The sequence below is a fragment of the Winogradskyella sp. HaHa_3_26 genome (assembly GCF_019278425.1).
GTDB classification, from domain to species: Bacteria; Bacteroidota; Bacteroidia; order Flavobacteriales; family Flavobacteriaceae; genus Winogradskyella; species Winogradskyella undariae.
Genome location: NZ_CP058981.1, coordinates 57672 through 173014, shown reverse-complemented (window position 1 = coordinate 173014; position 115343 = coordinate 57672). Strand labels below are relative to the sequence as shown.

114 protein-coding genes (2 of these 114 cut by a window edge) are annotated in these 115343 nt (G+C 31.1%); 68 read left to right on the top strand and 46 right to left on the bottom strand.

The window, feature by feature from the left end:
- The 4 genes in view from H0I32_RS00790 to H0I32_RS00775 are tightly spaced (at most 26 nt apart) and all read left to right on the top strand, a layout consistent with a single transcriptional unit that may run on beyond the window.
- Positions 1 to 967 carry the 3' portion of an efflux RND transporter periplasmic adaptor subunit gene (locus H0I32_RS00790; RefSeq protein WP_218841334.1) on the top strand. It extends 236 nt beyond the left edge of the window, so the window shows 967 of its 1203 coding nt (coding positions 237-1203); its start codon lies off the left edge, out of view; the stop codon is at positions 965 to 967.
- A gap of 6 nt (positions 968 to 973) precedes the next feature.
- Positions 974 to 1717 carry an ABC transporter ATP-binding protein gene (locus tag H0I32_RS00785; RefSeq protein WP_217363304.1) on the top strand — a complete coding sequence of 248 codons (744 nt, stop codon included), beginning with the start codon at positions 974 to 976 and terminating at the stop codon, positions 1715 to 1717.
- A gap of 2 nt (positions 1718 to 1719) precedes the next feature.
- Positions 1720 to 2940, top strand: coding sequence for an ABC transporter permease (locus H0I32_RS00780; RefSeq protein ID WP_173589127.1), 1221 nt, complete (start codon positions 1720 to 1722; stop codon positions 2938 to 2940).
- A gap of 26 nt (positions 2941 to 2966) precedes the next feature.
- Positions 2967 to 4277, top strand: coding sequence for a DUF1566 domain-containing protein (locus H0I32_RS00775; RefSeq protein ID WP_179313033.1), 1311 nt, complete (start codon positions 2967 to 2969; stop codon positions 4275 to 4277).
- 174 nt (positions 4278 to 4451) lie between these two features.
- On the opposite strand, the gene H0I32_RS00770 is transcribed toward H0I32_RS00775, so the two are convergent.
- The 13 genes from H0I32_RS00770 to H0I32_RS00710 form a co-directional block, all read right to left on the bottom strand.
- Complete coding sequence (locus tag H0I32_RS00770; protein WP_179313034.1) at positions 4452 to 5051, bottom strand: GNAT family N-acetyltransferase; 600 nt, start codon at positions 5049 to 5051, stop codon at positions 4452 to 4454.
- A 332-nt stretch (positions 5052 to 5383) separates the two neighbouring features.
- A complete protein-coding gene (locus H0I32_RS00765; protein WP_173589124.1) occupies positions 5384 to 6073 on the bottom strand; it encodes a hypothetical protein in 690 nt (229 codons plus the stop codon).
- A gap of 130 nt (positions 6074 to 6203) precedes the next feature.
- Entirely contained in the window at positions 6204 to 7349 is a 1146-nt protein-coding gene (locus H0I32_RS00760; protein WP_179313035.1) for a DUF3095 family protein, read from the bottom strand.
- A 204-nt stretch (positions 7350 to 7553) separates the two neighbouring features.
- Positions 7554 to 7988, bottom strand: a complete 435-nt coding sequence (locus tag H0I32_RS00755) for a helix-turn-helix domain-containing protein (RefSeq protein ID WP_173588735.1) — start codon at positions 7986 to 7988, stop codon at positions 7554 to 7556.
- A gap of 223 nt (positions 7989 to 8211) precedes the next feature.
- Positions 8212 to 8544 (bottom strand): hypothetical protein, encoded by a 333-nt coding sequence (locus H0I32_RS00750; protein ID WP_179313036.1) that lies wholly within the window; start codon positions 8542 to 8544, stop codon positions 8212 to 8214.
- A gap of 377 nt (positions 8545 to 8921) precedes the next feature.
- Positions 8922 to 10094 (bottom strand): TlpA family protein disulfide reductase, encoded by a 1173-nt coding sequence (locus H0I32_RS00745; protein ID WP_179313037.1) that lies wholly within the window; start codon positions 10092 to 10094, stop codon positions 8922 to 8924.
- 168 nt (positions 10095 to 10262) lie between these two features.
- Complete coding sequence (locus H0I32_RS00740) at positions 10263 to 11429, bottom strand: hypothetical protein (RefSeq protein WP_179313038.1); 1167 nt, start codon at positions 11427 to 11429, stop codon at positions 10263 to 10265.
- A gap of 241 nt (positions 11430 to 11670) precedes the next feature.
- Positions 11671 to 13158: a S8/S53 family peptidase gene (locus H0I32_RS00735; protein WP_179313039.1), complete on the bottom strand. Its 1488-nt coding sequence runs from the start codon at positions 13156 to 13158 to the stop codon at positions 11671 to 11673.
- 481 nt (positions 13159 to 13639) lie between these two features.
- Positions 13640 to 14194, bottom strand: a complete 555-nt coding sequence (locus H0I32_RS00730) for a hypothetical protein (RefSeq protein ID WP_179313040.1) — start codon at positions 14192 to 14194, stop codon at positions 13640 to 13642.
- Positions 14195 to 14439: 245 nt separating this feature from the next.
- Positions 14440 to 16290 (bottom strand): DUF3732 domain-containing protein, encoded by a 1851-nt coding sequence (locus tag H0I32_RS00725; protein ID WP_179313041.1) that lies wholly within the window; start codon positions 16288 to 16290, stop codon positions 14440 to 14442.
- The gene (locus H0I32_RS00720; RefSeq protein WP_179313042.1) at positions 16287 to 16730 is read right to left on the bottom strand and encodes a three component ABC system middle component; all 444 of its coding nucleotides are present in this window, start codon (positions 16728 to 16730) and stop codon (positions 16287 to 16289) included. Before H0I32_RS00720 ends, H0I32_RS00725 begins: the two co-directional genes overlap by 4 nt.
- Entirely contained in the window at positions 16727 to 17932 is a 1206-nt protein-coding gene (locus H0I32_RS00715; protein WP_179313043.1) for a hypothetical protein, read from the bottom strand. Before H0I32_RS00715 ends, H0I32_RS00720 begins: the two co-directional genes overlap by 4 nt.
- Before the next feature lie 106 nt (positions 17933 to 18038).
- Positions 18039 to 18341 carry a hypothetical protein gene (locus H0I32_RS00710; RefSeq protein ID WP_179313044.1) on the bottom strand — a complete coding sequence of 101 codons (303 nt, stop codon included), beginning with the start codon at positions 18339 to 18341 and terminating at the stop codon, positions 18039 to 18041.
- A 480-nt stretch (positions 18342 to 18821) separates the two neighbouring features.
- Between H0I32_RS00710 and H0I32_RS00705 the strand changes: the two genes are divergently transcribed.
- On the top strand, positions 18822 to 19079 hold the full coding sequence (locus H0I32_RS00705) for a helix-turn-helix domain-containing protein (RefSeq protein WP_173589016.1): 258 nt from the start codon (positions 18822 to 18824) through the stop codon (positions 19077 to 19079).
- 154 nt (positions 19080 to 19233) lie between these two features.
- Here H0I32_RS00705 and H0I32_RS00700 read toward each other — a convergent pair whose 3' ends face one another.
- Positions 19234 to 19875 carry a DUF6266 family protein gene (locus H0I32_RS00700; RefSeq protein ID WP_179313045.1) on the bottom strand — a complete coding sequence of 214 codons (642 nt, stop codon included), beginning with the start codon at positions 19873 to 19875 and terminating at the stop codon, positions 19234 to 19236.
- 543 nt (positions 19876 to 20418) lie between these two features.
- Between H0I32_RS00700 and H0I32_RS00695 the strand changes: the two genes are divergently transcribed.
- The 7 genes from H0I32_RS00695 (at position 20419) to H0I32_RS00665 (ending at position 26567) form a co-directional block, all read left to right on the top strand.
- Positions 20419 to 21453 (top strand): sensor histidine kinase, encoded by a 1035-nt coding sequence (locus H0I32_RS00695; protein ID WP_179313046.1) that lies wholly within the window; start codon positions 20419 to 20421, stop codon positions 21451 to 21453.
- A 94-nt stretch (positions 21454 to 21547) separates the two neighbouring features.
- A complete protein-coding gene (locus H0I32_RS00690; RefSeq protein WP_179313047.1) occupies positions 21548 to 22876 on the top strand; it encodes a YHYH protein in 1329 nt (442 codons plus the stop codon).
- 12 nt (positions 22877 to 22888) lie between these two features.
- Positions 22889 to 23488, top strand: a complete 600-nt coding sequence (locus tag H0I32_RS00685; RefSeq protein ID WP_173589020.1) for a YbhB/YbcL family Raf kinase inhibitor-like protein — start codon at positions 22889 to 22891, stop codon at positions 23486 to 23488.
- Positions 23489 to 23501: 13 nt separating this feature from the next.
- Positions 23502 to 24518, top strand: coding sequence for a hypothetical protein (locus H0I32_RS00680; RefSeq protein WP_179313048.1), 1017 nt, complete (start codon positions 23502 to 23504; stop codon positions 24516 to 24518).
- A gap of 49 nt (positions 24519 to 24567) precedes the next feature.
- Complete coding sequence (locus H0I32_RS00675) at positions 24568 to 25302, top strand: LytR/AlgR family response regulator transcription factor (protein ID WP_218747109.1); 735 nt, start codon at positions 24568 to 24570, stop codon at positions 25300 to 25302.
- 126 nt (positions 25303 to 25428) lie between these two features.
- Positions 25429 to 25728, top strand: a complete 300-nt coding sequence (locus H0I32_RS00670) for a hypothetical protein (RefSeq protein ID WP_179313049.1) — start codon at positions 25429 to 25431, stop codon at positions 25726 to 25728.
- Between the two features lie 239 nt (positions 25729 to 25967).
- The gene (locus tag H0I32_RS00665) at positions 25968 to 26567 is read left to right on the top strand and encodes a DUF6515 family protein (RefSeq protein ID WP_173589023.1); all 600 of its coding nucleotides are present in this window, start codon (positions 25968 to 25970) and stop codon (positions 26565 to 26567) included.
- Positions 26568 to 26611: 44 nt separating this feature from the next.
- Here H0I32_RS00665 and H0I32_RS00660 read toward each other — a convergent pair whose 3' ends face one another.
- Positions 26612 to 27205, bottom strand: a complete 594-nt coding sequence (locus tag H0I32_RS00660) for a hypothetical protein (RefSeq protein ID WP_179313050.1) — start codon at positions 27203 to 27205, stop codon at positions 26612 to 26614.
- 322 nt (positions 27206 to 27527) lie between these two features.
- Here H0I32_RS00660 and H0I32_RS00655 point away from each other — a divergent pair, with 322 nt between their 5' ends.
- The 3 genes from H0I32_RS00655 to H0I32_RS00645 are packed head-to-tail and all read left to right on the top strand — an operon-like array spanning position 27528 to position 29141.
- Positions 27528 to 28121, top strand: coding sequence for an RNA polymerase sigma factor (locus H0I32_RS00655; RefSeq protein ID WP_179313051.1), 594 nt, complete (start codon positions 27528 to 27530; stop codon positions 28119 to 28121).
- Positions 28105 to 28278, top strand: coding sequence for a hypothetical protein (locus H0I32_RS00650; RefSeq protein WP_173589026.1), 174 nt, complete (start codon positions 28105 to 28107; stop codon positions 28276 to 28278). Before H0I32_RS00655 ends, H0I32_RS00650 begins: the two co-directional genes overlap by 17 nt.
- 35 nt (positions 28279 to 28313) lie before the next feature.
- A complete protein-coding gene (locus H0I32_RS00645; protein ID WP_179313052.1) occupies positions 28314 to 29141 on the top strand; it encodes a mechanosensitive ion channel family protein in 828 nt (275 codons plus the stop codon).
- A 282-nt stretch (positions 29142 to 29423) separates the two neighbouring features.
- Here the strand turns inward: H0I32_RS00645 and H0I32_RS00640 are convergent, their stop codons facing one another.
- From H0I32_RS00640 to H0I32_RS00630, 3 genes are all read right to left on the bottom strand, one after another.
- Positions 29424 to 29855: a hypothetical protein gene (locus tag H0I32_RS00640; RefSeq protein ID WP_218747108.1), complete on the bottom strand. Its 432-nt coding sequence runs from the start codon at positions 29853 to 29855 to the stop codon at positions 29424 to 29426.
- A 169-nt stretch (positions 29856 to 30024) separates the two neighbouring features.
- On the bottom strand, positions 30025 to 30579 hold the full coding sequence (locus H0I32_RS00635) for a TlpA family protein disulfide reductase (protein WP_179313054.1): 555 nt from the start codon (positions 30577 to 30579) through the stop codon (positions 30025 to 30027).
- Between the two features lie 111 nt (positions 30580 to 30690).
- On the bottom strand, positions 30691 to 31710 hold the full coding sequence (locus H0I32_RS00630; RefSeq protein ID WP_179313055.1) for a formimidoylglutamase: 1020 nt from the start codon (positions 31708 to 31710) through the stop codon (positions 30691 to 30693).
- Positions 31711 to 31821: 111 nt separating this feature from the next.
- Here H0I32_RS00630 and H0I32_RS00625 point away from each other — a divergent pair, with 111 nt between their 5' ends.
- A complete protein-coding gene (locus H0I32_RS00625; protein ID WP_179313056.1) occupies positions 31822 to 32709 on the top strand; it encodes a chromosome partitioning protein ParA in 888 nt (295 codons plus the stop codon).
- A 56-nt stretch (positions 32710 to 32765) separates the two neighbouring features.
- On the opposite strand, the gene hutI is transcribed toward H0I32_RS00625, so the two are convergent.
- Positions 32766 to 34004 (bottom strand): imidazolonepropionase, encoded by a 1239-nt coding sequence (gene hutI / locus H0I32_RS00620; RefSeq protein ID WP_179313057.1) that lies wholly within the window; start codon positions 34002 to 34004, stop codon positions 32766 to 32768.
- A 189-nt stretch (positions 34005 to 34193) separates the two neighbouring features.
- Positions 34194 to 35591: a class II fumarate hydratase gene (gene fumC / locus H0I32_RS00615; RefSeq protein WP_173589031.1), complete on the bottom strand. Its 1398-nt coding sequence runs from the start codon at positions 35589 to 35591 to the stop codon at positions 34194 to 34196.
- Between the two features lie 361 nt (positions 35592 to 35952).
- Between fumC and H0I32_RS00610 the strand changes: the two genes are divergently transcribed.
- Both H0I32_RS00610 and H0I32_RS00605 read left to right on the top strand, forming a co-directional pair.
- A complete protein-coding gene (locus tag H0I32_RS00610; RefSeq protein ID WP_179313058.1) occupies positions 35953 to 38358 on the top strand; it encodes a DUF2339 domain-containing protein in 2406 nt (801 codons plus the stop codon).
- Complete coding sequence (locus tag H0I32_RS00605; protein WP_179313059.1) at positions 38342 to 39571, top strand: DUF3999 family protein; 1230 nt, start codon at positions 38342 to 38344, stop codon at positions 39569 to 39571. Before H0I32_RS00610 ends, H0I32_RS00605 begins: the two co-directional genes overlap by 17 nt.
- Before the next feature lie 3 nt (positions 39572 to 39574).
- Here the strand turns inward: H0I32_RS00605 and H0I32_RS00600 are convergent, their stop codons facing one another.
- Positions 39575 to 40240 carry an ABC transporter ATP-binding protein gene (locus H0I32_RS00600; RefSeq protein WP_179313300.1) on the bottom strand — a complete coding sequence of 222 codons (666 nt, stop codon included), beginning with the start codon at positions 40238 to 40240 and terminating at the stop codon, positions 39575 to 39577.
- 198 nt (positions 40241 to 40438) lie between these two features.
- Here H0I32_RS00600 and H0I32_RS00595 point away from each other — a divergent pair, with 198 nt between their 5' ends.
- Positions 40439 to 40717 carry a hypothetical protein gene (locus H0I32_RS00595; protein WP_179313060.1) on the top strand — a complete coding sequence of 93 codons (279 nt, stop codon included), beginning with the start codon at positions 40439 to 40441 and terminating at the stop codon, positions 40715 to 40717.
- Between the two features lie 44 nt (positions 40718 to 40761).
- Here H0I32_RS00595 and H0I32_RS00590 read toward each other — a convergent pair whose 3' ends face one another.
- From H0I32_RS00590 to H0I32_RS00555, 8 genes are all read right to left on the bottom strand, one after another.
- Entirely contained in the window at positions 40762 to 41334 is a 573-nt protein-coding gene (locus H0I32_RS00590; RefSeq protein WP_179313061.1) for a type 1 periplasmic binding fold superfamily protein, read from the bottom strand.
- Positions 41335 to 41348: 14 nt separating this feature from the next.
- A complete protein-coding gene (locus H0I32_RS00585) occupies positions 41349 to 43745 on the bottom strand; it encodes a TonB-dependent receptor (RefSeq protein ID WP_179313062.1) in 2397 nt (798 codons plus the stop codon).
- A gap of 375 nt (positions 43746 to 44120) precedes the next feature.
- A complete protein-coding gene (locus tag H0I32_RS00580; RefSeq protein ID WP_179313063.1) occupies positions 44121 to 44615 on the bottom strand; it encodes a DUF6787 family protein in 495 nt (164 codons plus the stop codon).
- Positions 44616 to 44664: 49 nt separating this feature from the next.
- Entirely contained in the window at positions 44665 to 45102 is a 438-nt protein-coding gene (locus H0I32_RS00575; protein ID WP_179313064.1) for a DUF6146 family protein, read from the bottom strand.
- A gap of 248 nt (positions 45103 to 45350) precedes the next feature.
- Positions 45351 to 45983 (bottom strand): DUF937 domain-containing protein, encoded by a 633-nt coding sequence (locus H0I32_RS00570; RefSeq protein WP_179313065.1) that lies wholly within the window; start codon positions 45981 to 45983, stop codon positions 45351 to 45353.
- A 160-nt stretch (positions 45984 to 46143) separates the two neighbouring features.
- Positions 46144 to 47094 carry a D-2-hydroxyacid dehydrogenase gene (locus tag H0I32_RS00565; RefSeq protein WP_173589041.1) on the bottom strand — a complete coding sequence of 317 codons (951 nt, stop codon included), beginning with the start codon at positions 47092 to 47094 and terminating at the stop codon, positions 46144 to 46146.
- Between the two features lie 112 nt (positions 47095 to 47206).
- Positions 47207 to 48268 carry a 3-phosphoserine/phosphohydroxythreonine transaminase gene (gene serC / locus H0I32_RS00560; RefSeq protein WP_179313066.1) on the bottom strand — a complete coding sequence of 354 codons (1062 nt, stop codon included), beginning with the start codon at positions 48266 to 48268 and terminating at the stop codon, positions 47207 to 47209.
- Positions 48269 to 48372: 104 nt separating this feature from the next.
- Complete coding sequence (locus tag H0I32_RS00555; protein WP_173589043.1) at positions 48373 to 49431, bottom strand: acyl-CoA reductase; 1059 nt, start codon at positions 49429 to 49431, stop codon at positions 48373 to 48375.
- A gap of 77 nt (positions 49432 to 49508) precedes the next feature.
- Between H0I32_RS00555 and H0I32_RS00550 the strand changes: the two genes are divergently transcribed.
- The 7 genes from H0I32_RS00550 (at position 49509) to H0I32_RS00520 (ending at position 53709) form a co-directional block, all read left to right on the top strand.
- Positions 49509 to 49865: a 4Fe-4S dicluster domain-containing protein gene (locus H0I32_RS00550; protein ID WP_173589044.1), complete on the top strand. Its 357-nt coding sequence runs from the start codon at positions 49509 to 49511 to the stop codon at positions 49863 to 49865.
- Positions 49866 to 50028: 163 nt separating this feature from the next.
- Entirely contained in the window at positions 50029 to 50403 is a 375-nt protein-coding gene (locus H0I32_RS00545; protein WP_173589045.1) for a hypothetical protein, read from the top strand.
- A 77-nt stretch (positions 50404 to 50480) separates the two neighbouring features.
- Entirely contained in the window at positions 50481 to 51503 is a 1023-nt protein-coding gene (locus H0I32_RS00540) for a transporter (protein ID WP_173589046.1), read from the top strand.
- Between the two features lie 311 nt (positions 51504 to 51814).
- A complete protein-coding gene (locus H0I32_RS00535; protein WP_173589047.1) occupies positions 51815 to 52108 on the top strand; it encodes a hypothetical protein in 294 nt (97 codons plus the stop codon).
- Between the two features lie 24 nt (positions 52109 to 52132).
- On the top strand, positions 52133 to 52612 hold the full coding sequence (locus H0I32_RS00530) for a hypothetical protein (RefSeq protein ID WP_179313067.1): 480 nt from the start codon (positions 52133 to 52135) through the stop codon (positions 52610 to 52612).
- 217 nt (positions 52613 to 52829) lie between these two features.
- Positions 52830 to 53207, top strand: a complete 378-nt coding sequence (locus H0I32_RS00525; RefSeq protein ID WP_179313068.1) for a hypothetical protein — start codon at positions 52830 to 52832, stop codon at positions 53205 to 53207.
- Between the two features lie 160 nt (positions 53208 to 53367).
- Positions 53368 to 53709 (top strand): hypothetical protein, encoded by a 342-nt coding sequence (locus tag H0I32_RS00520; RefSeq protein WP_179313069.1) that lies wholly within the window; start codon positions 53368 to 53370, stop codon positions 53707 to 53709.
- 268 nt (positions 53710 to 53977) lie between these two features.
- On the opposite strand, the gene H0I32_RS00515 is transcribed toward H0I32_RS00520, so the two are convergent.
- A complete protein-coding gene (locus tag H0I32_RS00515) occupies positions 53978 to 55243 on the bottom strand; it encodes an arylsulfotransferase family protein (protein ID WP_246293578.1) in 1266 nt (421 codons plus the stop codon).
- Positions 55244 to 55890: 647 nt separating this feature from the next.
- Between H0I32_RS00515 and H0I32_RS00510 the strand changes: the two genes are divergently transcribed.
- The 9 genes from H0I32_RS00510 to H0I32_RS00470 all read left to right on the top strand — a co-directional run bounded on the left by H0I32_RS00510 (position 55891) and on the right by H0I32_RS00470 (position 69692).
- Positions 55891 to 56337, top strand: coding sequence for a response regulator (locus tag H0I32_RS00510; RefSeq protein WP_173589051.1), 447 nt, complete (start codon positions 55891 to 55893; stop codon positions 56335 to 56337).
- Between the two features lie 7 nt (positions 56338 to 56344).
- Positions 56345 to 59932 carry a PAS domain S-box protein gene (locus tag H0I32_RS00505; protein WP_179313070.1) on the top strand — a complete coding sequence of 1196 codons (3588 nt, stop codon included), beginning with the start codon at positions 56345 to 56347 and terminating at the stop codon, positions 59930 to 59932.
- Positions 59933 to 60178: 246 nt separating this feature from the next.
- Entirely contained in the window at positions 60179 to 61273 is a 1095-nt protein-coding gene (ychF, locus tag H0I32_RS00500; RefSeq protein WP_173589053.1) for a redox-regulated ATPase YchF, read from the top strand.
- A 106-nt stretch (positions 61274 to 61379) separates the two neighbouring features.
- The gene (locus H0I32_RS00495; RefSeq protein WP_173589054.1) at positions 61380 to 62885 is read left to right on the top strand and encodes a hypothetical protein; all 1506 of its coding nucleotides are present in this window, start codon (positions 61380 to 61382) and stop codon (positions 62883 to 62885) included.
- A gap of 194 nt (positions 62886 to 63079) precedes the next feature.
- Entirely contained in the window at positions 63080 to 63535 is a 456-nt protein-coding gene (locus tag H0I32_RS00490) for an SRPBCC family protein (RefSeq protein WP_179313071.1), read from the top strand.
- 65 nt (positions 63536 to 63600) lie between these two features.
- On the top strand, positions 63601 to 64512 hold the full coding sequence (locus H0I32_RS00485) for a DMT family transporter (protein WP_179313072.1): 912 nt from the start codon (positions 63601 to 63603) through the stop codon (positions 64510 to 64512).
- Between the two features lie 147 nt (positions 64513 to 64659).
- Positions 64660 to 66519 carry a DNA topoisomerase IV subunit B gene (locus H0I32_RS00480; protein WP_173589057.1) on the top strand — a complete coding sequence of 620 codons (1860 nt, stop codon included), beginning with the start codon at positions 64660 to 64662 and terminating at the stop codon, positions 66517 to 66519.
- 83 nt (positions 66520 to 66602) lie between these two features.
- A complete protein-coding gene (locus H0I32_RS00475) occupies positions 66603 to 67076 on the top strand; it encodes a hypothetical protein (protein ID WP_173589058.1) in 474 nt (157 codons plus the stop codon).
- On the top strand, positions 67077 to 69692 hold the full coding sequence (locus H0I32_RS00470; protein WP_173589059.1) for a DNA gyrase/topoisomerase IV subunit A: 2616 nt from the start codon (positions 67077 to 67079) through the stop codon (positions 69690 to 69692).
- 106 nt (positions 69693 to 69798) lie between these two features.
- On the opposite strand, the gene H0I32_RS00465 is transcribed toward H0I32_RS00470, so the two are convergent.
- Positions 69799 to 70188, bottom strand: coding sequence for a hypothetical protein (locus H0I32_RS00465; protein WP_179313073.1), 390 nt, complete (start codon positions 70186 to 70188; stop codon positions 69799 to 69801).
- 40 nt (positions 70189 to 70228) lie between these two features.
- Positions 70229 to 70645 (bottom strand): helix-turn-helix domain-containing protein, encoded by a 417-nt coding sequence (locus H0I32_RS00460; RefSeq protein WP_179313074.1) that lies wholly within the window; start codon positions 70643 to 70645, stop codon positions 70229 to 70231.
- 303 nt (positions 70646 to 70948) lie between these two features.
- On the opposite strand from H0I32_RS00460, the gene H0I32_RS00455 reads away from it, so the two are divergent.
- From H0I32_RS00455 to H0I32_RS00445, 3 genes are all read left to right on the top strand, one after another.
- Entirely contained in the window at positions 70949 to 72091 is a 1143-nt protein-coding gene (locus tag H0I32_RS00455; protein WP_179313075.1) for a M14 metallopeptidase family protein, read from the top strand.
- Between the two features lie 74 nt (positions 72092 to 72165).
- Complete coding sequence (locus tag H0I32_RS00450) at positions 72166 to 72645, top strand: Lrp/AsnC family transcriptional regulator (protein WP_173589063.1); 480 nt, start codon at positions 72166 to 72168, stop codon at positions 72643 to 72645.
- Between the two features lie 71 nt (positions 72646 to 72716).
- Positions 72717 to 73229: a DinB family protein gene (locus tag H0I32_RS00445; RefSeq protein WP_173589064.1), complete on the top strand. Its 513-nt coding sequence runs from the start codon at positions 72717 to 72719 to the stop codon at positions 73227 to 73229.
- Here H0I32_RS00445 and aroB read toward each other — a convergent pair.
- The gene (gene aroB / locus H0I32_RS00440; protein WP_173589065.1) at positions 73226 to 74296 is read right to left on the bottom strand and encodes a 3-dehydroquinate synthase; all 1071 of its coding nucleotides are present in this window, start codon (positions 74294 to 74296) and stop codon (positions 73226 to 73228) included. The genes H0I32_RS00445 and aroB overlap by 4 nt on opposite strands.
- 102 nt (positions 74297 to 74398) lie before the next feature.
- Here aroB and H0I32_RS00435 point away from each other — a divergent pair, with 102 nt between their 5' ends.
- Positions 74399 to 75571, top strand: coding sequence for a proline dehydrogenase family protein (locus tag H0I32_RS00435; protein ID WP_179313076.1), 1173 nt, complete (start codon positions 74399 to 74401; stop codon positions 75569 to 75571).
- Between the two features lie 46 nt (positions 75572 to 75617).
- Here H0I32_RS00435 and H0I32_RS00430 read toward each other — a convergent pair whose 3' ends face one another.
- From H0I32_RS00430 to H0I32_RS00395, 8 genes are all read right to left on the bottom strand, one after another.
- Positions 75618 to 76736, bottom strand: coding sequence for a DegT/DnrJ/EryC1/StrS family aminotransferase (locus tag H0I32_RS00430; RefSeq protein ID WP_179313077.1), 1119 nt, complete (start codon positions 76734 to 76736; stop codon positions 75618 to 75620).
- Between the two features lie 220 nt (positions 76737 to 76956).
- Complete coding sequence (locus tag H0I32_RS00425; RefSeq protein WP_179313078.1) at positions 76957 to 78336, bottom strand: nucleotide sugar dehydrogenase; 1380 nt, start codon at positions 78334 to 78336, stop codon at positions 76957 to 76959.
- A gap of 125 nt (positions 78337 to 78461) precedes the next feature.
- Positions 78462 to 79481: an NAD-dependent epimerase gene (locus H0I32_RS00420; RefSeq protein ID WP_173589069.1), complete on the bottom strand. Its 1020-nt coding sequence runs from the start codon at positions 79479 to 79481 to the stop codon at positions 78462 to 78464.
- Positions 79482 to 79559: 78 nt separating this feature from the next.
- Positions 79560 to 79937 (bottom strand): hypothetical protein, encoded by a 378-nt coding sequence (locus H0I32_RS00415; protein WP_179313079.1) that lies wholly within the window; start codon positions 79935 to 79937, stop codon positions 79560 to 79562.
- A gap of 106 nt (positions 79938 to 80043) precedes the next feature.
- On the bottom strand, positions 80044 to 81243 hold the full coding sequence (locus H0I32_RS00410) for an alanine dehydrogenase (RefSeq protein WP_173589071.1): 1200 nt from the start codon (positions 81241 to 81243) through the stop codon (positions 80044 to 80046).
- Between the two features lie 99 nt (positions 81244 to 81342).
- The gene (locus H0I32_RS00405) at positions 81343 to 81897 is read right to left on the bottom strand and encodes a hypothetical protein (protein WP_218841336.1); all 555 of its coding nucleotides are present in this window, start codon (positions 81895 to 81897) and stop codon (positions 81343 to 81345) included.
- Positions 81898 to 82174: 277 nt separating this feature from the next.
- Positions 82175 to 82603 carry a tRNA (adenosine(37)-N6)-threonylcarbamoyltransferase complex ATPase subunit type 1 TsaE gene (tsaE, locus tag H0I32_RS00400; protein ID WP_218841337.1) on the bottom strand — a complete coding sequence of 143 codons (429 nt, stop codon included), beginning with the start codon at positions 82601 to 82603 and terminating at the stop codon, positions 82175 to 82177.
- Positions 82604 to 82745: 142 nt separating this feature from the next.
- On the bottom strand, positions 82746 to 84293 hold the full coding sequence (locus H0I32_RS00395) for a bifunctional response regulator/alkaline phosphatase family protein (protein ID WP_173589072.1): 1548 nt from the start codon (positions 84291 to 84293) through the stop codon (positions 82746 to 82748).
- A gap of 44 nt (positions 84294 to 84337) precedes the next feature.
- Between H0I32_RS00395 and H0I32_RS00390 the strand changes: the two genes are divergently transcribed.
- The 19 genes from H0I32_RS00390 (at position 84338) to truA (ending at position 104073) form a co-directional block, all read left to right on the top strand.
- On the top strand, positions 84338 to 85567 hold the full coding sequence (locus H0I32_RS00390; RefSeq protein WP_173589073.1) for an HD domain-containing protein: 1230 nt from the start codon (positions 84338 to 84340) through the stop codon (positions 85565 to 85567).
- A gap of 51 nt (positions 85568 to 85618) precedes the next feature.
- Positions 85619 to 86647, top strand: coding sequence for a UDP-3-O-(3-hydroxymyristoyl)glucosamine N-acyltransferase (gene lpxD, locus H0I32_RS00385; protein ID WP_173589074.1), 1029 nt, complete (start codon positions 85619 to 85621; stop codon positions 86645 to 86647).
- A complete protein-coding gene (locus H0I32_RS00380) occupies positions 86634 to 88040 on the top strand; it encodes a bifunctional UDP-3-O-[3-hydroxymyristoyl] N-acetylglucosamine deacetylase/3-hydroxyacyl-ACP dehydratase (protein WP_173589075.1) in 1407 nt (468 codons plus the stop codon). The genes lpxD and H0I32_RS00380 overlap by 14 nt, the downstream gene beginning before the upstream one ends.
- 105 nt (positions 88041 to 88145) lie before the next feature.
- On the top strand, positions 88146 to 88931 hold the full coding sequence (lpxA, locus tag H0I32_RS00375) for an acyl-ACP--UDP-N-acetylglucosamine O-acyltransferase (RefSeq protein WP_173589076.1): 786 nt from the start codon (positions 88146 to 88148) through the stop codon (positions 88929 to 88931).
- A gap of 49 nt (positions 88932 to 88980) precedes the next feature.
- Positions 88981 to 89547, top strand: coding sequence for an elongation factor P (gene efp / locus H0I32_RS00370; RefSeq protein WP_173589077.1), 567 nt, complete (start codon positions 88981 to 88983; stop codon positions 89545 to 89547).
- 74 nt (positions 89548 to 89621) lie between these two features.
- Positions 89622 to 90557, top strand: a complete 936-nt coding sequence (locus H0I32_RS00365) for a UDP-3-O-(3-hydroxymyristoyl)glucosamine N-acyltransferase (RefSeq protein WP_173589078.1) — start codon at positions 89622 to 89624, stop codon at positions 90555 to 90557.
- A gap of 182 nt (positions 90558 to 90739) precedes the next feature.
- Positions 90740 to 91612 (top strand): succinate--CoA ligase subunit alpha, encoded by an 873-nt coding sequence (gene sucD / locus H0I32_RS00360; RefSeq protein WP_173589079.1) that lies wholly within the window; start codon positions 90740 to 90742, stop codon positions 91610 to 91612.
- Positions 91613 to 91730: 118 nt separating this feature from the next.
- Positions 91731 to 92477 carry a 3-oxoacyl-[acyl-carrier-protein] reductase gene (fabG, locus tag H0I32_RS00355; RefSeq protein ID WP_173589080.1) on the top strand — a complete coding sequence of 249 codons (747 nt, stop codon included), beginning with the start codon at positions 91731 to 91733 and terminating at the stop codon, positions 92475 to 92477.
- Positions 92478 to 92523: 46 nt separating this feature from the next.
- A complete protein-coding gene (locus H0I32_RS00350; RefSeq protein ID WP_179313080.1) occupies positions 92524 to 94557 on the top strand; it encodes a VWA domain-containing protein in 2034 nt (677 codons plus the stop codon).
- A gap of 10 nt (positions 94558 to 94567) precedes the next feature.
- The gene (locus H0I32_RS00345) at positions 94568 to 95383 is read left to right on the top strand and encodes a prohibitin family protein (RefSeq protein WP_173589082.1); all 816 of its coding nucleotides are present in this window, start codon (positions 94568 to 94570) and stop codon (positions 95381 to 95383) included.
- A 271-nt stretch (positions 95384 to 95654) separates the two neighbouring features.
- Complete coding sequence (gene hisG, locus H0I32_RS00340; RefSeq protein ID WP_179313081.1) at positions 95655 to 96512, top strand: ATP phosphoribosyltransferase; 858 nt, start codon at positions 95655 to 95657, stop codon at positions 96510 to 96512.
- Between the two features lie 16 nt (positions 96513 to 96528).
- Entirely contained in the window at positions 96529 to 97815 is a 1287-nt protein-coding gene (gene hisD, locus H0I32_RS00335; RefSeq protein WP_179313082.1) for a histidinol dehydrogenase, read from the top strand.
- 58 nt (positions 97816 to 97873) lie between these two features.
- Entirely contained in the window at positions 97874 to 98917 is a 1044-nt protein-coding gene (hisC, locus tag H0I32_RS00330; RefSeq protein ID WP_179313083.1) for a histidinol-phosphate transaminase, read from the top strand.
- 224 nt (positions 98918 to 99141) lie between these two features.
- Entirely contained in the window at positions 99142 to 100275 is a 1134-nt protein-coding gene (gene hisB, locus H0I32_RS00325; RefSeq protein WP_179313084.1) for a bifunctional histidinol-phosphatase/imidazoleglycerol-phosphate dehydratase HisB, read from the top strand.
- A gap of 9 nt (positions 100276 to 100284) precedes the next feature.
- Complete coding sequence (hisH, locus tag H0I32_RS00320) at positions 100285 to 100866, top strand: imidazole glycerol phosphate synthase subunit HisH (protein WP_179313085.1); 582 nt, start codon at positions 100285 to 100287, stop codon at positions 100864 to 100866.
- Between the two features lie 101 nt (positions 100867 to 100967).
- Positions 100968 to 101684 (top strand): 1-(5-phosphoribosyl)-5-[(5-phosphoribosylamino)methylideneamino]imidazole-4-carboxamide isomerase, encoded by a 717-nt coding sequence (gene hisA / locus H0I32_RS00315; protein ID WP_173589088.1) that lies wholly within the window; start codon positions 100968 to 100970, stop codon positions 101682 to 101684.
- 140 nt (positions 101685 to 101824) lie between these two features.
- Entirely contained in the window at positions 101825 to 102580 is a 756-nt protein-coding gene (gene hisF / locus H0I32_RS00310; RefSeq protein ID WP_179313086.1) for an imidazole glycerol phosphate synthase subunit HisF, read from the top strand.
- A gap of 58 nt (positions 102581 to 102638) precedes the next feature.
- Positions 102639 to 103241, top strand: coding sequence for a bifunctional phosphoribosyl-AMP cyclohydrolase/phosphoribosyl-ATP diphosphatase HisIE (gene hisIE, locus H0I32_RS00305; RefSeq protein WP_179313087.1), 603 nt, complete (start codon positions 102639 to 102641; stop codon positions 103239 to 103241).
- 46 nt (positions 103242 to 103287) lie between these two features.
- Positions 103288 to 104073 (top strand): tRNA pseudouridine(38-40) synthase TruA, encoded by a 786-nt coding sequence (truA, locus tag H0I32_RS00300; RefSeq protein WP_179313088.1) that lies wholly within the window; start codon positions 103288 to 103290, stop codon positions 104071 to 104073.
- Positions 104074 to 104292: 219 nt separating this feature from the next.
- Here the strand turns inward: truA and H0I32_RS00295 are convergent, their stop codons facing one another.
- The gene (locus tag H0I32_RS00295; protein WP_092443056.1) at positions 104293 to 104514 is read right to left on the bottom strand and encodes a hypothetical protein; all 222 of its coding nucleotides are present in this window, start codon (positions 104512 to 104514) and stop codon (positions 104293 to 104295) included.
- A 303-nt stretch (positions 104515 to 104817) separates the two neighbouring features.
- On the opposite strand from H0I32_RS00295, the gene H0I32_RS00290 reads away from it, so the two are divergent.
- The 3 genes from H0I32_RS00290 to H0I32_RS00280 all read left to right on the top strand — a co-directional run bounded on the left by H0I32_RS00290 (position 104818) and on the right by H0I32_RS00280 (position 106792).
- Positions 104818 to 105717, top strand: coding sequence for a mechanosensitive ion channel family protein (locus tag H0I32_RS00290; protein ID WP_179313089.1), 900 nt, complete (start codon positions 104818 to 104820; stop codon positions 105715 to 105717).
- Between the two features lie 111 nt (positions 105718 to 105828).
- A complete protein-coding gene (locus tag H0I32_RS00285; RefSeq protein ID WP_173589093.1) occupies positions 105829 to 106026 on the top strand; it encodes a hypothetical protein in 198 nt (65 codons plus the stop codon).
- Positions 106027 to 106114: 88 nt separating this feature from the next.
- Positions 106115 to 106792 (top strand): DUF2461 domain-containing protein, encoded by a 678-nt coding sequence (locus H0I32_RS00280; RefSeq protein WP_179313090.1) that lies wholly within the window; start codon positions 106115 to 106117, stop codon positions 106790 to 106792.
- A 16-nt stretch (positions 106793 to 106808) separates the two neighbouring features.
- On the opposite strand, the gene H0I32_RS00275 is transcribed toward H0I32_RS00280, so the two are convergent.
- Positions 106809 to 107225 carry a glyoxalase gene (locus H0I32_RS00275; RefSeq protein WP_173589095.1) on the bottom strand — a complete coding sequence of 139 codons (417 nt, stop codon included), beginning with the start codon at positions 107223 to 107225 and terminating at the stop codon, positions 106809 to 106811.
- A 183-nt stretch (positions 107226 to 107408) separates the two neighbouring features.
- Here H0I32_RS00275 and H0I32_RS00270 point away from each other — a divergent pair, with 183 nt between their 5' ends.
- Both H0I32_RS00270 and H0I32_RS00265 read left to right on the top strand, forming a co-directional pair.
- Positions 107409 to 108302: a DUF72 domain-containing protein gene (locus H0I32_RS00270; RefSeq protein WP_173589096.1), complete on the top strand. Its 894-nt coding sequence runs from the start codon at positions 107409 to 107411 to the stop codon at positions 108300 to 108302.
- A 39-nt stretch (positions 108303 to 108341) separates the two neighbouring features.
- Positions 108342 to 108734 (top strand): acyl-CoA thioesterase, encoded by a 393-nt coding sequence (locus H0I32_RS00265; RefSeq protein ID WP_179313091.1) that lies wholly within the window; start codon positions 108342 to 108344, stop codon positions 108732 to 108734.
- On the opposite strand, the gene H0I32_RS00260 is transcribed toward H0I32_RS00265, so the two are convergent.
- Both H0I32_RS00260 and H0I32_RS00255 read right to left on the bottom strand, forming a co-directional pair.
- The gene (locus H0I32_RS00260) at positions 108731 to 109969 is read right to left on the bottom strand and encodes a mechanosensitive ion channel family protein (RefSeq protein WP_173589098.1); all 1239 of its coding nucleotides are present in this window, start codon (positions 109967 to 109969) and stop codon (positions 108731 to 108733) included. The two genes, H0I32_RS00265 and H0I32_RS00260, sit on opposite strands and share 4 nt — an antisense overlap.
- Positions 109962 to 110258: a DUF3817 domain-containing protein gene (locus H0I32_RS00255; protein WP_173589099.1), complete on the bottom strand. Its 297-nt coding sequence runs from the start codon at positions 110256 to 110258 to the stop codon at positions 109962 to 109964. Before H0I32_RS00255 ends, H0I32_RS00260 begins: the two co-directional genes overlap by 8 nt.
- Positions 110259 to 110391: 133 nt before the next feature.
- Between H0I32_RS00255 and H0I32_RS00250 the strand changes: the two genes are divergently transcribed.
- The 5 genes from H0I32_RS00250 to H0I32_RS00230 all read left to right on the top strand — a co-directional run bounded on the left by H0I32_RS00250 (position 110392) and on the right by H0I32_RS00230 (position 115310).
- Positions 110392 to 112863, top strand: a complete 2472-nt coding sequence (locus H0I32_RS00250; RefSeq protein WP_179313092.1) for a zinc-dependent metalloprotease — start codon at positions 110392 to 110394, stop codon at positions 112861 to 112863.
- 1 nt (position 112864) lies between these two features.
- Entirely contained in the window at positions 112865 to 113326 is a 462-nt protein-coding gene (locus H0I32_RS00245; RefSeq protein ID WP_179313093.1) for a hypothetical protein, read from the top strand.
- A 163-nt stretch (positions 113327 to 113489) separates the two neighbouring features.
- Positions 113490 to 113948: a cold-shock protein gene (locus H0I32_RS00240; RefSeq protein ID WP_173589102.1), complete on the top strand. Its 459-nt coding sequence runs from the start codon at positions 113490 to 113492 to the stop codon at positions 113946 to 113948.
- Between the two features lie 182 nt (positions 113949 to 114130).
- Positions 114131 to 114724, top strand: coding sequence for a fasciclin domain-containing protein (locus H0I32_RS00235; RefSeq protein WP_179313094.1), 594 nt, complete (start codon positions 114131 to 114133; stop codon positions 114722 to 114724).
- 112 nt (positions 114725 to 114836) lie between these two features.
- Entirely contained in the window at positions 114837 to 115310 is a 474-nt protein-coding gene (locus tag H0I32_RS00230) for a GyrI-like domain-containing protein (RefSeq protein ID WP_179313095.1), read from the top strand.
- 24 nt (positions 115311 to 115334) lie between these two features.
- On the opposite strand, the gene H0I32_RS00225 is transcribed toward H0I32_RS00230, so the two are convergent.
- Positions 115335 to 115343 carry the end of a type IA DNA topoisomerase gene (locus H0I32_RS00225; protein WP_179313096.1) on the bottom strand. Its footprint extends 2214 nt past the window's final position, so the window shows 9 of its 2223 coding nt (coding positions 2215-2223); its start codon lies beyond the right edge, outside the window — the gene reads right to left on this strand; its stop codon occupies positions 115335 to 115337.

The window sequence follows — 115343 nt, the reverse complement described above, 5'->3', positions numbered from 1 at the left end:
TAGTGAAGTTAAAGAAGGACAACTTATCGCAGAATTAGATAAAACAAATCTAAAAGCATCACTTACACAAGCACAAGCGTCTTATGATAATGCTGTAAGTCAAAGAAATTACACGCAAACTATTTACGAAAGACAAAAAACATTGTTTAACAATCAGGTGGTTAGTAAATCTGATTTCGATGATGCAGAGTATAGCTATCAAACAGCAAAAGGAACCGTAACACAACGTTTATCAGATTTACAATCTGCAAGAACCAACTTAGGTTATGCAAATATTTATTCGCCAATAGATGGTGTTGTATTATCTAGAGATATAGACGAAGGACAAACTGTGGCTGCAAGTTATAGTACACCAACTTTATTCACCATTGCTCAAGATTTAAAACAAATGCAGGTTGAAGCAGATGTTGATGAAGCAGATATAGGAAGTGTAAAAGAAGGGCAACGTGTAGAGTTCACTGTAGATGCTTACATCGGTGAGACGTTTAATGGAGAAGTAACACAAGTACGTTTAGATCCTACAGTGACTTCAAACGTCGTCACCTATACGGTAGTTATTAAAGCTGATAATGAAGATTTAAAATTAAAACCAGGATTAACGGCTACCATTTCAATTTTCACTTTAGAATTAAATGATGTGTTAACAGCTGAAGCTAAAGCTATCAATTTTAAACCTGAAACAGAAACTCTAGCAACTTATAATGCGCATCATAATTTACAAAGCGGAACAACAAGTGCTTCAGCAGATAGTAAAAGACTTTGGGTACTTGGCAAGGATAGAAGTATTACTGAAAAAACAGTGACTCTAGGTGCTAGTGATGGTGTAAACGTTCAGATTTTAAGCGGAATTAATGAAGGTGATAAATTAGTATATAGTTTAAAAGGGGTTTCTAAATCAGAAGCTAATCCTGCTGGTACAAGCGAAAGTCCATTTATGCCCCAACGTCCAGGAGAAAAGAAAAAGTAAAGAGCCATGAGTAAAGAAATAATTAAAATAGAAGACTTAAAGCGTCAATTTACGATGGGAACTGAAACAGTTCACGCACTAAGAGGAATTTCATTTAGCATTAACGAAGGAGAGTTTGTGACCATAATGGGATCTAGTGGATCTGGTAAAAGTACAATGTTAAATATTTTAGGCTGTTTAGATCAACCAACTTCAGGTCTTTATGAAATTGATGGTGTAAAAGTAAAAGACTTAAGTCGAAATGAATTGGCCACCATACGAAACGAAAAGATTGGATTTATTTTTCAATCGTATAATTTATTAGCAAGAACATCGGCTATAGAAAATGTAGAATTACCCTTATTATATAATAGCAAAGTAACTTCTGAAGAGCGAAGGGAACGCGCAGTCAAAGCCTTAGAGATGGTTGGTTTAGGTGATAGATTGCATCATACACCTTCGCAACTTTCGGGAGGACAACAACAGCGTGTTGCTATTGCCAGATCATTGGTAAACAACCCTGTAATGATTCTTGCAGATGAGGCTACAGGAAATTTAGATACAAGAACCTCTTACGAGATCATGTCTTTGTTTCAAGAGTTAAACAAAAAAGGAATTACAATTACGTTTGTAACACACGAGCCAGATATTGCAACATTTAGTAATAGAACAATTGTGTTAAAAGATGGAGATATTATGCAAGATTATTTAAATCATAATATTCAATCTGCAGCAGACCAATTAGCTAAATTACCTAAACAAGACGATTAATTATGAGACTATTCAATTTATTCAAAATCGCTACAAAGGCAATCATTCTTAATAAAACAAGAACATTGCTAACTATGTTAGGTATCATCATTGGTGTGGCATCAGTCATCGCTATGTTAGCGATCGGAGAAGGTTCTAAAGAAAGTATAAGAACAACAATTTCTGCAATGGGTTCTAATATGATAACTATTAGACCTGGTGCTGATGATAGAGGTCCTGCAAGAGGAAGTGGAGGAGATGTACAAACCCTAACACTTGATGATTATAATGTTATAAAAGAAGAAGCTACGATGTTAAGTTACATTACACCTGTTGTAAATGGCGGCGGACAAGTAATTAACGGTTCTAATAACTGGCCAAGTACTATTTATGGTGTTAACCCAGAGTATTTAAATATAAAAGTTGTGGATTTACAAAGCGGAAGTATGTTTACTGATGCTGAGGTTCAATCGGCTTCTAAAGTCGCTCTTATTGGGCAAACTGTTGTAGATAATGTGTTTCCTGATGGTAGAGAACCCGTAGGGCAAATGATTCGTTTTGATAATATTCCTTTTAAGGTTATTGGAGTTTTAGAAGAAAAAGGAGAAAACACCTTTGGTCAAGATCAGGATGATGTGGTTATAGCACCATACACCACAGTTCAAAAACGTATTCTAGCCATTGATTATTTAAATCAAGTCATGGCTTCAGCAGTGAGTGAAGATGATGCGCCAGAAGCTGTAACTCAAGTGACTGAAATTTTACGCTCTCAACACAAACTAATGGATAATGAAGATGACGATTTTAGTGTACGTTCTATGGAAGAGTTAATTTCTACATTTAGTTCAACAAGTGAGATGTTAACCATTCTTTTAGTCGCAGTTGCAAGTATATCGTTATTGATTGGTGGTATCGGTATTATGAACATTATGTATGTGTCTGTTAAAGAAAGAACCAAGGAAATTGGACTACGTATGGCTGTTGGTGCTAAAGGTGCAGATATCTTAATGCAGTTTTTAATTGAAGCTATTTTAATTAGTATTACAGGGGGAGTTTTAGGTGTTATTCTAGGGCTTGGAGCAACTGTTTTCATAGAGAAGTTTTTGAATTGGCCTACCAGCGTCGCTTTGTATTCCATTATAATATCTTTTGCTGTATGTGCGATTACAGGTATCTTTTTTGGTTGGTATCCTGCAAGAAAAGCTTCTGCTTTAGATCCTATTACAGCGTTACGTTACGAGTAATTAAATTCAAATTAATAATAAAACATATGAAATCAATAATCTTTAATTTTAAAGTTTTAATACTTTCATCTCTAGCAATATTTGCTATGTCTTGTAAAAGTGATAAAACAACAAAAACACAAGTTGAAAACACACAACAAACTGAAATGGCCAAGAAGAGCTATGTGCAGGTAGCAACAGGACAAGTATCTCTGTATGATGAAGATGGAAATATAATTACAGATTTAAAGCCAACGGATTCATTATTCGGTCAAGATGCCAATTACTTAAAAGGTAAGAAGATGGCATATCTTAACAATGGAGATGGTACTATTAAAGATCTCAACACAGGATTATCATGGCAAGAAATACCAACGACAGAAGGTTTTAATTGGCAAGATGCTAAGGATTATACCGAAAACCTAGAGCTTGGTGGCTATGATGATTGGAGGCTACCAACAGCTAAAGAATTATATGCTATTAGCGATTTTAGTGAAGGTTGGCCATATTTAGATACAACTTATTTTTCACTTGTAAATAACGAACATGTCGATAAAAGTGAACAATATTGGGTGAGTAATACCTATGTTGGGCATACCGAAGAAGGACAATATACAGCTGCATTTGGAGTCAATCATGCCACTGGTCATATTAAAGCCTATCCTGGTGAAGCACCAAAAGATCGAGGAGAGCGCAAAGGTCCACCTCCTGGAGATCAAAAACCACAAGGTTTAGATAGCGAAAATAAAGAAAAAGGAAATAGACCTCCTCCTCCTGGTAATGGAGAGCGACCAACAGGCAACCCAATGTTAAAACATGTTCGTGCTGTGCGAGGTGATGCTTATGCTGTTAACAATTTTAAAGATAATGGAGATGAAACCATTACAGATAAAGCTACGGGCTTAATGTGGTCTAAAAATGATAGTCGTAAAGGCTTAGATTGGAAACAAGCCTTAATGTATGCAGAAGACTCTAAATTAGCAAATTATAGCGATTGGCGTTTACCAAACATAAAAGAATTACAAGGCATCGTTAATTATGATTATGCACCAGGAGCTCAAGATGCTTCAAAAGAAGGTCCAGCCATAGATCCAATATTTAATACATCAGAAATTACAAATGAAAATAGCGATTTAGATTATCCTTATTTTTGGTCTAGTACTTCTGCAAGATTCCAAAAAGGGAAACCGTATTATTATGCGTGGTATGTGGCTTTTGGACGAGCCGTAAACAACGAAGGCTTAGATTTTCATGGAGCAGGAGCAGTGCGATTTGATACAAAACACGAAAACGGACCAGCAAGTGAAGGCGGAGAGCGTTATTATAACTATGTGCGCTTGGTTAGAAATATAGACTAAATTATATTTTAGATAATAAAAAGCCTCAATAGAGGCTTTTTATTTGAGTGATTTTTAATACTTATTATTTCTAAAGTAATTCTTTTTTTGGTTAGGCATGAAATGCAGTCATTTCTTATATGCGCAATTTTAGTTCGTATATTGCTACTTATAATTTATCTGAAAAATAAAGGTTTAGTATTTTATAAATTCTGAAAAATTTTCATCTTTTAATGATTTCCATTCGTCCTTAAGGATACTATAATAGACCTCATTTTTACTTTTTCCGTTTGAAGCAACATAGTTGTTTCTCAAAACGCCTTCTTTTTTAGCACCTAAATTTTCTATTGCTTTTTGAGCTTTTAAGTTATCTTGATCTGCACTAAATTGTATTCGTTTAAAACCAATAGTTTCAAAACCAAATTGCAATAATTCAAACTTACACGCTTTGTTTAATCCTGTGCCTTGAAATTCTGTTCCGTACCAAGTCCAACCGATTTCTCCTTTTTTATTAGCAGAATCTACATGACTATATCTTGTACAACCAGCGACTTTATTAGTCTCTTTATCGATAACTAAAAAAGGATAAATTAAACGGTTGTTTTTGTCCTTAATTGTTTTTGCAATATAGTTTTTAAGACCTTGTTCGTTGCTTACGCTGATGCCCATAAACTCCCAAATTTCTTTATCGAAGATTATATTTTTGAGTTCTTCATTTCTTTTGTTATCAAATGGTAGAAGTAATACTCTGTCGTTTTCAAGCTGAATACTTGATTTTAGAATTTTAATTTTCATTTTAGAAGTTTATTGCCTTGTTTGTGTAAGATTATTTACTAGCGTACGAAGGTATGAAAAAGGAATCGCGTGGTTAAAATTCAATCCGATTTGATTCCGATTATTTAAAAACGATAATACAACCAAAATATTAAATTGTATTAGGTGAGGTATTTTGTCTATTCTTTAGCTTTTTAAATAAAGTAAAGAACGAACGGAGATGATCATTATATGGTTGGTTACGTGGTTAAGCGACTAAGATAGAAAATTAATATAGAGTATAAAGTCTGCAGGTATTTTAGTCAGTAGGAGTGAAGTTGGCTATATATTTTAGAGGGTACTAATAGATGTTTTTATTCTATTTCAGTCAAAGTAAAGTTGATTTTTCTTTTGTCAAAAGCACTTAAATATATCGTATTACCTTTTTTACTTTTTATAATATAAGGAAGCGTATATTCCATAAAAATGATATCAAACCCGAAGTGAGAAGTCCTTTCCCAATTTAAGTCCGTATTTTTAGTTTGTTTAGCCAGAAAAGTAGTGTTTATAAAAACAGAATCGTTAACAAACGTTAGGGTATCTATCTGTTTGTTAAATTCTCGAATAAATGATTTTCCGGTTAGTTGTATTTGGTTTGATTTGTTTTTTAGAGAGTCGTTTAATTTTTTATAAACTCTTTTTTTTATAAGACCGATTTCATCTATTAATACTAAACTATCTTTTGTTAAAGGATCAATTAGGTTTCCTACAGACCAATAATTATCATAATCACTAGAATTTCTATATGTTTTTAATCTTCCATTTTTAAATTCGTATTTATTTCGGGCTATTTCTTCATACCAAATAAACTTAAACTCTTTTAAGGTATAATAATCTTTTTCGAAAGTGATTACTTGATTAAAACGAATCCCATCTAAATTTGTTAAGGTATCTTTTGAGTTAAATTCATATGCAGAAATCCAAGTTCCTTTTAAACCTTTATTTTGCTTACAAGACAAAAGTATTAAAGAACAAATTAATAATATGTAAAATGTTTTTCTCAAGTGATTGTTTCTTTTTACTTGTTTAAGCATCTAATTTAGCAAATTAGTCACGAATAGAAAATCTAACAATATTTTAGTAAAGAGACGAGAACCAAGCAACTAATTAGACACGTTTTATGCCCTTTTTAAACTAAATTGCTTTGTTGCGTATTTTTTCTTTTAATACCATAGCAGCTCTAGTGTAACCACTACTACCGCCATCAACAAAATGGATATGTTCTGCTTTTCTATTTCTAACGTTGCAGGATATTATACTGTTTTCACTAACATAAATCCCATAAATAATTAGTCCTCTTTCTTCTAAATGATCTAAATATTTAGATAACAGTTTTCTTTGTTTTTCAGAACCAGAAATCACCATATTAATTCTTCCATCAATGACAAGAATATCAGATAATTGCGTTAATTCTTTTAAGTATTTTTGACCTTCATTATTAGGTAAATAAAAGTATTTGCCAATCAGTCCATTGATCCAAATTTTAAAAAAGCTGATAAAGTTAAATTTATGATTACTAGCCTTCAGTTCTGTTTTTATCATTCGATAACTGAAGTTTAACTTTAATTTAGGCACAGAAATAGGGTTTCTTTTGTTTAAAGGGCCATATATTTTATCTGTTTTTTCCAAGATTTTTTGAAATACAGAAGCCTGTTTTGATTCTTCTAGGGTATTAATTAATAATGAAACGACTTCTTTTGAATTTTCTGGAGGTGAAATATTATTCCATCTGCATTCCATACCTTCTAAATCTAAATGAGTCGTTATTTTATCCGTATAATCAAAAACGATGTCTCTAGACTTTATTACTTTTTCGGCAAATTGTAAACCATTTCCTAGAACAACCGGAATTGTAAGCAATTCATTAACGCTTGCCTTTATTATTTTTAATTCTTGGTTGTTTTTATAAACTTCAGCTACTTCAACATTTCCTACCCTTAGTTTAATATCAAATTCTTTTTTAATGTTTTCTTGATGTAAAATCAAAGCTTCCATTGTTTCTTGCAGTAAAATAGCAGGAACTAATATCGTAGCTCCATCTCCACCAAAAAAAAAGGGAATATCAATTTTGTACTTTTTTGCGATGTTTAAAGTTGCAACAATACTTCCTGTAGCGATTAGGTTTACTAATTGAGATAATCCTTTTTTTACACTAGCGGTAGAGTCTTTGATATCTGTTATTATGATGTGCCAGTCATCTGGGACTTGTTGAAAAAGGTCTGTTTTTGAAAGTAATTTATTTATGGGCTCTTTATGATTTACAAGCTTTGTGTAAAACATAGTAGTTTTTTTAATATTCTGTTTTTGAGTCATTTAATAGAGTAAAATCTTTAGACTTTATAAGTTTCTTTCAAGAATCTTTAATTACCAAGCTATGATTTTTTACATGTTGTGAATACTAAATATAACAAATAAATCACAGATAGAATATTTTGCAGTAATGTTCGTAAGTCGGCAGTGACCTAGCAATTTTCTGTTGCGTTCTTAGTCTTTTGTAGAAGGCTTGTTTAGAAATCCCAAAACATCCATAGAGCCATTTTCTTTTATACGCTGTTTTTTCTTTTGCTCTATCTCTTTTGCTAATGTTTTGGGTAATGACTTTTTTGACATATCGACACCTGTAATAAGTTCCATATCAGCGATAATGTCCTGTTGGAAGTCTTTTTGAAACTCAAGTTCTTCAATCTTCTCCTTTAGCTTTTTAATCTCATCGTTTTTACTCATACCCATGTTTTGTTGTACTAATGTACTGTATTTTCTTAACCAATAGGAAATAGTTGTTCTAGGAATATCATATTTTTTAGAAGCTTGGTTGTTTGAAATCTGACCATTTAAGATTTGGTCAACGACTAAAAGTTTGGTTTCTAAAGTTGCTTTTTGATAGCTTTTTTTTAGCCAGTGTTCATTTTTTGTTTTCATAAGTGACAGTAATTAATTGCTTAATTTTTAGTCAACCTATTTCAGGAAAGTACAAGTATTTAATGTTCCACAACGTGTTTGTGTATGGTTAGTGGCGTGGTTAAGTAACTAATTTAGCAAAATTTTACGAACCCGTGAATATTCCGCAGGAATATTCGCAAGTAGGGAAGAACCTAGCAATTAATTATACACGGTGTCGTACACTGTTTTTATTATTCGGATTTTATTTTTTAAGGTCACTTATGTTTATTCTAAGGCTATCTATTTTATCGCCATTAAAAATTAGATAATAATTCAATTTATCGTAATATGACAAATCTGTCAAATTATGCTCAAGTTTAGTATTTATTTTTTCACTATCATTTTTAAGTTTTGCTTTTCGTTCTGTAGAGCTAAGCTTTTTACTATTGTATAATTTAATATTGATTTCTTTTTTATTTCCAGTCAAATTATAACCATAAGTCCAACCAAATGATACACTATCATTGTCAGCTTTTAACTCATTCATTAAATTTTGATTTTCATTTAGTTTAAAAACTTCTGATAGATTTTTCATTTCGTTTTTTTCACTTTTACAACTTAGTGATATAGATATAAGTAATAAAAATATAAATTTCATTTTCATAGTTAGTTTTTTAAATGTGTGGCAACTCGTTATATAACAATAATAACAATTACCCCTCAATACCCAAAGGCAAACAACACTTTTTTAAGCCATATTACCCTCTAAAGAGCAGCTAGTTAAAGCTCCTATAACAATATACGCTCTTTTATAAAGGACCAAAGGCTTTTTTAGGTCTTTAATTTTATAGAGTAGGGGCTAATTTGCTTGTGTAAGTTTATTTACCCGGTTTAGCAGAACAAAACCTAAAAGAATTTTCGCAAGTAGGCAAGAGTCTAGCAATTAATTATACACGACTTTGTTATGTGTGGTTATTTTTCGCTAATCAATTTTATATATTCAATTTTTACATCTTTTTCTTCTACTATTAAACCGTAAGATTTCAGACTACTGATAATGTCATTTTTTGATTTAATGCCTATTATAAAATCATACTTTGTTTCATTTTTATCATTGAATTTAAACGATACAGAAGAAATATTTGATAATTCAACAAGTGTATTATTTATGGTATATGCAGTAAATATTATTTTGTCATCTGCGTCAGATTTAGATGAAAATCTTTTTTCCAAAGTTTCTTCTAAAAGCGATTGGTCTTGAATTGAAACGACATTTACCTTTGTAGGCTTAAAGACCGTTTGCTTTTTTAAATTCAGTTTTTTTAAAATGTCCTTTTCTAACAAATTTAGATTTTTAGGTTCTTTAGTATTCTTATAAATTAGGTCGAAACGTGTATTTTTTATTGTTTCAGGTAATTCTAATTGGTCATTTTTAATATTTAGAATATCATTATAAATATCTTCCAGTCTATAGGATTTTAAATTTATAATGCTTGTTCCCATTGCTTGTTTAGATATTTCTGTACTTTCTGTTTCTTGAAGTTCTAAATAATATTTGACTTCTTTATTACTCATCAATTCTTTAAAATCAAATGTTTGTTGTTGTTCTTTGAAACTTACATTTTTCTCTAAATCGAAATCTATATTTTCTGTATTCCCGTTGGAAAGGAATTTTGACATAATCGCAGAATTTAGATTTTTTGGCTCTCCTATCCATTTTATAATACCACTTTTATCTATCAAAACTGTTAAAGGATATTCATCTAATCCTTTGATTCCATCTCCAAAATTAATTTGAGTTTCTTTCGTCAAATCCGTAACCACGATTGACTTAAATTCGATTCGCTTTAGGCTTCTTTCAACTTTTGCAATTGATTCGTCTGTTATTGAAATGTAATAAAGGTCTTTTTGGTTAAACTCTTCTTGGATTTTATTCATATGGGGAACCGCAGCTATACATGGTCCACACCAAGTTGCCCAAAATTCGAGAACTATGTACTTATCATTCAAATTTTTGTCATTTGGAATATTCTCAATCCAATTAGTTATATTTATTTTTGGTGCTTTTCCGTTGACTTTTATATTGGATTGGGCATAAATATTACCAAAAGTCAATAATATCAGAATGTACATCAGTTTTCTCATAGTTTGTTTTTTTTAATCACACATAACGAGATTGTATAAGGTTAGTGGCGTGTTTAAGCATCTAATTTAGCAAATAAAAACCGAGAGGATTTTCGTAAGTAGGCCAGAACCAGCCATTAATTATACACGGTGTTGCCATTTCGTTTTTATTAAAATTCACGTAATTAATTATTTAATATTAGTTTTTGTAGTGTAATTGGAATTATATTCCGACTGTTTAATCTTGTTTATAAATAATTGCATTTCTTTTGTTAAAGGTAATTTTTCCTGTGTTTCCCAAAAATCATTTCTGTATTTGAATTTTAAATCAAATAAACTTTTATCATGGTTTACATTATCTTTAACCTTCACTGAAGAATTAATTGGCTCAGCGAAATAGATATAACTTACTTCTATGGTATCTTTTTGTCCATCGTATATATTTTCAATTTTAAAATTCACAATTTTTTTATTTATCTGTAATTTATTATTTGCGATATTTTTTTTATAATAGGTGTCTATGTTTTGACTTAGACCTCTAAATTTCAAATCTTCATCTATTATTATATAATTATTATCAGTCCAGAAAAAAGAGATATTTGTTCTTTCAAAATTTTTATTATCATTGTTAATTATGTAATAGCCTTTAATATCTGAACCAGGAATATCCTTTTTTAGCGTAGCGTTCATTTTTGTGTATGAACTATCCTTAAGAGTACTATAGTTGAAATTAAAATTTTTTGAAACTAATAGGTTTGTACTATTATGACTATAGAAAAAATGGTTTATACTTGATAAGAAAGAAAACCTATAGTCTTTCTTTAGAGCATATGCTTTACGATAATTATCAATTTCAACAGACAGATTATCTTTTGATGATTTATCCTTTATTTTTAAACCCCCTTGTTTTTTAATTTTACCGCTTAAATCAGCTATTTTAATTATTTCATTATTTTTTCTTATGATCGTTCTTAGAAAAAACTTTTCCACATGAGGTTCAACTGTGTAATCTGTTTTTTTAGACTTTATAATACTTTCATATATGTTGTTTGAGTGTATAACTACTTCATCTAGCAAAAAAGCTTTTGATTTTACGAAGATTGTATCATTTTTAATTTCACTTAGTTTAAAACTTAATTTTTCGTAGCCGAGCATATTAAATATTACACTATCATTGTCGGTTATGATATTAAATAAGCCATCTTCATTAGAAATAGAGTAGTTATCATTATTGCTTATTGTTGCGAATTGAACAGGACAATTACAACTATTGTCCCAAAGAGTTTTTTTATATTGTTTTTGACAAAATGCAGTTATACAAGTGAAATAAAGAAAGAGTAATGTTAATTTTTTCATAATTTATGATTTTGTGTTGACTGTGCCCGTAAATGAATGGCAACGGTCTTGTATAAGATTAGTTGCGTGTTTAAGCAACTAATTTAGCCAATACAAACCGAATAGAAAATGTGCGAGGATTTTCTTAAGTAGGCTTGCACTAGCAATTAATTTTATACGGTGTTGCTACTAGTTATTTTTATTCAGATTTCTCGATTAAAAATCAAGAATAAATAAAATCAATACTTTACTATTACACATCTTAATTAATAATTAACTTTTTAGTAGTTTTTGAATTCTCAGTTTTTATAGTAACTAGATATAATCCTTTTGATAAATTAGCTATAGGAATACTAATGTTGCGTTGAATTAATTCAATTGAAAGTACTTGTTTTCCTATTAAATTATGAATGGATATTGTCGCAGAATTATTAAACTGATTTAGATTAATATTCAATATTTCTTTAGAAGGATTAGGATACATAATAAAACTAGAAACATTTTCTGAATCTACACTTAATGTATTGTCTATTTCTAGCATTGCAGCTTGCATATTAGGTAAAGGACCTATATTATTTCCTGTAAATTGAGGAATACCAGTGTTTATTATTAACGTTCTTAATTCTTGAGATGTTAAATAACCTCCAGTTTGTGCTAAATAATACGATTGTAATACAGCTGCAAAACCACCTACAAGTGCAGTGGCAGAACTTGTTCCACTAAAATAAGGATTATATGTTTGGTTAAAATCATTACCAAATACTATATATCCATTACCACTTTGTCCTATCGTAAATACACTATTTCCCCAAGCTTGAATATTTACGCGAGAACCATAGGTCGAAAATGATAATGGAGAATGGTTTATATCTGCAGTACCAGCACCAACAATAATTGCACCACTGTCACCTCTAGAATTATAGCTATCATAAAAAGTGTCATCTAAATTTTCATTTCCATTTCCAGCTGCAGCAACTACTATAATTCCTGCATCTGTTGCAGCTTTTGTAAGGTCCCATATGACTTGTTCATATTCTGCGGGAACAAAGTTGCCGTTTTGTCCAGAAGTTTGCATTTCATATATTATAATATCTCCGGCATTAGAATTGGCAATAGCGTTTGAAGTGGCTAAAACACGATTATAACCATACTCCTCAGTCCATTCCGGATATAAAATATACTCATTAGCTCCATGAGCTAAACCACTTACTCCATAGGTACCCCTATCTGCAAAGACAACACCCGCAACCATAGTTCCGTGCTCTGTAAAAGCTGTTGTAGCTCCAGAGTTTATAGTAGTATTTGAAGCAAGTGAAGCATTGGTTTGATGTAATTCTTCGTGATTTGTGTTTATACCATATTCTACTGCCCGAATATTTATTCCAGAACCATTTATTCCATTATCCCAAGCGTACCTTACATTAAGTCCAGGATTAGATTCTATGTAACCTTGATTGTTTTCAAAATTAGTAGTTTGGGGAGCAATGTCGTATGGTGGATTGATAGGGGAAGTATTAGATTGATAAGCATATATTAAATTTGGCACTTTTTGCAAATCGATTAGAAACTGTTCAGATGATTCTGTATCCAAATAAGCTTCAATTTTAAACGTGTTTTTTAATGTGTGATTATTTTTAGATTTTAAAGTAATTTTTTCAATTTTTTCTTTTGAAAAACCATAAGCTTCCGAAATATCAAACAGATAATCTTGTCTAAGTGCTCTTATTTCCTGAATTTTTAAAATATCCATTGAAGATTTAAAATTCAGAGAAGGGTTTAGTTTTATATAATAGACTGCAAGATTTTTTTTTCTTTGTGAAAACGAGCTACACATCGTTATTAGGAATATAACTACTAATATTTTTTGTTTTGAGATTAGCATACAATTTTATTTAATTATTAATTATGTTTTTTAGAATTCAAGTTTTTTTAATTAGTAGCAACTAGTTATACAATAACAATAGTAACAATTACCCCTCAATACCCAAAGGCAAACAACGCTTTTTTAAGCCATATTACCCTCTAAAGAGCAGCTAGTTAAAACCCTAAAACAATAGATGCCCTTTTTATAAATAACCAAAGGCTTTTTTATTAGGCCTTTAATTTTATAGAGTAGGAGCTAATCTGCTTGTATAAGTTTAGTTACCTGGTTTAGCAGAACAAAACCTAAAAGAATTTTCGTAAGTAGGCTAGAACTAGCAATTACTTATAGCCATTGCTGGCAATACTATTTATTTTATAATTTTTAATATATCTAATAATTTTGAAATTTTATCTACTTGTGTTTTTGTCCAGAATGTGTAATTTTTATACAGACAAAGACAATCGTCATAATTGTTGAGTTTTATTGTCAATCTTTTTCTTTTATTATCAATAAAATAGGAAAGGGTCATTTCTTTTGCCTTAAAAACAAACTCAGATGATGAGTCTATGGGTAATTGTATATCTAAATTTGGAAGTACATAGTCTTCAATAAACCTTATAAACTCATTAATTTCCTCTAATCCAATCCATACGGTTTTAAACACTTCTTTAGGTTGTTTAATATGCATATCAAGTTGAAGAGCTTTTCTTTTTTCGCCTGTTTTTAAATTTATAACTTCTATTGGATAAAATTCAACTGATTCTCCTATTCCAGATTTAAATTCTGCCAGGGTTCCCCACCATCGATTAATTCGTGTAAATTGAGCTTCATCTATAAATTTTCGAGTAGATGATTCAATATTTTGACTAAATGATATAGTTGAAACCACAAAAAAAAGATAAACTAAATGTAAGTTTTTCATATTTTTTTTATTTGTATAGAATAAATTTTATTAGTGGGTTTATATTATTGCCAACGTCTCGTATAAGAAACATAGGGCAGTTAAAAAGCACTTTCGTTTCGGTTTATTACTTAGCTAAATATAAATATGTTACTTTTATTTTATAAACTCTAAATTTTATATTTAGCGGGCTTAGTTAATATGCACTGACCTTCTGTTTAACACAAAATCCTTATTTTTCATATACATTGTTAGGGTTAGTTTTTTTACATCATACTTTTTGGAATTAGTGCATTCCCATTTCTAAATTCACTGTCAACAAGATGAACATTTTTCATATCTTCAAACAGATTTTTAGAAATATGTTCAAAAACAATCATTTGAAATTCACTCCCATTTTCTTTTCGTTCTTCTATGAATTTATCTAATAATATAAAAGCTTGAGTTATTTTATTATTATCACTATGGTTTTTATCTAATCTTGTTTTTCCATCATCTCCATAATAAGGTCTACTTGGTTGGTCAATAACTAAAAAAGGAGCTACATAAGGTGATTTATTTTTAAAAATGACTTCTTGCATTGCCAATGAGAAAAATAAATGTAAAAACATATGATTGGAACTACTTCCAACATTTTCATAAATTGTAGATTTAGGTTTTCTTAATTTTAAAGATTTGTTTTTGTAGTCAAACTCTGGTAAGAAACCTTCGTAGTTACCCATAGCCTTATCTACTGTAATCATATATTCTCTTATAATTTCCTCAATTACCTTTATTGTCAAATCTCTTTTTTCATTTGTATCTGATATAGTAATTGATTCTAGTTCTTCTTCCAGTTTTTTGATTTCTGCTTCTACAGAAACTGATGGAGATGAGTCTGATTTTGAGTATAAGTTTATTTTGGCCTTTACTTCACCAATAAACATATATTTTTTCTTATCATTTTCGAAGATCCTATTTTCTTTAGGTAAAGATTCTAATTTATCTTCTAAAGATGACAACTGTGTGGTTAATTGAGAAATTTCGTCTAAAACCTGTTTGTCAATTGGAGTTTTTGTTTTCCTAGCTTCTTTTATTTCATTTAGCTCGGTTGATAATTGTGAAATAAGACTTTTGAAATTATCTGTTTTAATTATTTTGTCAGTTTCTCCCTGAATAAAAGTTATAGGTTTTAAACTGTCTTCAACATCCGTTAGGTTCTTTTTGAAAATAGAATATTCATTAGTAAAATCTTTTAAATTCTTGATTTTTCTTTTAATAATATTTCTTTCTTTTTCTAATTTTGCTCTTTCAATGCCTGCTCCAGTTTCGATTATAACACCATTTACAACTTCATTTAATTCACTTACGGCTTCTTTTTCAAGAGTGTCAGGGTTTATTAAGGAAAATTCTTTAGCCTTTTTTATTAATGCTTTTTGTTCTCGTTGAAAATATTCTGATTTTTTAGATATTTCAAATTCTTTACGTTTTAGTTTTGCTAGTTTCTTTTCTAATTCTACTTTTTTCTCTTTTTTTAATATGTTTTCTATTTTTTCTATACCAGTTGCAATATCAAAAATTCTAGGTAATGCATCTCTGTATCTCGAATCATTCTGTTTATCAAAAAATATTTGCTGTGAGTTTGTTATAAGGTCTTGAGAAATAGTGTTAAACATCAAGAAATATCGGAAAGAAATCTTAGAGCCAACTTTAATGTTATTACTACCATAGCCAATAGGGAATGAGACTGTCTTATCTATACTGAATTCTGTTTCTATTAGTGATCTTATGTTGGTCTCCGTATTATTTGATTCTGGATTTGTTATTGGAATTTCACCTGTAGATGAAAAATAATATTCACTTGAAACATTTCCTTCAAATAAAGCTTTTCTACCAATAGTATATTTTTTATCATTTATATTTATTTTTAATCCATACCAAGAAACATTCTCATTAATGATACTTTCTGAAATTGTTGATTTACTAGAAAAGTAACAATAATCTATTATATCTAAAATAGCAGTTTTTCCAGTATTACTATCGCCTGTAATTACATTAACCTTGTTTGGCTCAAACTCTAATTCTCTTTTTTTTCCATTCTTAAGCCAAAGAATTATTTTTTCAATATTATATTTCATAATTCTATTCTAAGATTTAAATATAGGTTTTCACTATTTTCTTTTAGTAATTTTGATACATTTTGAGAAGCTGAATTTATTTTATCAGCTCTTTTTCCCATAGCTTTTTCAAACTTAAAGTGTTGATTATTTATTAAATTACCATCTTTAATTGAAATGCTATTAGTTTCTATCAAAAGTTGTATCGCATTTAGTGAATTAGCTAATGTATCATAGTACCTTTTATTAAAATTTGAAAATAAAGGAGTCTTTTCGGATATTAATTTTTCAATACTTTTTATTTCTGTTGTTTTCCTTGATAAGTGAGCGGTTAAGGCTTTACTTGTAAATAAAGGCATAATAAGTAAAGCTTTAGATAAAGAGAGCTCTTTAGATAAAGATAAAACAGAGTTTATTGCTATGGATGTGATTCCAATGTTGTTATAGTTTTCTAAATTCATCTTTTATGTTTTGTCCAATCTTTTTTCCATCCAATTTTTGGAATATCTGATAAGTAATAAAATTCACCATTACTTAATTCTGTACCTAATTCTTGTCCATCAATTTTAAGGTTTTCTTCTCTTAAAAAATTTATTATATCCAAACTAGAATCATCATTAAAATCTGATTTATTTGTTAATGCTCTAAATTTATTAGACCATTTCAATTCAGCTTCATCTCTATAATGCTTAATTTCTTCTATTGTTATTAAGCCTTCAGTAAGCCATTCAGCTATGTTGTTTTCTATTTTAAGTTTAAAGCGTGTGTATTTAGCTATTATATCTATTTCATCAATTTTAATATCATTAATTTCTAATAGTTGTTTAATAAATATTTGGCTTTCCAGTTTGTCAGGTAAGCTCATAGTTAGAGGTACAATTTGTAATTTCTCGCTTCGAGCATTATTAAAATACTTTCTGTATTTTGTGTAAAAGTCATCAAAATTGATTTGAACTTTATTACCAGCCTTAATTTCAATAAAATTATCTTCTCTTATTTTTGAATCAATTTTTGCAAAAACATCATTAATTCTATTTTTTGAAATTAACTTCGTTTCTATTGCGTCTTTACAATTTTGAAGAATTTCATCTTCACCTAGTTCAAAAGTAATTTTTGATATATAATGATTAAGAACGTTTTTATTTAAAAGTAAAAATTCGTTAATGTAATTTTTTATTGTATTATTCTCTGAATTCTCTCCAAATTCCCTAATTATTTTGATGAAATCATCAATAGAAACGGTCTTGTTTTTTAGTTGTTCTATATTATCAATGATTTGATTTTTGTAGCTATGATTTTTATTACTCCTCATCACAAAATGGGATTTATGAACAAATTCCAATTGTGATTTTATTTCTTTTCGATTATCATTTTCATCACTTATTACTTTCGCCCAATTATATAGTGTTTTCCATAAATCAATATCAGAGGCGGTCATGTTTTTGATATCTCCCTTCTTGTTTTTTTGAACAGAATGTTTAACTTGATAAAAAATATTAATATCATTCTCTAGTTCAGTGTGTACATCATCTTTCACTTCTAAACCAACAGATTCACCTTTATTTAGGTTTAATAATTTCCACAAGAAAAAGTAGTATTGAAACTCGAATCCAATTGATTTTGTTTCGGCTCCAGTTTTCTCAATATGTGTTTTATTACTCATTAAGTTTCTTGTTTTTTTAATTAGCTTTAATATGTCTATTCATATATTACTCACTTTTTTTTGTAAACTAGGTTAATAATTAATTAGAAACTTTATCGTATATATATTATATTTTTATTCCTTTTTTATTAAGTATTTCAGTTATATTTTTATTCCTTTCCTTTTCATAATCACCTTCTATAAATCCCAAAGCCATTGAAAGTGCATCATGGTTATTAAGTCGGTTATTATTCCAAGTAATCTTTTCTTTATTATTAATAAATTCTAACACACTGTCATCATCTAGCATAAATTCTTCAATTTCTATTAAAGCCCAAACAATATAGTTTATATCAATTTTTATTATTTGTTTAATAGTTTTTTCTCTGTATTTTCCAAAGTTTAACGTATTATCAAGTTTGTAAAACATATAATTGTATTAATTTTTATATTATAACTATAACTTACTTTTTACTTTAGGTTACTTAATATTAGCCAAACAAAAAAGATTGCTTAAATCATTTTTAAGAGTTTTTTTTTATTAAACCTCAACCCATTAATATCAATCATTAAAAACCCCATCACCCCTTCAAAAAAAAGAACAATAAGGCTTTTAAAGCCCCTTTACCCATCTACAAGATCAGCAATTCTAAGACTGTAGACTAATGTACTTACTTTCTACAAATTACCAAAAGGATTTTAAGGTTTATTGCTTAAAAATTTAAACCTTAGTTTATTATAAACTTATATATAGTGCCTTAAAAATAAAAAACAAGCCATAATAAGGCGGTATGCCACTTTAACCCATATTTATGTACATTTTAGCTAAGATACTTTAGTTTTAAAAAAAAACTTTTATATTAGGCAGCTAACCTATTAGGTATTAGATGTGTATGTAAATTAAATTATAATGAGTAAACAAAACAAAAACCAACCTGTGCAGCAAAACTTCCATATAGAATTGGAGGCACATTTATTAGAAAATGAAATATGGCTTACTACAGAAGAAGCCATGGCTTATTTAAAAATTAGCCGTAGTACCATTTACAGATTACGGAAACAACAGAGTATTCCTAATTTTAAGTTAGGGCACAGCCCCATGTATCCCAAGCATTTATTAACTAAAATATTAATGCAACGCGTTATACGCAATGTAAAGCAGTTTTAACAGTGCTGCATTCTTTTTTACATGTTTTCTTTATAAGTATTTCTTCCCTACAAAACCCTAAAAAAGCATATTAACGTATAACCTGTTTAAGGTTACACGCTAACACGCCCTTTTTAATCCTTTTACAGATTTCATTTTTTACAGTATTTAGCTTTTACAATACTGTAACAGCACCCATGTAGGTACTAATAGCTGCAAAATTGGTTTCGGGTTTAATAAAAGATAGCCAAACCTCTACCTCAAACCCCGCCATAAAGTCGGGCAAATTTACCGTTGCCGTTGTGGCATCTCGGGTAGCAACCTGCAAATTGGTGTAAAACAAGTTAAGATCTGGAGCATAAACCACCACTATTAGCACATCTGTAGCGGTGGCCTTGCCTTGTCCGCTATTGTCTTGCCAACCAAAATCTAAGGTTTGCCCTGCACCTGTGGCTATGGTGCCTGCTTCTACACCTCTTAAGTCGCCTTTGCTTATAAGCACCTTGGCATAGTCCATTACCATACCTTGTGCGGTGCTTACTACGGCATCTTTAAGATGGTAAGAGGTGGCTAAATTGGTCCGCGACTTATCGCCCTGCGGACTCCCAAAATAGAGGTCTAGAACCTCTGAAATAGGACTTAAAAAACGAATGACAGTTTTAAACTTCTGCCGTTGTTCTTCTTGTCGTACTGTTGGCGTATAATCCCCACGCTGTGGTAAACTACGCATTACATTTTTTCCGCGCCATCTAGCGCCTACTACATTACCTACTTTGCCAGAAAATCCGCCAAGTATGCCTTTTTCAAATGTGGCCATAATACAAAATATTTATAGATTAATATGCTGCTAATTTATAACCTAAAATACTAATATATAAAGGGTTGACACATGTTGACACCAATTGGTTTTTATTGATTGTAATTGATGGGGATTGACCTGTTGTGACACATGGTGACACACGGTGACCCATGCAGACCTGTTGTGGCACAGTCTGACACATGCTGACACAAAAGTGCTGTTTTTAGGGGGTTTTGTTCGGGTGTTGTTCGGGAATCCTTCGGTAGAGCCTCTGTTGTATTTTCTTAAAATAGACGTTTTAGGGAGCACATAGCCACAAAACCCAAAGGAACCCTAACCCGTAAAGAATGCCTAGAGGCGGGGATTGTTGTTTTTTTCAGAATAAAATAGATACAATCTAAAGATCCATAGGGTCAATTTCCCTAAACATCTATTCTGTAATTAAAAAATAAGCAAATAGTTTTACCTTTGGTTTTAAGGTTTAAAAGACTGCGATTGCAAAGCAAACGTAAAGTGTTGCTGTAGTAACCGCTTTAAAAAACCGTTTTTTAAAAAAATCTAATGCACAAAAATAAAAACATCACCTTATTCTTGCATCTATTGGTATGGCTAGTACTCTTTAGCATGCCTTATGTCTTATCTTATGGCGCGTCGCAAGAAATTGAAAGAGTCATTGCGCACTTCTGGATCCCTTTAGGCTTTTACTGCATTATATTTTACTCCAATTATTTTAGCCTTATAGATCGGTTTTTATTCACTAAAAAAACGCTGCTTTTTGTTGTTATTAATTTGGTAATGATAGCGGTGTTTATCACCTTAAAAGAACAGATAGAGAATGTTTTTTTTCAGGAAATCTTAAAAAAACCAATTAAAGATGATGGTAATGGCCCACCGTTTAAAATGTTTCTTTACATACAAATGCTGTCTTATATGGCACCTCTATTATTTGCTATTGCTATAAAAACTACCAAACGTTGGGTACAAACCGAAAACGAACGTAAGGAGGCAGCACATATTAAACTAAAGTCCGAGTTACAACACCTACATTACCAGTTGCAACCGCATTTCTTTTTTAACTCGTTAAATAATATTTATGCGATGGTAGATCTTTCTCCAGAACGAGCCAAAACCTCTATTCATAGCCTAAGCAAGCTTATGCGCTACATGTTGTATGATACTAATGAAGAATCAGTTGCCTTGTCTAAAGAAATAGATTTTATGGCCAAGTATATAGACCTAATGAAGCTTCGTGTTTCAGATAAAACGCTCGTTAATTATAGTTTTCCTGTCAATGAAACGGGGATTAAAATAGCCCCTTTACTCTTTATATCATTAATAGAAAATGCCTTTAAACATGGGGTGTCTGGGAGTAAAGAAAGTACCATTTGTATAAATATGGTGGCCACAGGTAAAACCGTTTTATTTACTACTGAAAACGATAATTTCCCTAAAAAGACAAACGATAAAAGTGGCTCTGGTATTGGGCTTCCTAATATTGAAAAACGAATAGAATTGCTATACCCCAATAAAAGCAAGTTTACAACCCAAGTGAAAGATCATAGGTTTATAGCTCGCCTAGAAATTGAAACGGATTAAATAAGCCTTGCTACAACACCAAGGCTATTGCAATGCATATAGGCTTGGTGTTGCTAAAACCAATAAGCCATAAACGTACTAAGAAATAAGAATAATGAAGTCTATAAAAAAAACGATTGTAATTTGCTTTTTATTAGTCTTAAGTACCCCGCTTTTTGCTCATAAAGGCGGCCATGGTACCCCCTTAAAATCTTGGACCATCACAACACGTAACGAGGTTATAAAAGCCAATTTTATAAGTTATGAAAAAGAGAGAGTTTGGCTTAGTAATGCTAACCATACCGTTAAAAGCTATCCCTTGTCAGCTTTTTCTAATGCAGATCAGCAGTATATTAAAACCCAAAGCCAGTTGATAAAAGCCTTAAATAGTGATGCTATTATTTCAACTAAAGTACCAACGGTTACTTATTTTAATAAGGCACTTATAGGCTTAGGCGTTTTGCTATTGTGTTTTTCTGTTTTTAAACTTGTAAAACAAAAAAAAATACGCGACCTATCTTATGGCGTACTAGGTATGATAGTTATTGTTATTGTAGGGTGCAAAAACACCACTACCACTTCTACAAGTACGGCAGTAGTACCACAAAATAAGGTGGCTGTAATGCAGACGTTTTTCGAGAAATTTGAAGGCGTTACCACACATGCAGACAAAGATTTTCTGTATATATCATCAAACGGTTTACCAAATCACCAAATGATGGTAGGCATTAGCAATTGGCAACAACAAGTTCCAATTCAGCAAAATTATACAGGCACTAATAGTTGGGCCATCCCTATACAGCCTCAACTGGCAAAAGAGCCGTTGTCTACAAAAACCAATTTACTTAAAGGCGCTATTGCTGTGGCAGTAAATGGCATTCCTATTTTTAATCCGTTAAACAATAGAGGCGAAGATGCTAATGCCATTGGAGAACTAGACCATTGGGGCGGGCATTGCGGCCGTGCAGACGATTACCATTACCATTTACCCCCTTTGCATTTACAAAACCAAGTAGGGGCTGGCAATCCGGTAGCTTATGCGGTAGATGGTTTTCCGGTGTATGGCGAAACCACAGATCCTTTAGACCAATACCTTGGTAAAACAAATGCCGATGGGTCTTACCAATACCACACCATTAAAGATTACCCTTATTTTATTGCAGCTATGAGAGGCGAGGTTGTTTTAGATCCTAAAACCGAAGCACCAGAAAATCAAGTGTATCCCCAACCCAGAACTCAAGAATTACGCCCTGCTTTACGTCCTTTAAAAGGGGCTGAAATTACAGGTTTTAAAAGCTTAGAAGCTAATAACTATGCATTAACGTATACCTTAGATTCAAAACCTTATATTATAAAATACCATTGGGATAGTGATGATAATTATACCTATCAGTTTATAAATCCTGATGGCACAACAACAGTAGAAACTTATAAGCCAAGATAAACCAAGATAAAAATGAAATATTCAAAATTGATAGTTCTTATGCTTTTTATGGGAGTAATATCTTGCGAACACCATAAAAAAGCAACAACAAAAGTAAATCATGATGATTTTAAAACCGTAAATGCCAATTTTAAACTCACAAGTAAAGCGGTAGCTAACGGTGTTTTATTAGACGCTTATAAGTGTGAAGAAAAAGTAAATGATGTTGAAAACTCCATACCATTATCGTGGCAAAATGTCCCCGAAGGCACCAAATCTTTAGCCGTTGTAATGTATCATTATCCTAAAAAGGATGATAAAACAGAAATTAACTCGTACCTGCTATTATGGGACATCGACCCTAGCGTTACCCAAATACCTTATAAAATGGCTGCTAAAGGCGCTTGGTTTATGGGGGGTAATAAAGACGGTACAGCCATATCGTACACCTCGCCGTGTTCGCGTGGTAAAGGCAAGCATACATATACCATAGCGCTTTATGCCTTAGCAGAAACCCCTGCGGCTTTACCTAAAAAACACAGTTTAGCTGTAGATTATAATGTGTTTATGGATGCCTTAGATACCGTAAACATTATAGACCGTACCACTTTAACTTTTATAGATTCTAATTAAAAACAATTTTAAAATGAGACCTTTAAAACATACAACACTGGTCGTTGTTTTGGCCTGCTTTACCATAACAGCTTGTAAAAATGGTGAAAACGCTAAAAAAGCAATACCAAAAACCTCAGAAGTTTATACCGGTACCGCTTCGGTATCTCAAGGTCCGGCAACAGTGCTGACTGAAAATCTATTGGAATGTGATAGAGGCAGAAAAGCCCCCATAGGCACAGTAACAGCAACAGATGGTACAGAATTTACGGTTCCTGCTGACGTTCATTTTACCGATGCTACTTTCCCTATGGCGTCTAATTTGTTTAATCCTTGTACGCAAGTAGAGTATGCCTCTGATGAAGAAGCCATAGCCGCTTTAGATGGCACTGATATTATAGAAGTAGATGCCGATGGCAAGGTGATTACCGCTTATGTATTTGCCGATAATTACTTCGAAATGTATATTAACGGTGTTCCGGTAGGGAAAGATAATGTGCCGTTTACACAGTTTAATTCCAACATTGTTCGTTTTAAAGTACATACCCCATTTACAATTGCCATGAAGTTAGTAGATTGGGAAGAAAATAGCGGTTTAGGATCAGAGGCCAATAGGGGGCAGGCGTTTCATCCTGGAGATGGGGGTATGGTTGCGGTTTTTAAAGAGGCTAGCGGTGAAATAATAGCAACAACAAATGCAGATTGGAAAGCCCAAACGTATTATACAGCGCCTTTAAGAGATTTATCTTGCGCAAGTGAAGAAGGCGCGTTAAGATTAAGCGAAACCTGTACAACCCAAGATTCTAATGACGGTACAGCCTATTACGCTTTACATTGGCAGACCCCAACAAACTGGCAAGCCGCAGATTTTAATGATAGTCAATGGCCTAACGCTACCGAGTTTTCAAATAAAACAATAGGGGTCGATAATAAGCCCGCTTACACTAATTTTATAAATGTGTTTGATAATGACAAAAATGATGCTAAATTTATATGGTCTACCAATGTTATTTTAGACAATGAAGTTTTAGTGCGCTATACGGTAAAATAATAGCTGTTACCAACCTGTTTTAACCCCTTTAAAAATACCAACTCCATATATGAGCCCTATTAAAATTACTTGTGTTATTGTAGATGATGAGCCTATGGCGCTCAATTTAGTAGAAAGTTATGTTGAAAAAACGCCTTTTTTAGATTTTAAAAAGAAGTGTAGTAGTGCTATTGAGGCTATGGAATATATAAAGACCAATCCGGTAGATTTAGTTTTTTTAGATATACAAATGCCCGATTTAACAGGTTTAGAGTTTTCTAAAATGTTACCCAAAGAAACCCGTGTTATTTTTACCACAGCTTTTGATCATTATGCCTTAGAAGGTTTTAAGGTTGAAGCTATAGATTACCTTTTAAAACCCTTTGATTATGCCGAGTTTTTAGCCGCTGCTAATAAAGCTAATGCTTGGTTTGAATTGGTAAAAGGGCAGAAGCAAAGTATTGTATCTGAAGAAAAAGAATTCCTTTTTGTGAAATCGGAATACAAACAATTACGTATTAAGCTTGCTGATGTTTTATATTTTGAAGGTCTAAAGGATTATATTAAAATTTGGATAAAAGACAACCCTAAACCTATATTAACGTTAATGAGCTTAAAGTCGCTTGAAGAAGAATTGCCTTCTACGCAATTTATGCGTGTGCACCGATCGTTCATTGTTTCTTTAAATAATATAAATGTTATAGAGCGTAGCCAGATTATAATTAATGATCAACGTATCACTGTGTCAGAACATTACAAGCCTAAATTTGTAGAATTTATAAATAATAACTCTTTAAATTCTTAAGCTTTAATTACTCATCCATAGAATATTATGTTTAGTCTGTAGAATTGCTGTGTTTGTCTATTTACTTTTTTAATAACAAGAGATAGAAATATATTTGCATTAACAAAAATCAATGCAAATTAAATTATGAAAAAAATCGCTTTAACTTTAACTGTGGCAATCACAATGTTTAGCTGTAGTAGTGTTAAAAATATGGATACATCAACGATTGCACAAGCAACTTCTTTGTTAAGTTCTTTAAGTTCTAACTCAACTGTACAACAAATTACGAGTCTTTTTAATTTATTAGACACAGATAATAGTGACTCTATTAGCTCTACAGAAGCTATTGGTTCTGTATCAGATAATTTTGATGTTTTAGATACCGATAGTAACTCAAGCCTTAATCTTTCTGAATTAACAGGTTTATTAGATATATTGAAATAAATTCCCCTAGATTTATAACTGAAGAAGGTATACTGTTTTATGGTATACCTTTTTTTCTTTTATACTAGACTTCTAAAACCTTATCTATAAAAATAATAGTTTTATAGATCAATTTGTATCACTGGTCTATTTGTTTTTTTTTTATGCTTTTATGATATATATCTTTAAACTATTAAGACAAAATAGAGTCTTAATAATTGAAAAGAAAAAAGTTTAATGCATTTTAAATCTTAATTATTATGAAAACATTTATTAAAACATACGTATTATCAGCAGCCTTTATAGTGGCTTTTGCAGCACAATTGCCTGCACAGACAAAAAGAAATACAAATAAAAAAACAGTAGTAACTACAACCACTAAAACTGTGGTGAAGAATAAGGGGAATAAAAGAATATCGAGTTCTAAAGTGACCTATAAAAAACCGACGAGAAAAGTAGTTTCGGTAAGATCAGTACCTAATAAAACGGTAGTAAAACACAACGGACAAAGTTATTACTATGCTAATAACAGATATTACACACAATCTAGAGGGCGTTACATTGTAATTGCACCTAAGGTAGGATTTAGAATTAAAACATTACCTCAAAATTATAAACGTGTAAGGTTTAATAACCATGATTATTACAGTGTTAATGGTACATTTTATATCTCTTATAATAACGAATATGAAGTCGTAGAACCCGAAATAGGAACTGTGGTTTATGAATTACCAGAGGATTACGAAAAAGTAGTTATTGATAACCAAACTTACTATGAATATGCTAATATTTTATATGAAAAAGTACAGGTAGATGGCACTAGAGCTTATGAAGTTGTAGGAATTATAGATGTAGAATAATTTTATTTTTTTAAATTGAAGAATTGGAGTGATAAAATTATTTATCACTCCAATTCTTTTATTAAGTCTATGATTCTTAATCTATTACTATAGTCATATTCATTAATGTCTCTTACAAAACAATACATGCTTATGTCTTTGTCCTTTACTTTTTTTGCTAATTCTTCAACTTTAAAAGGACCAAATTCTTTTGAGTTTTCAATAAAATAAAATTCGTGATCGTAGATAATAGTACTAACTTTTTTAGTGTATTTTTCTTTTAAAAAGTTTTGTATATCTTCAATAGAATTTAAATCATCTTCATATTTAGTGGTGTTAATATAAAGTGCAAACTCTTCTTTTTCTTGGTTATTAAGCACTAAAATATCATCATCTTTAAAATAAGCACTCACCGTAATCATTCCGTCTTCAGTCTCAATAGATAATATATTATTGAGGTTAATAGTCCATGAGGTTTTAATAACAATATCTTTTCGTGCTATTTCAAGAATATTATCTGTTTTAAAAGTATAAATCGATTTTTTATTAGAAATACCATTCACTAATACCCATTGTTGATCTATAAAAAGAGCATCGTGATGGCGGTCAAAATTAAAAGGCTTTAAATTAGGTATGGTTCTATGGAGGTAATCACTCATTTAGCAGGTTTTAAGTCGGTAGCATTGAGAATACAACGTTGAAATAGAGTTGTATATTCCTTAAAGTTAATAATTTTATAATAGTTTCAAAGTTTCTTAATTCTAATTAAGGTTTAAATGATAAATAAATAATTAAGAGTGCTTTTTTCTATTAAAAATAAGATTCAATACCCCCTAAGTCGTTCTAGACCATTTTTATATTGTAATTTTGCAAAATATTTAAGAAAAATATTTTTCTAAAAAAAATATAAAATTAAGTGACTTGTTAAAAAAACAAGTGTCTTAAGATTAACAACAATTAATTACATACTAAACAATCCTCTTGACTAAAGACGCTATTCATAGCCTAACCGATGAAGCGCTTGTAGAAGCAATCGTAAAAACCAACGACACTATGTTGTTTGAGGTGCTTTATGATAGGTATGCTTCAATGGTTTATAATAAATGTTATGGATTTGCCAATGGTGTTGATGAAGCTAAAGATTTAACACAAGACGTTTTTTTAAAGGTGTTTATAAAATTAGCAAGTTTTAAAGGTAAATCTAAATTCTCTACATGGTTATATACTTTTACGTATAATCATTGTGTAAATTACGTCACTAGAAATACAGCTAAAAAAATAGAAAAAAAATCAATTAGTAGTGAAACTATTGATATAGAAAATATTGGTGAAGATATAGATTCTACTCAAGAATTTGAGAACATGAGAGTAGAGCAGTTAAAAATTGTTATGGAACTGATATCACCAGAAGAAAAAATGATCTTACTATTAAAGTATCAAGACAATTTATCTATTAAAGAATTGGCAGATGCTTTAGATATTGGAGAAAGCGCAGTTAAAATGCGATTAAAAAGAGCAAAAGAAAAACTAGTACATAAGTACTCTAATTATACCAAAGATGGAGAATCCATTTAAGCAAATAGATCAGCCTTTAAAGGAAGTTCCTCAGGAGCTTAAAGCCAAAGTGATGCACGACATTGCTTTAGCTAAGCTTTTTATGGAATTAGCAGAACTGTTTTCTTATAATATAGGTCATATCATTGATAGTGTAACGAGTCAAAGAAAAAAATAGAATACTCAATATCCCCCTAACATAAAATTATAATTATGGACAGTATCATCGCATTAAAAAATAAAGCTATGCAATCATTATCATCAATGTGGCCTGAGTTTTCTGCTCTAGCTCTAAAATTTTTAGGAGCAATTGTAATTTTATTAGTGGGTTGGTTTATTACAAAACTAGTTGTTAAAGCCATTAAAAAGCTATTAAAAGTAGCTAATGTTCATAAGCTTGATAAGAAGCTAAATGAAATTGAAATTGTTGAAGGCAAATCGTTAAATTTTGATACCACTAAAGTGATTTCAAAATTAGTAAAATGGTTAATGTACATTATTTTAATTGTTGTGATTTCTGATGTTTTAGGTTTAGAAATAATATCTAGTCAGGTTAATAATTTATTAGGGTATTTGCCACAATTATTTGCAGCCTTAGCAATCTTTATAATAGGACTGCTATTTGCTAATTTTGTTAAAAACGGACTAAAATCACTTTTTGAATCGATGGATTTATCAGGTGGAAAAATGATTAGTCAGGTTGTATTCTTCCTGTTACTTACGTTTATATCTATAACCGCTTTAAATCAAGCAGGAATTAATACAGATATCATTACAAACAATATCACTATGATATTGGCAGCCTTTTTATTAGCCTTTGCAATTGCCTTTGGTTTTGGGGCTAGGGAAGTGGTTAATAAATTATTAAACACATTTTATGCTCGTAAGACGTATGAGGTTGGTCAGAAAATAATTTTTAATGACGAAACTTATGTTATAGATGCTGTACAGAGTATTTCAGTAATATTAAAGAATTCTAAAGGGAAGTTAATTGTACCTATTAAAGATATTGTAGAAAGTCAAGTGCTTATGCAGGATTAAGTTATAAGGTTAGGGTTATAGATTTTATGTTTACATAAAGTATGATTCTGCATATACTTGATATATAAAAACCCCTTTTCATTAATTTGATTAGGGGTTTTATTAGTTTACGTGATTGTGTATGGTTAGTTGCGTGATTAAGCAACTAATTTAGCAACTAAAAACCGAATAGAAAATTCGCGAGAATTTTTGTAAGCAAGCTAGAACTAGCAATAAATTATATACTTTGTTAGCCACTGGTTATATTCATTTTGTTATAATTGAGTGAGTTTTAAATCCAAATTAATCCTGATGTAATTCATCGTATAATTTCTTGTCATAAAAATCAAGCTCATCCATTATTAGATTATGAAAATCTTCATTATCTGACAAAATGTTTCCATTAAAACATATTCCTCGATATTCTCCAATACAGAGCGTGTCCATATTTCCGTCTTCATAATTTATCAGCGCAAATATTCTACTATTTATAGAAAATTCATCTGATTCTTTTAATTTAATCAGGCGTTGTTCAAATTTATCTAAAAAGGTTTTATTCGTAATTTTTTTAAAACGTATATTTTCTAAATCTACAAATAGATTACTACTACAGAAAGTCTGAGAAGGCGAGGATATACCTGGTTTCGTGTAATGAAAATCTATGCTTGTTATTTTATTCGAATTGCAAGATGTCAAGAATAAAAAGAAAACAACTACTATTAATTTTATATTCATTTTTTCGTGACGATTAGGTTTCTAAACTTGTGGCTAACGGTCTCTGCTGTGAGTAGTTGCGTGGGTTAGTACTTGATTTTGCAAGTACACACCAAGTTGGAAATTCCGCGGGAATTTCCAAAGTAAGCGAGTAAAAGCAATTACTTATAGCCATTGTTGTGTGTTGTTTTTATTCAGCTAATAATTTTTTTATTTCATTAGCTAATATATTCACACTTTCTTCTGAATATCCAGAATATATATATCTTATTATTCCATTTTTATCAATCACAAAGTTTTTTGGTATATACTTTGTCGCATACATATTCCATATTTCCTTTTTTGGGTCTATTCCAACATTGAATTCTATTCCAGATTCTTTCAATTTACTCATCATTCTTTTAACTTTTCCTTCTCTTTCTCCTCTGGAAATAGATAAGAAAAAGAAATTATCATTGTTAAAAGGTTTTAATATTTTTTCTGGAATTTCCTTAAATTCAGCAAGACATGGACCACACCAAGTTGCCCAAAAATTTAGCAACACAACTTTACCTTTTAAATCAGATAATTTAATGGTATCGCCATTAATCATTTTCACATTGAAATCAGTTGCTTGGTCTTTCATAAAGTGCACTAAACCGTGCTGCTCCTTAAGTTTTTCAATGTCATATTCTATACTATCTTGTTTTTTTTGTCCGTGAACAAATAATCCAAAGCTTAAAAATAGAATTAATATATTTTTCATAATATTTATTTCAAATGACACACAACTAATTATAAGAAAACGAAGTTAATGGATTATCTTTTTTATTATAATCCATTTTAAAAGCTGATTTTTTACAGAAGTTGCTATCGTTTATTTATTTTTTGCACGAATAAAATCAGTGATAAAATAAGTGATTAATTTTCCTATTTGAGTATCTGTATTTTCATTTGGTATGGCTTCACAAATGTGTAAGTAAGCAGCGTTTTCATGTTTTGCAAAATAATTAATAAATTGTCTTACTTTTTTTACATCAAAACCACTAGGTGTCATTGCGCTACTAGGAATATTGTTAATGGCATCGCAATCTATTTCAACACCAAAAGGTCTGTCATTAATATGATCTGATGCTATTTTTAATTCGGAGACATAATTAAGTTCTTTTCTAACATCAATAGCTTCGTAAGTATTGTATTTTATAGATTTAACTTTTTTAAGTGTTTTAATTAAGGTATCGGAAGTGTAATTTTCATGAAGTCCAAAAATGAAATAATGCTTTAAAAAACCTTCAGCATAGGCGTAACTAAATCCATTACCACTATGTCTGCCTTCGTCTGCTCTAAAATCTGAATGAGCATCAAAATTCACAACATTAATTCTTTGGTTATAAGCTAAAGCAGCACCTTTAATGTTTCCGTAGGCATTATTATGGCCACCACCTATAATAATAGGAATTTTACCAGCTTTAATGATAGAAGAAACTACATAAGTAACATCTTTATCTATGGTTTCTACAAAGCTTCTAATTTTAGAAACTTGTTTCTTTTTAGTGAGGTCTAACTCTAATAAGGCCTTACGTTGCTCAGTATATTCTAAGTGTCCTAATACTAAAACACGTTTTGCGGATGTAAATTCATTACTTTGAATATTTAATAGAATATTTAAAGTAGCATCCCAAGTATTATATGTGCCTGGATTTCCATAATTTGCAGCAACTCCAATATCTTCTTTTACTCCAAAAATCACATAGTCAACATCTAAATCGGCAATATCATCGTATATATTCGAAAGGTTATGTAATAGCTGAATATGTTCTCCAAATTTAATTTCTTCTTTACGTTTCTTTAAAAGATGTTCCTTTTCTTTTTCTGTAAATAAGGTAAGATGCTGCATTTGGTCAAAAAGTTAAAATTTATATTAAAAGTACATTTAATTTAATTACTTTAACACTTAATTTAGAAATTAAAAAACAAGAATTAACAATACTTAAAAATTAAACAAATTATGGAAGGTTCCCAAAAATCAAACACAGGATTGAAAGTAGGCTTAGGCATACTATTAGTATTATTTTTAGTCACTGCTTTTTATACCTCTACACTTTACAGCGAAAAGCAAGAGAATGAAAAGGTATTGATGAGCGAGAAGAAGCAAGTGATGGATGAGCTTAGTAATATGGCTAAAGATTACGAAGAAGCTATTGCTGAAAGTGACATTAAAAACCAAGATTTAATAGCTGCTAAGGAGCGTATACAAGGTTTAATGGATTCTTTAAAAGTATCTCAAAATAGTGTTGGTAGTCTATGGAGTTACAAAAAGAAATTTATGGCATTACAGGAAGAAATGGATATTTTGTTAACTGAAAATGATCGTTTAAAAGGCGAAAACCAATATTTAGCATCTTCTTTAGATAGTACTCAGGTACAATTAGCAGAGCGTACTATGTTTACAGATTCTCTTTTAGTACAAAACACACAATTAACAACTGTTGTTAAAGATGCTGCTGCCTTACAAACTGTTGGTTTAATTGGTATGGGTGTTATTGAAAGAAATAATGGAAAACAAATACCTACAGAACGCGCAAGACGTAGTGATAAAATTAAACTTTGTTTTACAGTTGCTAAAAATATGCTTGCTGAAGCAGGAGATAAAGAATTGTACTTACAGATTATTGATCCTAACAACAATGTATTAGGTTCTAATGAACAAATACAGTTTGAAGATCAAGTTTTAAACTATAGTTTAATTAGTAGATTTAATTACGAAAACAGAAACTTAAATATTTGTGAGTATATCAGTGAATTAGAAGATTCTAAATTTGCAGAAGGGCGTTATATTGTAAATGTATTTAGTGATAAAGGAATGATTTCTACTTCAGAATTTGAATTGAAATAATAGATAGCATTTATAGTGATAAAAAAAGTCCAGAAGTTTTAACTTCTGGATTTTTTTTATTTTAATAATTGACCATTAATAATCACTTGCTCTATTGGGTTGTGAGCAAATGCATACGGAATCTCACTGTAGTGATCCATAGGTTTGGTAATAATTATATTTGCTTTTTTACCTCTTGTAATACTACCATACATACTACTTATTCCCATAGCGTATGCACCATTAATTGTAGCTGCGTTTATAGCTTCTTCTGGTGTCATTTTTAATTTTACACAAGCAGCACTTACTATAAAATTCATGTTTCCACTAGGAGCTGTTCCTGGGTTATAGTCTGAAGCAATAGCTAGGGGTAAACCTGCGTCTATAATTTTTCTGGCTTGCGTATACGGGATATCTATAAAATATGAGCAGCCAGGTAAAGCAACAGGCATTGTATTACTGTCTTTTAAAGCTTCAATATCTTCATCATTAATTTCTTCTAAATGATCAACAGAGAGTGCATTGTGTTTTACACCAAGCTCTATTCCGCCAAGAATATTAAATTGATTAACGTGAATTTTTGGCTGTAAATTATATTTTTTACCGACCTCTAAAATGGCTTCTGTATCTTTAATATTAAAATAACCATCTTCACAAAAAACATCTACAAAATGAGTGATATTTAATGCAGCTGCTTTAGGGATCAGTTCTTCAATTATTAGCTTAATATAATCTTGCTTTTTAGACTTATAGTCTTCCGGAATGGCATGTGCAGCTAATAGCGTAGGGATAATGGTTGCTAAACTTTCTTGCTTAAGGCGCTTTATTACTCTAAGCATTTTTAATTCTGCTTCAACCGTTAATCCATAACCTGTTTTTATTTCTACAGCACCAGTTCCCATGGCTATTAATTCATTCAATCGTTTTAAGGACTGATTAAATAGGGCTTCTTCAGAAGTTTCTTGAAGTACTTTTGCGGAGTTTAAAATACCGCCCCCTTTTTTAGAAATATCGGCGTAAGATAAACCATTAATTCGGTCAACAAATTCTGAAGTTCTATCACCGGCATAAACAATATGGGTGTGTGAGTCGCACCAAGAGGGTAAAACAATTTTACCGGTGGCATCAATAATTGTTTCGGCATGGATGCCTTCGCAATCTTCCATTACGCCATATTCTATAATGGTATCGTCAACAATGTAGAGATAAGCATTTTCTAAAATAGGAAGTATGTTCATATCACTACCTTTTCTAATCGTTTTATTGTGTGTATGAACCTGAACGAGTTGTTTAATGTTTTTTATTAGTATAGACATGCTAATTGGTGTTAATATAAATATGTTGTTTTTCACTAAAAAAACGCTAGTAATGATTTCCTAGCGTTTTTATATTTTATAAAATTGACTTCTTATTCTTTTAAAATTCTGATGCCAATTTATTATTTAATTTCTAAATAGAATTTAATTAGAAGGAAAAACAACTATTAAATTCAATGTGTTTGATAATTATTTTAAATTACCTACCATATTTTCTGGTTTTACCCAAGCGTCATAATCTTCAGCAGAAACATAACCTAAGTTTATAGCTTCTTCTTTTAAAGTTGTACCATTTTTATGAGCTGTATTTGCTATTTCGGCAGCTTTATAATAACCAATTTTAGTATTTAAAGCCGTTACTAACATTAGTGAGTTGTTTAATAGCTCTTCAATAACTTGATGATTTGGTTCGATTCCGACAACACAATGTTCTTCGAAACTTACACAAGCATCTCCGATTAATTGCGCAGAGTGTAAAAAGTTAGCAGCCATCATAGGTTTAAAAACGTTAAGTTCGTAATGTCCTTGTGTACCACCAACAGAAATAGCTACATCGTTACCCATGACTTGTGCACAAACCATAGTTAAAGCTTCACATTGTGTAGGGTTAACTTTTCCTGGCATAATAGAACTTCCTGGTTCATTAGCAGGGATGATAATTTCACCAATTCCAGAACGAGGACCAGAAGCCATCATTCTAACATCATTAGCAATCTTATTTAAAGACACCGCTAATTGTTTTAAAGCACCGTGAGTTTCAACAATAGCATCGTGTGCCGCTAAAGCTTCAAATTTATTTTCTGCAGTTATAAAAGGTAATTCAGTAAATTCTGCAATGTATTTAGCAACTAACACATCGTAACCTTTAGGTGTGTTCATTCCTGTACCAACAGCAGTTCCTCCTAAAGCTAATTCGCTTAAGTGCGCTAACGTATTTTGTAAAGCTTTTAAGCCATGATCTAATTGAGATACATAACCAGAAAACTCTTGTCCTAAAGTTAAAGGTGTAGCATCCATTAAGTGTGTACGACCAATTTTTACAACATCTTTAAATTCTAATGATTTTTTATGTAATGCATTACGTAATTTAATAACACCAGGAATTGTTGTTTCTGCAACTTTTTTGTAGGCTGCAATATGCATTCCTGTAGGGAAGGTATCGTTAGATGATTGAGACTTATTAACATCATCATTTGGTTGGATTGTTTTTTCTCCTTCTCCAATAATTTTACCTGCAATTTGATGTGCTCTGTTGGCTACAACTTCATTCACATTCATATTACTCTGCGTACCAGAACCCGTTTGCCAAATCACTAAAGGAAACTGATCGTCGTATTTTTTTTCTAATATTTCATCACAAGCTTGCGCTATTAAATCACGCTTTTCTTTAGATAAGACTTCTAAATCACAATTAGCGTAAGCAGCAGCTTTTTTTAAGTATGCAAAACCATAAACAATCTCTAAAGGCATTGATGCTGTTGCTCCAATTTTAAAGTTATTACGAGAACGCTCTGTTTGCGCTCCCCAAAGTTTGTCGGCAGGTACTTTAACCTCACCCATAGTGTCTTTTTCTATTCTGTAATCCATGTCTATATATATGTATTAATTGCTTTACAAATTTAGCAATTTAAGAGGGTAAATAAGTATTCTAAAGGGTTTTATTTAAACAGTTATATGATTAATCTGTTAATAAGTGTTAGGATTCTTTTTTACTAAAAAAATATATTAAGGCTAATACTGACATTTATCATTGTTATTATTTTTTATATGAAAACACGTAATTAAAATATGGAATGTAGTTCACTTAAAAATTAAATTACAACCGCGATTTATCCTTGATTAAGGTCGTATATTTTACAACTTCAATTCATAAAATAGATGTTTCTAAATATATAAGCTATTTTAGCTTAGTCTTTTCAATATTAAAAGACAATCAAATCAGTAATATATGGCACATAGTCAAGAACTTATAGATAAACTTATTGAAAAATTAGAGCTTCTTTTTAAAAAGCAAGCTGAGTTTTCTTCTGAAATTAACAGTTTAAAAGAAGAATTGTACCGATTACAATCTGGAGTAATTACAGAAGCTCCAAAAACGATACAAGAAGCACCGTTAGCTGAGCCTTTACCTATAGATGAAAATGATGTTAAAATTGTACCTCAAGCAGAAATAGCATCACTTATACGTGAAGAAATAGCACCTGTTTTAGATACAGAACCTATATCTAAAAATGAAATTATAGAGAAAAAAGAAGATAAGGTTATTATAGATAACAAACCTAAATCTAAATCGAGCTTAGAGAAATTTATAGGTGAAAACCTTCTAAATAAAATAGGAATCCTTATTACCATTATTGGTGTTGTGATTGGGGCAAAATATTCTATTGAAAATAATTTAATAAGTCCTACCACCCGAATCGTCATCGGTTATTTAATGGCCATAGGTTTGTTAGGATTTGGTATAAAGTTAAAAGAAAAGTACGAATCCTATAGTGCTGTGCTTGTTAGTGGGGCTATTGTTATATTGTATGTCCTCACGTATTTTGCGTATGATTTTTATGGCTTAATACCGCAAGTACCAGCCTTTGTGCTTATGGTTGTTTTTACCACATTTACAGTGGTTGCAGCTATTAACTATAACAGGCAGGTTATAGCGCATATTGGTTTAGTTGGTGCATACGCAGTGCCTTTTTTACTAAGCAGTGGTTCTGGGCAAGTAGAAGTGCTTTTTGGTTATATGGCTATCATTAATATTGGTATTTTAATCCTTTCGTTCAAAAAATATTGGAAACCATTATACTATTCAGCCTTTATATTTACATGGCTAATTTATGGATCTTGGTATTTCTTTGAATATGATGAAGTAGATCACTTTTATTTAGCATTAGGTTTTCTAAGTCTATTTTTCTTAATATTTTATGTCACATTTTTAGCTTATAAAATGCTAAGAAAAGAAGTGTTTAAAACAAGTGATGTTGTTTTGTTATTGCTTAATTCATTTCTGTTTTATGGCTTTGGTATTGCTATTTTAGAAGATAATGAGACGGGTTCTCAGTTGTTAGGCTTGTTTACGCTAGGTAATGCGGTGATTCATTTTATTGTTAGCGTTATATTTTATAAGAAAAAATTAGGAGATAAAAACTTATTCTATTTAGCATCTGCAATGGTATTGGTATTTATTACAATTACTATTCCTGTGCAACTTAACGGAAATTGGGTAACCTTACTTTGGGTAACAGAAGCGGCATTATTATTTGGTTTAGGACGTACAAAAGCAATTAAGGTTTATGAAAAACTATCGTATCCTTTAATGGTCTTAGCTTTTATAAGCTTACTAGAAGATTGGTCTTATGGCTATAGTGTTTATTACGGTATTGATGAAGAAAATATATTACCACTTATTTTTAATGTTTACTTTTTAACCTCATTGTTGTTTATCGCTGCATTTGGTGCCATTGTTTGGTTCTCTAAAAAAGAAGCCTATGTTTCTGCTTTAAAGCCAGATTCTATTTGGAATCGTGTATTTAGTTATGGAATTCCTGCGATCTTATTATTTAGTGCTTATTATGCCTTTAGATTAGAAATAGAAACCTATTGGGATCAATTATATTATACTTCTCAACTAAGTATTCCTGACGAAACGACTTATAATAACGTTATTAATAATTATGATTTAAATGATTTTAAAATCATTTGGGTTTTAAATTATTCGCTACTCTTTATGTCTTTGTTAGCGCTAATTAATTTTAAGATTATAAAAAGTAAACCCTTAGATAAAATAGCCTTAGGCTTAATTGTAGTAAGTGTTTTTACGTTTTTAACTCAAGGTTTATTGACGTTAAGTGAGTTAAGAGAAAGTTATTTAAATCCTTCAGAATATTTTGCTCAGGGTGAGTTCTATTTATGGATTAGATATGTCTGTTTTGCCTTTTTAGCTTTTGCTTTATATACGTGTTATCGTTTTATTAAACAAGCAGAGGTAAACAAAGGATTTAAAATTGCTTATGATATTTTATTGCACGTATCTATAATATGGGTTTTAAGTAGCGAGCTTATCCATTGGATGGATATGTCTGATTCTACACAGTCTTACAAATTAGGATTAAGTATCCTATGGGGTGTTTATTCGTTCTTATTAATAGCTTTCGGAATTTGGAAAAACAAAGCATATTTACGTATTGGTGGTATTGCATTTTTTGGTATTACATTGGTAAAGTTGTTTTTCTACGACATTTCTCACCTCAATACCATTTCTAAAACTATAGTATTTGTATCACTTGGAGTGTTACTTTTAATCATTTCATTTTTATACAATAAATACAAAAATCATATTACTGATGACGTTAAAAACTAGACTATTTATAGGTTTCCTTATAGGGTGTACAGTCTTCTGTTCTGCACAAATGAAAACGTACAATTATAAAAGAGCCATAGAGAATGTAGGTGACGAATGGCATAAAATTACTTTGCCAGATGCTGTTTTTTCTAAGGTAAATTCAGATTTATCTGATATTAGAATTTATGGAACTACAGTGAATAATGATACTATTGAAGCTCCGTATTTATTGAAAATTCGTTCTGAAAAAGTAATAAAGAAAACAATTCCGTTTCATCTTATTAATAAAACAAAAGGAGCTAACGGGTATTATTTTACATTTCAGTTGAATTCTACAAATACTATTAATCAGATTGATCTTAATTTTAATAATCAAAATTTTGATTGGAAAGTTGAATTACAAGGCAGTCAAAACCAGAACGAATGGTTTACCATTTTAGAAGATTATAGAATTCTATCTATTAAAAATGAAACGACGGACTATAAATTTACAAAACTGGTATTTCCTGATGCTAAATATCGTTTTTATAGATTAATTGTAAAAGGTAAGGATCAACCAAAATTTGAATCAGCGCAACTTTTTAAACATGAAATATCTGGTGGAAGTTATATTAATCATCAGATAAAATCTATTAAAAATGAAGTTGTAAAACCTAGCAAAACAACTGAAATTGAATTAGAATTAGAGCAATTGGTATCTTTAAGTAACCTTAATATTAATGTTAACAATACTTTTGATTATTACAGACCTATTAAAATTGAATATAGAAATGACAGCCTTAAAACAGAAAAAGGTTGGAAATACTATTACAAAACCATTACTAATGGTACATTAAACTCTTTAGAAGCTAATTCGTTTAATTTTGATAACACCATAGCTAAGCATATTAGATTATCTATATATAACGGTGATAACCAGCCTTTGTCTTTTGGTGAAATGACTTTGAAAGGGTACGAGTATCAGTTAATTACAAGATTTACAGAACCTGCAGATTATATGTTGGTGTATGGTAATACTTCAGTAAGACATCCTAGTTATGATATTGCGAAATTTGAAACAAAAGTACCAGAGGGATTAGAAGCTTTAAAAATAGGAGAGGAGCAAATTATAGAGAAACAAGAGCAAGCTACGGTAGAACCATTATTAGACAATAAATATTGGCTTTGGGGAATTATAGGGGTTGTTATTTTGGTTTTAAGCGGTTTTACTTTAAAGATGTTGAAGAAATAGAAATTATTGATTAACAATCTTTCCGTCTACCATCGTTAATTTTCGGTCTGCCATTTCAGCCAATTCTTGATTATGAGTGACAAGAACAAAAGTCTGATTAAATTCATCTCTTAACTTAAAGAATAAGTTGTGTAATTGCTCGGCAGATTCACTATCTAAATTCCCTGAAGGTTCATCTGCAAAAATAATATTCGGATTATTTATTAAAGCTCTAGCTACAGCAACACGTTGTTGTTCACCACCAGACATACTGTTTGGTTTGTGGTGTATACGTTCGCTTAAGCCTAAATAATCTAATAATTCTTTAGCACGTTTTTCGGCCTCTGCCTTAGGGGTGTTATTTATAAACGCAGGTATACAAACATTCTCTAATGCTGTAAATTCTGGTAGTAACTGATGAAATTGAAATATAAAACCAATGTTTTTATTTCTAAATTTAGCTAAAGCTTTGTCGTTTAGGGTTTTTATAGATTGTCCGTTTATAATTAGTTCGGTGTCCGATTTATAATCGGGTTTATCTAAGGTTCCTAAAATTTGAAGCAGCGTAGTTTTACCAGCACCAGAAGCACCAACAATAGAAATAACTTCACCTTCTAAAATGGTTAAATCAACACCCTTTAAGACATGAAGATCTTTATAGGCTTTCTTAATTTGCTTTGCAGAAATCACAGTTTTACTCATATCATGTGAAAGTAATACTTAATAGAATAATCTACAATACTATGCTCTAAATTTGTTCTTTTTACTGAAAAGATTTATTTTATATAATTCTATTGATTTTGTAAATTACACGTTGTTAGTGCGAAAGTGACAGCAGCATTTTATTTGGAATAGTTATTGCTTTATCTATAGTAATTAATACATTATATGAATAAATACAAAAAATTAGGATTAAGTCTACTCTTTGATGCTTTAGGCTTAGTCTCATTTATAATTCCAGGAATCGGTGAGTTTTCTGATATTGTTTGGGCTCCAATTTCAGGTTGGTTAATGACTAAACTGTATAAAGGAAAAGCAGGGAAAGTCGCAGGAGTCATTTCTGTTGTAGAAGAAGCTTTACCGGGGTTTGATGTGATACCAACATTTACATTGATGTGGTTGTATACTTACGTTATTAAAAAAGAAACACCAGAAATTAAAGCATAAAAAAAGCACTCCATTGGAGTGCTTTTTTTAGTTTAAACTATGTTTTAGTTGACATCGTATGTAAACGTTACGTTGGCATCTGTTGCGCCTCCTGCATTTGTAATGTCTCCAGTGCTAACACCATCAGCACTTTTTGTTGGTTCATGTCTTAAGGTAACAACTACTGTATTACCTGTTGAAGCAGCACCAGAATTAAATGTTGTTGATAATCCAATAGGATTACCATTATCATCCATATCAGTATAAGTTACACTACTATCAGCGTTGTTGGTTGTAAATGTGTAAAATACTTGGTGGTCAACGCCTTCTTCTAATACTTCTTCAGTTATATCTTCAGCAGGACTTTCAAGTTCATTTAAAAACTGAATATCTCCTGTATATTCTGTATCGGCTAAAATAGTTCCATTAATGGTATAAACAGGTGCATCTGGTCCTTCACCGTCTAAATCTTGACTTTGAAGCACTACCATATCACCACTCGCTGCTGTTAGTTCTAAACGCACTGTTGTAATGATTTCTTCTTCATTTACAGCTTCAGGAGTGTCATCATCAGATGAACAAGATACTAATGCAGATAAACTTAATACGGTAATAAATAAAAATTTAATTGTTTTCATGTTTTTAATTTTTGTTAATAGTTAAATTGTAATTGTAACATTACATTTCTTCCCATGTCATCAGCAAAATAACGAAGGCGGTTTAAGTAAGCTCTATAGTTGGTGTCTAATAAATTATTCACGCTAAGAGCAATATTAAGATTGGTTTTATTTGAAGTTTTTAAAGTGACTTCAGAATAAAAGTTTAACAATTGATAAGCACTTGGAGGTGTGCTTACATCGACTAAAACAGTTTCGTTTGTAGAAGCGATGTAAGTTTCAAAGTTATTATCTGGGTATTTTGTTTGTTCAAAAGTCCATTCACTCGTCAGAGACGCTGAAAACTGTTTCCAATCGTTAGTGTAAGTGATACTGTTTCGGGTATTAAATGCAGGTATATTTATAAGCGGTCTATCATTTTCAATATCATTTCCTACAGTATAAGAAGATTTATTTGAAAAATTAAAATGCGCATTAAAATTATAGTTTGCACTTAAATCGATACCGTATAACTCGGCATCAGTTTGTAAATATTCCCAAACAGGAAAAGCACCTCTAATGGTTTGCTCAATGCCTGTTGGTTCTATATACATATAATCATTAATGTGATTATAAAACGCTTCTACTGTTAAGTTAAGTTGATTTGAATTATGATTATAACTTGCCGAAACTCTATTAGAAGTTTCTTTTGTTAAATTTAAATCACCCAATTCAATTCTAGCAGCAGAGTGGTGTAAGCCATCACTAAACAATTCTGAAGGATTTGGTGGTCTGCTAGATAAGCTATAGTTTCCTATAAAACTATTATGCGGATTTAGTTGATAATTAAACCCTGCTGAAGCAGAAAAATTATGATAATCAAACACCGGGTTTACCAAAAGCTGAGTTCCTAAATCTTCAAGGATGATATTTGAAAAATCTTCATCATAACCACGTTCTTCCCAACGTGATGTGATATAGTATTTTTTAGCATCGATGCGATTGTAGTCATAACGCAATCCAAAATCTAAAGTCATTTTAGAGTTTAAATTATGCTCAGCTGTCGTATAGATTCCAAAATCATACTTGTCATAATCCGGAATTAAGCGTCTTATGCCTGTATCTGGATTTGCAAAGTTATCTTGATATCTTCCCATTATTCCAAACTTTAGCTTGTAACCTTTAAGGGCATCTAATATAATATCTGATGAAATGGTATGGGTTTGAAGTTTTAGGTCTAAAGCGGGTGTATCTCTGTCATCTCCAACACGGATATCATATTCATAACGTTGGTTGTTTTGATAGTCGTATTGTAAATTTACTTTACCAAAATTATTAAAACGTTTGTAATACATTGCTTTTGCAACCTGATGTGTTACATCTTGTTTAGGTGCATTTATGTCGTAACTAAAGTCTTCTATCACTAAAGGTTCTGAGCTATTGATGGCAGAAACTAAATCTTCAATATTTCCAATATGTGAAGCTTTCAGAATCCCTATTTCATTGTTTAGGTAGCTATAAAAGACTTCAAAACCAGATTCAAAGGTTTGTTTTCCTGCGCGAAAAGTAAATCCTTTAGAATTAGAACCTGTGTTGGTTAATACATAATCTGGAGCTTCAAAATCACCATTTTGTTTAAGAGATCCTTGCACAGAAGCAAACCAACCTTTTTTTGTATACTTATTTAACTTGGTGTTAAAAGCATAACCTCTACCGTTAGTTTGTCCGCTCAGTGTTGTTTTCCCAAACAATGTATCTTTTAAAAACACACGCTCTGGGTTTGCAACAACCACACCTCCAATAGCATCACCTCCATAAGCAAGTGCTCCAGCGCCTTTAATTACAGAGATTTGAGATACAGCATTAACATCCATGTTAGGCGCGTGCTCAATTCCCCAATCTTGGTCCTGTAATCTTACGTTATTGTTTAACATAATTAATCTGCTGCTGTGCATACCATTAATCATAGGTTTAACAATAGAGCTTCCTGTATTAATCGAAGAAACACCAGCAACTTCTTTTAATGCATCCCCAATACTTAATGCAGCATACTTTTTTAATGTATGTTCCTTAAGTACGGTTTCTTGTGCCGTTTTTGTTTCCTTTTTATCTACATGTGCTGTTACGGAAACCTCATTAAGTTCTTCAATATGGTGCTCCATTAAAATGGTTTTAAAGGCATCACCACTTATTTCAAAACTTATGGTTTTGGTTTCGCAATTTGCATGAGATATGGTTAATGTTAAGGTTCCTGCACATAAGTTTTCAATTTTAAACTTACCATCTAAGTCTGAAAAAGCATATTTACCACTTTCTTTTTGGTATATAGTTGCAGACTCTATAGGTGTTCCGTCATGAAAATCTTTAAGTTCGCCTAAAAAAATATAGGTGCAATCTTGACCGTAGCTAAAGCTTGAGATAGCGATAACTAGACCTATAATTATTTGTTTCATCAAAATAGATTTATTAGTGTATTAGAAAACGAAAATTCTAACTCACTTGAGGCGGACCTCTAACAAACCTTGTTAATTGCTGATAATTATTAAAAGAAATATAATGCGAAAAAAAGATCTTGGTAGTTTGGGTATTAACTATGATATCATAGTTATATAAAACCAAGAATTGTGTGTTTGTAAGTTTGAATTTATAAAAATCACAAGACAGATCAGATTCGTGAAAGTGAGTTTTAAGTTGTCCATCAGCGTCACAAACTTTATGTGAATGATGTGTAAAGGCATGCGATAATTTTACAGCAGAAGGAAACAGCACAGCCAGCACTAGCAGAAATGCTAATGTTTTAAAAAGTGAAGTAATAACTGTTTTTATATTCAATCTATAAATCGATTTAACCCGAATCTGCGGAGCATTTTCTTTTCAAATTCCCAGAAAAATTTGAATTGACCGAAGAGCCAACCAAAGGTTACTAATAGAATTTGATAGAAAACAAGCCCAATGATAATGTATAAAAACCAATAAATTGCAATGTTTAAGTTTTCTTTAGTAATTCCGATAAAGCGAATAATAGGTCTGCCAACAAATAAAGAAGATGAACCTGTAAATGCAAAGACCATAAATACACGAATCATTTCCCATTTATAGTCGAGAATCCATTTCTTTTCTAATTTTTTAAAAATGAATAAAGTTAATTTCAATAAGCCAAAGAAGATAAAAAGAGAAGTTATAATGGTTATTGTAATTCCATAATCTTCTAAAAAAGCGTTCGCAATTTTAAAAGCTGAATAACCTAGGATTATAAGACCAAAGAAGGGAAATAACAACTGCCAATTATGTTGTATCTCCCAATGTTTTTTAAATTTTTCCATAGCTTAAGTTTCCTAAAACAAAACTAATGAATAAAGCTGTATTTATAGCTTAAATTCTAGGTGTAAAGGAAGAAAGTTTTTGTTTGTACTTTAATTGAAAATACAGAAAGTAATTGTATAATTTATAGTTGACTTCATAGCCATAATCAGTTCTAGTATCATAATCTATGCGCACTTCGTAAAGATTTGGGTCGTAGGTTTGAGGTTGAAGATTTCTTTGATTCCATCCTTGAACTAAAACGGTATTTCTAGATTCTAGCCATTCTTGAGTATGATAACCTTCAGGTCTAGCTGTACTTTGTAACCAAGAATTAAACCCGGGTTCTATGATTATAATTTCATAATCGTTTTCGTCACTACTAATAGATACTGTATCGTTTTCTATTAGGCTATTTTGGTTTTCGTTATTAATTACAGGACTTGTGTTATAAGATTTACAACTTGCAATTAAAATTAGGATTATAATAAATGGAATAATCTTTTTCATATGCTATTTTATTATTTTCAATGTTAAATATGTCTATTTCATAACGAAATAAAGATATTAAAAATTAGTAGTGTTAATAAGGTTTCACTTTGATTTAACACTACAAAGCAATTGTAAATTTTAGTTTTGTACAAGTGATAATAAGTAAACTTAGTGTTTCACTGCGTAAAGTTATTATTTCAGTTAGGTTATTATAAAAAAAAGAGCAACTCGTTAAAGCTGCTCATATGTAAGTAGGGTAAGTAATTTTATTTTCCGAACATGCCTCCTAAAAGACTTCCTATTCCTCCTTCTTTTTTGTCGCCACCTAATAACATTCCAGCAACATCATCTACAACACTTCCGTCACCGTCAGCATCTAATATTTTTTCTAAAAAGTTTTGTTCATTAGAAGCATCACTTCCTCCTAATAATCCACCTAAAAGACCACTAATGTCAGATTGAGAACTTACGTTATTTTGGCTAGCTTGCTTACCTAAAACTCCCATTAAAATTGGAGCTGCAACTTTTAAAATGTTTGCTACAGAACCAGCATCTACACCTGCTTTTTGACCAATAACTTGTTCAACACCTTGTTGTTTACTTCCTAATACATGACCAAGAATTTTTGCGCCATCATTTTTTACAGAATCATCTACACCACCATCAAACAAACCACCAAGATTGTCTAAGATACTTCCATTATTTCCGCTTAAAGCTCCCATAAGTCCTGCTGCACCTTCTGGGGTAGAAGCATTACGTTCCATAGCTTTCATAAGTACTGGTAAAGCCATCGTTAATACGCTACTTGTTTTATCTTGATCGGTTCCTGTAGAACCAGAAACGCCACTAATAATGTTTTTTCCTAAATCACTGTTTAATAAATCTAATATTCCTGCCATTTTATTTTTTATTTAAGGTTAGTTATATATTGTATATGAAGGTACAAAAAAAAGTCCCACATATAGTAGGACTCATTTTTTTTCGTTTGGTCACAATTTTGAAATATTTCTTTTTTTAAGAATCATTTAAAACTGTTACTCCTGAGAAATACAGGTGTATCTATCCGAGAATAGCTATAATTTGCTCTGCTAATTCTGTACCAATTCTGTCTTGCGCTTCATTAGTCGCAGCACCGGTGTGTGGTGTTAACGATAATGCAGAATTCATTAATAACTGAATTTCTGGTTTTGGTTCTTTTTCAAAAACGTCTAATGCAGCTCTCGATACTTTACCGCTTTCTATTGCTTTAACAAGTGCAATTTCATTAACAACACCACCACGAGCAGCGTTAGCAATGATAACACCATCTTTCATTTGGTTAAATTCTGCTTCGTCAATTACGTAATCTTTTTGAGCAGGTACGTGAAGTGTTAAAAAGTCTGCTTGTTTTAAAACGTCTTCTTTAGAAATCGTTTTAATTTCAAAGTTTACTTTCTGGCCATCAAAGAATTCTAATTCTAAATTGGCTTTTTCTAAAAATGGATCAAAAGCAATAACTTTCATTCCTGCACCAAGTGCTACTTTTGCAGTTGCTTGACCGATACGTCCAAAACCTAAAACACCTAAAGTCTTTCCTTTTAATTCGGTTCCTTTAGCATAAGATTTCTTTAAACCTTTAAAGTTAGCATCTCCTTCTAATGGCATATCTCTGTTAGAGTTATGTAAATAACGTGCTAAACCGTAAAAATGTCCGAATACTAATTCTGCTACAGAATGTGAAGATGCAGCCGGCGTATTAATGACTTTAAGACCTTTGCTACGTGCATAATCTACATCAATATTATCCATACCAACACCACCACGACCAATAATTTTTAGGCTAGGGCAGTTGTCAATTAAATCTTTTCTTACTGTTGTTGCACTTCTTACTAATAAAACAGAAACTTCATTTTTATTGATGTAGTTTTCTAATTGTTCTTGTGCAACAGTTGTTGTTATTACTTCGTAACCTGCAGCTTCTAAAGCGTTAATTCCACTTTGAGATACTCCATCGTTTGCTAATACTTTCATTATTTAAGTTTAAAAGATTAAAAGTTTTCAATTGCTAATTTTGAAACTTTAAATTATATTTTTTATATATCCAAATAAGGCATTGCTTATTCGGATATATAAGTCTTTTTTATTAAGCTTTACTTTCTAATTCACTCATAACTTCTACAAGTGCTTTTACGCTATCTAAAGATAATGCGTTGTACATAGAAGCTCTATAACCACCAACACTTCTGTGTCCATTAATACCATTAATACCAGCTTCTCTTACCATTGATTCAAAAGTTTCCTTAAGATTTTCATTCTCTAAAGTAAAAGTAGCATTCATTAAAGAACGATCTTCTTTTGCTGCGTAACCTTTGAATAATGGATTTAAATCAATTTCAGAATACATCAATCTTGATTTTTTCTCATTTTCTTTTTCAATAGCTTTAATACCACCTAGGTTTTTTAACCATTCTAAAGTTAGCATAGAAACGTATACAGGGAATACAGGAGGTGTATTAAACATACTTCCTTTGCTTATATGCGTTTTGTAATCCATCATAGAAGGAATCTTACGAGATACTTTTCCTAAGATGTCTTCTTTAATAACAACAAGGGTTGTACCAGCAGGTCCCATATTTTTTTGAGCACCAGCATAGATCAAATCAAATTTAGAGAAATCTAACTGACGAGAAAATATATCACTACTCATATCACAAACCATAGGAACTAGTGATGTAGGGAAATCCTTCATCTGAGTTCCAAAAATAGTATTGTTAGAAGTACAGTGGAAATAATCGTAATCTTCAGGGATATCGTATCCTTTAGGAATATAATTGTAATTAGCACTTTTAGAAGAACCTACTTCGTAAATATCATCATAGATTTTAGCTTCTTTTATAGCTTTATCTGCCCAAGTACCAGAGTTTAAATAACCAGCTCTTTTTTCTAAAAGATTTAAAGCCACCATTAAAAATTGAGTACTTGCACCACCTTGAAGAAATAATGCTTTGTAACCTTTACCTTCAAGTCCTAACAACTCTAAAGCTAAAGACCTAGCGTTTTCCATAACATCTACAAATGGTTTGCTACGATGCGAAATTTCTAAAATAGATAAGCCTTCATCAAAGTTTAATACAGCTGAAGCTGCTTGTTCCATTACAGATTTTGGTAATACACAGGGACCTGCGCTAAAATTATGTTTTTTCATTAATCTTAATATTTAGTTATGAAAAGTTGTGTTTTTCTAATTAAACAGCTACAAAGGTGATAATTAATTGCTTATTTAGTGTTATAGAATTGATAATTTTTACTCTATATTTTTAATAAAAATTCAATAGTGTCTTCTCCATCAGCATAATCCCAAAGTTGTGGGTTTTGAGTTTCACCGAATTGAATGGTTGTATCTACAAAAGAACGTGATACAACACATTGTATTTTATCTGAATCCGTTTTTAATTTTTGAAGTAATTCGTCATTACTGTCATAATACTCATAAAACATTGTGGCAATAGGTGAGGCGTAGCTTTCGTCTTCCTTTATCATTAAGAATCCGTTTTCTAACATATTAAACTCGCTCATTAAATAAACCGCTTTATTATAGTCGTAATTGTTAGCATACTTAGATTCGTTTATAATAGCATTCCATTTATAAACGGCATTGAAAAATTTTTCAAAATCATAATCCTTAGGGACAAATAATTTAGAAACATTTCTACAGCCTAGTCCATAATATATAAAGATATCGTCAGATAATGCTTCGAGCTCTTCTTGAGTTTCGTTTCCGGTTAAAACGGCTACTGAATTTCTATTTTTTCTAATAATGGAAGGTTTGTTCTTAAAATAGTATTCAAAATAACGTGCCGTATTATCGCTTCCTGTAGCAATAACAGCATCAAATTGGTTCAGTTTTTCTTCTGTAAAGGTTATTTTCCCTTTAAAAGCTGGTGCTACAACCTCTAAATATTTAGCTAAGAACGGTAATATATGTTTGTCATTAGATGATTGTTTAACCAATACATTATGACCAGAAATAAGTACAGATAAAAAATCATGAAAACCTACCAACGGAATATTTCCTGCCATAATTATGGCAACCGTTTGTGTATTTACGTCCTTAAAGTTATATTTCTCTAACCAATGATTGATGTTTTTATTAGTCAATGCATTAGACCAATTTTTTAAGGTAAGTGAAATGTTAGCTTTAGTAAACCATCCATTATGTTCTTGAGCTAATTTTAATTGATGTTTAAAGCCGTCATAAAATAAATCGTTGGCTTCAATGGTATCCTTTTTTATGCTTTCATTTTCTTGAAATTGACTTAAAAATTCACCTAATTTTACAAATGCGTTAATTCTATATTGTAAATCCATAAAGAGTTTGGTTATACGATGTTTTGGCTTTATTTTTGCAATTGCAAATTTAAGCAAACAATACTAAAAAAATTACTATGGCAATTATAATCACAGACGAATGTATTAATTGTGGAGCTTGTGAGCCAGAATGTCCTAATACAGCTATTTACGAAGGAGCAGACGATTGGCGTTATGCAGACGGTACAAGTTTAGAAGGGAAATTAGTACTTCCGAATGGTAAAGAAGTTGATTCTGAAGAAACACAAGAACCTATAAGTGATGAAGTTTACTACATTGCTCCAGATAAATGTACAGAGTGTATGGGCTTCCATGAAGAACCCCAATGTGCTGCTGTTTGTCCTGTAGATTGTTGTGTGCCAGATGAAGATCATGTGGAAACTGAAGAGCAACTCTTAGGTAAACAACGCTTTATGCATCCTAACGGTCATTAAGCAATAAGCATAATGTACGTTAATAATATAGAATCCTGAGTCTTTGGCTTGGGATTTTTTATGTTTTAGAAAGACTCGTTTATAGAAGTCATTATAAAATCATTACTTTTTTTGTAATTTTTTCTAATATTTGTGACTACTTCAAAGTTGTGCATAACTTTGAATGAGAATAAAAATAGCTATCGGTATATTAATTGTCTTCTGCTTTGCGGAAATAAGGCCTGTATTGCCTTTTTTAGAGTATTGTTTTAATTATGAATATATTTCAGAAGTTCTATGCATAAACAAAAATAAGCCTGTAGTAACCTGCAATGGAAAGTGTTATTTAAGTCTACAATTAAAAGAAACACAAGAGTCTGAGGGGCAAGGTAAAAATGCATTAACTACTAAATTAGAAAGAATTCCGATGATATCGTGTAACTATGAATTCTCAAAGTTTATACTACTAAAATCTGTTTCTAAACAAAATAATGCTTTTTATCAATTTTCAATTATAGATTTAACAATCTCACCACCTACGCCACCACCAAAATGTTAATTAGAGATTCGTTTAGTTTTCATATTAGATCGAAAACTTAAAATATTTTTAATTTCAATTAACAAAAAAAGTAAATAATGTACAATAAAATTGTATTGCCTTTTATAGGCATTATTTTGCTATGCTCTAATGTGGGTGTCGCACAAGAAGATCAATGGACTTCAGCAAGACCAGATGGTCACGCACCTATAAGTGTTATGGGTGACCATTATCATAAAAAAGGAGAATTTATGTTGTCTTATAGGTATATGCCTATGTGGATGGATGGAAATTTTCAGTCTTCAAATGATATATCAAATGAAGATATTTATGAAGATTATATGATTGCACCACAAAAAATGAGTATGGATATGCATATGCTCGGTGTAATGTATGCACCTTCAGACCAAATTACATTAATGGTAATGGGGAGTTATATTACCAATTCTATGGATTTAAAAACAGGAGCGGGTGTTGATTTCTTAACAGAATCGGGTGGATTAGGAGATTTAACAGTATCTAGCCTTATTAAAATAATGAATCGTAATAGACAGTCGTTACATGGTAATGTTGGAGTTTCTATTCCTACAGGAGATATTGATCAGCGTGATGCAACACCAATGGCAGATAATGCTCAATTAGCTTACCCAATGCAATTAGGAAGTGGAACTTGGGATCCGAGTTTGGGGTTAACTTATTTAGGACAGTCAGATAAATTTTCTTGGGGAGCTCAATCTATTTATAAAGTTAGAATAGGAGAGAATTCTGAAAATTACACATTAGGAAACAGATTTGATGTCGTAGGTTGGGGAGCGATTAAGCTATCTGAATCTTTTAGTTTATCAACAAGTTTGAGCTATTATGATACTCAAAAAATAGATGGAGTAGATGCTGACTTAAATCCATTGATGATGCCCTTATTTAATACAGTTAACTCTGGAAGAAGTCAAATAGATGTTGGTTTAGGAACAAATTTTTTAATACCAAAAGGTAGCTTTAAAAATTTACGATTAGCTGCAGAAGTAAAGATTCCTACCTTTCAGGAAGTTAATGGTATTCAAATGAAAAACACTTTAATGGCAACATTTGGAGTTCAATATGTTATTGGGCATAAAGAATAATGATGCCTAATTTTCTGTAAAAATAAAACGGCTTAAGTGTAAACTTAAGTCGTTTTGCTTTTACTCTCATATATAAAAAAAATGCTTTTAATAGGTGTTTAGATTTAGTTATTATTTTAGCAACACAAGTTAAATTAAGCAAAATTCATATATTAATTGTGTTATGATAGATATTGTATAAAACATTAAAAAAATGAAGAGAACCCTTTGATTTAGAAACTAAAGAAGTTTAAAAAACATATCTTCGTAAGGATAGAATTATAATTGCATCAGGTAAATATTATAAAACAATTTTAATTAATACCATACGCATGACAATATTCAAAGTGAAAAATCTGATATTTTTAATTTTAATCTTTTTTTTAGGAACATTTTCGGCTATTGCTCAGATAAATGTTTTTGATCAAGATTATTATAGCGTAATTAAAAATAAAACTATGAAATTTAGTCAGGTTGAAAATATGGTTTATATCACAGGTTGTGAAGCACTTGATAAATGTGATGCAAAACCAAATACTGAACTTATTATAGAAAGAGATTCATTAGTGGGTGATAGTCCAATTTCTAGTGAAACGGAGGTTAGTGAAAAAGCAAAATTATATTAATAATCCTTTTATTAAACCGAAACAATGTCTAAAATTATATTTTTAATTTTTATTTCAATTTTATTTTCTTGTAATGGGATAAAAACGGTAAGCTATGATAAAGCACGAAAGCTTAATTTAAAGAAGGGCTACAAGACAGTACTTAATGAAAATGAAGAAATTGATTTAAAAAAGTATTATTTAGCCCCAAAGAATATTTCTAAAGTTACAGTAGATAGAAAATCTGAAATTATAAAAATATCTCAAATTAATTCAGCTACAGAATCATTCAGTATATCTGAAATAGAATCAAAAAAATTTAAGTCTAGATATAAAATTCAAACTAATGATAGTATTTCATTAGTTATTTTGAATGGAATTCTTGTTGAGGGAAATGACAAAAAAAAATATAAAATTGATTATGATGTTGTTAAAACAGTAACATTATTAAAAGATGCAAGTTCTACAATTCTAAATTGTGGAGGTAATGATGGTGTAAATGTATTATTAATAACTACAGAATAAAAAGACAAGTATAAATTGGGCAAAGACCGAGTATAGATTATTTAAGGGGGAAATCTCTTAATATATAAAATCCGTTTTTAAATAACCATATAATTTGTTAGATTAATATTTAAAGGTGAAGATGTTATTGGGCGCAGTCTTTACATGAATAAATAAGTGTTTATTACACATGATTCATAGAAAATTCTGTAATTTTGAAAATTAATTTTTGAAGCATATGACTTACCAAAATGATTTTATTGTTTTCTGGGAAAAAGTAAAAGAAAGTATTGAAGCAGGAACATTTGCCAAATTAACGATGGCCAAAACTATTGGTAAACTTGAGCTGAAAAATATATTTCTTAGACCTCTATATTCTGATGATGAATTTCAGGTTTTACTTAAATACAGTTTTAGACCAAGGGAGACTGAAGATATTGAAGAAGAAATGACTTTAGAAGACGCATTAGTGATTCTAAAATCGCATTTAAAAACTACTTTTTTAACTGTTATATTATTTTCTACAACAAAGGATGTTACTTTTAAAGTGAATAAAAAAGGGATTGGTACTATTACAGAGAATCACCCGACTTTTAAAAACGTTACCCAAGCGTAATGTTTTGTAGTTTGTTTTTTATTTTAGAAATAATTTGATTCTAAATATGACTATCATCTAAAGAACAACTAACTTTGCCAATGCCTACTGAAGCTATTTCAGTACATCTGTTTTAGTGTTTAAAACAGATTTTTTATGATTTAAGTGAATTAAGAATACTATGGAAAAGAACGAATTTTTAGAACAACATATATTTACAGGTTTAGAGAACATCAATGATGGTTACGAATCTGAAGCAACACATTATTTTTCAGAATTAGATTTTGCTACCGTTTTAGAACGTGCAGCACATTTTGGTCTTGGAATCTATAGTGTTGAAGCACGCCTAGATGGTGAAGTTTTTGGAACTTCTGGTCATGACAAAGCAAAGAAAAAAGCTACAGATCCAAAATGGTACACGCAAGCGTTATCAGATTTTAAGAAACGCCAAGCCGGTTTGGCATATGGAGCAACTTACAAAGTGTCTCAAAAACTTTTAGATCGTAAAAGTGATAGTGAGTAAGCTTTAGAAAACAATTTTTATATTAGAATAGAGATCCTGAGCCTTTGGTTTGGGATTTTTTTTTGGATTATAAAACGTCTTTCTTATTAGTTGTTTTTTTTTTGAAATCTACATTATAATTATTACAGAAGAGGTATTCTAGGGGGTGTCATATTATGATGTTTTTGTGTCTGATTTGCGATAATTTACTCGGAGTGTAGTTCTTACAAAATAAAAAATGACTTTTACAAAAATTAAGTAAAAGTCATTTTTATAAATGCTTTGTTTTTTAATTCACTCCTAAAAAAGAAAGTCTATCGTCATCTACAGGTATGGCATAAACTCTCCAAAGAGTATCGTACCCGGCATATTTCCATAAAACTTCACCGCTATTAGAAACTTCCCAAACTGTTCCATCTCTACCTTCAGCAATAAGTGTATTTCCGTTAGGAGTTCTTACTGCGCCTCCTAATCCAGAGCTGTATAGTTCTGAATCGGTGAATGACCATACCAATTCTGGTTCGTTATCTTGACCCGCAATAAGTTGATACGGAGGATTCAATTGATATTCAAAAACAGCTGATTGGTTATCATAAATATTGTTAGAAAACACTAACATGTTCCCTGTATCTAATAAATTAGGATAATGTACATCGTTTATGGTTACTTCTCCTACGTTATCGTAAGCTAATGGGTTACCAAAACGGTACACTAAATCTCCACCTAAATTATAGTTTCCGCCCGTACTTGTTGCTGCTTGAGCTGTGGTTGTGCTGTGGTCTATAACCCATATCTCGCTATAGTTATTAATTGTGAGATAAATAATGTTATTTGTTTCATCTACAGTAATACCATTAGCGTGCATAATATCTCCATTGGCTTGCCCACTGTTGTAGTTAATGTCTATTTTGTTAGGGTTGTCTTGTACGGTACCATAATTAAGTTTAGTACTGTTATGATCTTGAATTAAATGATCTGTAGCATGCCACTCCCAAACGATTTCTTGGGTTACAGGATTCATTTCTATTATGGCTTCAGGATAAATGTCTTGACTTCCTGAAAATCCCATTTCGGACGCATCACTTACCAGAAGTTGTTCCCATACCGGGAATATTATATTTCCATTAGATAAGTAATCTACATCATGATGGGCTGTTTGTGTGGTGGTGCTATAAGACACCTCCCAATCTGTTGTTTGGTCGGCATTTATTTTTTGAAATACACCACCATATCCTCCAAAGGTAATGGCCGCATCGTTGGCTTTTAGACACACTAACATACTACCGTCATCTAATAGACTGGCATCATTGCCTATTGCGGCATCAAAGTTCCAACTAAATATTTCATCACCATCATGATTAATTATATCTGCACCTTGCCCTGTTTGGTCTACCACCAAAACATAGGTTGAGGTATCTGTTCCTGTTGTAGTATCGGTATCACTACCGTCGCTACTTTCAATATCATCATCATTACATGCTGTAAATAGTGCCATAATGGCTAATAATACTAAAGGCTTAGCAATGGCTGAATTTATTCTCATTGTATTTTTCATAGGATCTATGTTTTATGTTATGTATTTAGATGCTGTTTATAATAAAAACACTCGCTTAATTATGAGAATTTTGTTGGTTTGTATTGTAATTGTTTGTGATTTAGAGTGTTGTGTTTTTTTTTATAATAAGTTGTTTTGTCTATTTACCATTGTGCTTATTAATTATTGAATAGATTTGCCTCCTTTTAAATTTTTAGGTCTAAAGGGTGAACTTTTTATCGTTATAACTATTGAAAAAAACTGATCAGAGTAGTTCTTAGTAAACTTTAAATTATAACTCAATATCAGATTCATCTGTTTTGTAAGGTTTTTATATTAAGAAAAGAACAGTTAATAAAGGGGGGCTATAAAATAACCTTACAAGTTTGTTAATTTATTTGTAGATTTCGTTTGAAAATTAATGGTAATAATTTATTAACTATTTTTAATACTATAGCTCTAGTTTTGTAACGTTTAATGTGCTTAATTTGATGCTTTATAAAACAAAAAAAGCGTTGTGAATATATTTTATAAGGGTTAATTAATGCTTTAATAAAATAAAGTTACTTTTATAATTCCTAAATTTTTAATATTAATTTGCATCTTGTAAGAATATTGTTTTAAATCACTTGATTGGGAGATATATGCCCATCTTAAAACTCTATAATATGGAAAATACTAAGTTTCACCTTTTGCTTGCTGATGATGATATTGACGATTGCGACTTCTTTGCGGAAGCTGTAAGCGAAATATCTAGTACCCTTACACTTTCGGTTTTAAATGACGGTGTAGCTCTTATGGATTTTTTATTGGCAGCGGACAACCCTGTTCCTAATCTTGTTTTTTTAGATATTAATATGCCTCGAAAATCAGGGAGCGAATGTTTAGAAGCCATGAAGTCTTCCGTTAAATTAAAGGCTATTCCTGTTGTTATTTATTCCACTTCGTTAGATCGTACGGTTGTTAATCACCTTTATGATTTAGGCGCTCATTATTACATACAAAAGCCCTGTGAATTCACTAATATAAAAAAGGCGATTACTAAAGCCATTTCTCAGATTACTGAGCTTGAAACGCCAGAGCGTTCGAGAGCTCAATTTATTATTGAACCTTAATTATTCCATGAGTATTAAAGCTGAACAATTTAATTTTTTAGAAGGAGGCGGTACTATTGGAGCCCACATTAGAACTAAAGATTGGACTACTACGTCTTTAGGAGCCCCAGAAACTTGGCCAGAGTCTTTAAAGATTATGGTAAGGACTATGTTAGACCATCCTTTTGGAATGTGTATTGCCTGGGGCTCCTCATACACTCAAATTTACAATACGGGTTATCTTCAGCTATTAGATCGTACTAAATACCCTGATGCTTTAGGACGAAGTATAAGAGACACTTTGGCGGAAGTTTGGGATCTTATTGGTACATTGTTAGATAAGGCGATGAAAGGCGAAGCCTCTCGGTTTTCAGATTTTTTGCTGCCTTTAAATCAGAATGGAGACGTTGAAAGTTGCTATTTTGATTTAGCTTTTAGTCCTATTAAGCTAGTCTCTGGAGCCGTTGGAGGTGTCCTGATCACTATTGTTGATGCGCCCCATAAAAGGCAGGTAGAAGACGAACAAAAGGCTCATGAAAATGAATTGGAGTTTGTATTGGAAGCCTCTAAGCTAGCGACCTACGATTATAACCCGCTGACTAACAGATTCACTTGCAACTCCAGATTAAAAGTCTGGTTTGGTTTGCCTGATAAAGCAGAACTAACACTCAGTGATGCCCTTAATGCCGTTGCTAAAAATGATAAGGAACGTGTTTCTAGTGCTATTAAAGACGTTTTAGAATACCGTTTAGGAGGAAATTATGATATTGAATATGCTATTATCAACCCCCTCACCTCAAAAGAAACCATTGTTCATGCCAGAGGTCGTGCTTGGTTTAATGACCATCAAGTAGCTTACAGGTTAACAGGTACCTTAGAAGATGTAACGGATCGAGTTGTTTCTCGAAAAAAAATAGAAGAAAGCGAACGAAATCTACGCCTTATGATTCTTCAGGCACCCGTTGCTATATCTATATTTAGAGACAGTGATTATAAGGTTGAAATTGCGAATAAATACGCTTTAGAATTATGGGGGAAAACAGCAGCTGAGGTTCTTAATATTTCGATTTTTGATGCCATGCCAGAATTAATCTCTCAAGGTATAAAGGAATTGTTAGATGCTGTATCTGAGACAGGTCGCCGCTACGCGACCTCTGAGCATCCTCTTCAAATTAAAAGAAAAGGAATTTTAGAGACCATATATATCAATTTTTCTTACGAAGCCCTTTATGATTCTGAATTAAACATTAATGGTGTTATGGCCATAGGGTATGATGTTACCTCGCAGGTTTTAGCCCGAAAAAAGGTGGAAGAAAGTGAACAAAATATGCGTGCTTTAGTTGATAGTGCACCATTTCCGATAGGAGTTTTTACAGGGAAGGAGATGCGTATAACGCTTGCTAATCAATCTATTATGGACGTTTGGGGGAAAGGAAATGATGTGGTTGGAGAATTATTTACAAATATATTACCCGAAGTTGATAACCTGCCTGTTTTTGAGCAAGTGCAAGAGGTACTGCGAACTGGTGAACCGTTTCATGCTAAAAATGAATATGCAGATATTTTAACCAATGGCATTCTTAAGCGTGGTTATTTTAATTATAGTTTTACACCTATTGTTGATGCTGATGGTCAAGTTCATTCTGTAATGAATACAGCTGCAGACGTTACAGAACTGAATGAAGCTAAACAAAAAGTAGAAGAAAGTGAAAAGCGTTTTAGAAGCTCAGTAATGCAAGCTCCTTTAGGTATTGTTGTTTTTAGAGGTCCTGAGAATGTTATAGAAATGGCCAATGCTAGTTATTTGCAAATTGTAGATAAAACAGAAACAGAATTCGTAGGGAAACCACTTTTTGAAAGTTTGCCAGAAGTCGAAGAATCTATAGCTCCTATTATAGCCGCTATTTATGATACCGGAAATGATTTTTATGGTTATGAGTTTCCTATTGGGTTAACCCGTAAAGGGAAAACAAAAGTTAGCTATTTTAATTTTGTTTACCATCCGTTAAAGGAAAATAATGTTATTACGGGTATTATGGTTGTCGCTACAGAAGTTACAGCCACAGTAAAAGCGAAGCATCTTATAGAAGAAAATGAAGAGAAATTAAAACTTGTTATAGAAGCTAGTGAGCTGGGAATTTGGGATTTGAATCTTAGAACCCAGGCGATGGAAGCATCGGACCGTTGTTATGATATTTTAGGCTTTTCTAATGGTAATGCCTTAACACAAGAAAGGTTAATATCTTTTATACACCCTGATGATGTAGATCTTAGAGAAAAGGCTTTTGAAAAAGCGTTTATTTCGGGTGTATTACATTACCAAGTTCGGATAATAGGAGAAGATCAAGTGCTGCGTTGGAAAGATGTAAAAGGCAAAGTTTTTTATGATGCTGATAATGTGCCAGAACGTATGCTTGGTACTGTTAGAGATATTACAGAAGAACGAAACTTTCATCAGCAGTTATTAGATCGCGAAGAGAAGTTTAGGCTTTTGGCAGATTCTATGCCGCAATTTATTTGGACCTCAGATCCGGAGGGGCATCTTAATTATTTTAATCAATCGGTTTTTGATTTTTCAGGATTGACTTTAGAGCAGATAAAAAAAGATGGTTGGTTACAAATGATACACCCCGATGATAGAGCCGAAAATATAAAGGTGTGGAATGAGACCATTAACTTGGGCAAGGATTTTTTATTAGAACATCGTTTCCGTAAACATGATGGAGAATACCGTTGGCAGTTAAGCCGTGCTATCCCTCAAAAGGATGCTGATGGAGTTATTAAAATGTGGGTAGGTACCAGTACCGACATTCAAGAACAAAAAGAATCTACAACCAAGCTTGAAAATATGGTGCAGCAGCGTACTAACGAGTTGCAACAGAAGAATGTAGATTTGGAAAAAATGAATAAAGAGTTGCAGTCTTTCGTCTATATCTCTAGTCATGATTTGCAAGAACCTTTGCGAAAGATTCAGACTTTTGCCTCTCGCATAAAAGAAAAGGAGTTAGATCGGTTATCTGATAGTGCTAGGAATTATTTTTCTAGAATGCAGGTGTCCGCTTCTAGGATGCAAAATTTGATACAAGATTTAATAGCTTATTCTAGAACTAATGCTCAGGTGAGCACTTTTGATATTTACAGTCTTGAAGCGATTATAGATGATGCTAAAGAAACGCTAAGTGAAGAGTTGGAAGGAAAAGAGGTTTACTTTGAGCTAGAGAACATTTGTAATGTTAAGATTATTGTGGTGCAGTTTCAGCAGGTAATTTTAAACTTAATCAGTAATTCTATTAAGTTTGCTAAAGCTGATGTCCCCGTACATATTAAAATCAGTTGCGAGACCTTAAAAGGGGTGGCTACTGGTATTGCAGCTTTAAAACCACAGCGTACTTATTGCCATATCTGTTTCTCTGATAATGGTATTGGTTTTGAGCAGCACTACAACGAACGTATTTTTGAAGTTTTTCAGCGTTTGCACAGCAGGGAAGACTATTCTGGTACCGGTATTGGTCTGGCTATTGTAAAACGTATTATAGAAAACCATGAAGGTTTTATAAGTGCTAAAAGCAAGATGGGAGAAGGTGCTGTTTTTGATATTTATATTCCTGCACCTTAGTTATAGGATTATACATATTTATAGTATTACAAATGATTATAAAAATTCTAGGCTTGTGGTCTGTTTTTTTGAACCCAAAAATCATTTCAAAAAATATAATTCAAACTATTCTACGAATTAACTACATTTGCACTCGCAAAATTTCGTAACAACTTTCCTTTTATTAATAGGAGTAGAGACGTTATAGAAATTATAAATTTTACTAATAAGATTCCTGTTAAATAAAGGAATAAAAATATATTATCGATGAAAGCAGGAATCGTAGGATTACCAAACGTAGGAAAATCAACCTTATTTAACTGTTTATCTAATGCTAAAGCGCAGAGTGCCAACTTTCCGTTTTGTACAATAGAACCTAATATTGGTGTGGTAAATGTACCTGATCCTAGATTAGAGAAATTAGAAGAATTAGTTAATCCAGAGCGTGTTTTACCAGCAACTGTAGAGATTGTTGATATTGCAGGTTTAGTAAAAGGAGCGAGTAAAGGTGAAGGTTTAGGAAATCAGTTCTTGGCTAATATTAGAGAAACCGATGCTATTTTACATGTATTACGTTGTTTTAATGACGATAATATTATTCATGTTGATGGTTCTGTAGATCCTATTAGAGATAAAGAAACTATTGATATGGAATTACAGTTGAAAGATTTAGATACTGTAGATAAAAAATTAGATAAAGTAAAACGTGCTGCCAAAACAGGTAATAAAGAAGCGCAAAAAGAAGAAGCTGTTCTTCTTAAAATAAAAGAAAATTTAGAAGCAGGAGTTTCTATAAGAGCTTTAGAATTTTCGGAAGAAGATTATGAAGATTACGTTGTGCCTTCTCAATTTATTACAGATAAACCAGTAATGTATGTTTGTAATGTTGACGAAAGCGCTGCAACGACAGGAAATGCTTACGTAGATAAAGTGAAAGAAGCTGTAAAAAACGAAAACGCTGAGGTTTTAGTGTTGGCTGTTGGTACAGAAGCAGATATTAATGAGCTTGATGATTACGAAGAACGCCAAATGTTTTTATCTGATATTGGTTTAGATGAGCCAGGATCTGCTAAATTAATTCGTTCAGCTTACAAATTATTAAATCAGCAAACCTATTTTACAGCTGGTGTAAAAGAAGTAAGAGCTTGGACGGTAAATGTTGGTGCAACAGGGCCACAGGCAGCAGGAGTTATTCATACCGATTTTGAAAAAGGTTTTATTAGAGCAGAAGTTATTGCTTACAATGATTTTGTAGAATTTGGAAGTGAAGCTAAAGTAAAAGAAGCAGGTAAAATGCGCGTAGAAGGAAAGAATTATGTTGTAAAAGATGGCGATGTAATGCATTTCTTATTTAATGTGTAAAAAGAGGCAATAGATTTATAGCCTATAGATTAAAAAACATAGAATATAGACTAAAAGCAAGATAAATTTTTATCTTGCTTTTTTATTTAAATACCAAAAACTAATTATGAGAAAGTTAATTGTTACTATTTTATTATTGTTTGTGAATATTATTGTTTTCGGACAAAATAATTATGAAAACATTATTACAGGCTCCGTTTTTAAGGACGAAGTAAAATGGTCACGTGTGATTTTTTCAGAGAGTGATGGAAATGATGGTGTCGTATTGGTAAGAACAGTACAAAAAAAAGCTAGTAAGCCGGCAGATTCATATTTAGTAGAGCATTATGGTGCTGATTTAAAATTAATTAAAAGATCAAAAATTGATAATGCCTCTAGTAACATAGTAATAGATAATGGTATAATTAATATTATTTTGTTTGATGAAAAGAATAAAGCAAGTGGTTATGAATTTAGTGTGTTATCTGCCCCAATAAGTTCTATGGATTTTAAAAAGAAGAGTTTATGTTCCGTAGGGAAAGAAGAAAAACTAGGTGTTGCTTTATATGCTATGCCTAAATCATATGATCCAGCTGCTTTCGGAACTGTGTTTTTTTCAGAAAATAAAAATTTTATAGCTTTGAGTTTTGATATAAAAAATGATGATGTAGCAACTCATAAAATCGTTGTCTTTAATAAGAAATTTGAAAAAGTAAAGGAGTATTTATTTAAGAAAAACATTAAAGATGATTTTTTCGTTTTTCAAAATGTTAGCTTAAATGATATAGATGGTACTGTTTATTTATTAGGTAAGATTTTTGAGAATAACTCTAGAGCGACTAAAAAAGATGATAAAATTAATTATCATTTTGAGTCCTATAAACTGAATGATAAAGATTATGAAACAATAGTTTTAAAAAACGATAATAATTTAATTAAATCTTTAAATTCAGTTACCAAAAACAATAAACTATCGTACGTAGGTTTGTACGGAAAAAATAAAGAGAGTAAATCAAGTGGAGTTTGTCGTTATTTAATAAACATTGAAAAATTTGAGCTTTTAAATAGTAGTTTTAATAAGTTCTCAAATCAGTTTATAATAGATAAATATGGTAAAAGTTCAGATAAAGAGTTGAAAGATATTTTGTTGTCTAATGCTTATATGGAAGACAATGGGGATATTATAATTACAGGAGAAGAGTATTATGTTGAATATGGAAAGGATTATCCAATATATTGTTTTGATGATATTATTTCAGCTAAAATTGATAATAAAGGCAAATTAATATGGGCTAGAAATATAAATAAAAATCAAAAAGCAGTTTTGCCATCATATACATCATATGTTTCTGTATATACAAACAACAAAATTTATTTCTTCTTTAATGCTTCTAGGAAAATAAAAGAATCTAAAAATGGAAGTGTTGAATTTTTAAAGTTTAAGAGTGATGATTCTGCTATCTATTCTGTTTCAATAGATGAAAATGGAAAAACAAATCATAAAAACATCTACCAAAATAAGGATTCAGATGTATTATTTCATTTTAATAATTTTGTAACAACTAAAGAGGATAATATAATATTATTTGGAAATTATGGAACAGAAAAACAATTAATTAAAATAGAAAAATAAATAAAAGTTTAAAAGTAAAGGTTCTGTTGTTTAACCTAACCATTGATTTTTAAAAAAATTCGAGTTATTTTATTAATACTATTTAATAAGAAGTTTTAGATAATTCCATTGACAAATATGTGATGGGATTAGGTGAAATACAGCTATTTTCATTGCGAGGACGAAGGACGTGGCAATCTCATAATCATAGTTAAATGCCAACACTAGAAATTAATACCATGATTAAAGCAGATTTAAAAACCTGTTTCGATTTAGCACGTAATATTGATTTTCATAAAGCGTCTATGGCACATTCAAGTGAAAAAGCTATTGCAGGCAAAACTTCAGGATTAATAGAGTTAGGAGAATCCGTAACTTGGGAAGCCACTCATTTTGGTGTCCAACAAAAATTAACTTCAAAAATCACAGAATTTGAAAGTCCAAACTATTTTGTAGACGAAATGGTGTCTGGTGCATTTAAATCCTTTAAGCACCAACATATTTTTCAAATTGAAAAGAATAAGACATTAATGATTGATAGATTTTCTTTTGAATCTCCTTTTGGAGTTTTAGGGAGATTAGCAAACTTTCTTTTTTTAAAACAATACATGAAGAATTTGCTAATGACAAGAAATGAATATTTAAGAATTAAAGCAGAAGAAATTTTTTAGTTTGAATATGGTAATTCCTGAATTTGTGATTGTAAGATTAATAGAAACCATTATAATTTCAGAACATGAAAGTTAGACAAAATTTTCTTTCTGGTATTATACTTGGTGTCATTGGTATTGTGCTTTTTTCTTCAAAAGCAGTACTTATAAAATTAGCTTATCAATATAACATTGATGCACTTAGTATGTTGCAGCTGAGAATGTTATTTTCTTTTCCGTTTTATATCGTTATTGCTTATTTATACCGTAATGAAGAAAAAGAAGACATACAGCGACAAGATTATCTTTGGTTGATTTTTTTCGGGTTTGTTGGTTATTATTTAGCGAGTTATTTCGATTTTATAGGCTTAACTTATATAAAAGCTAGTTTAGAACGTATTATCCTTTTTATATATCCAACCATTGTATTGCTATTTAATAAATGGTTTTTAAAAACGGTAATTACAAATAAGCAGAAACTAGCTATTATAATTACTTATGTTGGTATTATAATCACATTTGCGAGTGAAGTTTCTGTTTCAGGAAGCGAGACTTATTTAGGAGGCCTTTTTGTGTTTTTAAGTGCTGTAACTTATGCGGCTTATTTAATGGGGAGTGGTTGGTTAATTCCGAAATTTGGTGTGATGCGTTTTACCGCTTATGCTATGATTGTGTGTAGTATTTGTGTGTTTGTCCATTTTAGTATTTTTTCTGAGGTTGATATTTTTAGTTTCCCATGGCAAGTCTATGCTTTAGGACTGTGTATTGCTATTTTTGCAACAGTGATTCCTTCATTTTTAGTCTCTATTTCCATAAAATTGATAAGTTCGTCTAATTTCGCCATCGTTGCAGGTATTGGACCAATATCTACCATAATACTCGCCGTCATTTTTTTAAATGAAAGCTTAACAACAATACAGATTATTGGAACTGTAGTTGTAATTTTAGGAATCTTATTAGTTTCAAAAAAGAAGCGAAAAAAGAAAAGACAAGACTAAATATTTCTATTTAGAAGTTATGTTTTAAGAATATCAAGGTTCTCAACATTATCTATCATTATTGTTAATTAATTTAGCCGCTGATTGTTTCATTTTTTAAGGTATAATCTTATATTTAGCCTTTCAACCTAACACTTACCTATTCCTATGTCAGAACAGACAAATTATACTGAAGATAACATACGCTCACTCGATTGGAAAGAACATATCCGAATGCGTCCTGGTATGTATATCGGTAAGTTAGGAGATGGGTCTTCTCCAGATGACGGTATTTACATTTTACTTAAAGAAGTTCTAGATAACTCTATTGACGAGTTTGTTATGGGGGCTGGTAAAACCATTGAAATTTCTATTCAAGGAGAACGTGTTATTGTTCGCGATTATGGTCGTGGTATTCCTTTAGGAAAAGTGGTTGATGTTGTTTCTAAAATGAATACGGGGGGTAAGTACGATTCTAAAGCCTTTAAAAAATCAGTAGGTTTAAATGGTGTTGGTACCAAGGCTGTAAATGCGCTTTCTTCTTATTTTAGAGTAGAATCTACACGAGACAATAAATCGGCTTCAGCAGAATTTGCTCAAGGAAATCTTACAAATCAAGATCTTTTAGATGATACATCACGAAGAAAAGGGACTAAAGTATCTTTTATTCCAGATGAAATTATCTTTAAAAATTATAAGTATCGTAGCGAGTATGTCGTTAAGATGCTTAAATACTATGTATACCTTAATCCTGGATTAACCATTGTTTTTAATGGTGAAAAATTCCATAGTGAAAACGGGCTAAAAGATTTACTTTCAGAAAACATAAAGGATACCGACATGTTGTATCCTATTATTCATCTTAGAGGTGAAGATATTGAAATTGCAATTACGCATAGTAAAACACAATATAGTGAAGAGTACCATTCTTTTGTAAATGGACAAAACACAACACAAGGTGGTACACATTTAGCAGCTTACCGTGAATCTATAGTTAAAACCATTAGAGAATTTTATGGTAAAAATTACGAAGCTTCAGATATTAGAAAATCAGTAGTTACAGCAATTGCTATTAAAGTAATGGAACCTGTTTTTGAAAGTCAGACAAAAACTAAATTAGGTTCTACAGATATGGGAGGCGAGTTGCCAACCGTAAGAACATATATTAACGACTATGTAAAACGTTATTTAGATAACTATTTACACAAAAATCCAGATTCAGCTGAAAAATTACAACGTAAAATTCTTCAAGCAGAACGTGAGCGTAAGGAATTATCTGGAATTCGGAAATTAGCAAAAGATAGAGCAAAGAAAGCGAGTCTTCATAATAAGAAATTACGAGATTGCCGTGTGCATTTCGGAGATACTAAAAACGATCGCAATTTAGAAACTACTTTATTCATTACGGAGGGAGATTCTGCATCGGGTAGTATTACAAAATCTCGAGATGTAAATACGCAAGCTGTTTTTAGTTTAAAAGGAAAGCCTTTAAATTGTTATGGATTAAGTAAAAAGATTGTTTATGAAAATGAAGAATTTAATTTACTTCAAGCAGCTTTAAATATAGAAGAGTCTTTAGAAGATTTGCGTTATAACAATGTGGTGATTGCAACAGATGCCGATGTCGATGGGATGCACATTCGTTTATTGCTGATTACATTTTTTTTACAGTTTTTTCCTGAAGTTATAAAAGATGGTCATTTGTATATTTTACAAACGCCATTATTTAGAGTCCGAAATAAAAAAGAAACCATCTATTGTTATTCTGAACAAGAACGACGTGATGCTATGGAAAAATTAAAACCAAAACCAGAGATTACTCGATTTAAAGGTTTGGGTGAGATTTCGCCAGATGAGTTTGTGCATTTTATAGGTGCGGATATTCGATTAGATCCAGTAATGTTAGATAAGGATATGTCTATTGAAGATTTACTGTCTTTTTATATGGGTAAAAACACACCAACACGTCAAGAATTTATTATTGACAATCTTAAAGTTGAATTAGATGTTATTGAAGAAGATTTGTAATTCTATTAAACATATTTTTTTGTTGAATTGCCTTGCTTCGAATTTAGAAAGCAAAATTAAAAATCAAAAGTGAATACTAAATAATGAGAACAGATAACAGGGAAATAAAAAACACCATAATTTCTATCTATTTTATACTGTTAGTCATTGCGGTTTTGTTGGCAACAGTTTTTAGATCTTTTCGTTTGGTTGAAGGAGGTTCATTATATGTGTTATTAGGTTTGTTGGTCGCTGTAATTATTGTACATTTTGTAGCGCGTTTTTTTGAATATGATAGCGATGGCGCTAATGTAATTATTACAAATAGCGGATTGATTCTTAATGATCATTTTAATTACCGAGAAAATAAAGTTGAAGTTCCTAGAGAAAAATTAACAGGATATAAAATTAGTAATTATTATTTGTATAAGAATTTAACTATTTATACTACAGGTAGTAGCGGTAGTATTTCAAATGAAAGCTTTAATATAACACTTTTGAAACGTAAAAAAATTAGATACGTAAGACAGTCTTTAAAAAAGATTATAAAAGAAAATAAATCTCACAAATTAGGATAGATGGCAGAAGAAGAACATGAAGAATTTATAAATGAGGATAACGGTAGTCAAGAGACAATTACCAAGGTTACCGGAATGTATAAAGAGTGGTTTTTAGATTATGCTTCTTATGTTATTTTAGAACGTGCAGTTCCGGCAATTGAAGATGGTTTTAAACCTGTTCAGCGTCGTATAATGCATTCTATGAAAGATTTAGATGATGGTCGTTACAATAAAGTAGCGAATATTGTTGGTCATACTATGCAATATCACCCGCATGGTGATGCAAGTATTGCAGATGCTATGGTTCAAATTGGTCAGAAAGATCTTTTAATAGATACTCAAGGAAACTGGGGGAATATATTAACAGGAGACCGTGCAGCAGCATCTCGTTATATTGAAGCTAGACTTTCTAAGTTTGCAATGGATGTGGTTTATAATCCTAAAATTACAGAATGGCAAGCTTCTTATGATGGTCGCCGTAAAGAACCTATAAATTTACCTGTAATGTTTCCGTTATTGTTAGCGCAAGGAGGTGAAGGTATTGCGGTTGGTTTGTCTACAAAAATATTACCTCATAATTTTATTGAGCTTATTGAGGCTTCTGTAAAGCATTTAAAAGGAAAACGATTTACTATTTTACCGGATTTCCCAACGGCTGGTATTGCAGATTTCACAAACTACAATGATGGTTTGCGAGGTGGAAAAGTGAGAGTGCGTGCACAAATTTCTCAACGAGACAAAAATACACTTGTTATTACGGAGATTCCTTTTGGTACAACAACAACTTCGCTTATAGACTCTGTGCTTAAGGCGAATGATAAAGGAAAAATTAAGATTAAAAAGATTGAAGATAATACAGCAGCTAAAGTTGAAATTTTAATTCACTTGCCTGCAGGCTTATCACCAGATAAAACTATTGATGCACTTTTCGCTTTTACAAGTTGTGAAACTTCAATTTCGCCATTAGGTTGTGTAATTGAAGATAACAAGCCTTATTTTGTTGGTGTTACAGAAATGTTACGTCGTTCTACAGATAATACAGTTCAGCTTTTAAAAAGTGAATTAGAAATAAAATTAGGTGAATTTCAAGAGCAATGGCACTTTGCGTCTTTAGAGCGTATTTTTATTGATAAAAGAATTTACCGCGATATTGAAGAGGAAGAAACTTGGGATGGTGTAATTGAAGCTATCGATAAAGGACTTCAGCCACATATTAAACATTTAAAACGTGCTATTACTGTTGAAGATATTACACGTTTAACTGAGATAAGAATTAAACGTATTTCTAAATTTGATATCGATAAAGCACAACAGAAAATTGATGCTTTAGAAGATCAGATAGCTGAAGTAAAACATCATTTAGCGAATCTAATCGATTATGCTATAGCGTTTTTTGAAAGATTGAAACGAGATTACGGTGAAGGTAAAGAGCGTAAAACTGAAATCAGAATCTTTGATGATGTAGATGCTACAAAAGTAGTGATCAGAAACACGAAGCTTTATGTGAATAGAGCTGAAGGATTTATTGGGACCTCACTAAAACGTGACGAATATGTTTGTGACTGTAGTGATATCGATGATGTTATTGTATTCACAAATCAAGGAACTATGATGGTGACTAAAGTGGATTCTAAAACTTTTATAGGTAAGAATATTATTCATGTTGCAATTTTCAAGAAAAAAGATAAGCGTACTATTTATAACATGATTTATCGCGATGGTAAAACCGGACCATCTTACGTGAAACGTTTTGCAGTTACAAGTATGACGAGAGATCGTGAGTACGATTTAACTAATGGAACAAAAGGTTCTGCTTTATGGTATTTTTCTGCAAACCCTAATGGTGAAGCAGAGGTTGTAACTATAATGCTAAGACAAGTTGGTAGTATTAAGAAATTAAAATGGGATTTAGACTTTGCAGATGTTCTTATAAAAGGTAGAGTTTCTAAAGGGAATACGGTTACTAAATATGCGATTAAGCGTATTGAGCTAAAAGAAAAAGGAGTTTCAACATTAAAACCTCGTAAAATTTGGTTCGATGATACGGTTCGTCGTTTAAATGTGGATGGAAGAGGTGATTTAATTGGTGAATTTAGAGGGGAAGACAGATTGTTAATTATTACTCAATCTGGAATAGTAAAAACGATTACGCCAGAATTAACAGCGCATTTTGATAATGAAATGATTGTTATGGAAAAATGGATTCCTAAAAAACCAATTTCAGCAATTTATTACGACGGAGAGAAAGAGCGTTATTATGTTAAGCGTTTTATTATTGAGCATGAAGGTAGAGAAGAAGACTTTATTTCGGATCATCCAGATTCTCAATTAGAGATTGTTTCTACAGATTGGCGTCCAGTTGTAGATGTAGAATTCACAAAAGAACGTGGTAAAGAACGCAAACCAAATCTAGAAGTTAATCTTGAAGAATTTATTTCAGTAAAAGGTATTACTGCCTTAGGTAATCAGTTAACTAGAGATAAAATAAATCAAGTAAACCCGTTGGAATCGTTGCCTTATGAATTTGAAGAGGAAGAGGTTGTTGATACGGAAAACGAAAAAGATTCTGGAGATTCAGAATCTCAATCTAAAAGTGAAGATGAAGAAGATCAAGCTCAGGGTTCTTTATTTTAAAGTTATTCATTTACATAAATCAAAAAAGCTGAAGTGGTTTCCATTTCAGCTTTTTTGATTTTAAAAAATTATCAAACCTTATTATCTTTAACTCGGTTATTTGCAACTATTTTATTCTTGTTGCTGTGCCTTTCTCTACGCGAGAAGGTTTATTAGCTCTTTTTACAGCGCGTTTATATTCAAAAGTGTATGAATCTTTAGTTGTAGAGAGAATCTTCATGTGTATCGCTTCTTTTTCCGCATTACTAACAGGGTGTAGTTTTTTTAGAATAAACTCGCAGTCATTAATCCATCTTACGGAAGATGAATCTTCAACACCTTCATGGTAATCTATATTTAGGTCTTCTGTTCTTTTAAATCTGCTTGTTTGCTCAATACCGTCTATGGTGTAGGTAAATTCAAAAGTACCAGTTTTAAAATCCGAACAATTGCGTTCTGCTGTCGAGTAGCAGCTTGTTAATAGTGTTAGTGCTAATATGGATAAGAGTAACTTCATAAGAATCTTTTGGCAAAGATAACTAATAGCAAAATTATAATTAAGGGTTATAACTCTTAAAAGTTCCATTTTTATAAAAGATAACTATTTTTTCAATCTCTGAATCCGATTCAGAACTGGGAACAGAAACCGAATCAGGTTTTACTGTTTGTTGTTTCTCAACTATTTCTTGATTAATAGGCTTTGTGGGTTCTGAAATTTTTAACCCTGGTAATTCTGGTGTATTAGGATTATTAGGGAAATTTCCTTTTCCATTCAGTAACCAATATAATTCTACTTCCGGGTAGGCGTGTAGAATCTTCATAACAAAGTCTAAACTTGGTTTGTTTCTTCCAGATAATATATGTGAAATGCTAGAGCGTTGTACTCCGATTTTTTCAGCAAATCCAGAAGCAGATTCGTTATAAAAATCGATTACTTTTTGTAAACGTTTAGTGAATTCAGTTGAGTTTATCATTGTAAACATTTAGATTGTGTTTGCCGCGGTACAAATGTAAACATTAGAGTTTAGATGACCTAAATTATTCCTGTTTTAAATATATTAAGCATAAATAATCACTTTAGTTTAGGCTTGTAAACAACTGAAAACAAGACGAATAATATTCTATATAGTGTTATGGCTATTTATTATAGGAAATGTTGATTTATAAGTAAACTACTTTTAAAATTCACGTTTACGGTTGTAACTTAAAAGCTGGTTTTTATTGTTTACATTTGTAAATAAGTAAATGATTACATTTGTAACCAAGAAAATAACCTTATGAATCTAGAACTTTTAAACCGTATATACTTAGAGTTAAAAACTAAAGAATTACACGGTCGTTATGTAACGAATTCACATATACAACCCTGTATTGATAAATTATCAAAACCTATTATGAAGACACTTGGTTATTCTGTTGAAGAGCGACCAATTTATAGTTTAACATATGGACAAGGACCAATTAAAGTTTTATTATGGTCTCAAATGCACGGAAACGAATCTACATCTACAAAAGCACTTTTTGATTGTTTTAATCTTTTAGAATCGGATCATGATGTTGCTAAACGAATTTTAGAGCGTTGTACTTTGGTTGTAATTCCTATATTAAACCCAGATGGTGCGGAGCGTTTTACACGCTTAAATGCTAATTTAGTAGACTTAAATAGGGATGCTCAAGATCTAACACAACCAGAAAGTAAGATATTACGTCAAATATATAATGATGTAAAACCTGATTTTTGTTTTAATTTACATGGACAGCGTACTTTATTTAGTGCTGGTGAAACAAATAAGGTTGCAACATTATCATTCTTATCACCTGCACAAGATCCAGAACGTACGCTAACAGCGAATAGGAAAGCTTCTATGGCTATTATAGCTGAAATTAATAAACTATTACAGATCGAAATTCCTAATGGCATAGGGCGTTATGATGATGGTTTTAATTTGAATTGCGTTGGAGATACTTTTCAAAACTTTGGTGTACCAACACTTTTATATGAAGCTGGTCATTATGCTGATGATTATGATAGGGAAGAGGTGAGAAGATTTATGTTTTTAGCAATACTTAAAGGTCTAGATGCGATAATTAATGAAATTAAGCAGAAAAACTACGAATCTTACTTCTTAATTCCTGAAAATGGAAAGTGTTTCAATGATATTATCATACGAAATGTAAAATATTCTGATTCAAACGAACTTGTAGATATAGCTATTCAGTATAAAGAAGTGTTGATTTCTAGAGAATTACATTTTACTCCTGTGGTTGATGCTATTTCTGACTTAAAAACTAAATTTGGTCACAAAGAAATAGATGCAAAGGGCTGTGCTGTAACAACATCAGGTAATTCTGAGTTAAATATAGGTTCCGAAATCGTTTTCGTAATGGTAAATGATGAAAGAATCTTATTAAAACCTTAAAATAATTCATTTAAAATGCACAATCGTTAACTTAAATGTCTTAATTTTGCATTTACTTTAAATATTATATGATTATGGCAAAGTTTAAATTAGATGAAGTTGATCACCAGATTCTAGATATGTTAATTGATAATACACGAATTCCTTTTACAGATATCGCTAAGAAATTATTGATTTCTGCAGGTACTGTACATGTACGTGTAAAGAAAATGGAAGAAGCAGGTATTATTATGGGTTCATCATTAACCTTAAATTACCAAAAACTAGATTATTCATTTATAGCTTATGTAGGTGTTTTTCTTCAAAATACATCACAGACTAAATTTGTTTTAGAACGTATTTCTGATATACCATATGTAACGGTAGCACATATTACAACAGGGAAATTCAATATTTTTTGTAAAATAAGAGCTAAAGATACCATGCACGCTAAAGATATTATCTTTTTGTTAGATGATATTGATGGTGTTTATAGAACAGAAACAATGATTTCTTTAGAGGAAAGTTTAAATGATAAAAAACGATTAATGCATACTATTTTTAATGAATTGTAAGCATTAGAATATATTTTAACAAAAGCCCTTAGTTTATTTTACTTTGGGCTTTTTTTTTGTAAAATTGGTATATGAATAGACTTAGTACATCAGAATGCAATGCTTACTTTCAGCCTTATATAGATAAGGTTAATAAATACGAAAGTTTGGTAGAGGGATTAAAACAACATCTAGAGTCAGTTGCTTCTTTTTATCATAGTATTCCGGAAGAGAAATATGATTATGCTTATGCGGAAGGTAAATGGACTGTAAAAGATGTGTTATTACATATTATAGATACAGAACGTATTTTGGCTTATAGAGCACTACGTATAGCGAGAGGTGATAAAACGTCTTTAGCAGGTTTTGAACAAGATGGTTATGTTGAGCATGGTTTTGCTAAAAACCGTTCAATGGAAAGCTTAATTGAAGAGTATAAAGCAGTAAGACAAGCTACTATTACTTTGTTTAATTCATTAACAGGAGATAATTTACTTTTTATAGGTGAGGCTTCAGGTTTTCCTATTTCTGTTAGAGCTTTAGGTTATATTATATTAGGTCATGAAAATCATCACAACCTAATTATAAAAGAGCGTTATCTTTAATTGTTATAATACTCAAAAGCTTCTGAGATTAATTCATTTGTAGCTACACAGTCTATTTTAGGTTGCCCTATAGCTTCAAGAAGTACAAATTTTACAATACCATGACTGTTTTTCTTGTCGTATTTTAATAATTCGACAATTTGTAATTGATCTTCTTTAGTAATTTCAACTTTAGAAAACGTTTTTAGAATGCCTTCATTAATAATTTCTAAGCTTTCATTGCTTAAACCACAAACTTTGGTAGAGAGGTAAGTTTCTAAAATCATACCTAATGCAATAGCTTCTCCGTGTAGAAGTGTTGTTTTTTCGTCATTTTCAAGAAAATAACTTTCTATAGCATGTCCTAAAGTATGTCCAAAATTCAATATTTTCCTTAAACCTTGTTCTGTAGGGTCAGAGGTAACAACATCATTTTTTATAATCACCGATTGATGGATTAAACTATCTAAATCAGAAATATCTAGTTTTTCAAGATGCGTTAAAGTATCCCAATACTTTTCGTCATAAATTAAACCGTGTTTTAGCATTTCAGCAAATCCAGAAACCATTTCGTTCGGAGGTAATGTATCTAAGAATGATGTGTCTATACCAACCATTTTACCTTCAGTAATTACACCAACTTGGTTTTTTAAAACACCTAAATCTACACCTGTTTTACCTCCAACGGAAGCATCAACCATGGCCAATAAAGATGTAGGAATGTTAATGTATGGAATACCTCTCATGTAAGTGCTGGCAACAAAGCCACCTAAATCGGTAACAACACCGCCACCTAAATTGATTAATAAGCTTTTGCGGTCTGCGTTATATTCAGATAAAGCTTCCCAGACACCTGTACAGATATCAATGGTTTTATGTTCTTCACCGTTTGGCATTTCCATAACCTCAATGGCGATATCTCCATTTTCTAAGCGTTCTAAAAACTTAGGTAGACAATAATCGTGCGTGTTAGTATCAACTAGAACAAATATTTTTGAAGGTTCAGTTGTTTTTATATAACCGTTAAGTTCTGTGTAAACATCAGAGTTAAAATATACAACGGCGTCTTTTGTAGTAATAGAATTCATATTAAAAATTATAATCAGTAATAATATGTGAAAATACTTCCTTTTTAGAAAAAAATGTAAAACAATATTAAATATATTTGTCATTACATATTCTTTAAGCTAATGATAGATCGTTCACTCTTTGAGAACACAGCTACGGCCTTTACTCTAAAATCTGATTCAGAATTAGATCGTGCGTATTTTTTATTTAAAATGATTTCTTCAGAACCATTGGTTCGGATTGGAACTATTGCGACAAATTTTGCATTAAAAGCGCATCTCCCTGTAGAAAAACTTATACGAGCCACTGTTTTTGATCATTTTTGTGGTGGAATTAATGAAGATGACTGCTTGCCCGTTATAGATAAACTATACACGGAAGGTGTTAGTTCTGTTTTAGATTACTCTGTTGAAGGTAAGGATGAAGAAAATCAGTTTGATAATGCTTTAGAAAAAATCCTGAAGATTATTAATTTTTGTGATGATAGGGAAGCGATGCCAATCGTTGTTTTTAAGCCTTCTGGTTTTGGGCGTTTTGCATTATACCAAAAGAAAACAGAAGGTGTTGCTTTAACTACAGATGAAGAAGCTGAATGGGAGCGCATAGTTAATAGATTTGATACCGTTTGTAAATTAGCAAAATCTAAAGATGTAGAAGTTTTAATTGATGGCGAAGAAAGCTGGATGCAAGACGCTGCAGATGATTTAGTAGAGGAAATGATGCGTCGTTATAATAAAGATGCCACAATTGTTTATAATACTTTACAGCTCTATCGTTGGGATCGTTTTGATTATTTAAAAAAATTACATCAAAACGCGATTGAAAATGGGTTTAAAATAGGAGTGAAGATAGTTCGTGGTGCTTATATGGAAAAAGAACGTGAACGCGCTTTAGAGAAAGGTTATGATTCTCCTATTTGTGAAAGTAAAAAAGTAACTGATGATAATTTTAATGAAACATTAAATTATATTTTAGATAACTTAAATGTAATCTCTGTTTTTATAGGAACACATAATGAAGCAAGTTGTTATTTAGCTATGGATCTTATGGAAAAACATAACATATCTAAACAAGATAATAATGTTTGGTTTGGACAATTGTACGGAATGAGCGATCATATAAGTTTTAATTTGGCAGCACAAGGTTATAACGTTGCTAAGTATATTCCGTTTGGACCAGTTAAAGATGTGATGCCTTATTTAATAAGAAGAGCAGAAGAAAACACTTCGGTTTCTGGGCAGACAAGTAGAGAATTAACCTTATTAAAAGCAGAAAAAAAGAGACGTAAATCGTAGTTAGGTCTAGTTAATCTATGAGTCTTAGTGTTGTTATTTAAGTTTCTTAAAAACAGTTATTTATAGTTGAGATAATTCTTTTTAATTCGTCGTCTTTAAGATTAGACCCGCTAGGTAAGCATAAGCCTTTTTCAAACAATTCATCTGAAACTCCATTGAGGTATGATGGGCTATTTTTAAAAACAGGTTGTTGGTGCATAGGTTTCCATAATGGTCTAGATTCGATGTTTTCTTTCTCTAAAGCTAGTCTTATATTTTCTTTAGTTTTTTCTGAATCTAATAATATGCATGTTAGCCATCGGTTAGAAAAATAGCCTTCAGGTTCTTTTAAAAATGTAATTTTCTCATTCGTTTTAAAAGTATCTACATATAAATCATAATTAGCTCTTCGCTTTGAAACATGGTTGTTGAGCACCGTCATTTGTCCACGGCCAACACCCGCAGCGATGTTAGACATTCTGTAATTGTAGCCTATTTCGGAATGTAGATAATATGGCGCATTGTCTCTAGCTTGTGTCGCTAAGAAAATAGCTTTCTCTTTTTGTTTTAATGTTTTTGTAATTAAAGCGCCTCCACCAGAAGTTGTTATTATTTTATTTCCGTTAAAAGATAATATAGATAAATCACCTAAAGTTCCACAATGTTTACCTTTATAGAGACTCCCTAATGATTCTGCACCATCTTCTACAATAGGAATATTATATTTTGAGGCTATTTTATTAATTTCATCAACCTTATAAGGCATACCATATAAATGTACAGCAATAATGGCTTTAGGTTTTTTTCCTTTGGAGATTCTGTCTTTAATAGCAATTTCTAATTGAATAGGGCAGATGTTCCATGTGTCTTTTTCACTATCAACAAAAATTGGTTTTGCTCCTTGATACACGATGGGGTTTGCTGTTGCTGAAAATGTGTTGGTTTGACAAATAACTTCATCTTCATAACCAATATCTAGAAGGATTAAGCTTAAATGTATAGCGGAAGTGCCAGAAGCTAATGCAGCAATATGTTTATCTTTATTTAAATAAGATTCTAAGTCATTTTCAAATCCATTTATATTTTGCCCTATAGATGCTAAGCAGTTAGAGTTAAAAGCTTCTTGGATGTATGTTAACTCATTACCACTCATATGTGGTGACGAAAGCCATATTTTAGGTTTCATAAATATAAATTGTTAAGTAACTATTTTATTACGAGGGAAATTGTTTGTATAATAGAATAAATCTGATGTACAATCGGATTTTTTTCAAAATTAAAACAATATAATTAATTTGCTATTTATTTGTTGATTGTAAATAAGGCTATTAAATTGAATTATTTTAAAGCAAAAATGCACTAAACTTAAGTGTTTAGTGCATTTTTATATTTTTAAAAGGATAGATTTATTTTCCTATTGAAGAATATTCAAATCCAATAGCTTCCATCTCTGTTTTATCTAAGATATTTCTACCGTCAAAAATGAACGCTGGTTTTTTCATTTGACTATAGATTTTTTTCCAATCGTAAGTCTTAAACTCATCCCATTCGGTCATAATTGCAATAGCATGTGCGTCTTTTGTAGTTTCGTAAGGATCGTCAAAAGATGTTACTAAGTCTGCATTTTCTTTCTTAGTTCTTGTGTCTAGATAATTTAAGTCGTTTTGTACTTTTTTATCATTTACTTTAGGATCGTAAACAGCAATATTTGCTTGTTCATTTAATAAGTGATCTGCAACGTAAATTGCTGCTGATTCTCTTGTGTCATTGGTGTCTTTTTTAAAGGCCCAACCTAACATTGCAATTTTTTTACCAGATACAGTATTATATAATGTGCTAATTAAATTATCAGAAAAACGACGTTTTTGGTGATCATTTAAAATAATAACCTGTTCCCAATAATCAGCTACTTGATTTAAACCATAACTTCTTGCGATGTATACAAGGTTTAATATGTCTTTTTGAAAACAAGAACCACCAAATCCGATAGAAGCATTTAAAAATTTAGATCCAATTCTAGAATCCATTCCTATAGCTTTAGCAACTTCGTTTACATTTGCTTCTGTATGCTCACATAATTCTGAAATGGCATTAATAGAAGAAATACGTTGTGCTAAAAAGGCATTAGCAGTTAATTTAGATAACTCAGAAGACCAAACATTAGTTCTTAATATTCTTTCTTGAGGCACCCAACTACCATAGACATTTGCTAGGCTTTCAATAGCGTCTTTAGATTCGCCACCAATTAAAACACGATCTGGATCTAGCAAATCTTCAATTGCTGTTCCTTCTGCTAAAAATTCAGGATTAGATAAGATTTCAAATTTCACATCACTTCCAGTGTTGTGTAAAATACTTTTAATAGCTTGAGCTGTTCTTACTGGTAGTGTTGATTTTTCTACAACAATTTTGTCGGTAGTTGCAACGTCAGCAATATTTCTAGCACATAATTCTACAAACTTTAAATCGGCAGCCATTCCTTTTCCTTTACCATATGTTTTGGTAGGAGTGTTTACTGAGATAAAAATCATTTCAGATTCGGCAATAGCTTCATCAATAGCTGTAGTGAAAAATAAGTTTTTCCCTCTAGTTTCTTCAACAATCTCAGCTAAACCCGGTTCGTATATTGGTAATTTTGATAGATCTTTATCATTCCAAGCAGCAATACGCTCTTCGTTTATATCAACTATAGTTACTTTGATATTTGGATTCTTTTTTGCTATTACTGCCATTGTTGGTCCTCCAACATAACCGGCTCCGATACAACAAATTTTGGTTACTTTCATGCTTTTAATTGTGATTTAATTAAAGTCAACAGTCTATGAATTTGACTTATCTTATTATATAATTGATCTTTATTATGTATTGTGTTATTTTGGTATACAAATATAATTTATTTAATGCTTAACTATTAATTATAATAGTCTTTATACCAATTTATAAAAGATTTTACGCCTTCTTTTATTGATGTATTGGGGCTGTAGTTGTAATCCTTAATTAATTCATCTACATCTGCCCAAGTGCGTTCTACATCTCCAGGTTGCATCTCCATCATATTTTTGATAGCTTCCTTACCTAAGTTTAATTCAATTTCTTTTATGAAATCTAATAATTTTACAGAGTTGTTATTACCAATATTATATAATTTATAAAATTGATTAGCTTCTATTCTTTCTTTTGGTGATTTTTCAATAACTCTAACAACGCCTTCTACAATGTCATCTATGTAAGTGAAATCGCGTTCCATTTTACCATGGTTAAAAACTTTTATAGGTCTGTTATTTACAATAGCATCAGTAAACAGAAACATGGCCATATCTGGTCTTCCCCAAGGTCCATATACCGTAAAGAATCTTAATCCTGTTGTTGGGACTTTAAACAGATGGCTATAAGTGTGCGCCATAAGTTCGTTGCTTTTTTTGGTTGCTGCGTATAAGCTTATTGGGTGATCCACGTTGTCATCTGTAGAAAACGGTATTTTTTTATTCATTCCGTAAACACTAGAGCTACTTGCATAAACCAAATGCTTAATTTTGTAATTTCTGCAGCATTCAAGGATGTTTAAAAAACCTATAAGATTAGAATCTACATAAGTTTCAGGATTTTCAATACTGTATCTAACACCTGCTTGAGCTGCTAGATTACAAACGATATCAAATTTTTCGTTTTTGAATAATTTAGGGAGCTCTTCACGATCTTCAAGATTCATCCTAACAAAAGAGAAGTCTTGAGATTTACTTTTACAAACAGTATTAAAAACTGCTGCTTCGCTTTTGTTTATACCTAATTCACTTAATCTTGAGTATTTAAGATTGACATCGTAATAGTCGTTTAGGTTATCTAAACCAACAACCTGATGTCCTTTAGATACTAATATTTTAGAAGTATAAAAACCAATAAATCCTGCTGCTCCTGTAACTAATATTTTCATAAATTTCGTATAATCTTTCAAAGGTCAAAATTTAGATATTAATCTCTAAATTTTAAAGCCATTAATTTCATTTTATTATTAGTTGTTCGTATAAATAATATCGAGAATAGTAACAATTGAATCACAATTCTTAACTTGTAATTCTAAGTCACGTTTCTTATAACTATTTTCTATTAAATATATTTTACAAGAATCTATTTCTGTTTTACTCTTTGAAAAGTCAACGCTTCCATATTTTACTAAGTTGAAAATGGTAGTAGAATCTAATGTTTGTTTTGATATAAAGTTGGAAGCTTTATTAGAATATTGAAAAGGTTTAGAGCTAATGTTTTTTACAGTTCTAGCATTTGGCCCATAATCACAAGACGCATCTTTTCCATTCAAAAAAAATAAAAGTAGTATTAATCCTATACCAAAGCCACCAAGATAATAGCCTAAACGATGTACAAATTTCATAATAATTTTATCCTGCTAAAGCAAGAAGTTTTTTTAGTTAAATAATATTGATAATGTGCAGATAAAGAAATAACACTTCGGCTACGCTTAGTGTAATATCTCAAGACTAGAAAATTAATAAATTGGCATCAGTATATTCTAAGCCAAACCATTCTGCAACAGATTTATTAGTTAAAATTCCGTGGTAAAAATACAACCCATTTTTTAAACCACGATCAAATCGAAGCGCATTTTCTATACCTCCGTATTCTCCAATCTCTAATAAGTACGGTGTGAAGATATTACTAATGGAAACTGAAGCAGTTCTAGAGTATCGAGCAGGGATATTTGGTACACAATAATGAGTTACTCCATTATAATCAAATGTAGGTCGATCGTGAGAAGTTACTTCGCTAGTTTCAAAACAGCCTCCCATATCTATACTAACATCAATAACTACTGATCCAGATTTCATATTAGAGACCATACTTTCTGTGACAATTACAGGTGCACGGTTAGCTCCTCTAACAGCTCCAATAGCAACATCACAGCGTTTCAGTGCTTTTAAAAGATTTTTAGGTTGCATAGTAGATGTGTAAACGGTGCGTCCTAAATTATTTTGAAGTCGTCTAAGTTTTGTAATTGAGCTATCAAATATCTTAACGTTTGCACCTAGGCCGATAGCAGAACGCGCAGCAAATTCACCAACAGTACCAGCGCCTAAAATAACAACCTCAGAAGGAGGAACTCCGTTAATATTACCCATCATTAAACCATTGCCACCGTTTACATTAGAGAGTAATTCGGATGCAATTAAAATAGAGGCAGTTCCTGCAATCTCACTAAGAGAACTTACTGCAGGGTATTGGCCATCATCATCTTTTATATATTCAAAAGCTAATGCGGTAATTCGTTTTTTAGCTAAAGCTTCAAAATAGGTTTTATTTTGAGTTTTTATTTGAAGGGCAGAAATTAAGAGTGTTTGTGGATTTATAAGCTTTATTTCATCTAAAGAAGGTGGTTCTACTTTTAATATAATAGGGCAGGAGTATACCTTTTCTGTATCATTGGTTACTTCTGCTCCAGCTTCACTATATGACTTATCTTTAAAATTAGCGCCATCACCTGCTCCAGATTCAAATAAAACACGATGTCCGTTAGCTGTTAAGGCAGATACAGCATCTGGTGTTAAGCACACACGTCGTTCTTGAAAATGAGCTTCTTTAGGAATACCGATAAAGAGTTCTCCTTTTTTCTTGAGAATTTCTAAGGTTTCTTCTTGTGGTAATAATTGAGCTCTAGTAAATGGTGTTAATGATATACTCATTAGAAGTTGTTGGCTTTAGTTTACTATTGCAAGATAGTAAATAGCATTATATAATTGTATAACTTCAAATGGTATATGTGTATGAAAAATAGAAATGTTTTAAAAATACTGCTTAATCTTACTCCAAAGGCCTTTTGGTTTTATCATGAATTCTTCTTCGAGCTCTGAAAGTGTTTTGTCGGCTGTGTTAATTTTGTTAAACATTTTTGCTCTGATTAAATAAATAGATGGAATTATAAAAGCCATTAATGGGACAAGGTATAATAATTGAGATTCATCAAAATTAATTAATTCAGCATTTATAGCTCCAAATATTTGATAAGAAAACATTGCTATTGGTACTAATATTGCGTGATACCACCAGTGTCTACATGTGAAAAACCATAAAAATAAAAGCAATAAAGGAACAAGCTTCATTAAAATAGACCATAGACCTATTTGAACATTTTCATAGAATCCACTTTTGTAAGTAAAAAACCATGTTTCCCATATTTCACCTTCTGGAGCATATTCGTATAAATAAAAAAGAAAAGGAGTTGATGCTATTGTAATAGCAATCAAACTCCCTCTTATAATGCTTTTATTACTAATATTTCTATCCGTTTGGAAGAATTTTAAGTTTTCTTTTGTCAATTTGGCTTGTTGTTTGTCCATCTAAGTCAATAATGTTAGTAGCTTGTACAGTAAATAACACTCCTCCAAAGATAGCAATTGCTAGTACGAGATTTTTTTTAGTTTTCATAATTTAAGGGATTTAATTAATTAATTTATTCAAATGTAAAAGTGTTCGTAATTTTTTACAAATGACAAAATGTTAAAAACCAAAAAATCATGTACTTATAACTACGGTTTTTCCGTAACTCTCGTTTGATTTTGTAGGAATATTACTTAAAAAATTAAAATTTTAGACCTGTCATAGCTTTTTTAAAGGTTAAATGTTCGTGTTTAATGTTAGTTTTAGTGATCTTTTATTGTCTTGTAAGTCACTAATTGTAATGGTTTGGTTAACTGAAGGTATTAATTCTTCAATACGTTCTGACCATTCCATAAATAACCAATGTTCACTAGTTAAATAATCTTCTATTCCAAAGTTGTAAGCTTCCTCAATAGATTCTATTCTGTAAAAATCAAAATGGTAAACTTTATCACCAGGTAAATTATACTCATTTACAATAGAAAATGTTGGACTGGTAGCAATATCTTCACTTTTCATTGCTTTTAAAAGCGCATTGATAAAAGTTGTTTTTCCAGCTCCCATATCTCCATTAAATAATACTGTTTTTGTATTTAAGTGACTTAAAACATTAACAGCAATTTTATCGATATCTTTTAAATGATATGTGAATTCAATAATTTTCAATGTTTTTATATTACCAATTTATTCATACAATACTAATGAATTATTTTGGATAAACCTAGTTTGAAACGTATTTCATCGATAATTTATGCGTTTAAAAGTTTTTTTTAGCCTTTTATCCTGAATTAGAGATTAGTCAATATTTTTATTTAGGATCTAATACAATAAAAGGAATAATCATTTCCTCTAGAGAGACTCCACCGTGTTGATAGGTGTTTCTGTAGTAGCTGACATAATGATTAAAGTTATTTGGATATGCTAAAAATAAATCACCCTTAGCGAAAATAAACGAACTACTCATTGTTAAAGAAGGTAGATGAACAGATTTAGGGTTTTTAATAGCTAATACATCCTTGTCTTGATACGTTAAACTTCTTCCGGTTTTGTAACGTAGATTTAAACTTGTGTCTCTGTCTCCAATTACTTTTGTTGGTGATTTTACATTAATTGTTCCGTGGTCTGTGGTTAAAATTAATTTAAAACCAAGTTGTTGTGATAATTGAATCATCTCTAATAAAGGTGAATTCTTAAACCAGCTTACGGTTAATGAGCGGTATGCTTTATCATTAGATGCTAATTCTTTTACAACGTCCATTTCTGTTTTAGAATGCGATAGCATATCTACAAAATTATAAACAATTACACTAAGATCATTATCTTTTAAAGATCTGAAATTTTCAACTAATTTTTTTCCAGCTTTTAAGTTGGTTATTTTGTGATATTCATGCTTTAAATGACTTAATCCTAAGCGTTTTAATTGTTCTCTTAAAAAATCACCTTCATGCATGTTTTTACCACCTTCGTCCGTGTCATTTTTCCAATATTGTGGAAATAAACTTTCCATATCGGCAGGCATTAACCCAGAGAAAATAGCATTACGAGCATATTGTGTGGCTGTTGGTAAAATACTATAAAAGGCTAATTCAGAAGCTTTTTTGTAATAGTTGTTAACTATAGGTTCAAAAGCTTTCCATTGGTCATAGCGTAAATTATCAATCACAACTAATAATGTTGGTTGTTTGTCACTTAGCTCTGGAACAATTTTTTCTTTAAATAAATTATGAGACATTACTGGTGAGTCAGATTTAGGCTGAAACCAATCTTCATAATTCTTCTCAATAAATTTACCAAACTGCATGTTGGCTTCTGTTTTTTGAGACTCTAAAATATCTGTCATCCCAATATCTTCAATACTTTCTAATTGTAATTCCCAGTAAACAAGTTTTTGATAGAGTTCTACCCATTCTTCATAAGAATTTACCATAGATAAGTCCATGGCAATTTTTCTGAATTCTTGCTGGTAATTAGAGGTCGTCTTTTCTGAAATTAAGCGAGAATGGTCTAAATTTTTCTTTAAACTCAGTAAAATCTGATTAGGATTTACAGGTTTTATTAAATAATCGGCAATTTTATTACCAATAGCTTCTTCCATTATATATTCCTCTTCACTTTTAGTAATCATTACTATTGGCAAATTGGCTCTGCGCTCTTTTATTTCGTTTAAAGTCTCTAAACCCGTAAGGCCAGGCATGTTTTCATCTAAAAAGACAATATCAAAATTTGTATCGTTAATAATTTCTAAAGCTTCAGTACCACTTTGACACTTTGTAACTTGGTAACCTTTTTGCTCTAAAAAAATAATATGAGGCTTAAGTAAATCTATTTCATCGTCAACCCAAAGAATATTTATCATGTTGTGGTATATTTGTTATCTAATAATTAGTGAATTTTAAAATTTTGCCTACAAATAATAAGCTTAAAATCTTTAACGATCCAATTTACGGATTTATTACGATTCCGAATACTTTAATATTCGATATCATTCAGCACAAATATTTTCAGAGATTACGCCGTATTAGTCAAATGGGATTATCTTATTTGGTTTATCCAGGTGCACATCATACACGATTTCATCATGCATTAGGTTGTATGCATTTAATGCAAAAAGCTGTTAATGTACTTCGTTTTAAGGGAGTTGTGATTTCTGATGAAGAAGAAAATGGTTTGCTAATAGCAATTCTTTTACATGATATTGGTCATGGTCCGTTTTCTCACGCTATGGAACATAGTATTGTAGATAGTGTTTCTCACGAAGAAATATCGCTTCGATTTATGGAAGAACTCAATATTGAGTTTAACGGAAGTTTAACTTTAGCCATCTCAATTTTTAAGAAAGAGTACCCTAGACAATTTATGTGCGAACTAATTTCTAGTCAATTAGACATGGATAGGGCAGATTACCTAAAACGCGATAGTTTTTACACAGGTGTTGCAGAAGGTAACATTAATAGCGAACGTTTAATTACAATGCTTAATGTTGTAAATGATCAATTAGTACTTGAGGAAAAAGGGATTTTAAGTGTCGAGAAATTTCTAGTAGCAAGAGGCTTCATGTATTGGCAAGTCTATCTTCATAAAACAGGCGTAGTGGCAGAACAATTATTAGTACGTATTTTAAAACGAGCTAAGGAATTAGTATCAAAAGGTATAAAATTAAATTGTAGTAAAGCTTTATTTTATTTTCTAGATTCTGAAATTAATGCAGAAAGTTTCAATGTTGAAACATTAGCTATTTTCTCAAAATTGGATGATTATGATGTTGTTGCAGCGATGAAAGATTGGCAAAACAGTGATGATTTTGTGTTAAGTAATCTTTGTCAAATGATCTTAGAAAGAAATTTACTAAAAATAAAGTTGAAAAACAAGCCTATTAATGAGTCCGAATTAAAAATGTATTCAGATTCATTAATTAAAAAATTTAATATTTCTGAAGCTGAAGCTGAATATTTTGTATTTAAAGGTAAGCTAGTTAATCAAGCTTATGAGAATAAATTTCAGAAGATTAAGATTTTATTTAAGTCAGGAAAAATTAAAGATATCATCAAAGCATCAGACCAATTAAACCTAAAAGCGCTGAGTAAACCGATCACTAAATATTATATGTGTTATCCTAAAAAGAAAATGTAATCCTTTTTTTCTATTTTTGCGGAAACTAACTGAGCAATTAAAATAAATTTTTTGAAATTTACAGCAGAACAAATCGCAGGTATTTTAGAAGGAACAGTTGTTGGTGATCCTAATATTGAAGTTTTTAAACTTTCTAAAATTGAAGAAGGAACACAAGGATCTCTAACTTTTTTATCCAATTTAAAATACACACCATATATTTATAAAACAGAGGCGTCAATTACTATAGTAAATGCTGACTTTGAGCCAGATAAACCTATTTCTACAACACTTATAAAGGTTGAAGATGCTTACGAAGGTTTTACAAAATTATTAGAATATTACGACCGTATAAAATCATTTAAGACAGGTATAGAACAGCCTAGTTATATATCTCAAACCGTAAAAGTTTCAGAAAGTATATATGTAGGAGCGTTTGCCTATATAGGAGAAAATGTGATACTTGGAGAAAATGTAAAAATTTATCCGCATTCATTTATCGGTGATAATGTAACTATTGGAGACAATTCCACAATTTATCCTGGAGCTAAGATTTATTCAGATTGTATCATAGGACAAAATTGTGTTATCAATTCTGGTGCTATAATCGGAGCTGATGGTTTTGGTTTTGCACCCACAAAAGATGGTGGTTATACTAAAATACCTCAAACAGGAAATGTAATTTTAGAAGATTATGTAGATGTTGGTGCTGGTACAACAATAGATAGAGCAACTATGGGCTCTACAATTATTAGAACAGGAGTAAAGTTAGATAATCAAATACAAATAGCACATAACGTAGAAATTGGTAAAAACACAGTCATCGCTGCTCAATCTGGTGTTGCTGGTTCTACTAAAATCGGAGAACATTGCCTTATTGGTGGTCAGGTAGGTGTTGCTGGTCATTTGGTTATTGGAGATAATGTAAAAGTACAAGCGCAATCTGGTATCGGTAGAAATGTAAAAAACAACGAAGTTTTACAAGGCTCTCCGTCTTTTGGATATACAGATTGGAATAAATCTTATGTTTATTTTAAAAACTTACCTAAACTTGCAAAAACTATTAACGAATTAGAAAAAAAAGTAGATGGCAATAATTAAAACGGAAACGAAACAAAAAACCATTGAAAAAGAGGTTACACTTTCTGGTGTAGGACTTCATACTGGTGCAAATGTAAAATTAGTATTTAAGCCTGGAGCAGAAAATTCAGGATTCGTATTTCATCGAATAGATTTAGAAGGAATACCCAAAATTGAAGCAGACGCCAATTATGTTACAAGCACACAACGTGGTACTTGTATGGAGAAAAATGGTGTTGTTATTCAGACTTGCGAGCATGTTTTAGCGGCTTTAGTCGGTATGGATATTGATAATGCAATTATTGAATTAGATGCTTCAGAACCTCCTATAATGGATGGTTCGTCTAAATTCTTTGTGGAAGCTATAGAAGCAGCAGGTATTGTTGAGCAAAATGCTTTTAGAGAAGAGTATGAAATTACTGAAGTAGTGTCATATACCGATGAAGAATCTGGTAGTGAGATTATTTTAATGCCTTCTAGTTCTTATCAAATTACTACTATGGTAGATTTTGGAACTAAGGTTTTAGGAACTCAAAATGCAACATTAAATGTTATATCAGATTTTAAAACTGATATTGCTAATGCAAGAACATTTAGTTTTTTACATGAGATTGAAATGCTATTAGAGCATGGTTTAATTAAAGGTGGAGATCTTAATAATGCAATAGTTTATGTTGATAAGGAATTATCACCAGAAACTATGGAAAAGTTAAGAATTGCATTTAATAAAGATAATATTTCGGTAAAACCAAATGGGATTTTAGATAACTTAACCTTGCATCATCCAAATGAAGCAGCACGTCATAAGTTATTAGATGTATTAGGAGATTTAGCATTAATTGGTACACGTATTAGAGGTAAGGTTATTGCTAATAAACCAGGACATTTTGTAAACACTCAGTTTGCTAAAAAAATGTCTAAGCTGATAAAAAACGAAAGAAGAAATAACGTACCACAAATTGATTTAAATGCTGTTCCTGTTATGGACGTAAATCAAATAATGGATATGTTGCCTCACAGACAACCTTTCTTGTTAATTGATAAGGTTTTTGAATTGTCAGAGAACCATGTTATTGGTATGAAAAATGTCACAATGAACGAGGAGTTTTTTAAAGGACATTTTCCAGGTGCACCAGTAATGCCAGGCGTTTTAATAGTGGAGGCTATGGCGCAAACAGGTGGGATTTTAGTTTTAAGTACAGTTCCTGATCCTGAAAATTATTTAACGTTTTTCATGAAAATGGATAAAGTTAAATTCAAACAAAAAGTAGTTCCTGGAGATACTTTGATATTTAAGTGCTCGTTAATAACTCCAATTCGTCGCGGTATTTGCCATATGCAAGGTTACGCGTATACAAATGGTAAAATATGTGCTGAAGCTGAATTGATGGCTCAAATATCTAAAGTTAAATAAATATTAGAAAAATGAACCGAGCTGATTCCTAACTCAACTAAAGATTCAGTAACGTTTAAAAAGCGAACACATTTTTACCGCTTTATTAAAATAAATATTAGAAAAATGAACCAACCGTTAGCATACGTACATCCTGGCGCAAAGATTGCGAAGAATGTGGTTATAGAGCCTTTTACAACAATACATAATAACGTAAAGATTGGAGAAGGAACTTGGATTGGAAGTAATGTAACGATTATGGAAGGTGCTCGTATAGGGAAGAATTGTAATATTTTTCCAGGTGCAGTAATTTCAGCAGTACCTCAAGATTTAAAGTATAACGATGAAGATACCACTGTAGAGATCGGTGATAATGTTACCATTAGAGAGTGTGTAACAATTAATCGTGGTACTACAGATAAAATGAAAACCGTTATTGGTGATAATTGTTTAATTATGGCATATTGTCATATTGCTCACGATTGTATTGTGGGTAACAATTGCATATTTTCAAACAACAGTACATTAGCAGGACATATTAATGTTGGTGACTATGTTGTTTTAGCAGGTATGACAGCGGTACATCAGTTTTGTTCTATCGGAAATCACGCTTTTGTAACTGGTGGATCTTTAGTTCGTAAAGATGTTCCCCCTTTTGTAAAAGCAGGTCGTGAACCTTTATCTTATGTAGGTATTAACTCAGTAGGACTGAGAAGAAGAGGTTATAGTACAGAAAAGATAAGAGAGATTCAAGATATTTACAGAATGTTATATCAAAAGAATTATAATAATACACAAGCTTCAGATTTAATAGAAGCAGAAATGGAGGCAACTCCAGAACGCGATGAAATTCTACAATTTATCAAGAATTCTCATCGTGGAATCATGAAAGGTTATTTCAAATCAAATTAAGAAATAACCTTAGAATCAACTTATAAACAACAAACAATTAAAACATTTTATGGCAAGTACATCAGATATTAGAAACGGATTATGTATAAATTACAACAACGATATTTATAAAATTGTAGAATTTCTTCATGTTAAACCTGGTAAAGGACCAGCTTTTGTGAGAACAAAAATGAAGAGTGTTACTACAGGTAAAGTTTTAGATAATACATTTTCAGCGGGTCATAAAATTGAAGAAGTACGAGTAGAAACACACAAATTTCAGTATTTATATAATGATGGTGAATTTTATCATTTTATGAATGAAGCAGATTATACTCAAATTAGATTGTTAGAATCTTCAATAGACAGAACTGACTTAATGAAGGAAGGTGAAGTTGTAACGATTCAAATCAATACTGAAGATAATATGCCTCTTTCTGTAGATTTACCAGCTTCTGTTATTTTAGAAATAACAGCAACAGAGCCAGGAGTGAAGGGAAATACAGCAACTAATGCAACTAAACCTGCTACGGTTGAATCTGGTGCAGAAGTTAATGTGCCTTTATTTATTAATGAAGGTGATAAAATTAGAGTTGAAACTGAAAAAGGTACTTACAAAGAACGTATCAAAGCATAGTTTGTTAAAAGTTATCAGTTTTTAGGAGCTTATATATTACTGAAAACTGATATTTTCTTACTTAATATTGAAATATGAAATTCCCAAAGCCACACACCTTAAAAGAAATAGCAACATTAATTGATTGTGAATTTAAAGGTTCTGAAAATTTTGAAATTCTTGGTATAAACGAGATTCATGTGGTAGAACCAGGTGATATCGTTTTTGTAGATCATCCTAAATATTATGATAAGGCTTTAGAATCTGCCGCAACTATTGTTTTAATCAATAAAGATGTAGATTGTCCTGAAGGAAAAGTACTTTTAATTTCAGATGATCCATTTAGAGATTTTAATAAAATTACAGCTCATTTCAAACCTTTTAAAGCATCAAATAGCGCAATTGCTTCTGATGCAATAATTGGGGAAGGAACTGTAATTCAACCCAATTGTTTTATTGGTCATAATGTAACTATCGGTAAAAATTGTCTTATACATTCTAATGTTAGTATTTATGATGATGCTATTATCGGAGATAATGTAACAATACATGCAGGTACTATTTTAGGAGCAAGTGCTTTCTATTATAAAAACAGACCAGCAGGTTACGATCAGTTAAAATCTGGTGGTCGTGTTATTATTGAAAATAATGTTGATATCGGTGCACTTTGTACTATAGATAGGGGAGTTACAGGAGATACAACTATTGGAGAAGGCTCTAAATTAGATAATCAAATTCAAATTGGTCACGATACTGTAATTGGTAAAAAGTGTTTAATAGCTTCACAGACAGGAATTGCTGGTTGTGTTGTTGTTGAAGATAATGTAACGATTTGGGGACAGGTTGGAGTTAAAAGCGGAATTACTATTAAAAAAGGAACGGTGTTATATGCCCAATCTGGTTTAGGACATTCAACAGAAGAAGGAAAGACTTATTTTGGAAGTCCTGCTCAAGAAGCTAGAGTTTCATTTAAGGATTTAGCATATTTGAAAAAGATTCCAGAAATATTAAAAAAGATTAAAAACTTGTAGGTATTATTGTTCTTAGTCAAAATTAATAGAGTAAAATAATATTTTATTTATTCTGATTTAAGAAATAAGGCAGATTCTCTGTTCCTACAAACAAATAAAAATAAAAAAGAGAACGCTTTTGCGTTATAAATCTCTTATTTTTGCACAACGAAAATTATAAAACTTTAAATACACAATAGCAAATGAGCGTTTTAGTTAATAAGAATTCTAAGATTATAGTTCAAGGTTTTACTGGTAGTGAAGGAACATTTCACGCAGAACAAATGATTGAATATGGTACTAATGTAGTTGGAGGTGTAACTCCTGGCAAAGGTGGTCAAACACATTTAGACAGACCTGTTTTTAATACAGTTTTAGAAGCTGTAGAAAAAGTTGGAGCAGATACAACTATCATTTTTGTACCACCAGCATTTGCTGCTGATGCTATAATGGAAGCTGCAGATGCAGGTATTAAAGTAATTATTACAATTACAGAAGGTATTCCTGTTGCAGATATGATTAAAGCTTCAGATTATATTAAAGGTAAAGACTGTCGTTTAGTAGGTCCTAACTGTCCTGGTGTTATTACACCTGGTGAAGCTAAAGTTGGTATTATGCCAGGTTTTGTATTTAAAAAAGGTAATGTTGGTATCGTTTCAAAATCAGGTACTTTAACTTACGAAGCTGCTGACCAAGTTGTAAAACAAGGTTTAGGTATTACAACAGCAATTGGTATTGGTGGTGATCCAATTATCGGAACAACAACTAAAGAAGCTGTAGAATTATTAATTAATGATCCTGAAACTGAAGCCGTTGTAATGATTGGTGAAATTGGAGGTCAATTAGAAGCCGATGCTGCGCAATGGTATAAAGCAAGTGGAAGTAAAAAACCAGTAATTGGTTTTATTGCTGGTGAAACTGCTCCTGCTGGTCGTACAATGGGACATGCTGGTGCTATTGTTGGTGGTAGTGATGATACTGCTCAAGCTAAAAAGAAAATTATGGCAGAATGTGGAATCCACGTTGTAGATTCTCCTGCTGAAATAGGAAAGAAAGTTGCTGAAGTTTTAGGCTAAACTTTTCCTTATAAAACTGTTAAAAACCTTACAAAATATTGTGAGGTTTTTTTTATTCTTACAATTTGTAATTATTATATTTGATTATAATATCTATACAACTAACTATTTACTTATTATGAAATTATTAGAAGGAAAAACAGCTATAATAACCGGAGCAAGTCGTGGTATCGGAAAAGGTATTGCTGAAGTTTTTGCTCAACATGGTGCAAATGTAGCATTTACATACAGCTCTTCTGTAGAAGCAGCAAATGAACTAGAAAAAGAATTAAATACTTTAGGTGTAAAAGCTAAAGGTTACCAAAGTAACGCAGCTAATTTTGATGAATCTCAAAAATTAGCTGAAGAAGTATTAGCTGAATTTGGTGCTATTGATATTTTAGTGAATAACGCAGGTATCACAAAGGATAACTTGTTAATGCGAATGGGTGAAGCTGATTTTGATAAAGTAATCGAAGTAAACCTTAAGTCTGTTTTTAACATGACAAAAGCCGTACAACGTACTATGCTTAAGCAACGTAAAGGTTCTATTATTAATATGAGTTCTGTTGTTGGTGTAAAAGGTAATGCCGGACAAACAAATTATGCAGCTTCAAAAGCCGGAATTATTGGTTTTTCTAAGTCTGTAGCTTTAGAATTAGGATCTCGTAATATTAGAAGTAACGTTATCGCTCCAGGTTTTATTGAAACAGAAATGACAGCAAAACTTGATGAAGAAACGGTGAAAGGTTGGAGAAATGCAATTCCTTTAAAACGAGGAGGAACTCCTGAAGATATTGCTAATGCTTGTGTGTTTTTAGCAAGTGATTTAAGTGCTTATGTTACAGGACAAACACTTAATGTTGATGGTGGAATGTTGACTTAATAAAATCAACTTAATTATCAAAATATTTTATTAAAATTAAATTTTAATGAGTTCTGAAACTCTATTATATATAACAATTGCTGCCATAACAGCGCTATTATTAGCGCTGTTTCAGTATTTATATAAATCGAAATTAAAGTCTAATTTAAAATATCTACTTACCGGATTACGAGCAATCTCAATTTTTGGAATTTTGCTACTCCTCATTAATCCTAAATTTGAATCTTTTACTTATTTTGATGAAAAACCAACTTTGGTTTTAGCTGTAGATAATTCTGAATCTATTGCCTATTTAAAACAAAATGATAAGGCTTTAGAGGTTTTTAATACGTTGAAAAATAATTCAGAATTAAATGAACGCTTTAATATTGAATCTTATGCCTTTGGTAAGACTGTAAAGACTTTAGATAGCTTAAATTTTAATGAGCGTCAATCTAATTTGTCATTAGCTTTAAAACAATTTGGTGAAGTTTATAATAACCAAACGGCTCCAATTTTAATTTTAACGGATGGAAATCAAACTTACGGTTCTGACTATAGTTACATTTCTAAAAGCGTAAAACAACCAATTTATCCAATAATTTTAGGGGATTCTACTGTGTATTCCGATTTAACTATAAAGCAACTTAACGTAAATCGTTATGTCTATTTAAAGAATAAATTTCCTGTTGAAATCATAGCAAACTACAATGGAATTACACCCATAAATACAGAACTAAAAATTTGGTCTGGTAATACTGTAGTATTTAGAAAACCATTACAATTTGATACGTCAAAATCTTCCGAAATAATTTCAACATCTTTAATCGCAAATAGTGTTAGTGTTAAAACTTATAGAGTAGAGTTAGTTGCTTTAGATAATGAGAAAAATACAGTCAATAATTTTAAAAATTTTGGTGTAGAAGTTATAGATCAAAAAACAAATATCGCTTTGGTTTATGATAGAATGCATCCCGATTTAGGGGCTCTTAAAAAAGCAATTGAAAGTAACGAGCAGCGAAGTGTTTCTTTATTAAAACCAAAAGAGATATTAAGTAAAATTAATGATTTTCAATTATTTATATTATATCAACCAAACAATAACTTTAATTCATTATTAAAAGAGATTAAAGAACAAAACTCTAATACATTTATTATTTCAGGAGAAACAACGGATTGGAATTTATTAAATAACAGCCAAAGTTATTTTAAGCAAACCATAACAAATCAAACCGAAGATTTTCAACCAAGTTTAAACCGAAATTACGGAACTTTTATAGTTGATAATATAGATTTTAGTAGCTTTCCACCATTAACATCAGAGTTTGGTTCTTATAAAATATCGGTGCCTTTTGAAACCTTATTATACAAAAGTATTAATGGAATTACGACTGAGGATATTATGCTTTCAACCTTTGAAACAAATAACACAAAACATGCTATTTTAAATGGTGAAGGGATTTGGAGATGGAGAGCGCAATCATTCTTAAACACTAATAGTTTTAATGCTTTTGATGAATTTATAAATAAGTTAGTTCAATACCTAAGTTCTAATAAAAAGAGAAAACGTATAAATATTGATTATAAATCTTTTTATAATGGAAATGATGATGTTGTGATTTCAGCTCAGTATTTCAATAAAAATTTTGAATTTGATAATTCAGCTTCATTAAGTATTGTTTTAAAAAACACAGAAAATAAGAGTACAAAAGAAGTTCCTTTATTACTCAATAACGGAAATTATACAGTAGACTTAAGTGGAATAGAAGCAGGAGAATACGACTTTACTGTAAAACATAATTCGGAGTCCGTTTCGGCTTCTGGAAGTTTTAAAATTCTAGAATATAACGTTGAGCAACAGTTTTTAAATGCAGATATAAACAAGTTAACAGTACTTGCAGAAAACAGTAATGGTAAAGCCGTTTTTACGTCTCAAACTAACTCATTAATTAATCAATTATTAAAAGATAATCGTTATAAAACCATTCAAAAAAGCACTAAAAATATTGTATCTTTGATAGACTGGAAATATTTACTAATAATCATTGTAATAAGCTTATTTACAGAATGGTTTCTTAGAAAATATAACGGCTTAATTTAAAAAGAATAGAATGGATAAATTACCAAAAATTGGATTGCCTATTTTAATAGGAGTTGTACTTTTAATCATAGTTTTAGCAAAATCAGCTGTCACGCTAGATTCTGGTCATGCTGGAGTTTTATACGAAACACTAAGTGATGGTGTAGATCCAGAAAAAGCACCACTAGGTCCAGGGTTTCATGTTATTGCTCCATGGAATCGCGTCATCGATTATGAAACTCGTCAGCAAGAAGTTGCAGAAAAAATGGCTGTATTATCATCTAACGGTTTAGATATTAAACTTGACGCTTCTATTCTCTATCAACCAGATGTTATAAGTTTAGGGAAGTTACACAATCAAAAGGGTGAGGATTATTTAAGTCGTGTGCTTCAGCCAGCTATTAGAAGTGCAGCAAGAAGTGTTGTTGGTCGTTACACACCTGAGCAGTTGTATTCAAGCAAAAGAGATGCAATTCAAGAGGAAATCTATGAGGAAACTAAAAAATTAGTGGAGCCACAGTATATTCAACTTAACGATATTCTAATTAGAGATGTTACTTTACCTCCTACAATTAAAGAAGCTATTGAACGTAAATTAAGGCAAGAGCAAGAATCTTTAGAGTATGAGTTTAGACTTGAAAGTGCTAGAAAAGAAGCAGAAAAAGTAATTATTGATGCGCAAGGTAAAGCAGATGCTAACCGTATATTAAGTGCATCATTAACGGATAAGATTCTTCAAGATAAAGGTATTGAAGCTACGGTAAAACTTTCTGAGTCACCAAATAGTAAAACGATTATTATTGGTTCAGGTGAAAGTGGATTACCAATTATTTTAGGAAATCAATAATTAATATCCTTAAATATTAAATTTTTGCTAAAACTTATATTTTAATCATGAAAAATAAGGTTTACTAAATTTTATTTATAGATATTTGTATTCACAAATTAGAACACATGACACTTATTCAATTTCATCATCATTTTCATACTAGCAATCAGGCGAGGTGAATTTGTATTGAATAAAGTCAAGATATATATTAAAAACCCGTTTGAGAAATCAGATGGGTTTTTTGTTTTTTAAATTCTAGCTGAAATCTTAGACATAACCAAAACTAAAAATGAGTAAATTAAAAATTGCAGTTCAAAAATCAGGTCGTCTTAATGAAGACTCAATGAAAATTTTAAAAGAGATTGGTATTTCTGTCGATAATGGAAAAGATCAGCTTAAAGCTTCAGCACGTAACTTTCCTTTAGAAGTATTTTATTTACGAAATGGAGATATTCCACAATATTTAAGAGATGGCGTTGTAGATGCAGCTATTATTGGTGAAAATGTCTTAATTGAAAAAGGAAACGATCTTAAAATTGTAGAACGTTTAGGATTTTCAAAATGTAAAGTGTCTATTGCGGTACCAAAATCATCAAAAGCAAAAAGCTTAAAAGATTTAGACGGGAAGCGTATTGCTACTTCTTATCCTAATACGGTAAATCAATTTTTAGAAAAAGAAGGTGTAAAAGCTAATTTGCACATTATTAATGGTTCTGTTGAAATTGCACCAAATATTGGGCTTGCAGATGGTATATGCGATATTGTATCGAGTGGAAGTACGTTATTCAAAAATGGATTAAAAGAAGTTCAGGTACTTTTGAAATCTGAAGCTGTTTTGGCGACTTCTCCTAAAATTTCAGTAGAAAACCAAGCGCTAATAGATAAGCTTCAATTCCGTTTAAAATCGGTTTTAAAAGGAAGAGAAAGCAAATATATTCTGCTAAATGCGCCAAACGATAAGTTAGATGAAATTATAAGAATCCTTCCTGGAATGAACAGTCCATCAATTTTACCACTAGCAAGAGAAGGTTGGAGTTCTATGCACTCAGTAATAGACAAAAATGATTTTTGGAATATTATTGACGAATTGAAAGCGAATGGTGCAGAAGGTATTTTAGTTTGCCCAATTGAAAATATGGTACTTTAATAATTTTAGTTAGGTTATGAAATTATATACAAATCCAGATCAATCAGATTGGTCCGAAATATTAAAAAGACCAACACAAACGGTTGCAGATATTGAAGCTGTTGTGAATGAGGTTTTTAACGATGTTTCTAAAAATGGAGACAAAGCTATAGAAAAGTATACCTCAAAATTTGATGGTGTAACATTAGAAGACACTATTGTTTCTGAATTAGAAATTGAAACAGCTATTGCAAATGTTTCAGAAGCTTTAAAATCAGCTATTACTTTAGCAAAATCAAATATTGAAACTTTTCATAAAGCTCAAAAAACAGATAAAGTTTTCGTAGAAACGATGTCTGGTGTAGAGTGTTGGCAAGAGAAACGTCCTATTCAAAAAGTAGGTCTTTACATTCCAGGAGGAACAGCACCTTTATTTTCAACAGTATTAATGTTAGCTGTTCCTGCTCAAATAGCAGGATGCAAAGACATTGTATTATGCTCACCACCTAATAAAGAAGGAAAAATTGCTAATGAGATTTTATATGCAGCAAACCTTTGTGGTGTCACTAAAATTGTAAAAGTAGGAGGTATCCAAGCTATTGCAGGATTAACTTTCGGAACCAATACAATTCCTCAGGTTTACAAAATATTTGGTCCAGGAAATCAGTTTGTAACCGTTGCCAAGCAATTAGCCACTAAATATGGCGTAGCAATTGATATGCCAGCAGGTCCAAGTGAATTATTGGTAATGGCAGATGATTCTGCAAATGCCTCTTTTGTGGCTTCAGATTTATTAAGTCAGGCAGAACACGGTAGTGATAGTCAGGTAATTTTAGTTTCAACTTCTAAAACTTTCGCAGATCAGGTTTCTGTTGAAGTAGAAAATCAACTTGCTGTTTTACCAAGAAAAACGATGGCCGAAAAAGCGATAGCCAATTCTAAATCTATAGTTGTAGATTCTAATGCCATAGCAATTGACTTAATTAACGAATATGGTCCAGAGCATTTTATCGTAGCGACAACAGATAATGATTTTTTTGTAGATAATATAAGCAATGCAGGTTCTGTATTTATCGGGAATTATACACCCGAAAGTGCAGGAGATTATGCTTCTGGTACAAACCATACATTGCCAACAAACGGATTTTCTAAAGCGTATTCTGGAGTTAACTTAGATAGTTTTCAAAAAAGCATGACGTTTCAAAAAATTTCTAAAGTAGGGATTCAAAATATCGGACATGCGATAGAGTTAATGGCTGAAGCTGAAGGTTTACAAGCCCATAAAAATGCGGTAACTTTAAGATTAAAGGAATTAAAAAAATAATTTAACGTCACTTCGAGTGATTTCGAGGTAGGAGAAATTGTATCGAGAAATAATTAAAATGAAAAATTTCAACTTAAATAATCTCATCAGAGATAACATTAAATCCATCAAGCCTTATTCTTCAGCAAGAGATGAATATAAGGATATTACTGACGGTATGGTTTTTATTGATGCCAATGAAAATCCTTTCAATACGGATGTGAATCGGTATCCAGATCCTCAACAAACCAATGTTAAAGCACGTTTATCTGAATTGAAACGTATCCCAATAAACAAAATTTTGTTAGGAAATGGGAGTGACGAAGTTTTAGATTTGATTTTTAGAGCTTTTTGTGAGCCTAATCGCGATAAAATTATCACATTGCCACCAACGTATGGTATGTACGATGTTTTAGCGAATCTAAATGCGGTTGAAAATATAGAAGTTGAATTGCAGAAAGATTTTCAACCTAACATGGATGAAATATCGAGAGCAGTACAAACGCATACAAAACTCTTGTTTTTATGTTCACCAAACAATCCTACGGCCAATAGTTTTGATGCGAAAAAGATTGAAGAATTAATTCGTAATTTTGAAGGTCTTGTGATTATTGATGAAGCCTATATTGATTTTTCAGCAGAAGAAAGTTGGTTAAGTCGACTAGAAGAGTTTCCTAATTTAATAATTACACAAACCTTATCTAAAGCTTATGGTTTAGCAGGGATTCGTTTAGGGATTTGCTATGCTTCTCAAGAAATTATTGCGGTTTTAAATAAAATCAAACCCCCTTACAATATCAATCAACTCACGCAAATTAAAGCCTTAGAGCGTTTAAATGCGACATTAGTTGTAGATAATGAAGTGAAAAGCATTATTCTAGAAAGAGGTATATTAAATGAAGCCTTAAAAACTATTGATTTTGTAACGGAAGTTTATCCTTCTGATGCCAACTTTATATTAACAAAAGTAGATGATGCTAATAAACGCTATCAACAGTTGGTAGAAAAAGGAATTGTAGTTCGTAATAGAACCAATCAACCGTTGTGCGAAAATTGTTTACGATTTTCAGTGGGTACAAAAGAAGAGAATGAGACGTTAATTCAAACATTAAAAGTATTGTAAATAAACGTCACATCGAGTGAATTTTGACTTTTCAAAATTTATATCGAGATGTATATTATTCTCGATGCAATTTTTTTTAAATAGAAAATCACTTGAATTGACGACTATAATAAAACATTGATTTAATTATCGTAACGTTTGTCATTCCACAATTGATGCGGAATTCACAAATATATTATTAATCTAAAATTAGATTTCTGCCAATGCAGGAATGACAGTAACATATGAAACCAGTATTATTCATAGACAGAGACGGAACTTTAATTAAAGAACCAGCAGACGAACAAATTGATGGGTTCGAAAAATTAGAATTCTATCCAAAAGTATTTCAATATTTAAGTAAAATCGCTAAAGAATTAAATTTTGAAATTGTGATGATTACCAACCAAGATGGTTTAGGGACGGAAGTATATCCTGAAGATACATTTTGGCCTGTTCATAATTTCGTTCTAAAGACTTTTGAAGCAGAAGGTGTTGTTTTTAAGGAACAATTTATAGACCGAACGTTTGCAAAAGATAATGCACCTACACGTAAACCAAATACAGGCTTATTAACAAAGTATTTTTCTGAAGATTATGATCTAAAGAATTCATTTGTTATTGGAGATAGACTTACAGATGTTGAATTAGCGAAAAACCTTGGAGCTAAGGGGATTTTTATTAATGATAATACCAATTTAGGAACTGATGAAGTTACCGTTAGCAATAATGAATTGGAAGAATTTATAGCTTTAGAAACAAACGATTGGGAAGTGATTTATAAGTTTCTTAAAACTACGGAACGCGTAGGAAGTATTGAAAGAAACACTAACGAAACTAAAATTAAGATCGATTTAAATCTTGATGGCACAGGGAAAAGTAATATTGATACCGGAATTGCATTTTTCGATCATATGCTCGATCAGATTTCTCGTCACGGACAACTCGATTTAAATATAAAAGTTGATGGAGATTTAGAGGTTGATGAACACCACACTATTGAAGATACAGCTATTGCTTTAGGTGAATTGTTTGCGACAACTTTAGGTAATAAATTAGGTATTGAACGTTACGGATTCTCTTTACCAATGGACGATTGTTTAGCACAGGTTGGTATTGACTTTGGAGGTCGTAACTGGCTTGTTTGGGAGGCTGAATTTAAACGTGAAATGATTGGTAAAATGCCAACAGAAATGTTTTTTCACTTTTTTAAATCGTTTACAGACGGTGCAAAGTGTAACTTAAATATTAAAGTAGAAGGTAATAACGAACATCATAAAATTGAAGCTGTTTTTAAAGCGTTTGCAAAAGCGATTAAAATGGCTGTAAAACAAGATGTTGAAAAAATGATTTTACCTAGTACTAAGGGAATGTTATAAAAACTGTCAATGAAACTATCAATAGTAAATTACGGCGCAGGAAACATTAAAAGCATACAATTTGCTTTTCAACGTTTAGGATACGAAGCTATTTTAACTGATAATCCAGAAGAAATTAAAACATCAGATAAAGTAATTTTCCCAGGGGTTGGTGAAGCAAGTTCTGCCATGATTAAATTACAACAAAGTGGTTTAGATCAATTAATTCCAACGTTAAAACAACCCGTTTTAGGGATTTGTTTAGGCATGCAATTAATGTGTAAACATAGTGAAGAAGGTGATACCAAAGGTCTTGGTATTTTTGATGTGAATGTCAAACGGTTTTCAAATCAGGTAAAAGTGCCTCAAATGGGATGGAATACCATTTCTAACTTAAAATCTGATTTATTTAAAGGTATTAAAGAAAAAGAACATATGTACTTGGTGCATAGTTATTACGCTGAACAATGTGAAGCATCTATTGCAACTTCAGATTACGAATTAGAATATGCTTCAGCATTAGAGAATGGTAATTTTTATGGTGTACAATTTCATCCTGAAAAAAGTAGTAAAGCCGGTGAGCAATTGTTGAAGAATTTTATTGAACTTTAAGATTTTAAAACATTAATAAATATCACCTTGAGCGGAGTCGAAAGGTCTTGACAGAAATAGTTATTAATTAAAAAAGAAATTCCATTTTAGTGGAAAATGTTATGAGAATAATCCCAGCCATAGATATTATTGACGGAAAATGTGTGCGTTTAACCAAAGGCGATTACGACACAAAAAAAATATATAACGAGAATCCTTTAGAAGTCGCAAAGGCTTTTGAAGATGCAGGGATTCAGTATTTACATGTTGTAGATTTAGATGGTGCAAAAGCGAGTCATATAGTTAATTATAAAGTGCTTGAAAAAATTGCAACTCAAACAAATTTAAAAATTGATTTTGGCGGAGGATTAAAATCTGATGAAGATTTAAAAATAGCATTTCAATCTGGAGCAAATCAAATAACAGGAGGAAGTATTGCTGTTAAAAACCCGGAAGTATTTGAAGGTTGGATTTCTAAATTTGGCTCAGACAAAATAATTCTTGGAGCAGATTGTAATAATGAAAAAATTGCAATTAGTGGTTGGCAAGAAGAAAGTGATTTAGAAGTTATTCCATTTATTAAAGACTATCAATCTAAAGGAATTACAGATGTTATTTGTACTGATATTTCAAAAGACGGAATGTTAGAAGGTCCTTCTTTTGAGCTTTATAAACGCATTTTAGAAAGTGCGAAAGCTATTAAGTTAATAGCTTCTGGCGGAATTTCTAAATTTGATGAATTACCAAAATTATTAGAAATGGGCTGTGACGGTGTCATCATTGGAAAAGCAATCTATGAAAATAGAATTAGCCTAAAAGAATTAGAACAATTTCTATAGCCAATCGTCACTTCGAGTGATTCTGAGGCACGAAGAATTGTATCGAGAAGTAAATGCTTTGTATAATTATTATAGAAAAATTGATTTTTAAAATCACATAAATTAATGTTTCTACTTAGGTAGAAATAACAACAAAACAGATGTTAACAAAACGAATAGTCCCTTGTTTAGATATTAAAAACGGAAGAACTGTAAAAGGAGTTAATTTTGTAGACTTAAGAGATGCAGGAGATCCTGTAGTTTTAGCAAAACAATATGCCGATTTAGGAGCTGATGAACTGGTGTTTTTAGACATCGCTGCAACCTTAGAAAACAGAAAAACCATGCATGATATGGTTTTAAAAGTCGCAGAACAAGTTAATATTCCTTTTACAGTTGGTGGCGGAATCTCTTCTGTAGAAGATGTAGATAATCTGTTGCATTGTGGTGCAGATAAAGTGTCTATTAATTCTTCCGCTGTAAAACGACCAGAATTAATTAATGAGCTTTCAGATAAATTTGGAAGTCAATGTGTTGTAGTTGCTATCGATGCAAAAGAATTAGATGGTGAATGGCTTGTACATTTAGCAGGAGGCACAATTCCGACAGAATTAAATTTATTCGATTGGGCAAAAGAAGTAGAACAACGCGGAGCAGGTGAAATTTTGTTCACCTCAATGAATCATGATGGTACAAAAGCTGGTTTTGCAAATGAGGCTTTGGCTAAGTTGTCAGATTTGGTAAATATTCCAATTATAGCTTCTGGAGGTGCAGGAACTATTCAACATTTTGTAGATACTTTTAAAGACGGAAAAGCAGATGCTGCATTGGCTGCAAGTGTATTTCATTTTGGCGAAATTCCAATATTAGAATTAAAAGAAGAATTAAGAATAAAGGGCATACCTGTAAGACTATAGCAAAAACATCTTATAATCAACCCAAATAAAATAGTCGATGAGACGAAATTAATATATTATGAACGTAGATTTCAATAAAAATCCAGATGGATTAGTGCCCGCTATTATTCAAGATAATAGCACAGACAAAGTATTAATGTTAGGTTACATGAATGCTGAAGCGCTTAAAAAAACAATAGAGTCTAATTTAGTCACTTTTTTTAGTAGAACAAAGCAACGTCTTTGGACTAAAGGTGAAGAAAGCGGTAATGTTTTAAATTTAGTAGATATTAAATTAGATTGTGATAGTGACTCTTTATTAATAAAAGTAAATCCAAAAGGCCCAACATGTCATAAAGGAACTGACACGTGTTGGAACCAAGATAATGTAACATCTTACGGTTTTATTTCTGAATTAGAGAGCACAATTGAATCTCGTATAAATGCTGCTGATTCAGAAAAATCTTATGTTGCATCTTTATTTGCAAAGGGGATTAATAAGATCGCTCAAAAAGTAGGGGAAGAGGCTGTAGAAGTTGTTATTGAAGCAAAAGACGATAATGATCACTTATTTTTAGAAGAAAGCGCAGATTTATTATTTCATTACCTAATGTTATTGCAAGCCAAAGGTTTTAAAATTGATGATGTTGTGTCTGTATTGAAATTAAGAAATAAAAAATAGACACTGCTTTTAGAGTCATTAATAAATTAGAGTTCCTCATTATTATATGTTTGATAAACGTTTTTATTACCTTATTAAAATTCAGTATTTAGGCTATCGTTTTCATGGTTGGCAAAAGCAACCCGATGTTAAAACGGTACACCTTATGATTGATCGTACATTAAAATATATTTTTCAAGACACAAGATTTAAAACTTTAGGAGCAGGTAGGACAGATGCTATGGTGTCTGCAAATGAAGCGGCTTTAGAGTTGTTTATTTATAATGAACCGATTCAAGATTTTGATGAATTTTTAGCGCTCTTTAATCATAATTTACCACAAGATATACGTGCGTTATCCATTAAAGAAGTTGATAAGAAATTTAATATCATTCAAGATTCTAAGTTAAAGGAATACCACTATGTGTTTTCAGAAGGTCAGAAAAACCATCCGTTTTGTGCACCAATTATGACGACTATTTTAGAACCTTTAGATGTTGAGTTAATGAAAAAAGGTGCACAGTTATTTTTGGGGACTCATAATTTTAAAACTTATTGTTATCGAGCAACAGATAAAGGAGAATATATTAGAACTATTGAAGACTGTGAGCTAGTTGAAAATGATATTTATACGGCTAGCTTTTTTCCAGAGAAATCTTACGTGCTTAAAGTTGTAGGTAAGGGATTTATGCGGAATCAAATACGATTAATGTTTGGTTGCTTAATAAAGTTAGGTAGAGGAGATCTTACTTTAGAGTATATTGAAGAAACTTTAAAATATGAGAGTACTGAAGTTATGGATTATATAGCACCAGCTTCAGGATTAATCTTACATTCTGTAAATTTTGAATAAAAAAAGGTATACAATTTAAATTGTATACCTTTTTTTAAACTATAAATTAATACTGATTATTTATAATCTAGTATTTAGTAAATTCTTATGTGAAATAAATATATCAATTCATTAATCTATTAAAACTCTATAAGAGAACCAAATTGTCCCCATCTATTTTGTAGTTTAAAAGATGTCATGGAATATAAATTTCAAAAGAAATTGATAAAATGTTTGTGCTTATTCAGCAACGTGTAATTTAGGTTCTTTATCTACAAATTTCCCATTTACAGATTCTCCTAAAATAATAACTTCTTTAGAGCGTTCGTACATTTTAATAGCACGATGCATCTGTAATTTGGTGCCACTGTAAAGTTTTACACCTGATTTTGAGCCTTTGTTTCTTATCTCAATATAGAAACCGTCTTTGAGTGCTGTTGGTCTTGTTGCTGGTCTACCCATAAATTTTAATGTCTTGTTTTAAAAAGTGGTGCATAATAGCAAAAAATATCACAACCCACAAATTAATTTAGAAACTTTTATCATTAAAAGCTTGTTTAAGATAAAAAATCGTTAAAATGCATCTCTTTGATCAAATTTTTAATTTATTTGAGATCAAATTATAAAAGTTTAATTTTCATGTGCATATATTGAGTTATTCCTAATTTTAAAAAATTGTATGCGTTAAGACTTATAGGATAAGAGCAAATTTCATTGACACATTTATAAGATATTTGTGTGGAACAATAAAAAAAGATTGCTTTGATGAAAGACCAATTTAATACTGCTTTAGGAAATTTAATAGAAAAACTTATAGATTGGTTTAATGCCATTATAGAAAACATTCCTAATTTTATTTTAGCCATTTTGGTACTGATTGTTTCTTATATCGCTGCTAAATATGTAAGTAGACTCGTTAAAAAATTAGTGGATAACCGAGTTGAACAAGATTCAATTAAAAATGCATTAGCTAGAGTAGTGGCTGTTTTAGTAGTTGCTTTAGGGTTATTTATTGCGCTAGGTGTTTTAAACTTAGGTAAGGCTTTAACATCGTTACTTGCAGGTGCCGGAGTTGTTGGTTTAGCTATTGGTTTAGCATTACAAGGAACTATTGCTAATACGTTTGCAGGATTAGTATTATCCTTTAGAAAGAAAATTCAAATCGGAAACTGGGTAGAAACCACAGGTTATTCAGGTGAAGTTATAGATATTAATCTAAAAGATTTTACTTTAAAAGAAGCCGATAATAATATTGTTATTATTCCAAATAAAACAATTTTAGAAAATCCGCTCAAGAATTATTCTTTAACAACTAAAATGAGAGTTTTCTTAGAATGTGGGGTTGGTTATGAGTCCGATTTAGAAGAGGTTCAAAGAATTACAAAAGAGGCTATAGCCAAAACTTTTGATCAGGTAAAATCTTCTGAAGATGTAGAGTTTTATTATACTGAGTTTGGTGATAGTTCAATTAATTATTTATGTAGGTTTTGGATTGAAGCAGAAAGTATGTTAGAGAAACTAAAAGCCAAAACCAAAGCTATTATTGAAATAAAGAAAGCTTATGATGCTGCAGGAATCAATATTCCATTTCCAATTAGAACTTTAGAATTTAATAATAAGTTAGATTTAAATGCTTCTGTAAACAAACAACCAAGTTCTAAATAATTATAAAATAGATTCTTATTTTAATGAGTTAATAATCTTATGATAAGAGCAAAGTTTAAAACATTGACATACCGATATTTGTAATATCAATAACCAAAAAACACAATTAAGATGAAAAAATTTAGTTACGTATTTATAGCCTTATTTAGTTTAAGTTTAATGACAACAAGTTGTAGAGAGCAGAAATCTACAGGAGATAAAGTTGAGGAAGCAGTTGAAGATACTGGAGATGCAATAGATGATGCAGCTGATGACACAGGTGATGCTATTGACAATACAGTTGATGATGTTGAAGATGCTGTAGATTAATTTTTAACTTTAATTTATAATAATATTATAAATAGAAAAAGCCATCGTTACGATGGCTTTTTCTATTTTTATCCAAATTATAATTTTTATGAGTCATTCTATCCCTAAAGAAGTATTTACATTTTTTAAAAAGCTTGAAAAAAATAACGATCGTGATTGGTTTAACGAACATAAACCAGAATTTAAAGCGATTGAAACTAAAATGAAAGCTTCTTATAATTATTTAGGAGAATTAATGAATACTCATGATCAGATAGAAAAGATTAAAATTTTCAGGATTTATAGAGATGTTCGTTTTTCTAAAAATAAATTACCCTATAAAACTCATTTTAGTGGTTCATTTGCAAGAAAAAAACCAGAATTACGTGGTGGTTATTATGTGCATATTCAACCTAATAACGAATCCTTTATTGCAACAGGATTTTGGGATCCCAGCAAAGAAGATTTATTACGCATAAGAAAAGAGTTTGAAATGGACGACTCAGAAATGAGAGAGAGCTTAAATGATAATATTTTTAAATCGACTTGGGGAAACTTTACGGGAGATGAGTTAAAAACGGCTCCCAAAGGTTTTGATAAGACACATCCCTCTATAGATTTAATAAGAAAGAAGCAATTCATTTTTACAAAGAAGTATACAGATAAAGAAGTTCTTGCTGATGATTTTATAGATAATGTTAATGACGCTTTTAAAAATATACGACCATTTTTTAATTATATGAGCGATGTATTAACGACAAATCTAAACGGAGAATCGATATTATAATATTATGCTTTTCAAATTACATAGCTTTTAATGTTTCAGAATTTGCTAACACTTGAATGCTATCCATATAACGTTCTTTTACAATGTTCATCATACGCTTGTTTAATGCTGATGAATTTTGGATGTATAATTGATATTCTTCAACCGTAAATTGACCTATGATCATTCCTTTGATAGAGTTTCTAAATTTCGTGTCTTTATGGATAGCATTATCTATGTATTCTAGTTGCTTCTCTAATGCAAGATTATAGAATACATTTTTGTGTTTTTTAATATAATTTTTAAAAACAGCAATTAATAAATTATGTTGAAACTTTACAATAGGACGTATGGTTTTGTTTTGAAATAACTCTTCAGCTCCCATGTTATCATGGATTTTTGCAGACGAAATAGTAGGCCTTAGAGCAAGTAGGTTTTCTGTTCTAGAAGTCATATTAGAATTGTTAAGCATTTAGATATTTATAAATTTAAGTATTAATAAACCTCATTTAATTGAATCTAAAATATGTTGTTAACGCGGTTATTAACAAATGCAATTCTAATATTGAATAATCATATCTCTTTTCAACTTAAAGAAAACGCTTTAAGCTTTATCTTTGAATAAAATAAATTGCATATGAAATTTGGACGTGTAGATGACCCTAGTAATATCGATTTCACTTTACCCTCTGATCATTTAGATACCTTAAAAACGTTACATAAAAACCCATCAGAGCTAACTAATCTTTCTGTAGGTTGCGCTAAGTGGAATAAAGCTGATTTAAAAGGGTTTTATCCAAAAGGGACTAAAGATGAACTAGAATATTATTCTCGTCAATTTAACGCTATTGAATTGAATGCGACGTTTTACAGAATTTTTCCGCCTGAGCAATTTTCAAAATGGTATGACAAAACACCTTCTGATTTTAAGTTCTTTCCAAAATTAAACCAAGAGATTAGTCATTGGAAACGTTTGGATGAAACGATAAATCCCATTGTAGATAATTATTTAAACAGTGTTATAAATCTGAAAGAAAAGTTAGGTTGTGTATTTTTGCAGATGCATAGTAATTTTGTTCCTAAAGATTTTGAAAAGGTTATTAATTTTGTAGAAAGTTGGCCTAAAGAAATTCCGCTAGCTGTTGAGTTTAGACATACAGATTGGTTTAATGATAAAGCCATAGCAGAAGATTTATATCAACTTTTAGAAGAAAATAATATTTCAAATATTATAGTAGATAGCGCAGGTAGACGCGATATTATGCACATGCGATTAACAAATTCTAGAGCTTTTGTGCGCTATGTAGGTGCTAATCATCCAAGTGATTATGATAGATTAGACGATTGGGTAAAGCGTTTAAAACATTGGAAAGAAAATGGTATTAAAGATATAAACTTCTTTGTGCATCAAAATATAGAGGAAGAATCACCATTGCTTTCTTCGTATTTAATAAAACAATTGAATGTAGAATTAGGAATGGATTTAATAATTCCAAATAAAGATTTAAATACACAACAAACACTTTTATAATAGTAATAATAAATAGCGAAAGTTTAAAACAAAATAAATATGAGATTTCACACACGTAAATGGGTAAAACCCGAAGATTTAAATCCTAATGGTAGTTTATTTGGAGGTCAACTTTTGGCTTGGATAGATGAAGAAGTGGCTTTATATACCGTAATTCAACTTGAAAACTCTAAAGTAGTGACTAAATTTATGTCAGAAATAAATTTTATGTCATCAGCTAGACAAGGAGATATCGTTGAAATCGGAATTTTAGTTACAAAATTCGGAAAGTCTTCAATAGCTCTAAAATGTGAAGCTAGAAATAAAATGACAAGAGAGACTATAATTACAATCGATAATATTGTGATGGTTAACCTTGGACCAGACGGAAAACCAGCACCACATGGTAAAGTTGAAGTAGAATTTGTAAAAGACCGATTAAAAGATTATTAATCGTTTTTACCTAAAGCGAGTTCGTAAACTTCTAAATCAAAATAAGACACTGCAGCCAATGTATGATCAAATATATCTCCAATGATATATTCGTAATTTACCCAACGTTGATCCTTGCTAAAAGCATAAATCTCCATTGGAATACCTTGTGCTGTAGGTTCTAATTGACGTACCATTAAAGTCATATCTTTATTAATGGCAGAATGATTTTCAATATACGTTTGAAGATATTTTCTGAACACACCAAAATTGGTGAGATTTCTGCCGTTTATTAAAACAGATTTATCAATATTGTGATCGTTATTGTAAGTTTCAATTTCTTTAGATCGCGTTTTTAAATATTCTGAGACTAATTCTATTTTACCAAAGCGCTTAATATCTTCGTTATTAAGAAAATTGATAGAAGATGTTTTAATAATGACCGAGCGTTTAATGCGTCGTCCACCAGAATCGTTCATACCTCTCCAGTTTTTAAACGAATCAGAAATTAAAGCATAGGTAGGGATTGTGGTAATAGTCATATCCCAATTTTGTACTTTTACAGTGGCTAAGCTTATTTCGGTAACTTCACCATCGGCTCCGTATTTTTCAAAAGTTATCCAGTCTCCAATTCTAACCATATCGTTAATAGATACCTGTATACTAGCAACGAAGCCTAAAATAGTATCTTTAAAAATAAGTAGTATTACTGCAGAAGCTGCACCTAAGGTTGTGGCGAATTTTATAAAAGAAACGCCTGTAATAATAGCTAAAATTGAAAAGAATCCTAACATCCATGCAAAAATCATAAAGACTTGCATATAACTATCAATAGGTTTGTCTTTAAACTCTACTAAAGTTTTTAGATAATCTTTTATAGAGCTTAAAAGGCTTCTTATAATTTGAAGTGTAAGTACAATGGTTATAACCTTTAAGGTTTTCTCTATAATATTTTGTGCATATTCAAAATCAGTAAATACTTGAGGTACAAATTCTATTAAAATTAGCAAGGGAATAATATGGGCAATATTTCTTGGAAGCTTGTTGGCAATAAGAATATCATCGAAATTAGTTTTGGTCCGCTTAGCAACTCCTGCCGAAAATTGCCAAAGTAAACGTTTGGTAATAAAATCGATTATAAAAGCGGCTAACACTAATGCAATAAGAAGTCCAAGCATATTAAGATACATTGAAGTATCTTCAGATAAACCTTGTTCTAATAGAAAATCGTATAAGAGATGTTTTATGTTAAGCACGACTTGATTCTTTTAAGTATTTATAATCAATATAAAATGTTCCAAAAGGAAGTATTGAGGCGATTAAGACAATCCAAAATGTACGTGTTGTCCATTTCATATCACTGCTAATTAATACAGCCATTACCACGTAAGCCATAAATAAAACACCATGTGGCATTCCTAATAATTTTACATATTGTGGATCTTCGTAGATGTATTTTATAGGTGTTGCTATAAACAATAATAAGATGTAAGAAATACCTTCTAATAAAGCTATAATCCTAAAAACAGGCAGTAATTTTAACATGATATTAAATTTGTGCAAAAATACTTTAGAATTAAGTAAAAAGAGAAGAATTTAACAGCTTTTAAGAAATTAATGAAAACTTAATTTCTATTATTTATATTTAGGCAAAATATCTATTTACCAACCTTTATTTATGAGAAAAATTCTATCCTTAGCCTTGTGTTCATTCGTTTTAATGTCTTGTTCCACAGTGCAATCTACAAGTAGTAAAAAAGGCACTTCTAAAACCGCACATGCAAAAACAGACAGTCCTAAAAAGAGTCAAAGTAAAATTAAAGATTACGATAAAGTAATTACTAAAGATGCTATAACAGATGAGGGGTTATTTAATGTTCACTTAGTAGGAGATAAGTATTATTTTGAAATTCCGACGGAACATCTTAATACAGATATGCTATTAGTAAGTCGTTTTGCCAAATTACCAGCAAATCTTGGTGGAGGCTATGTTAACGCAGGCTCAAAAACGAATACTAGAATGATTAACTGGGAGCGTTTTAAAGATAAAATTCTTATTAAAGAAAAATCTTCAAGTGCAGTGGCGTCAGATAGTTTACCTATTAATGTTTCAGTGAAATCTAATAATTACGAACCAATATTATATGCTTTTGATATTGCTGCGTTTTCAAAAGATTCGTCGTCTGTTGTAATTGATGTTACCAGTTTTTATAGTTCGGATGTGAAATCAATTAGCGGATTAGGTTCAAGATTGCGTTCGTCTTATAAAGTGAAGAATTTAGATAAGTCTCGAAGTTTCATAAACTCGGTAAGGAGTTTTCCTGAGAATATAGAAGTGATTCAAGATTTTACATATAACGCTTCAAATCCACCAGTAAATACAGGAGATGAAACGATTAGTGTACAGATGAATCAATCTATGATTCTTCTTCCTAAAACACCGATGCAACCCCGTCTTTTTGATGAGCGTGTTGGTTGGTTTACGTTAAGTCAATATGATTATAGTAGTGAAGAATTAAAATCGGATCAAAAAAACTATTTAAGACGTTGGAAATTAATTCCAAAAGATATTGAAGCTTATAATAGAGGCGAGTTGGTAGAACCTGTAAAACCAATTGTTTATTATTTAGATCCTGCAACACCAATGAAGTTTCGATCTTATATGAAAGAAGGTATTGAGTTATGGCAAAAAGCTTTTGAAGCTGCCGGATTTAAAAATGCAATTATTGCTAAAGATCCCCCAACTAAAGCTGAAGATCCAGATTTTAGTCCAGAAGATATTAGATATTCAGTGGTAAGATATGTTGCCAGTACAACTAGAAATGCGACAGGTCCAAGTGTTTCAGACCCCAGAAGTGGAGAAATAATTGAAAGTGATATTATTTGGTATCACAACCATTTGCGTTCTTACAGAAATCGATACATGTTAGAAACAGGAGCGGCAAATCCTTCAGCAAGAACATTAAATACGCCAGATGAAGAGATTGGTGAAATGATGAAAATGGTGATTGCACATGAAGTTGGTCATACCTTAGGATTACCTCATAATATGAGTGCAAGTTATGCTTATGATGTAGAAAGTTATAGAGATGGTGAATTCACTCAAAAGAATGGAATTGCTGCAACCATTATGGATTACGCGCGTTACAATTATATAGCACAGCCTGGAGACGAGAACATTCGTTTTATAAGACAATTAGGCCCTTATGATAATTATGCAATTAATTATGGATACAGATATATAGACGAAGCAACATCTGCAGAAGATGAAAAGGAAACTTTAAATGCATGGATTACTGAAAAAGCAGGAGATCCTATTTATAAATTCGGAAAACAAAGCAGTCGTTTTGATCCTACAGCACAAACTGAAGATATTGGTAACAATAGTATTAAAGCGAGTACTTATGGACTTAAAAATTTAAAGATAGTTGCTAAAAACCTTCCCAGCTGGACAAGTGATAAAACAGATAATTATGAAGATTTAGAAGAGCTTTATGGCGAATTGTTAAGTGTTTGGGGGCGTTATATTGGCCATGTCGTTACACATATTGGTGGAGTAGTAGAGGATACTAAAAACCCATCGCAAGAAGGTGTAATTTATACTCCAGAATCTAAAACAGAACAAAAAGCTGCTGTGGCTTGGTTGCATAAAAATGCTTTTGAAACTCCAAGTTGGTTAATTGATAAGTCCATTCTTCAAAATATAAATTACGCTGGTTACACGGATCGAATGCGAAGTTTACAATCGCGTCATTTAAACAATATATTGAGTTTTGAGCGCTTAGGAAGATTGATAGATCACAATGCTTTAGATGCTAAAAACTATTCAGCTTTAGAATTATTGAGTGATATTAGAACCGGAATTTGGTCAGAATCAAAATCAGGCATTAATGTTTCAGTTTTTAGACGTAATTTGCAACGTGCTTATTTAGATGCTATGTTTAATTTAATGACAGAAGATTTAAACCCTAATCGTAGTAGACAGTATTTTAATGTCAACCAATCTGATGTAAGAGCTTTGGTAAGAGGTGAATTAAATGTTGTAAAACGTTTATTAACTTTGGCATTAAAAAGAAATTTAAACTCAGAAACCAAATACCATTATCAAGATGGTATTGAAAGAATTAGTAACATTTTAGATCCAAAATAATATGAAAAAATTAGTTTTATTAGTTGTACTTTTTAGTCTTTCAACATCATTTTATGTCAATGCGCAATCCAAAAAAGCTCAAAATGATGGGTTTGAGGCTACCTATCAAAATATGAAAGCTATAATTAATTCTCAACATTATCAATATGTTGGTCATGTGGTTTATAATTCTGAAGATAGAAAAGTACTAGATCAAGATTTAAATCAATTTGAAATAAATACAACAAGTGTAAAAGGATATTTAACTTCATTGAGTTCATTTACTTATAATACTAAGACTTCTAATTCTAAAATTACAAATTACGAAGTAACATTTAATGATGAGAAACAAACAGTGCTTATAGAATTTAATTTAGATAAGGATAAATTTATCATAGAAGTAAAGCCAAATGGCAAAGCTTTTTTAACCTTAAGCTCAGATGTTAATAATATTAGACAAACTGGTATGATTAAAAGGATATAAATTGTATATTTGTACCCAGTTTATTGAAAATATACTACACAAATAGTTCGATTCTTGAGTTATTTTTCTAGATTTTAATACTATTCATTGTTAAGTTAATTAACTTGTCTGCATTATAGATATTTTCAAAAGCACACACACATATTAATATTTAAAACTACGAATGGCTAAATCACAACAGACTTTTAGTAAAAGTGAAAAAGAAAAAAAACGATTAAAGAAGAGAGAAGACAAGCGCAAGAAAATGGAAGCGCGTAAACTCGACAGGGATGAAAATGGTTCTGAAGGAATCCCTATCGCTTATGTAGATCATAACGGTAACCTTACAGATACACCACCAGATCCAACAATGAAGGTGAAAGTTAAAGCTGAGAATATAGTTCTTGGTGTTCCACAAAAAGATGATTCAGACGAAGAACCGTTCGATCCTATTAGAAAAGGAAAGGTATCTTTCTATGATAGTTCTAAAGGTTTCGGTTTTATTATCGATACTGAAACTAACGAAAAGCATTTTACTCACGTAAGTGGTATTATTGACGATATTGCAGAAAACGACAAAGTAACTTTTGAATTAGAAAAGGGACAACGTGGAATGAATGCAGTAAGAGTTAAGCAAGCATAACATTCTTATCAAAAAATAATAAAAGCCATTATAGTTTAAACTGTAATGGCTTTTTTTGTTACATCTTACAACTTAATAATTAGTACAATACTTCGTTTTAAATAAAATAGTTGAATTTTTTAAAACCTTCCTTTTTAATTCTTCGTAGGTAGAGAAATAATTAATATTAAAAACTCATATTTATGAAAACGAAAACAATTATTTCAACATTAGCTTTAACAGTAACATTAATTTTTGGATCTACTGTAATGGCACAATCTAAAATGGATAAAGGTGTTAAAATGGAAAAAGGAACAAAAATGGTAGGTGGTGCCGAAATGTATCCATCTAAAGATATTGTATCTAACGCCGTAAACTCTAAAGATCATACAACTTTAGTGGCTGCTGTAAAAGCTGCAGAATTAGTAGAGACATTACAAAGCGATGGACCTTTTACTGTTTTTGCACCAACAAATGCTGCATTCGATAAATTACCAGAAGGAACAGTGGCAACTTTATTAAAGCCAGAAAACAAAGCAAAACTTCAAGCGGTATTAACATACCATGTGCTTGCGGGTAAATTTAGCGGAAAAGCTATTATGAAAGCGATTAAAAAAGGTAAGGGTAAAGCAACTTTTAAAACCGTAAATGGACAAATGCTAACAGCAATGATGGACGGAAAATCTTTAGTACTTAAAGATACGGCTGGTAACACATCAATGGTAACAATTGCAGATGTAAATCAATCTAACGGTGTTATTCATGTTGTTGATACGGTAGTTTTACCAGGTATGTAATAAAATAAGAATTAGTTTATTATGATTGGTTGGTATTGATACTAATTCTTGAAGGCACAAGTTTTTAACTTGTGCCTTTTTTTATACCTTTAAAACAAGAAAAATAGACAAAATGCATCCGAGAATTATAAAGTGTACAGAGAGAAAAGTTGTTGGGTTTTTAACAAAAATAACGAAGGATGAGTATTTTAAAATCCCACAATTATGGCAAAAATTTATGCCTAGAAAAAAAGAAATTAATAATTTAAGTTCAGAGGAATTTATAGCAGTTCAACAATTCCCGAAAGAAACTACTATTGAAAACATTGTAGATTATACAATTTGGGCTTGTGTAGAGGTTTCGCATTTTAAAGATATTCCTGAAGGCATGTCATCTTTTGTAATTCCGGCTGGTGAATATGCTGTTTTTCTTCAAAAAGGAATGGATGCTTCAAAAACATATCAAAGTATTATGACACAATGGTTACCAAAATCAGGTTATACAATTGATAATAGACCACATTTTCAAATCATGGGTGAGATGTATAAAAATGGAAGTTCAGATTCTGAAGAAGATTTTTATATTCCTATAAAACCGATAGTTTAATCTTTTGTCCGTTTTATTTCAGAATTAAAAGTT

Excerpts from the sequence above, each read along its gene's own strand:
- H0I32_RS00785 (WP_217363304.1), top strand. The coding sequence starts at position 974 with ATGAGTAAAGAAATAATTAAAATAGAAGACTTAAAGCGTCAATTTACG.
- H0I32_RS00780 (WP_173589127.1), top strand. The coding sequence starts at position 1,720 with ATGAGACTATTCAATTTATTCAAAATCGCTACAAAGGCAATCATTCTT.
- H0I32_RS00775 (WP_179313033.1), top strand. The coding sequence starts at position 2,967 with ATGAAATCAATAATCTTTAATTTTAAAGTTTTAATACTTTCATCTCTA.
- H0I32_RS00770 (WP_179313034.1), bottom strand. The coding sequence starts at position 5,051 with ATGAAAATTAAAATTCTAAAATCAAGTATTCAGCTTGAAAACGACAGA.
- H0I32_RS00760 (WP_179313035.1), bottom strand. The coding sequence starts at position 7,349 with ATGTTTTACACAAAGCTTGTAAATCATAAAGAGCCCATAAATAAATTA.
- H0I32_RS00755 (WP_173588735.1), bottom strand. The coding sequence starts at position 7,988 with ATGAAAACAAAAAATGAACACTGGCTAAAAAAAAGCTATCAAAAAGCA.
- H0I32_RS00750 (WP_179313036.1), bottom strand. The coding sequence starts at position 8,544 with ATGAAAAATCTATCAGAAGTTTTTAAACTAAATGAAAATCAAAATTTA.
- H0I32_RS00745 (WP_179313037.1), bottom strand. The coding sequence starts at position 10,094 with ATGAGAAAACTGATGTACATTCTGATATTATTGACTTTTGGTAATATT.
- H0I32_RS00740 (WP_179313038.1), bottom strand. The coding sequence starts at position 11,429 with ATGAAAAAATTAACATTACTCTTTCTTTATTTCACTTGTATAACTGCA.
- H0I32_RS00735 (WP_179313039.1), bottom strand. The coding sequence starts at position 13,158 with ATGGATATTTTAAAAATTCAGGAAATAAGAGCACTTAGACAAGATTAT.
- H0I32_RS00730 (WP_179313040.1), bottom strand. The coding sequence starts at position 14,194 with ATGAAAAACTTACATTTAGTTTATCTTTTTTTTGTGGTTTCAACTATA.
- H0I32_RS00725 (WP_179313041.1), bottom strand. The coding sequence starts at position 16,290 with ATGAAATATAATATTGAAAAAATAATTCTTTGGCTTAAGAATGGAAAA.
- H0I32_RS00720 (WP_179313042.1), bottom strand. The coding sequence starts at position 16,730 with ATGAATTTAGAAAACTATAACAACATTGGAATCACATCCATAGCAATA.
- H0I32_RS00715 (WP_179313043.1), bottom strand. The coding sequence starts at position 17,932 with ATGAGTAATAAAACACATATTGAGAAAACTGGAGCCGAAACAAAATCA.
- H0I32_RS00710 (WP_179313044.1), bottom strand. The coding sequence starts at position 18,341 with ATGTTTTACAAACTTGATAATACGTTAAACTTTGGAAAATACAGAGAA.
- H0I32_RS00705 (WP_173589016.1), top strand. The coding sequence starts at position 18,822 with ATGAGTAAACAAAACAAAAACCAACCTGTGCAGCAAAACTTCCATATA.
- H0I32_RS00700 (WP_179313045.1), bottom strand. The coding sequence starts at position 19,875 with ATGGCCACATTTGAAAAAGGCATACTTGGCGGATTTTCTGGCAAAGTA.
- H0I32_RS00695 (WP_179313046.1), top strand. The coding sequence starts at position 20,419 with ATGCACAAAAATAAAAACATCACCTTATTCTTGCATCTATTGGTATGG.
- H0I32_RS00690 (WP_179313047.1), top strand. The coding sequence starts at position 21,548 with ATGAAGTCTATAAAAAAAACGATTGTAATTTGCTTTTTATTAGTCTTA.
- H0I32_RS00685 (WP_173589020.1), top strand. The coding sequence starts at position 22,889 with ATGAAATATTCAAAATTGATAGTTCTTATGCTTTTTATGGGAGTAATA.
- H0I32_RS00680 (WP_179313048.1), top strand. The coding sequence starts at position 23,502 with ATGAGACCTTTAAAACATACAACACTGGTCGTTGTTTTGGCCTGCTTT.
- H0I32_RS00675 (WP_218747109.1), top strand. The coding sequence starts at position 24,568 with ATGAGCCCTATTAAAATTACTTGTGTTATTGTAGATGATGAGCCTATG.
- H0I32_RS00670 (WP_179313049.1), top strand. The coding sequence starts at position 25,429 with ATGAAAAAAATCGCTTTAACTTTAACTGTGGCAATCACAATGTTTAGC.
- H0I32_RS00665 (WP_173589023.1), top strand. The coding sequence starts at position 25,968 with ATGAAAACATTTATTAAAACATACGTATTATCAGCAGCCTTTATAGTG.
- H0I32_RS00660 (WP_179313050.1), bottom strand. The coding sequence starts at position 27,205 with ATGAGTGATTACCTCCATAGAACCATACCTAATTTAAAGCCTTTTAAT.
- H0I32_RS00650 (WP_173589026.1), top strand. The coding sequence starts at position 28,105 with ATGGAGAATCCATTTAAGCAAATAGATCAGCCTTTAAAGGAAGTTCCT.
- H0I32_RS00645 (WP_179313052.1), top strand. The coding sequence starts at position 28,314 with ATGGACAGTATCATCGCATTAAAAAATAAAGCTATGCAATCATTATCA.
- H0I32_RS00640 (WP_218747108.1), bottom strand. The coding sequence starts at position 29,855 with ATGAATATAAAATTAATAGTAGTTGTTTTCTTTTTATTCTTGACATCT.
- H0I32_RS00635 (WP_179313054.1), bottom strand. The coding sequence starts at position 30,579 with ATGAAAAATATATTAATTCTATTTTTAAGCTTTGGATTATTTGTTCAC.
- H0I32_RS00630 (WP_179313055.1), bottom strand. The coding sequence starts at position 31,710 with ATGCAGCATCTTACCTTATTTACAGAAAAAGAAAAGGAACATCTTTTA.
- H0I32_RS00625 (WP_179313056.1), top strand. The coding sequence starts at position 31,822 with ATGGAAGGTTCCCAAAAATCAAACACAGGATTGAAAGTAGGCTTAGGC.
- hutI (WP_179313057.1), bottom strand. The coding sequence starts at position 34,004 with ATGTCTATACTAATAAAAAACATTAAACAACTCGTTCAGGTTCATACA.
- fumC (WP_173589031.1), bottom strand. The coding sequence starts at position 35,591 with ATGGATTACAGAATAGAAAAAGACACTATGGGTGAGGTTAAAGTACCT.
- H0I32_RS00610 (WP_179313058.1), top strand. The coding sequence starts at position 35,953 with ATGGCACATAGTCAAGAACTTATAGATAAACTTATTGAAAAATTAGAG.
- H0I32_RS00605 (WP_179313059.1), top strand. The coding sequence starts at position 38,342 with ATGACGTTAAAAACTAGACTATTTATAGGTTTCCTTATAGGGTGTACA.
- H0I32_RS00595 (WP_179313060.1), top strand. The coding sequence starts at position 40,439 with ATGAATAAATACAAAAAATTAGGATTAAGTCTACTCTTTGATGCTTTA.
- H0I32_RS00590 (WP_179313061.1), bottom strand. The coding sequence starts at position 41,334 with ATGAAAACAATTAAATTTTTATTTATTACCGTATTAAGTTTATCTGCA.
- H0I32_RS00585 (WP_179313062.1), bottom strand. The coding sequence starts at position 43,745 with ATGAAACAAATAATTATAGGTCTAGTTATCGCTATCTCAAGCTTTAGC.
- H0I32_RS00580 (WP_179313063.1), bottom strand. The coding sequence starts at position 44,615 with ATGGAAAAATTTAAAAAACATTGGGAGATACAACATAATTGGCAGTTG.
- H0I32_RS00575 (WP_179313064.1), bottom strand. The coding sequence starts at position 45,102 with ATGAAAAAGATTATTCCATTTATTATAATCCTAATTTTAATTGCAAGT.
- H0I32_RS00570 (WP_179313065.1), bottom strand. The coding sequence starts at position 45,983 with ATGGCAGGAATATTAGATTTATTAAACAGTGATTTAGGAAAAAACATT.
- H0I32_RS00565 (WP_173589041.1), bottom strand. The coding sequence starts at position 47,094 with ATGAAAGTATTAGCAAACGATGGAGTATCTCAAAGTGGAATTAACGCT.
- serC (WP_179313066.1), bottom strand. The coding sequence starts at position 48,268 with ATGAAAAAACATAATTTTAGCGCAGGTCCCTGTGTATTACCAAAATCT.
- H0I32_RS00555 (WP_173589043.1), bottom strand. The coding sequence starts at position 49,431 with ATGGATTTACAATATAGAATTAACGCATTTGTAAAATTAGGTGAATTT.
- H0I32_RS00550 (WP_173589044.1), top strand. The coding sequence starts at position 49,509 with ATGGCAATTATAATCACAGACGAATGTATTAATTGTGGAGCTTGTGAG.
- H0I32_RS00545 (WP_173589045.1), top strand. The coding sequence starts at position 50,029 with ATGAGAATAAAAATAGCTATCGGTATATTAATTGTCTTCTGCTTTGCG.
- H0I32_RS00540 (WP_173589046.1), top strand. The coding sequence starts at position 50,481 with ATGTACAATAAAATTGTATTGCCTTTTATAGGCATTATTTTGCTATGC.
- H0I32_RS00535 (WP_173589047.1), top strand. The coding sequence starts at position 51,815 with ATGACAATATTCAAAGTGAAAAATCTGATATTTTTAATTTTAATCTTT.
- H0I32_RS00530 (WP_179313067.1), top strand. The coding sequence starts at position 52,133 with ATGTCTAAAATTATATTTTTAATTTTTATTTCAATTTTATTTTCTTGT.
- H0I32_RS00525 (WP_179313068.1), top strand. The coding sequence starts at position 52,830 with ATGACTTACCAAAATGATTTTATTGTTTTCTGGGAAAAAGTAAAAGAA.
- H0I32_RS00520 (WP_179313069.1), top strand. The coding sequence starts at position 53,368 with ATGGAAAAGAACGAATTTTTAGAACAACATATATTTACAGGTTTAGAG.
- H0I32_RS00515 (WP_246293578.1), bottom strand. The coding sequence starts at position 55,243 with ATGAAAAATACAATGAGAATAAATTCAGCCATTGCTAAGCCTTTAGTA.
- H0I32_RS00510 (WP_173589051.1), top strand. The coding sequence starts at position 55,891 with ATGGAAAATACTAAGTTTCACCTTTTGCTTGCTGATGATGATATTGAC.
- H0I32_RS00505 (WP_179313070.1), top strand. The coding sequence starts at position 56,345 with ATGAGTATTAAAGCTGAACAATTTAATTTTTTAGAAGGAGGCGGTACT.
- ychF (WP_173589053.1), top strand. The coding sequence starts at position 60,179 with ATGAAAGCAGGAATCGTAGGATTACCAAACGTAGGAAAATCAACCTTA.
- H0I32_RS00495 (WP_173589054.1), top strand. The coding sequence starts at position 61,380 with ATGAGAAAGTTAATTGTTACTATTTTATTATTGTTTGTGAATATTATT.
- H0I32_RS00490 (WP_179313071.1), top strand. The coding sequence starts at position 63,080 with ATGCCAACACTAGAAATTAATACCATGATTAAAGCAGATTTAAAAACC.
- H0I32_RS00485 (WP_179313072.1), top strand. The coding sequence starts at position 63,601 with ATGAAAGTTAGACAAAATTTTCTTTCTGGTATTATACTTGGTGTCATT.
- H0I32_RS00480 (WP_173589057.1), top strand. The coding sequence starts at position 64,660 with ATGTCAGAACAGACAAATTATACTGAAGATAACATACGCTCACTCGAT.
- H0I32_RS00475 (WP_173589058.1), top strand. The coding sequence starts at position 66,603 with ATGAGAACAGATAACAGGGAAATAAAAAACACCATAATTTCTATCTAT.
- H0I32_RS00470 (WP_173589059.1), top strand. The coding sequence starts at position 67,077 with ATGGCAGAAGAAGAACATGAAGAATTTATAAATGAGGATAACGGTAGT.
- H0I32_RS00465 (WP_179313073.1), bottom strand. The coding sequence starts at position 70,188 with ATGAAGTTACTCTTATCCATATTAGCACTAACACTATTAACAAGCTGC.
- H0I32_RS00460 (WP_179313074.1), bottom strand. The coding sequence starts at position 70,645 with ATGATAAACTCAACTGAATTCACTAAACGTTTACAAAAAGTAATCGAT.
- H0I32_RS00455 (WP_179313075.1), top strand. The coding sequence starts at position 70,949 with ATGAATCTAGAACTTTTAAACCGTATATACTTAGAGTTAAAAACTAAA.
- H0I32_RS00450 (WP_173589063.1), top strand. The coding sequence starts at position 72,166 with ATGGCAAAGTTTAAATTAGATGAAGTTGATCACCAGATTCTAGATATG.
- H0I32_RS00445 (WP_173589064.1), top strand. The coding sequence starts at position 72,717 with ATGAATAGACTTAGTACATCAGAATGCAATGCTTACTTTCAGCCTTAT.
- aroB (WP_173589065.1), bottom strand. The coding sequence starts at position 74,296 with ATGAATTCTATTACTACAAAAGACGCCGTTGTATATTTTAACTCTGAT.
- H0I32_RS00435 (WP_179313076.1), top strand. The coding sequence starts at position 74,399 with ATGATAGATCGTTCACTCTTTGAGAACACAGCTACGGCCTTTACTCTA.
- H0I32_RS00430 (WP_179313077.1), bottom strand. The coding sequence starts at position 76,736 with ATGAAACCTAAAATATGGCTTTCGTCACCACATATGAGTGGTAATGAG.
- H0I32_RS00425 (WP_179313078.1), bottom strand. The coding sequence starts at position 78,336 with ATGAAAGTAACCAAAATTTGTTGTATCGGAGCCGGTTATGTTGGAGGA.
- H0I32_RS00420 (WP_173589069.1), bottom strand. The coding sequence starts at position 79,481 with ATGAAAATATTAGTTACAGGAGCAGCAGGATTTATTGGTTTTTATACT.
- H0I32_RS00415 (WP_179313079.1), bottom strand. The coding sequence starts at position 79,937 with ATGAAATTTGTACATCGTTTAGGCTATTATCTTGGTGGCTTTGGTATA.
- H0I32_RS00410 (WP_173589071.1), bottom strand. The coding sequence starts at position 81,243 with ATGAGTATATCATTAACACCATTTACTAGAGCTCAATTATTACCACAA.
- H0I32_RS00405 (WP_218841336.1), bottom strand. The coding sequence starts at position 81,897 with ATGGACAAACAACAAGCCAAATTGACAAAAGAAAACTTAAAATTCTTC.
- H0I32_RS00395 (WP_173589072.1), bottom strand. The coding sequence starts at position 84,293 with ATGATAAATATTCTTTGGGTTGACGATGAAATAGATTTACTTAAGCCT.
- H0I32_RS00380 (WP_173589075.1), top strand. The coding sequence starts at position 86,634 with ATGGCAATAATTAAAACGGAAACGAAACAAAAAACCATTGAAAAAGAG.
- lpxA (WP_173589076.1), top strand. The coding sequence starts at position 88,146 with ATGAACCAACCGTTAGCATACGTACATCCTGGCGCAAAGATTGCGAAG.
- efp (WP_173589077.1), top strand. The coding sequence starts at position 88,981 with ATGGCAAGTACATCAGATATTAGAAACGGATTATGTATAAATTACAAC.
- H0I32_RS00365 (WP_173589078.1), top strand. The coding sequence starts at position 89,622 with ATGAAATTCCCAAAGCCACACACCTTAAAAGAAATAGCAACATTAATT.
- sucD (WP_173589079.1), top strand. The coding sequence starts at position 90,740 with ATGAGCGTTTTAGTTAATAAGAATTCTAAGATTATAGTTCAAGGTTTT.
- fabG (WP_173589080.1), top strand. The coding sequence starts at position 91,731 with ATGAAATTATTAGAAGGAAAAACAGCTATAATAACCGGAGCAAGTCGT.
- H0I32_RS00350 (WP_179313080.1), top strand. The coding sequence starts at position 92,524 with ATGAGTTCTGAAACTCTATTATATATAACAATTGCTGCCATAACAGCG.
- H0I32_RS00345 (WP_173589082.1), top strand. The coding sequence starts at position 94,568 with ATGGATAAATTACCAAAAATTGGATTGCCTATTTTAATAGGAGTTGTA.
- hisG (WP_179313081.1), top strand. The coding sequence starts at position 95,655 with ATGAGTAAATTAAAAATTGCAGTTCAAAAATCAGGTCGTCTTAATGAA.
- hisD (WP_179313082.1), top strand. The coding sequence starts at position 96,529 with ATGAAATTATATACAAATCCAGATCAATCAGATTGGTCCGAAATATTA.
- hisC (WP_179313083.1), top strand. The coding sequence starts at position 97,874 with ATGAAAAATTTCAACTTAAATAATCTCATCAGAGATAACATTAAATCC.
- hisB (WP_179313084.1), top strand. The coding sequence starts at position 99,142 with ATGAAACCAGTATTATTCATAGACAGAGACGGAACTTTAATTAAAGAA.
- hisH (WP_179313085.1), top strand. The coding sequence starts at position 100,285 with ATGAAACTATCAATAGTAAATTACGGCGCAGGAAACATTAAAAGCATA.
- hisA (WP_173589088.1), top strand. The coding sequence starts at position 100,968 with ATGAGAATAATCCCAGCCATAGATATTATTGACGGAAAATGTGTGCGT.
- hisF (WP_179313086.1), top strand. The coding sequence starts at position 101,825 with ATGTTAACAAAACGAATAGTCCCTTGTTTAGATATTAAAAACGGAAGA.
- hisIE (WP_179313087.1), top strand. The coding sequence starts at position 102,639 with ATGAACGTAGATTTCAATAAAAATCCAGATGGATTAGTGCCCGCTATT.
- truA (WP_179313088.1), top strand. The coding sequence starts at position 103,288 with ATGTTTGATAAACGTTTTTATTACCTTATTAAAATTCAGTATTTAGGC.
- H0I32_RS00295 (WP_092443056.1), bottom strand. The coding sequence starts at position 104,514 with ATGGGTAGACCAGCAACAAGACCAACAGCACTCAAAGACGGTTTCTAT.
- H0I32_RS00290 (WP_179313089.1), top strand. The coding sequence starts at position 104,818 with ATGAAAGACCAATTTAATACTGCTTTAGGAAATTTAATAGAAAAACTT.
- H0I32_RS00285 (WP_173589093.1), top strand. The coding sequence starts at position 105,829 with ATGAAAAAATTTAGTTACGTATTTATAGCCTTATTTAGTTTAAGTTTA.
- H0I32_RS00280 (WP_179313090.1), top strand. The coding sequence starts at position 106,115 with ATGAGTCATTCTATCCCTAAAGAAGTATTTACATTTTTTAAAAAGCTT.
- H0I32_RS00275 (WP_173589095.1), bottom strand. The coding sequence starts at position 107,225 with ATGACTTCTAGAACAGAAAACCTACTTGCTCTAAGGCCTACTATTTCG.
- H0I32_RS00270 (WP_173589096.1), top strand. The coding sequence starts at position 107,409 with ATGAAATTTGGACGTGTAGATGACCCTAGTAATATCGATTTCACTTTA.
- H0I32_RS00265 (WP_179313091.1), top strand. The coding sequence starts at position 108,342 with ATGAGATTTCACACACGTAAATGGGTAAAACCCGAAGATTTAAATCCT.
- H0I32_RS00255 (WP_173589099.1), bottom strand. The coding sequence starts at position 110,258 with ATGTTAAAATTACTGCCTGTTTTTAGGATTATAGCTTTATTAGAAGGT.
- H0I32_RS00250 (WP_179313092.1), top strand. The coding sequence starts at position 110,392 with ATGAGAAAAATTCTATCCTTAGCCTTGTGTTCATTCGTTTTAATGTCT.
- H0I32_RS00245 (WP_179313093.1), top strand. The coding sequence starts at position 112,865 with ATGAAAAAATTAGTTTTATTAGTTGTACTTTTTAGTCTTTCAACATCA.
- H0I32_RS00240 (WP_173589102.1), top strand. The coding sequence starts at position 113,490 with ATGGCTAAATCACAACAGACTTTTAGTAAAAGTGAAAAAGAAAAAAAA.
- H0I32_RS00235 (WP_179313094.1), top strand. The coding sequence starts at position 114,131 with ATGAAAACGAAAACAATTATTTCAACATTAGCTTTAACAGTAACATTA.
- H0I32_RS00230 (WP_179313095.1), top strand. The coding sequence starts at position 114,837 with ATGCATCCGAGAATTATAAAGTGTACAGAGAGAAAAGTTGTTGGGTTT.